Source organism: Candidatus Saccharibacteria bacterium (genome assembly GCA_016699955.1).
Classification (GTDB): Bacteria; Patescibacteriota; Saccharimonadia; order Saccharimonadales; family UBA4665; genus JAGXIT01.
Genome location: CP064993.1, coordinates 57,672 through 173,014, shown reverse-complemented (window position 1 = coordinate 173,014; position 115,343 = coordinate 57,672). Strand labels below are relative to the sequence as shown.

The window sequence follows — 115,343 nt, the reverse complement described above, 5'->3', positions numbered from 1 at the left end:
AAAACCAGCCACAAGGAGTGGACTTTTCATGGTGCGGGTTAGGAGAACCCTACTCTTACCCCGCTGTCGCCAATTTAGTAACTCCAGCTACGAAAGTAAAACGTTACCCCTTAGAAATTGTAAAATTGTACAGTACAAATAAGCACTTGTGTTCCTGCTTAGGTAATATAGACTATGCTAACTTGCACCCTCGACATACGGACTCGTTGCCTCTGCCAATTGATTATAAAAGTCTGCTACAAATTGCCTACCTGGCTCAACAATACCTCTCCCTGTTTCAGTTTCAGGTGTTTGCACTTTTGGACTAACCGTTTCTTCCTTCTGAACTTTACTCATCTAATGTCCCACGCTTAGCGTTATAGTCTTTAAAGTACGGTATGGAAGCCGCACCAATTATTACAGCCATTCCAAGCAATGCTATTGCTGCTGGTCGTTCGTGAAAGAATATAACTCCGAAGATTACGCCAAACACAATTTCTAATAATCCTAAAACACCTGCTGCGCCAGCATCTATGAGCTTTACTCCCTTTACAAGTGACCAAGACGCAATAACCGAAGCAACTGCAAAGAAAACAAGCCACAGCCAGGGAGCATACCAGCCAACTTCTGGATAATGTTCTTGAAGCGCAAAAGCCATAACAAAGTTTGCTATTACTGACGTAACCCATAGAACAATAGTTGATTGAGTAGCGTTGTACCGTATCTGCTTAGAAAAAACAGCGTTTGCACCAGCAGATAGACCGCTAACCAAAGCTCCTAGTAGTGCTAGCCAGCCTAAACTGCCTGTGCTTGGGGAAAAGATTAGCCCCAGTCCAATTACGCCTAATCCAGCAGATATAGCTTTATCTTTCGTAAACCGTTCCCGACCAAATAGCCAGCCAAAAAAGAATGAACCAATAACAATGCTTGCATACACAATAGCCAGACTTATACCGACTCCTGCATGTAAGATTGCGTAGTATAACGGTCCCCAAGTAAACAATGAAGCAATGAGCATTCCAGCTATGTACCGCCAATTTTGCTTTAGCTTTAGTGGCTGTAAGTGCCGATAGAAAAGGGCAATAGGTAATAGGATAAGAAGTACCAACACACTTCGCAGAGCCGAAGCTGTGTAGCCTTGAAAGAAGTCGCCCATTAGCTTTGTCCAAATACCGTAACTGGCATAGAAAAACGACGACAAAACAATGAGGCTTGCGCCGACTGGTGCTGAAAGGGGCCTCTTATTAGCCATTATTCATTCCACTCACTTTGCACTGCCCTGCATAACAACATTGACTGGCTCACCAGCTATGCACGATTGCAGGTTTAACAGTATTTCTGCACCTTGTTTGTCGTTAATTTCTTCTGTGTTATAGGCAATATGTGGGGTAGTTACGACATTCGGTAGCCTTGCCAGCTCAACTATCTCATCGCTAGGTACCCCTGTTAGCGGCTCGCCGTCAAATACATCTAGCCCCGCACCTCGTATCATTTTATTTTTTAGTAGTTCAATTAGTGCATTTTGGTCAATAACTGCACCACGTCCAACATTGACTAGTATTGCAGTTTGTTTCAGAAGCTTTAATCGGCGGTCATCAACTAAGTTTCTTGTGCCGTCATTTAACGGGGCGCAGATAATAATAAAGTCAGAGCTACTAAGCAGTTCATCTACCTCGTCAGATGTTGATTTTGAGTTTGTATAACTGACGCTCATACCGAGTCCAATTGAGATTTTTTCTATTCTTGTACCGACATTTCCGTAGCCAATCAAACCTAGTTTTTTGCTATCAAGTTCGTAGCCAATCAAAGTTTGGGGACTCCACTTGCCAGCTCGTAGCTCGTCTATGCCTACTATCAGATTGCGATTTGCAGCCATGAGTAATGTCATTGCGTGTTCGGCAACAGCCTGACTATTAAAAGTTGGGCAATTAAGCGTTGTTATACCCTTAGACGCAGCGTATTTAGTATCAACCCATTCAAACCCAACAGCAGGCACAACAATATATCTGAGATTTGGTGCAGCGTCAATTACATCAGGTGTAATATCTACATAACTAGCTGTGATAATTTCAGCATCAGCAATTCGCTTCTTAAGCTCGTTGTTATCAGGTAAGTCCTCAAAGACCTCTGCTCCCAGTTCTCTAATCATATTTTTGTAATCACTAGAGATATTGATTTTGTCAGGAAGAACTATTTTCATACCTATATCATAACAGAGGTTAAAACGTACTTGTATCTAACTATCGGCACCGAACTTCGTAACAATGAGCTTTTCAACGAGCATATCGTCTGGTCGAGTCAGACAAAATATCAGCGCGTCTGCCACATCATCAGTTTTCATCATCCACGGTTGGTTGTGTGCGTCTGGAACATTCGCATTTTCATACAAGTTACTATCAAAGCCACCAGGGTAGAAGCCGGTAACTTTAACCCTGGTTCCCTCAAGAGAATCTTTAAATGCGCGAGTAAACCCAGACAGTGCCCATTTACTTGCGCCGTAAGTTTGCCACAACGTATTGTCGCCAGAGCTTGTATCAAAGTTTCCTGAGGTAGATATCACATTCAAGACATGGCCTTTGTTGTTGGCTCTTAGTGATGGCTCAAAGGCTTTTATGAACTCAATTGTTCCGAGTGTGTTTACTTCGAGAACTCTCTTGCGTCGATCAGCATCGTTCTTCTCCAGCTCTTCGTCTGTCCATATACCAGCACAGTTAATAAGGATATCTATTGACTCGTACTCGTCTAATATCTTGCTTGCTACTTCCCTAACTTGGGCGGGGACACCCACATCACACACGTAATATCGAGTATTTTCGCCCATCTGTTCACTCACTTGCTTAAGCTTTTCCTCGTTGCGTGCAACTAAAACTAATTTTGCACCCTCTTGGGCTAGTTTAGCCGCAGCAGCTTTGCCCAGGCCTTCGCTTGCACCAGTAATTACGATAATTTTATCTTTCATGAATGTATAATAACAGATGAAATTATAAGGTTATGTCAAAAACGCCACGCCTTAGCGATGTGTCCTCTGTTGTGTCACTTTGGAGCGGGTGAGGGGACTCAACGCAAGAGATGACTGCTCCTGAGCCAGTTTATTTCTTCGTATAAGCAACATCACCACAAATCCTCCGTTAGCCATAACTAATGAGGCGGGATATAACACTGTTAGCCATGACAGCTCAGTGAGCGCTATGATCCCAATCAAGAACTTGAGGCCGCTCAGCGAGTAGGTGAATATAGGTTCAGAGTTCGGCTCAGAATAGGACTTACGAATTGTAGGAAGGAATGCCACGAAATCAATTATCGTGATCAACACGACTGCTATCAATGGATTCTTAGTGAGTGCCCACAACGCAATAGCAATTATACTTCCGGCGAGGCACAGCCAGTCAGTAAGAGGAAAATCTTTAACACCCTTAAACAGAGCAAGGCCAAATATTGTAAAGCTAATCAGCGCGGTGAAGCCAGTTACCCAGGCCCCAGCCCCACCATTGCCAGCAACTTGGCTAACAAACGCAATACCCGTTAGAGTCCCCCACACCAGCCAACTGAATGCATGAGGCTTAGTCTTTCCACTAAAAATTGTGCGGAAATAAGGGATATATCCGATGAAGCCAACGATAACGGCTAGTATGCCTAGAGTTTCTTTCATAAACTTAACTATATCAAAAACGGACAGCAAGGACGGTGTCGGTCAGAGTAACTGTAATAATGACCAGCCATGTGGGCAAGAGCTACTCCTGGTGATAAATATTTTATTCGGCCAGGAGCTAGGGGTTCAAGATAGACCGTGAAAAAACCAGCCACAAGGACTGGTTTTTCATAGTGTGGCAGCATACGGTTACTGATTAGATTTTCGTGCCTTGAGGTCTAGTAGGCTTTTTTTGCGCCGGCTTCTACTGCTTTTTCGGCATTTTCCTTAGACATCATTGCGCAAACTGTAGTTCCGCATTTTTCATGCTTGCCCTTGGCCATGAAACCACCTGTTTTAGTTTTGACAATCTCTGGTGCTGACAATTCAACGCCTTTTTCCTTACATTTAACGCAGTATCCTGTAACCATGTCGGCCTCCTCTTAAATTGATTGTTAATGCGTAACTTGTTTTATTATACCGCCTGTCTAGTATATACCATCACTTAACGAAATGTGGATAACTAACTGCCACCGGCAATTTTTACCTTTGCTTTTGGACAGCGGTAAGACTCTAGAGTCAGACTAATAAAAAAGCCCTTTAACCTTCAACTACCACTTCAAATCCGCCGTATGCCATTTTTTTCATATCGTTCGGCATTTCAAAATCAGTTTTATCCTTATACAATTCGCTCATTTCGTCCATAACTTTTTTGTTTACTTCGTCGCGGTGCTCTTTTGATTCGAAAACAATGAATGAAAACCAGACATTATCATCCCCGTTAGCGCCAGCCATCTCCTGAAAAGCTCGTGATTTTAGGTCACCCATTTCCTGCTGCTTAAGATCTTCGCCTCTGCACTCAAAGTACTGAAGTGCACCATGCTTCATCCATGAATCACGCCCTTCTTCTGCCATTTTCTGGTATTCGGCTTCTTTGCCTTTAGGTATTACAAGTACAAATCCATCAATGTATTTAGCCATTTCATTTACCCCTTTTTTTCGTTAAAGTTACGTGCTCTTAATAGGTTTAACACCTGAAGCTCTTTATACTCTATCCTTTGCCCAGGTTTTTGTCTGTAAAATTCTTCCCAAAAATAGGCTTAATAACTGACAGTCCTATTGGTGCAGAGTTATAAACTTTTTGAATGTCTGGTGAGTGGTCGGCTTTTTAGCCTACTGTCACCCCCTAGATATAATCGACGACATAGAACATAGCTATAAGAAGTTACAACATATTGATCAAATCTTTGGGTTATCAGACAATCTACTGGTTCAGCGGATGTTATCGAAGCCTAAACGGTGGATATTCATCGGTTGTTAGCAAAAACGCATAAGCAGTGACTCGAACACCCCATCTGCCCACCCCAACCACAAAGTTAAATAAACTCCTGGGGTATTGACCGGTAAAGAGTATGCTAAACCAGCCAATGACAGTCGCTACTGAGGCAGCAATTACAAGAATGAACAATACAAAATAATGAGGTATAGCTAGCAACCACTTTACCAATGGCAACCAACGATTAAGATCTCGCTCAACATTTGGGTACTCTATGTCCAACTGGACTGATTGCTTTTCAACGGTGGAAGGGTAACGATCAGTTAGCAGGAGAATGTAAGCACCGACTCTAGATGAATATCTGTTTAGTTCGAGCGCAAAATCAAACCACCATCGTGGATAACGCTGGCGGAAAAGAATCATCAGGGCAGTAGCACAAAACAGTCCAGCCGCAATGCCACCACCGCCCGTAGAAACTTCCTGGCCCGCTTCGTTCATGAGCCGCTCGCTACCAGATGCTGTCAGCATGCTAATGATGATTATCGCAGGGATACTCCATACGATACGAAAAAAAGTACTCAGACGGTCAAGTTTTTTCGGATAATCTATATCAAAAGTGGCCGGATACTTATCTTTTTTTGTTGCCATAGCGGATACTCCTTAGTTATTTTCACATTATATATTGAATCACTGCTAATAATAAAATAACAGGGCAAATAAGCGTCCCGCTATCCCTGTTTGGCGCACCTTTACAGAGAATTTACTTAAACTTTTTGAATGGCTGACTGAGGGCGGTCGTTTATCGGCGCCCAATATGGGTGTCCTGATCCAAAATGGAATGGAGAATTGTGAAAAGATTATTTACTAATTACCTTCCACGATGTTCATTTTTAATTTTTCCATAATATTCTGTTGATAGGTCCCTTCTGTGACATTGACTTGATGTACTCATAAGACTGCTGCAAAATCTCCTCAAGTACAGGTAATTCTATATCACTAAGTCGTTTAATCACGATGCAGTAACCAGTAGGACTGTGACCGCCCAGCTTATCCAGTAGCACGGAATAGCGTGCCGTACCGTCCATCAGGTAAACGGTAATCCTACCCTTTCTTGGGTAAAAACTAAGAATTTGACTGTCGCCTTCGCGCCCGCTGTCGTATTTGTAGTGATATGTACCAAAACCTATAGTATGTTCATTCCATATTTTAGGTTCGGCAGCGCTTATACGCTGCATTATCTCAAGAAGTATTTTGCTATCTTTTAATGTGATATCATCCAGTGTCGCGAGAAGGTCCTGAAGAGAATTATTATTTGTCATAAAGAAAACCAGTGGCAGATATTAAAAGAAGTGATGAGATATGACTTCGCATGGCAAAGAAAAAGGACACCGAAGTGTCCGAAAGTCCTCATTTGGTGCGGGTGGGGGGACTCTCCTTGTCGACGAGCGCAGATGCTCATGCGCTGTCACGACAACCGGTCTCCCAAGGTCGACCGGCTTCGGGTCGGGCTTTGCCACTGGCAAAGCCGTTAGAGTCCCTACTAGCCCTGCACCAAGAATAAAGCCCTGCCCAATCGGGCAAGACTCTTTTCATGGAGCACAAAAACACAACGACTCTCACAATGAAAATGGTGACTCCGTTTAATGAAGTCACCATCTTCGGCCAATCTAGAACGTTTTGTGCTAGTTTACTTCTACGTGGCCCTTGGTAACCGTGTACATGGCTGGCGCAAAGCCAACGCCGGTTTCACACCACTGCTGAGCTGTATTTTTGTCAGCTGTTGCAGCGTGCCCATACTGAGCAGGCTGGTGCTTACCGCCATCCTTGACATAGACCACTATATACAGGTCACTGAGGCCTGGGTGGCCAGCAGGGATCTGGAACATGAAACGTGCATCGTTAGTCAACGGGTTGACATTCTGGCACGTGATCGCAGCCTTGTAGTGCAGGCCGCCCGGGTAATCGAAGTTCCAGTACTCTACGGTGTTCTTACGGCCGCGTTCATCACGATCATGGTGATCACGATCATTGTCTTTTGTGTTCGCGACATTAAACTTTATTTTCTGGCTGGGGCCACTCATACGTATGTTGCCGTGAGCAGCAGCGTCAACCCAGTTTTCACAAGCTTTCTTGCTGCTGAATGTTGGCGCGTTGAAGGCTTTCCATCCATTATTACGGCAGTCTTTTTCATTGTTAGGTAAGTTAGTAGGTTCGAAATCATAGGTTGTCACTTTATTGGCAGTGCCGAGCGTGAATGAGTCGACGTTGCCGGTGTAGCCCGTAGGACCAGGTTCACCCACGCGAACGCCAAGCCAGGAGTCACCAGGTAAGACTCGGGCGCTCGGAAATGCCGTCAAAATGTCGCTCCAGGTTCGATTTTGGTTTATATTGCCGTCAGGCCATTTATTGCCATTAGCGGCAAAACCCGACCAGTTCCATAATGCGTTACCACTACTAATAGCGTCATAGGTATTCCAAGTGTCTTGCGGCACGGAAACCATGTTGGCGCTTGGTACATAAACCAATCGCTTCTGCCACGTAGTACTAGTGCCGGTGAAATCAACGTTGAAATTCAGGTATGGCGATTCGTTAGTGCCAGCAACACCACTGTGAGAGTAGGCGGTGTAAGACAACTTCGTGAGCGTTGACAATGCTTGTCCGCCAAATTGGTAGGTAGCGATATTCTTACGATCCAGCGGGCTTGCCCCGAGAGTGAATGCTACGCTACCGTTTCCGTGAGGCGGCGTTGCAGGCCCATACACGAAACTACCAAGCGTATTGTCGATCGTATCAGTAGTATCGTTATACATGAACCACTTGTTCAAGCCGTCTGTCGCTACAACAGCCGGATTTGATGATGTGTTATCCAGATCATTCGCCGTAATAATCTTCGTCGTGTTAGTCGGCATAGCGCCGGCCGAAGCTACGAACAGTGCCGCTACTGACACTGCCGCTCCGCTTAAAGTTACTAGTCGTTTGAACATGTACCCTCCTCGTTTCCGCCCAGCGGTTATGTCACTACATTATAGCACTTGCTTTTTGACAATTTAAATATGTTTATGCTTTTACCAAGCAGCCTCTTGGGTGGGTTATTTATAGTTCTACTAGTCATTAAATGATTTGTTCGGGCATGTAACCAAGCGCTACGCCTGGATAAACTAGCCTCGTTGCTTCGTACAATAAGTTAGGGGAAAGTTTGTATTTCTTAAGAGCTAACTTTACGGATTAACGCCAAAGAAAAAGGACACCGAAGTGTCCGAAAGTCCTCATTTGGTGCAGGATAGTTGACGCATTTCAAACATCAGCCATCGATGTCGTGAATGATTATAAGCTGAAGCACCTAGTTGAAGTATTTAACTTGTCGGGCGGTTTGTTAGATAGCTAGGCGGCTAGATTACGAAGTGCAGGTTCAAGCCTTATAGCGTGTGCTGAACCAAAGACTATAAACAAGCTTTTACTCTCTTTCCAGTATTTCATAATCTGCTCAAGTATATACTCGTCTCTAAGCTCGCCTGACCTGCGAGCTAACTCGTTTGTAACATAATCTTGAGGTGTTGGTGTCGTTATCTCATAGACCCATTGCGTATCATCCCACGACAATGGCTTACCGAATAGCTCCTCGTGGATAGCAGCCATTCGCTCAATGCTAAAATCAACGTCATGCCAATTGTAGGTTTTTTCCATTAGCCCAAGCATTTTGTTTGCTTCTGCCTGAACATCCGGTTTTTCGGTAAACCTATTCCACCAGCCAACTTGTCTTACAAAGTAGTAGAAAACAACATTGTCTCTACCAAACTCTTTTGCAAGTTCGTTTGCTTCCCAGATTCTATCAGGTTCTGGCGAAGCTACTTCCACTCCGTCTTTACGGGCAAGATGGACTACGAACTGTGCCTCGCCGCCTTCCACAATAGATTTTGTCCTATCTTTTGACTCATCTTGAGACACTTCATCAAAACGACCCTCAACAAGTGCGATTGGTTTTTCTGAATTTGCGACAAATGCTTTCCATCGCTCTTCAACATCTTGGAACTGAGGGTGCTCAGGATTATTCGTATGCTCTGAGCCATAGAAAAGCAGATTTTGACCCTCACGCTGTAATTCTACAATATAAGGTGTAGTAAAGCCTTGTTTCTCAATCTCTGCATATTGGTTATAGCTAAGGATGTCGCCGCTTGAAGCGTTTTTCATAAACCAATCATAACAAAAAGAGCCTTCAAAAGGCTCAAATGTTAGAAACTATACTGTTTCAAAATCGTTTGGGTCTAATTGGTGCACCATAGTTGACGTATTACAAACATCCGCAACACAGAAAGTTGATGACCAAAAGCTAAATAATCTTGTTGAGATATTTAATTTATCAGGCGACCTAACTGCGTAGATTACGTAGAGTTTTCCACCCTTGGTGATGATTCTTTAGCTATGTGGCCAGTTTTTAATTGCCTCTACTGAGTTCCTCTAAACGGTTTATAGTTGCTTCGCCATTTAAAATTCGAACTTGCATTTCAGGATCTAGTATTTCTTCCATAACTGCATATTTATCACCTATGTATCTATCAGGTGCAATTCCATTGAGTCTATATAAGCGTCCGAAGGTATCAAGCCCATAGGGTGTGGATGGATGATACGATACATCCCACTCGCCTGGCTCGCCGTCTACGTCTGAGATATACCACCCCCGCGCAACATCTCTTTCAGTCGCACGCGTACCATATGTGGGGGGGTTCCATGGTTTTAGAATATTTCTACTATGTAGTATTACTTGCTCTGAATCAGTTCTAACGAAGCGTGCGGTAGGCACATCACGTGCCGTTAGGAAAGTTAGCAGGTCTGCAATAAGTTTCTTGGACTCTTCAGCAACACGTGCATTTTCTGCTAGTTGTATAGCTGCTGCACTTACTTGCTTTTGGGCGCGTGCACGCGAATCGTCTCGCTTTTGAATACGTAACGCTTCGATTCTTTCACTAAAAGTATCAGCCATAAGTATTATTATATACCTTACGACAACTTATGTCAATTTTGTATAGACGTGGTAACGACATTTTCTATGGTGCAGCAGGACCAAAAACTTTTACACCAAATTAGCTTGGATAACTACACACAACTGAGGTTAGAGATACAAAGATGGAGAGATATACTTGCCGTACCGTACAACCAATACAAGAGTATGGTTGTGCCGAGCTAGACTTACACGCCTTGATATACCCCCGTACCCGTAGCTCATAGACTTCTAGGAGTAGTTGTAAACGCACTAACTACCTAAAAATGTCTCAACAAATAAAAAAGCTATGTTTTGAGAATAGCCCAACAATGACCAACGACTAACAGTGGTAGGATTGTTGGGAGAGGCTTGTTGGGGATATTGTTTGACAATAAACACAATCAGTTCTTTTACATACACGCAAGTGCTAAGATGTTAACAATGGACGACAAACTGAAAAAAAAGATTAAGCTGCTGCTGACTAACGCTGCCATAAAGGCCAGCGATAACAAAGTCAGTAACTATACACTTACCGAAGATGCTGGACGCTATCCACTGGATGACAGTACTATAAAAGGTCTTATTGACGACAATCCAGAGGACTGGCAGCTCAACAATCAACACTCTGGATTGTTAATAAAACTTTCCCAGCAGCTTTCAGCCAGAGAGTTAAAAGAATTTGAGCAACTATTACTGTCGTACATAGAAAATAATGGCTCGGACGGTATAGTTGACGCTGTTACATTGTATTTTGTGCACACGGGCAACACAGGTATTCTCTTAGACCATATATGCAAAACCCTTGTGGGATATAACAATAATGGTGCCTGCGTAAAAAGCATCCTTTGCATTATTCAGGCACTAAGACATCGTCCAGATATTTTTGGTTCTGATATCACGGAAAGGTTACTGGACTACGCAGACGACTATATGCAAAGCAGGTCTAAGTTAGGTCAAGATGCTGACGAATACAGTAGTCTGTACACAGATGTTACTAAGGCCTTAAGAAGGCTCTACATTACTACTAACGAAATGCTAACTCGTGATTTTGCTCGTCAGATTGACACCGCCTTTAACCCAGAGTTGAATGCCGACGAGGCACGAGTTGTCGAACAAATCGAAAGTATTGGCTTTCCTTTGGACCTGAGCGAATCCTTGCGACACATATCTGATTTAGTGGAGCAAGCTAATACACCTATGAAGTACAGAGACTGTATGTCTGCAATACGTGCTTTCACTGAAAGATTTTACGAACAAGTTGCTAAGTCTATAGACCCAGCAACAAAAATTGACGGCAAGGATGCAGAGAAGGCAGCAAAGTTCTTTAAAGAAAAAAGACTTCTGTCTACGGATATGGCCGACTTACTCATGTCTCATCGACACTTTCTGTCCAATGATGGTACGCACAGAATTAAATCTAGACGTGAAGATGCTCGAATTGCCAAAAATATGACAATTGAAATATCGCTTTACGTGATTACTAGACTGAGAGAATTGCAAGAGAGTTAACGTAAAATTCTAGTTAAACTCTATGACACGGTCACGACGGTATTTTATTGGGTAGTCGTTGCCCTCAGCGTATAGGTAAGTATCATCATATTTAACCAACTTGATATCACGCCAGTAAGCAGCACTCCCAGCACGAGCGCTTTGATATCTCATTCTAATAACCCCATTTGCACGAGGCTGAAGATACCTACTAAAATCGTCTTGATTAACACCTCGGTCGCCAACGCTAAACTCTTTCTTGGTTGAAGTCTTAGCCTTATTAACAGTCGGTGCTGGTGTAGCGTTAACTGGACTTACGTTATCTACACGCTCATCAGAAAAGTCTGTTATGTAAGTGTCTTTAGGAGCATCTTCAGGAGCGACTGTCTCTTTTTCAAGTTCTTTAACTACAGTCGTCTTACTTGTAGAGTGTCCTTCGCCAAAGAAATGCTTTATATGCTCTAGTAGAGCCTTTTCTTCCTCTGCTTGGTCATCAACCCAGTCGAAATATGATATGCGGTAGAAGGTCCATCCAGCGACCTCTAACGCACCTTGACGCTCCCAATCGTTCTGCACATAAACTTGACCGTCTCCGCCTTCGAAGTGCGTTGGTCCATCACACTCAATTGCAAGCTTCTTGCCCTTATGATGAACTACTAGGTCGATCTTGAAGCCAAGAGATTCTGCTTGAGTTTCCACAGTGTACTCATCTGCTCCCAATTCCCTAGATAGGTAATTAAATACCTGCTCTTCGAAATTAGAATCGAAACGTTGCTCAGACTTACTGTGTCGACGGGATAGTACCCCATTTTTATCTACATACTCTAGATACTTTTTAATCCAAATACCGTCAGGCCACAGCTCTGTTGGAAGAGAGGTTACACAGTGTACCTGAAGCCGAGCACGACTAAAGGCCACGTTAACTCGTCCAGCAGCTATATCTTTGTTTATTTCGCCGCCTTCGCCCGTACGGCTTACATACCGACGTTTATCACTAGGGTCTTTAATGACAAACGAGTAAATTACAATGTCTCGTTCATCTCCCTGTATACCGTCAATAATTGCAACTTTAATATCTTCATCTTTGATGACATTACGTATCTCTTCCGCCTGCTCGTTGAAGAATGTCAATATAGCTATAGACTTGTCCTTAATAACGGGGTCGATCTTAATCTCTTCAACCAGTTCCTGAATTCTTCGTATCTCAGCAAGGTTAGTTTTGCTTCCTATTTCTTCGTCATCACTTGGAGTAACTAAATGGTTAAGCAAGACCCGTCCAGTGTCTTTATACGGGACGACATTATCATTAACAGCCTCTAGCTTGCGACCAATCGGCTCGTAAAACGCTGTATTAGAAAAACCAATCAGCTCTTTAGGCGAACGGTAGTGGTATTTGAGAGTGGTAGTCTTGAAACCATTTAGGCTTGCTATGTCCATCACAGACTTAACAGTGTCTTCTTCGGCTTTAATCTGATATACGTCAGGTATCTTATGTTTTTTGGCTATAGCACTAAGCTGGTCATTTGACTTGAACATAATGTTGTCGTCACGCATCTGCAACGTATCGCCAAAGAATATAGTATGTTCCGCACGGTACATAGCTGGGAACGCATATGCAAAGTTACACTGTGAAGCCTCGTCGATAATAACGTAATCGAAAGCGTTCATTTCTAGAGGCACAATACGGCTTACGTCATCCAGACTCATCATCCAGATAGGTACTACTTTTGACATAGCACTAAAGTTGTCCTCGTTATGCTTCAACCTATCAAATGTCTTATTGGCTTTCTTGCTCTTGGTTAGGCTTCTGGCAACTTGGGCTAACGTAGCTCTAAGTTCCTTGCTGTTGTTCGCCTCGCCAACCCTTGTCAATATTCGGTTGCGTACATAGTTTGTGACATTCTTCCTATAAAACTTACGAATATCCTTAATCTCACGATTAAGTTCGTTGGCCGAATAAAGAGACGCCTCTTCTATCTGAGCAGAGATTGCATTATACCTATCAAGGTCTTTAAATACTTCGCTATCGCCACCGTGCTCACTCACAACTTTTTTGAAGCTTGCCAACACTGTCTCTGGCATATCTTTGCTCTCTAGGAGTTTGTCTAGCTCTGAGCAGACATAGGATAGAGTCTCTTTATCAAGGGAGTATGTGAAGTATGCCTTTACGCCATCTAGCATATTTAATTTAGCCGACTTCGTATTGTCAGAGAATAATATCTTTTCAAACTCTACGTAAATTTCTTGGAATATGTCACGACAGTGTTCCTTGAGCGCACTTCGGAGCTTAATGTCGTTAACCTTACCGCCGAGCCAACCAGAACGCTCAGGCATATTTACTTTGAAGTATGTGCAGATACTCTCAGTAGAGGGAATCGTACCTTGATAGTCTATTTTAAGGTCCTTGAATTTAGTGTCGGCTATTTTTATAAACTTACTATGAGCCTCTTCAAACTGTTTAATTTTAGAACTAAGCTCACTAATGTTTTTCTCAAATTCCAAACACTGTCCATAAAACTCTAAGTTGATTCCATAATCATAGAAAGCATCTAAGTAGCCAAGGCTTCTTCGCTCTTCGTGCAGGGCATAAAGAGAACGTTCGATGTTCATATTTTCTACAAAATTCTTCGAACGGTCGACAAGCAAGCCCAGTGGTTCTTTTAGGTCTCCGACTTTGCCTTTTTGAAATTCTCGGTTCAACGCTATGAGAGTATTGGCGGCACTGTCTTTCTCATCATCTGCTGTATACAACTTCGAAGTCTTGTCTGGAATATAACCAAATAAAAAGGGCACATCAAGAGTTTTTAGTTTATCCTTCACGCCACGTATGGCTTGGTCTTTTTGACTAGCGAACAATACTCTTTTTCCAGTAGCCGCTAAATGAACTAGCAAGTTCGAGATAGTCTGAGATTTACCAGTACCAGGAGGACCCTCAACGATAACAGCCTTATTGGCAGTTATCCCAAGCACCTTGAGCTGGTACTTGTCATAATCAAAAGGAAAGAATATCTCAGTACTGCCGTCATCCGATACGGTTTGCTCAATTGCCATATCCTCGTCTGAAACCCAGCTACCGAGTGATGTTTCTAGCAAGTCTTCATCCTCTAGGGTTGCAATGGCCCTTAAGTCTTCGGCTAAGAAATGATTCGTCTTGTTTGTAATGGCAACTATACTCGTATCAAAACCAGGGCTTTCTGATATCGCCTTGGCATCAACTCGGTCTAATTGCACCCTGATTGCTGACCACAAATCTTCAATAAAATCATCTTCCACTGGAAGGCTTGTCTTTCCTTCGGCTTCTGAATCGGCAACAAATTTAAAGACATTATCAAAATATTGCTGGGGCAAGTAGTTCTTAAGAGGGCCAGTTAGTACTTCCAAATAGCTATCAGGCAAGTCAATGATTACATTTGCACCGTCACTGGTATATTTAAAGTTTATTGCAGCTACAGGAATCTGCAATAATGGTGCTTCATAACTTTCATAATCATCGCTGAACTCATTTTCCTTGAGACGCTTTGCTTCAAATGAGATAAAGCCCGTCTGAAATACAACCCTTTTCGTGTACTCGTCGGTCTTAATCTTCGTGTCGATTTCTTGGAACCTATTAAATATCGCCCTATCACGCTCAACTCGACGTTCTGCCTGTAGTTGCTCGTCGCTCTTTTCCTCACCGAGCGTATTTGGGTCAAACTGTCTATCGAGCGATGTAACCAAGCTGATAGTTAAACTGTCTGTCTCTCCTTTGAAGATTAGGTCTGGGGCAGATACTAGCCCAGCGTCCATCTGTTCAGTCTTAATTGGACGACTTCTTGAGGCACTGCTTGAAATGAGACTTACATAATCAAGTCCGTATTTAGCTAGCTGACTAATGGTTATTGGTATTTTTGCCATAAATTGATAAGGTGTTTCTGCTCGAATTATACATCAGAACTTTCGTCGCAACGACTTAAGTAAAAGAATTATTGTACAAGAATAATTGAGAGGTATAATATTATCATGATAAATAATCGCCTTACTTGGTATAACTTACTTCCATGGTGGGTTTTGATTATTGCAGTTTTTGCCATAGGCCTAGCCGGGTCAATAATTACAGAAAATTTTAAAGGACCATGGATTGATACCGCAAACACGGCCTTAGGCCTTCTTGCAATCTATTGTCTACTCGCAATATTCGTGAAGGTACTAGTATCAACCTACGCCTATTTCACAAAGTTGATCCCACGTAAAAAGAAAATAGTAAGGAATGACTCCGAGGATTTATTAGATTTTAGGAAGTAGCTCAAAATTGCTCGTTCTTTAGCTGATACAACAACCCTGACCCTAGATGCGCATGTGAGCATTGAGCATTCGGGCTATTGTCTTCTGGTTCAATCCGTACCCACGAATACGGTTATTTTAGTGGTGCGCTATTAGCTATGAAAGTAAAACGTTACTTCTTAGAAAATTACTAAACAACTAGGCCGTAAGTTCACACACGGAAGCAGGGAGTTTTGCGTAAGCTACAACTTCTGCATCAATGAGATTGGGATGCAAGGGCTTTGTAGCGCCATACTCTAGATTGCCATTAGTAGCAATCTCGCCGATTACTCTTTGGAGTCCAAGTACCCAGCTACCTTCACCTATTTGACACAGTTCTTCATCATCATAACGAGCAGCGAGAGCGTCTTGGGTAACAGCAACGCTAGTAGCGTCTTTACCTTCAAGCACTACTTGAATGGGCGGCTTAACTGCCTTACCTTCAAATTCGTCAACAGTTAAGTAGGTGCTACCATTTTCGGACATACCTACAATGTGAACTTTATCTAAAGTCATAATATCTCCTATCTTTTAATTATAGCACTAATGATTACTTATGTCAATAAATTGAAGAGTTAAAACCTGTCCATATTGCAAGTGACTTCTCTGTTAATAGCCCTACATTCTAGCTTTTCTGTCTCGTCTCCATTTGCTAGGAATTAGAGATGTTAAAACCCGATTTTAACAGATAAAAAAGAGCCCTAAACGGGCTCAAAATTGCGTATGGTGCGGGTGAGGGGACTCTCCTTGTCGACTAGCGCAGATGCTCATGCGCTGTCACGACAACCGGTCTCCCAGGGTCGACCGGCTTCGGGTCGGGTGAATTACACAGACATTCCACGATGAAATTGCAACTGAGCTAGAAAAGAAACAGCAGGAATTGAATGACCGCCTAAAGTTGCTAACAAACGACAATAAGCAGTTCCAAGTAACCGCTTCTTACCTGTTAGACTTGGCTCAACGGGCTGACCAGCTGTTTAAAGAGAGCGATGAGGGGCTAAGACAGAAATTGCTAGAATACGTACTTTCAAACATTGAACTAAAGGACAAAAAGCTGTCTTATATACTAAACGACCCCTTTAAAACCATTGTTGAGGCAAAGAAAAAGAGCCTTTCGGCTCATAATTCAGATATTTGGTGCGGGTGAGGGGACTCTAACTCCTGGCCTCGTCCTTGGCAAGGACGCGCTCTAAACAACTGAGCTACACCCGCGTAACAGGTGAGAATTATAGCGTTTCGATAGGTAACTTGCAACTGTCTTATGCGACACTGGCTTAAGCGGCAGGAGGCAGGTGGTGGAATGTGGTTCCGGTCAAGTCATATGAAAAATATTCACAAAGCCAGTCTACCCATCACAAGCAAAAACAGTATACTGATACTATGACTAGTCCTCGTCGTCGTAACCATCGGGCAAGTGCAGGCAGATTGATAAATGCGAACGTCAACATATTGACGGGCAAAATTTTCAGCTCTGATGTGCCTGATTCGACAACTGAGCCGGGTAACCCGCCGTCACATATAACTGATGGACAGATGAACACACGCTGGATCTCTCAGCCGACAAGCCCCGTCAACGCGACGGTCGACATGGCGGGCATCTATAACCTCAGCCGTGTGACGATCGTATGGGCGGCCGATACTATCAGAAATTATCGTATCGATATCTCGACCAACGGTACGGTGTGGAGCACCATAGCGACGGGTGTTACCAACAACACACAGTCGCAGACGATCACGCACACCAGCTTTAGCGCGGCTGCCCAGGGCCGGTATTTGCGGATCACCGGGACAGACCGCTGGAATGCCGGGTACGGCAACTCTATCTGGGAAGCCGAAGCGTATGGTGTGCTTGTCGGCACTGTTCCGACAGGTACAATCATCAGCTTTAGCGGTGTGGCGACGTCTGACACGACGCTGACGTTGACATGGGGCTATAGCGGCTCCACGCTTGCAAACTATACATTGACACGCAATGGCTCGACTATCGCGACACCTGCGGCAGGTGCGACGAGCTACAATGACTCAGGCCTGACTGCGGGTACGAACTACTCTTATAGCCTGACGGGCAATTTTCAGGCGGGAGGTACGACCTCAACGGTGTCCGCAAGTGTGCGCACGACTGGTGGATCACTGGTCGAACAGCCGGGTTCTGTCTGGCCGATTCGGGTAAGCAATGACGGGCATTTTCTGGTCGATGCTAACGGCGCGCCGTTTATGTGGCAGGCCGACACGGCATGGTCACTGTGCTGTCGACTGACCCAGGCTGAGACGCAGTATTATCTCGACACAAGACTTGCCCAGGGCTACAACGTGATCCAGATGTCGCCGTTTTTCTACGTCAACGGTTACAACCAGACCAACCGCAATGGCGATCCGATGTTTAACGGCGATTTCCCGAATTTCAACGAAAACTACATGCAGCATGTTGACTGGGTCGTGGATCAGATCGAACAACGCGGCATGTACTGTGCGATGTTTGCGGTCTGGTCGGTGATGTATGCGTGCGAAACTAATCCACACAAACTTACGACGGGCAACTCTGCACAGGTGGGGACGTACTTTGGCAATCGCTATAAAACCAAAAAAATTATCTGGGTCATGGGTGGCGACTGCGGGTTTTATGAAACGGCGATATGGAACCCAATGGCGCAGGCGATAGTGACAGCCGTCGCCGGTACACCCGGTGACTATAGCAAGACGCTGATGACATTTCACTCAGGCGCGACAATCCCAGGGTATGACACAAATGGTTCGTCATCGGGCGGATACCACTCTGAGCCGTGGCTTGATTTCAACGCGTCAGAGAGCACGCACTGTGACACGCCACCGCGCCCGCGATCATATGACCTGATGTCGTATGACTATGGCCTGTCGCCAGCCAAACCAACGGTAGATGGCGAATCAACCTACGAAGATCATCCGAGGTGCTGGAATGCGGGCAGTGGGTTTTTTAACGACACGCATGCTCGCAGCGCCAACTGGACGGCTGTGTTTGCTGGTGCGTTTGGCTTTACCTACGGGCATCATTCGGTATGGCCGTTTGTTACGAGTACGAGCACAAACTATCTGTGTACATGGCAACAAGCACTCACGCAGCGGCCGGCCGGCGCCCAGATGCAGTATCTGCGCAAACTACTCGAGTCGAGACCGATTTTGTCTCGCGTGCCAGACCAGAGTATCATCACTTCGACTCAGGGCAGCAACTATTCAAACGACTGGACGCGCAAACAAGCTTGTCGCGGGAGTGACGGCTCATATATATTTGTCTATAACACCACTAACACCGCCGTCACGGTCAATACTTCCAAGCTATCGAGCACCAACGCGCACGTCTGGTGGTATAACCCACGTACCGGTGTGTCGAATGACGCTGGAGTATTTACCCTCGGTGGTCTCGTGACCTTTACGCCTCCTTCATCTGGTGACTGGTGTCTTGTGCTCGATGATACGAGCAAAAACTACGGTACGCCTGGCGTATCTCCCTACTAATAAACACGATTAGTAATAAGGTCGTAAATTGCTGCGGGAGCAGCTTACGATATCGAAGCTTGGCCGAGTGAATAGACTTCAGTCGTTCCCGAGCAGCACCGCATAAGTCCCGCCCTGCTTTTACACATTACGTTAGTCACTGTTACAATACGCCTATGAAGCTTATACACAAAAACAAAACAACAGATAACCCAACCTCACAAGATATCGAAACTGCACTGTCGCAGCTAGAGAACAAATTCTCTGATTATTTTTACATTTGGGATGAGAAAAATATCCATGTCATAGAAGCACATAGGGTCAATGATATGTACTTGGTCAAAACAAAATATCTCTCAGGGTTTGTGCTGTTGAGCCCTTTACCCAAAGAAAATGCACGTATCACAATAACTGGTCTGATGCTGGATAGGGACGCTACATTAGCAAAATCGCAAATCGAAAGCACGGGGTCAGAAGTTTTTGCATACGTGAACGTACCACCTCACCCAAGCATATTCAGGAAAGGTTTGTATCACTTTTTAAGTACCGACAGTGCAGGTAATAGCAAAGAAAACAATCTGTTGTCTAGCCCACATGATCCATTTTCAATGGCCCACTGGGGCAAATTGACGCTACTTGTACTAGGAATGATGGCAATATCTGTCGGTGTAGCGGTACTTTATACCGTTATTTTTTAGCCATAGATTTTTTGTAACCAAGCAAAGAGTCCTAGTCCGCCGAATACTAATGCGAGCGTTGCTGTCTCTGTGGCTGTGGCTACTGTTGCCGATGAAATAAACAGTCGATCTTCGTAGCCTGTGCCCATAAGATCCGTCAATGAGGCTGGTTGCGCAATTTCCGGCATGATTATTATTCTGTTGAGTGAAGTACTAAGCGTTTTATACTCTCAATTGTCAAATTACAGCCACCTGAGTCTCAAAACCTCCCCTAGCTAACGAAAAACACGCTACAATTTCTTCTGTTCACTTTCAAACAAACAAGGAGAAAAAGTATGCGTGTTTTACGTTCACATCATATAACAAACTTAGTAACTGTGGCAGACAGCTTCTTGCCGCGAGCGGGCGCTAGCCCGCATGGTGGTAGACCAGTGATACTCCACTCGAATGAAACCGTTGCCTTGCTGTTGTTCTCGAGCTTCGTCGCTCCTCAGCGCACTATGAAAGGTATCTACAACTGGGCTCAGACGTATTACCACCGTCGGTTCCACCTGCCCAGTTACAAGTCATTCGTCCGGAAGTGCCACCAGGCACTGCCTGGTATGCTGTTCATGTTTGACCAACTGCTCGTTAAAGATGCACAACACCTCGTCAATGACGCAACAGCTATTGCCGTAGGGGACGGTACCTACAATGCAAGCGTTATGCGTCGAAAAATGTGGCGTGAACACCAGGCCTACATACTGGCACCGCCCCACCCGAAACAAAACAAAAAACTACTGCAGCAGTGGCAGCTACTCCTGTTACACAAACGTACCAAGACAGAATGTACCTTTGACTACCTGAAAGAACACCTGCTCCTCGAGACTTCGTTCCCGAGGAGTGTGCAGGGCTACGCCCTCCACTATGTCAGAGTACTGCCGGCCTACCAGCTTATGTGGGGGCTTTGAGACTCAGGTTAAGAGTGTAAACCGACTAAGTTAATTGGAGATGTTCCTACGACTAAAGTACCAAAGTTTACGAGTAAAATGAGGTGCTAGCAGAACCTTGCGACACTGGCTTAAGCGGCAAGAGGCAGGTCGTGGAGACAGTCTCGTGTTTTTTCAAGGCTGCACGATGTTTCCCTGAAGACTCGCGCCACTTCATCTGGGTCATTGCCCAGATGAAAAAAATCATCTTCGGTCGTAACAACCAGTAAACCCCCAATAGTTTCAAGTGTAGCTGGTCGAAGCTTGGATCCATTTTTCAGAGTAACTACTCTTGCCTCTCGGGGCGCTATAAAAACACGCAGGGTTCCCGTACCCAATGCCCGCACCATGAGGTTGACACGAGGCTCGTTGTATCCGTCTTCTGGCGTCATGGGTAAACGCTCGATTACCTTTCGCACAGCATCTTCTGCACTGGATATATTAGGGCTATCTATAGCTAAAACGGTGCGTCCTAAGTTTTCCGGCAGGTACAATATTGACTGCCCTGCTTTTTGCTCCGAAGTTTTGTCGAATCTCGCTAGGCTAGCCTCAATGGGGAACTGAGGGTGGCGTACGGCCTGAATGTGTGCATGATGTGGGGCTGAAGCGCCAGCCAGCGGTCCATTATAAAAAACTGCCGATGGTTGGCCGAGGCCTACTGCAAGCCTCAGAGAAGCGGCAAGCAGTTTGTCCAGCGACTGGTCAGTATGCTGTGGGAATATGCCAGTGGTATGCTGAAGAAGAACAGCGTAGGGGTTAAAAGCCACAAATAAGCCCGCTAATGACACTCCTTTTTGCTCTGCAGGCAGACTTTGTGCGTCAAGAAAGCATGTTGGTTTTCCGCGTCCAGCCCGCCTTTCATTGAGCTGTATAACCACGCTCGTTTCTGCTAGGCGCATCTGGCTCTGTTTCAATTTCTCTAGCCCCGCAAAATTTATACTTAGATCTTTCCAGGCAGCTCGCTGCTGTTCTAGTAGCATTGTGATAATAGGACCCATGCCGCCCGGGAGGTTGGCGTTTTGACGAAGAGGTTCGGGCGCATCGAACAGTCGATCTTCGTAGCCTGTGCCCATAAGATCCGTCAATGAGGCTGGTTGCGCAATTTCCGGCATGATTATTATTCTGTTGAGTGAAATACTAAGCGTATTATACTCTCAATTGTCAAATCACAGCCGCGTTTAGTCATTTGGTCAGATACAGTGGTCGGTATATACTATCTTCTGTTGGCGCCTTGGCCGAGAAGTTAGGCAACGGTCTGCAAAACCGTGTAGACGGGAGCGTTACCCGTAGGTGCCTCCATTTTTTTTTAGAAAACGGGCTCGGCTACGAGCCTTCTTATGTAAGTCTGGTTTAAGCTCCTGCGCATTCTGTCATATGATGTGCGCTATCTCATACTGTAGAACATGCTATTTTGGATTTATGCAGGGTGGACTGTATGATGCATCTAGGGGTAATAAACGTATGAAATCTGTTGTTGTCTGTGGCAGTAAGAAATACCGCGAGGAAATTGCGGCGTTTTGTGCAGAGCTGGAAAAGTTTGGTGTGCTCGTTTTTGAACCAAGTTTTCCGAGCGGAAATAATATAGTGGCAGAAACCGACACGTTCCACTCAGAGTTTATTACCAGCAAAGTTTTCAAAGGCCTGACGCTTGAGCATTTTGATTGGATTAGGAAGGCCGAAGTTTGCTATGTGTTTAATAAAGATGATTATGTTGGGGCGAGCGTGACGATGGAAATGGCCTATGCTAGTGCGCTTGGCAAACCCATATTTGCGCTTGAGCCAAAAACGGGCGACCCATGCCGTGACGCACTCATAGATAAAGTGATCGCTAGTCCTAAAAAGCTCGTGCAAATTTTGTAACTTTGCCTGATAAAATCCTAACGTTTAAGAGCTAATTTCACCTAGGATGGTCAAATAACAGAGAAAGGTTTTACTCTGTTACTGCGGAATCGGCTAGGTTTTTCGGTGCGGGAAGACGGCGCCGCAGAGCGATTACGGCGGTGGCTACAATCATTACAACTGAAATAACAATTAACGTCAGCTCGCCTGAACCAAGTCCGTTGCTACTGCTTGTTACGGCGGCACCGTGGGCTTGCGGTATCATCCACGGCACGTAGTAGGCTTGCACATAGGTCATGATGCCAATGATGCTTACGAGCGCAAGGCTATGCAAAATGGTAAAACGAAAAAGCGTACCCTCCTGGCCAGTCAGTCCCGTCGCACCCGTCGCAACCGCAATGCTTTGTGGTGAAATCATTTTCGCAGTGACGCCGCCGCTTGTGTTGGCAGCAACCGTCAAAGTTGGATCAATACCGAGTGTACGTGCAGTTTGTTGTTGTATGCCGCCAAATAGTGCGTTCGATGATGTGTCGCTACCTGTTATAAACACACCCAGCCAACCGAGTAGCGGTGCAATGAGCGGGAACCAATGTCCGGTTACTGTAAGTGCCTTGCCAAGCGCCGCCGATATGCCGGAGAAATTTGCAAGATAGGCAAACCCAACCACGGCGGCAATGGTGAGCAGTGGCTTAGCCAGCTCGTTTAGTGTGTGTCTAACGGTTTCCCAAAACGCGCGCCACGGCATGCGTAGTAATATCGCAGAAAGAATTGCCGCCAGTAGTATGGCGGTGCCGGCTGCCGAAAGCCAGCCAAAATTGTAAACGACTTCTTTTGTTTTATCGCCAACAACAATTGCTTCATTGAGTGCGCCAAAAGGCATCTTCAGGCTGGTGTGGTCAAGCAGAGCTTTTATGCCGGTGCTACCCCAGTTGCCGACAAATACTACCAAGAGCACAAACGGTGTCCAGGCACGTATGATGGTACTCGTGGAGTGGCTGTGTGTTTTGCGGTGCACGCTCGCTTTCTCAGTGCGTTCCTTTGGAAACCGCCAGACAGTTTTCGGCTGCCAGAACTTGAGCAATAGTACCATGGCACTAATGGAGACGACCGCCGAAAGAATGTCTGGCAACATTGGCCCAACAAACGAAGCAACAACGTACATGGTAAGCGCGTACGAGCCACCTGCGACTAATAGCGCCGGCCAGATTTCTTTTGCGCCCTTCCAGCCAGAAATGAGCACGGTTAGCCACAACGGAATGATAGCGGCAATGAATGGCAGCTGATGACCGACCATTTTACTGATAAGGTTTGGGTCTATTCCCGTAACCGTACCGGCCGTAATGACTGCAATGCCGATTCCTCCAAACGCAACTGGAGCGGTATTTGCAATAAGACAAATACCGGCAGCATAGAGTGCGTTAAAGCCTAGACCAACAAGCATCCCCGCCGTTATTGCAACGGGTGCGCCGAAGCCAGCCGATCCTTCCAAAAAGGCTCCAAAACAAAACGCAATCAGCAGCGCCTGAAGCCGCCGGTCGACGGTTATGGACTCTATGGTGTCGCGCACAATGGCAAAACTGCCAGTTCGCACCGAGATGTTATATAAAAGCACAGCATTTAGTACAATCCAACCAATTGGGAACAGCCCCTGTAGCGCACCGTAGGCTGTCGAAAGTACCGCCAAGTCTGCCGGCATGCCGAAAGCAAACAGGGCTACACAGAGTGCCAGGGCGAGCGTAATAATGCTAGCCAGCCACCCGGCCACTTTGCGGCTGAGCAGCATAACGCATAGGGCCACTATAGGCACTGCTGCAACCAGCGCAGACAAGCCGATGTTATCAAAAGGATTGGGGATCTGTACCCACATACTGAAGCTCATCATAGCACCATAAGCATAAGTTGCAAACGAATTTCCTATGTCACAGCTTTCCTACCGACCAGCGCAACAGTATCGCAGTATACTCAATGCTACGATTGTGTAATGGCGTAAACACGACCGTTAGCGTCTTCAGGTGCAAGCGAGCGACAGTCTAGCACCCAAGGGTTAAATATTTGCCTTATAATACTTCCGTAGAGTGATATAATTGATATTACTAATGGAGGAAACAAAATGAAGTTATCAAAGGGTCTTATAACTCTGGGCGTTGTTGGCGTCGTGCTGCTGAGCCTGCTCGGCTGGTTTGTCGGCGGCTACAACGGTATGGTGACGCAGCGTAATAAAGTGGATCAGGCGGCTGCCCAGCTCGCTAGCGCTTACCAGCGCCGATTCGACCTAGTGCCAAACCTAGTCGAAAGTGTGAAGGGCGCTCAGGCACAGGAACAAAAAGTTTTTGGTGATATCGCCGCCGCTCGGACACAGTATGGCGGTGCCAAAACAACTGAAGATAAACTGGCTGCCTCTCAGCAATACGAAAGTGCGCTGAGTCGCTTGCTTGTGGTGGTAGAAAATTACCCCGAGCTTAGAAGTACTGAAACAGTCCAGAACCTCATGATTCAGCTTGAGGGTACAGAAAATCGTGTCAAGGTAGAGCGCGATAATTATAGTGCCGCTGCAACCACCTACAACACAATGATTCAGCGTTTCCCGAAGAATATTCTGGCTGGTATGTTCGGCTTTGAGAAAAAAGCTCTTTACACTGCAGACTCAGGGGCAGAGACTGCTCCAAAAGTCAATTTAACTAACTAGATTTGACTTATGCGACGCGCCGAAGGGTTTCAACTTTGGCTTGCGTACTTCACCATGACACGAAAACATATAATCATATCTGCAGCAGTCTTAGGATTGACGATAAGTTTTTCGCGCCCGGTTTTTGCGCTCGATGTGCCGACCGCGCCGTCGCGTACAGCCATCCTGGACCAAGCAAAGGTTATTGACGACGCGGCCGAGGCGCAGCTTAGTCAGAAACTCATCGACTATAAAGCCAAAACAGGCAACGAAATCGCGGTGCTGACTATACAAAGCCTGCAGGGTGAGGATAATTTTGAGTACAGCCACCGGGTTGCTCAGGCCTGGGGCATTGGTAGCAGCCAAGCCAACAACGGCGCACTGCTCTTTGTAGCCGTCGAAGACCACAAAGATTACATTCAGGTAGGGCGGGGGTTGGAACCGTACCTGACTGATCTACAATCAAGCCTGATTTTGAGTCAGAAGGTGAACCCTGAATTTAAAAAAGGTAACTACACAGCTGGTATTACAGCCGGTGTCGAAAGCATGATTAGTGTCATAGGCGGTGAAAGACTCAGCGAGCCCAAAAAGACCACTAAGAGTAGTAGCGCTATCGAGTTCTTTGTTTATGCTGGATTCTTCGTGGTGGCCTACCTCTTATCGTTCCTAGCTCGAAGTAAGAGTTGGTGGGCAGGCGGGGTGTTTGGCGCTTTGCCAGGCGTGATCCTCTTTTTCACTGCGACTGCACTTCTGGCTTCTGTAGTTTTTAGCCTGGGATTACTCTTCGGTCTTTTATTGGATTATCTGCTATCGAAAAACTATCGAGCGCGAGCCGCCAGCGGCGACAATACCGGTTTTTGGGGTAGCGGCGGCGGCTTCTTTGGGGGAAGTGGCGGTTTTGGCAGCGGTTCAGGTGGCGGGTTTGGTGGTTTCAGTGGCGGCAGTTTCGGTGGCGGCGGCTCCGGCGGCTCCTGGTAACCAACCTTAGTCTCACATATGTCGAGGTTTAGAGGCGTAAACTTACAGGGTAAAACGCGTGACCCTCCTAGTCCGTACGCAGTTTGCTGTCTTTTCTTAAGAATCTCAGCATGTTTCATAAGGAATCCGGAAACATATTTGGTAAAATGAGTGAAGCTGTCGATTCACGCGGGCGAGTGGCGGAATTGGTATACGCGGCGGACTTAAAATCCGCTGGTCTCAACAACCTTGTGGGTTCAAGTCCCACCTCGCCCACCACTTAAATATGACTATTTGTTGCTTGATTGTTGAGCCTTAAGCAAGTAATATTCACACAAAGGGTATACGAAGCATGGATGAAGATCAACCGGCGACTCAGCCACATCTTTCACCCGCTGAAATGGCAGCGCTCGAAGAAGAGCGTCTCAGAACAGCTGACGACAGTTTTGTGGCCGGTGGCCAGTCTCAATTTTCAGGCGGGGCAGACGTAACTAGCAAATCACAGACAACGTTCTCGGCGGCGAAAAAAGTTACGTTGACTCCAGTAAATGACTTGTCAGGCTATTCCGTTGCGCCGTCAATACCTCGAGCCACGGAAACAACCTCAAGTACACCAGCGCAACAGCCAGGCATTGTCGCAACACCAGCCCCGACAAACTTAGCTCCGCAGGCGTCCGTTGTAACGCCCGGGGTAGCCCCCGCCGTATCGGACAGTCTATTGGCAACTCCACAAGTCTCGCTTATGCCCCCTGTCTCGCCAGAACCCAATCACGCTGGCCAGGACTTACGGCAGGATGAGCGCGAGATGTCAACCACGGGTCGGGTCGCTGCCCGTGTCTCTATGCTGCAAGTTGCGGCTGTCGTCGGCATGGTGCTATTTGGTCTCACGCTCTACCTGGTATTCTCGGTATCTCACCAGTACATGAGCGGAGCATTTTTTCGACTCGCAGCTCCAACTCTCATTCAAATTATTATCTACACATCAATGTTTATCTATTTGTTTTTTACTGCCAGCGTGCGAGGTGCAACCACCGCCACACTAGTGCTACTTGCGCTGATTGGCCAGGGTTTATTGCTGTCGGGGCTGAGCTTTATAACCGGATTGGGCACACTACTCACGACTGGCCGAGCTGTAGTAGTTCTGGTTATTCAGCTCATTCTATTTGGCGTCTTATTTGTCGCGCACAACCGGCTGCGCGACCTCGAACGGTAAAGCCCCTGGTGTTATACTGATGCTATGGCTGCAAACCAATGTCCGTTTTGTAACGCTCACGAGCGGGTTATTACCGAAAACACTTACGCTTATGTGCTACTCAGTAACCCGCGCAAGGTGCCGGGTCACGCGTTGGTTATCCCAAAGCGGCATGTCGAAGAGCCATGGGAACTGATGGCCGAAGAACGGCGTGATATATTCGAACTGCTCGACTGGGTATCGCAAAAACTTATTTCTGCCAAGCTTGGAGATGGTGTAGATGTGCGCCAAAACTATCGGCCGTTTATGCAAAAAGGCAAACTGAGTGTGCGCCACATTCACTATCACGCTGTGCCAAGAACACAAAACGATTACATCTATCAAGTAAGTGAGACATACGACAGCCAACTTTTTGCCGAACTTGACCTAACCGAAGCCAAAGAAGTCACTAAGCTTTTAAAATAAACCCCCGCCAAATAAACCCCCCTTTTTTTTATTTATTTTTTTAATAAATACCCATGTGAATAAAATTACCTATAGGCCAATACATTCACATATTGACAGTTAACCTACTGTCTTCACTTCCAGGGCATTATTCGTAAAAGGGGTGTCTACCCTCCGTAAAGTTAGTTCTTTGGCTCGTTTGCTTCGCTCACTTTGGTTGAGATTGTGGAAAATCGGCGCTACTTTTGTGGGACTGAGATTAAAATGAGGTAGAATAGACAGATGAGCAAATACTACGTAACGACATCTATACCCTATGTTAACGGTGAGCCGCATCTTGGTCATGCTATGGAATTTGTCATGGCCGATGTCTTGGCGCGGGCAGCACGGGCTCGTGGTGAAACGACACTTTTTAGTACTGGCACCGATGAACACGGTGGCAAAATTGCAGAAAAGGCAACCGAACTTCAGCTAGACCCGCAAAAATTCACTGATCAAATGTCAGAAAAATTCCGCGAACTAATAACTGCGCTTGAGGTTAAACCGGATCGCTTTATTCGTACAACTGACACCGCACACAAAGAACGGGTACAAGTTATTTGGAAAGCGCTCGCTCGTGACATATATAAAAATAAATATGTTGGTTGGTATTGTACCGGAGATGAGGAATTTTTCACCGAAACAGTTGTGCAGGATAACAAGGGTGTTTGTCCAGACCACAACCGACCGTATGAAAAAATTGAAGAAGAAAACTATTTTTTTAGACTCAGTAACTACACCCAGCCAATTCGCGAGGCCATCGAAAAAAACGAATTTTTAGTGACTCCTGCAACGCGTCGCAATGAAATCTTGGCGCTTTTGCGCGAGGGGCTTGACGACATAAGTATTTCCCGGCCAAAAGAAAAAATAGACTGGGGTATAGCAGTACCGGGTGACCCCACACAAGTGATTTACGTCTGGTTTGACGCGCTACTCAACTACATTACGGTGCTGGGCTATCCAGAGCACGAAGACTTCAAACAGTATTGGCCAGCCAATGTGCAGGTAGTAGGCAAGGGTATTTTGCGTTTTCATGCTGCAATCTGGCCAGGGATTTTACTTGGGCTTGGCTTGCCGCTTGCGAAACAACTTTACGTGCACGGCTACGTTACAGTTGACAACAAAAAAATGAGCAAATCACTCGGCAACTCCGTAAGCCCGCACGATATAATTCAGAAATACGGTGCCGATGCGTTTCGCTACTATTTCCTACGTCACGTGCCAAGCTACGACGACGGAGATTTCAGCTGGGAGGCGTTTGAAGCAGCGTACAACAACGAGCTTGCGAATGAGCTTGGTAACGCGGTGCAGCGTACTACAGCCATGATTCAGAAATATCAGGGGGGTATAATAGGAGATATCCCAGAGCCAGAGCACGACATGGGAGCCTATTATGAGGCGGTCGAGCTCTGTAAATTTGACCGAGCACTCGACAGTGTCTGGGAACAGATACGTGGGCTCAATCAGCTTATTGAAGCCGAAAAGCCGTGGGAAATCGCCAAGACGGACGACCAGGATCACTTACGAGAAGTGCTTGCCGGATTTGCGAGTGATTTGTTAGAAATTGCCCAGCTCCTTGAACCATTCTTGCCGTCGACCGCGGCCAAAATACAGGCCATGTTCGCCGAAGGCTTAGTGCACGCGCACGAGGGGACTCTATTTCCGAAACTGGATCAACCAAAGTCGGAGTAGCAGCAAAGTATGGTGCAGGAATTTTTTGACACGCACTGTCACGTGCATGAGCTAGAAGCTGCTCTGACGCCGGTACATGACAAATGGCAGAGCGACGGCGCAGAGCGAACTGCGACGGAAGTGTTGCGGGCGGCTCGCAAGGTTGGTGTAAACCGCATTATCGTTGTCGGTACCACGTTAGAAGATAGCGATTTGGCCGTCCGGTTTGCTCAAGATCACGAAAACGTCTGGGCGTCCGTAGGACTACACCCTCACGAAGCAAAAAACTATACCAAACAACAAAAACCAACTTCACGAGGACTGTCCTCCCAAAATGATATTACGGTTGTTTTGCCGGAAATCGCTAGGCGAATTGGGGAGCTGGTACGGGAACCAAAGGTAGTGGCAGTGGGGGAGTGCGGGCTGGATTATTACTACGAACATTCGCCGAAAGCAGACCAAGAGGCTGTTTTACGTTTTCAGATAGATTTGGCGCTTGAGCATAATTTACCACTCAGTTTCCATGTGCGTGAAGCATTTGACGACTTCTGGCGCATATTTGACAGCTACCACGGAATACGTGGTGTTTTGCACAGTTTTACAGATAGTCAGATAAACATGGAAAGGGCTATTGAACGGGGTTTGTACATTGGCGTAAACGGCATTGCGACCTTCACAAAAAATGAAGCGCAAATTGTGACATATTGCACAATTCCACAACAACGACTCCTGTTAGAAACGGACGCTCCTTTCTTGACACCCAAGCCCTTTCGTGGTAAAATCTGTGAGCCGAAGCATGTAGTTGACACGGCGGAATGTTTAGCGGAGTTGCGTGGAATTAATCTCACTGACCTCGCAGCCGTATCTACCACAAATGCGAAGCAATTATTCAATTTATAGAATTATGTAACATATGAAAAAAGTTCCTCCACCATCAGACAGACGTAATACTACTATATCCCCTGAGCTGGCTCGCAGAGGATTATCAGATAACCGAATAAAAGCGGTTTATGAGCGTTGGCCTATTCGTTGGGGTAGTTTTAGGAAAGGCGAAGAAACAATAAACAGAACGTTTCCAGAACCTCCCGCCGGAATAACTACAGAGGCCGCAAATCAGGCACGACAATTCGCGGGAGTAACTACCGGCAGTATTGCAACTGGCGGAGAATATAATAAATATAAAGTAGTGCTTGAAGGAGCCCAGCAGGCGGCAGTAGCTTCAGCAGCAGAAGAACAGCTCGCTTCAATAGTTGACCTAGCAGCCCGTAGGGCCTCAAATGAAACACGCCCTGTAGTTGAAGACCATACGCCCAGTCCTGTAGATATGGTTGGAGATGCTCCAGTTGACCTAGCAGCCCGTAGGGCCTCAGGGGCTGAAGAGCATACGCGCATTCCGGCGGACATCATGGCCGAAGGTGCTCGTCTCAAGATACAGAACATATTTGGACCAAACGGTAGTCAACCTCCAGTGACTGCAGAGTATCCTGCTTCCAGTGAAAGTGGGCCGGTCCTAAAAAGGGCGGCATAAAGATGCTTTTACCAAAAGTTTTCAGTGGCATTTTAACTAAAAGTGCTGATAAACGACGCGTCGACGCATACCGAGAGGCTATTCAAGAGGAGGCTAAAGTGGGCGGACGTGTGTTCGGTGAAATCCCGAAAGGCACTCGCCGAGAGTTTTTCTGTCTTGACGAGCATACGTGGGTATGGCACGAAGAGTGGAATGATGAGCAGGGTCGACACCAAGTCAGGACAACACGTTACGACATACGTCCTCAGGGTGTATTCAAAGCGCAAGACGGCCAGCCATACCGGCCTCTGCAAAAAGAAGAAGCTAGACGATTGCTTGTTGCCATGCGGAAATACAATGAACTCATAGACCAAGAGCTTGCGCCGTATCTCCCGGTCAAGCCGTAATCGGCTACAATACCATCTATGAAATACGTATATTTGGATCATGCGGCGGCGACGCCGGTTGATGAGGGAGTTTTGGCTGCGATGCAGCCGTATTTTTCTGATGTTTTTTACAACCCCTCGGCCACTTATTTGCCCGCGCGGCAGGCAAGGGAAGCGTTTGAAGCAGCTCGGGGGAGGGTTGCGCAGTGTCTAGGAGCTAGGCCGACCGAAGTTATTTTTACAAGTGGGGGAACTGAAGGAAATAATTTGGCGATTGCAGGAGTTATGGCCAAATTTCCGAATTGCTCCGTTACGGTAAGTGCACTCGAGCATGAATCTGTTTTAGCAACCGCCAGACAGTTCAATTGCTACGTTGCGCTTTCGACAAAGCAGGGTAGGGTAGATATGGACAGTTTACGGCAGAAAATTGCCGACGACACTGTGCTTGTAAGTGTTATGTATGCCAATAATGAAGTCGGTACTATCCAGCCTCTGCGCCAAATCTCTATGCTTATAAACGACATTAAGACAGAAAGAAAAAGACAGGGTAATGCACTCCCTCTGTATTTCCATACCGACGCTTGCCAAGCGGCAAGCTATCTCGATCTGCACGTTGAAAAGCTTGGTGTTGATTTCATGACACTAAATGGTGGAAAAATGTATGGCCCAAAGCAAACTGGCGCCTTGTACGCCGCCAGGCATGTCAAACTTTCGCCACTGATTCGCGGTGGTGGCCAGGAACAAGGTTTGCGCAGCGGTACTGAAAATGTTGCTGGGGCTATCGGTTTTGCGGTAGCGCTCAGTAAGGCTCAAACGATGCGCCATGTTGAGGCAAAAAGGCTGAACCAAGTGAAAAATGAAGCAATTCGCCTCTTGAGCCAAAAAATCCCAAGTGCAATCGTAAATGGTTCACTAAGCAATCGGCTTCCGAACAACATCCATATTACCTTGCCTGGGTATGATAACGAACGCGTGCTGCTAGAGCTAGAGCTGCAAGGGGTACTTGCCGCTGCCGGGTCTGCTTGTAGCGCTAGTAGCGAGCAGCCGAGCCATGTTCTTGGCGCAATGGGCATGAGCGACGAGGCGGCTCGCAGCAGCTTACGTATAACCATGGGTCGTTCTACGACTAAAGCCGATATTGATAAATGCGTGCATGCTCTAACAGAGATAACAAAAAGTAAATAAAACAACTACTCTACAGATACAACAAAACCCCAATCTGTTTCAGAACCATCCTCGGAGGACTGTCCTCCCAAAATTTCCCGAAATTGGTTTAGTTGGGTTTGTTGCGGTAGTGATTGCGAAGGCGGTAGATGCTAGCTTGCGGAATTATTGATAACGGTTTGGTTGGCGTGGAGCCAGCCGTCGACAGTTCCTGCATCTAGGTATTGGCCGGTAGCAGCGACAACCTTCATTATGCCACCCTGTTCAATCACCTGCTGGAAGGGGTGGAATATGTAATACTCTTTGCCTGTGTCAATTTCTTGAGCCACGTACCCACTAACTGCTTTCAGCATGTCGTAGTTGAGGACGTACTTGCTGACATTTTTTATAAACTGTTTCGGCAAGGGGTCGGGGTGTTCAACAATCCGTACAAGATTGCCCTTATCGTCAGAGACAATGTGACCGTAGCGCTGGATAGCGGTGTCACCGTCGGGGATAGGTACGCCCAAAATAGCACTTTGGCCATCTGGAGTAGCGGCAACCAGCCGAGCAATATCCGAACTACCATCTCGGTTGTAGAGACAGTCATCTCCCATGACAACAACTACCGATTCGCCTTCATTGATGTAGGGCATTGTGAGGTCTACGGGCACGGCGGTACCGTATTTGCCGTAACTTGGCTGAACAATGTAGTGAAAACGGACAAGTGGTGTCTGGATGAGGGGCAACATGTCCTGTTTGCCGTTTCTCAGGAGATAATCGGTGAGCTCGACATTTTCGCGGTAGTAGGTATGAAGTTGTTCGCTTTGTTCGCCAACGACGAAGTAAATGTCGGTAATCCCTGCTGTAACACAGTCCTGAACCACATAATCAACAATTGGCCGATTACCAATTGGTAGCATGCATTTTTCAACAGCCTTTGTAATTGGTAACCGGCGTGTACCCCAGCCGGCAACAGGGATGATTGCTTTTGTAATTGACATAGTAAGCCATAGTATAGCTTAAAAAACACTAAAAAACATGTAAAAACACTTGTGACGCCGCTGATAAAACGGTTATACTTGAATAGAAATGCTTCGACGACAAATTTGGTATCGTCTGGTTGTCCTGAGTGGTATGTTAGGCATGCTCCTTGCGCCTGCTCTTGTCCACGCTCAAACAGTCTCGCAAGGCTACGGTGTAACGGGTATAGTGCAAAAGGGCATGATTGTTATGCTTGACCCGAAAGACAGTCGCAAAGTCACGGCGCTTACCAACAAAACCGATAAAGCCATGCATGGCGTTGTTGTGTCTGCAAATGATACGGTGGTCTCGCTGGGTGGCGACAACAGTACCAATCAAGTCTATGTGGCCTCAAACGGCAAGTATGAAGCGCTCGTGAGCACCCAGAACGGTTCCATAAAAAGCGGGGATATCATTAGCATTTCTGCCCTTGACGGAATCGGTATGAAAGCGGACGCCGGTCAAAACGTAATCTTAGGTAAGGCGCTGGGCAGTTTTGACGGCACAAAAAATGTGAGCGGCAACGCCGCCCTCGCTACCTCTTCCGGTAATAAGCAAGTTTCAATAGGGTTTGTGCAAATAGACATTGGTATTTCCCGAAACCCGCTTGCCGTATCTGTCAGTGGTCCACCGGTGCCTTCGTTCCTTCGCAAGTCTGGCGAGAGTATTGCCGGTAAGCCGGTCAGCACTGTGCGACTCTACATAAGTCTGGCAATTTTGCTCATTACCATTTTTATGACGGGTAGTCTTCTGTACGGCGGTGTCCGTAGCAGTCTCGTGTCCATTGGTCGTAATCCGCTAGCCAAGAAGTCAATTTTGCGAGGACTGATCCAGGTTGTGGTTCTGGGGTTAATCGTTTTTGTTATCGGGCTAGTCGCGATATACTTATTATTAAAGTTATAATCATAAGTGCTATAGAGGTGGGGAAATAGACATGACAACTTGGCAGCTTGCACTCATACTTGGCAGTCTGCTATCGGCAACCGTGGCGTTTATGTGGTTGGCTGTGCGCGTCGGTAACGGTGGCGTCAAAAAAAATAAAGATGTCACTAGCGACATAGAAAAAGCTGCCGAGGAAGACGTCGAGCATATTTTTAACGATACGTTCCGCGAAGAGCTTCGTAACAGGGGTAGGCTGCATTTCGAAAAAATCATTTCCGAAAATGCAATGTTTCTCCAGCAAGATTTACGTTTGACCACTAGCCAGCTGAACGAGTACATGAAAGATGAGATTACGCGTAATCTTAAGGAAGAATTTGCCAAATACGAGCAATCTATTAATGACGCAAAGCAGCTTGCGATTGACTCAATCCAAAAAACGAATACAGCTATTGAAGAACAGCGTGCGCAGCTTGGTCAGCAAGTCCAGGCTCAAATTGTTGCCGAAAAACAACAGCTAGTTGAACGGTTTGAGCAAAATATGACCGATATAATCAACCATTATGTGCTTGCGGCTATTGGCGACCAAATTGACTTGAATGATCAGCTTGAATATATTTTGGCTGACCTAGAAGCTAACCGCGAAGCAATAATTCAGGATATTAACCATGGTGCCTGACAGTCAGGCCGCACCGGTACTACCGATAGGAGTTGTGGGCATGGTAGACCTAGGAAGACTGATTCGTGAGCTCGAACGTCTTGAAAGTTCACTTATGAGTGAAACAATACGCACCGGCACCAGCGTTCAGCTACCAAAACTGAGCGCATTACTGGATCAGCTTGCGGAAACGAATAAGCTCGATTTGCGAGACGCTCATGCTCGGAGCAGTTTGCTCGAATTTTTAAAGCTGCTGCGCAAAGATGCTCCCAAAATTCACATGAGCTTCAGTGCCGACCCATCTCCGGTTTTTCTGGCAAAACTAATTTCTTGGCTGCGAACGCACATACATCCCCACGTGCTGATTGCGGTTGGGTTGCAGCCAGGGATTGGGGCGGGATGTGTCTTAAGAACAACAAATCGCTATTTTGACATGTCACTCAGTAAATCATTTGCCGGTAGCCGCGAACTGCTCATGAAACGGCTGCGCGAAACAAACGTTCAAGAAGTAGCCTCCCCCGTACCGCAAAAGGCTCCTGTGGAGGTAGCGGCATGAGTTTTAGTAACCAGCATTTTGAAAAGTTAGTGGAGGCGGGCAAGCCAGTTGGCGAGGTAATTGCCGTCGATCGGTTCCTCGTGCAGGTGAGTGGATTGCAGCCCTGTACTATTCATGCGCTTGTAATGTTCGAAGATGGTAGTAAGGGCTTTATTAACCAAGTGCAACAGGACTATGTACTGGTTCTGCATCTTGGTGCAGAGCCACTTAGTGTTGGTATTGTGGCAGTCTTGCAGCACCAGGAGCTCGTTAGCAAGGTTGGGAAAGATTTTGTTGGACGGGTTGTATCAGTTACGGGTGATGCCTTGGACGGTAAGGGGCCGATTCCGGCTGATGCAGTTTGGCCAGTGTTTAATACAGCACCGCCACTGTACGCTCGTAAGCTGGTCGAAGATCAGCTGGAAAGCGGTGTAACGGCTATTGACTCACTGTTTCCGATGGTGCGCGGTCAGCGCATGGCGCTACTGGGTGATAGCAAATCGGGCAAGAGCACCGTGGTGACGCAGCTCGCTATAAACCAGAAAAACACTGACCAAATTGTGGTGTACTGTTTAATTGCTAAGCGTCGCAGTGATGTGGACACCCTTCTGACCCGGCTCCAGGAAAACGGAGGAATGGAAAAAGCTATAGTCGTAGTGAGCACAATGTTTGAGTCGCTCATAATGAGCTATATTGCGCCCTATGTTGCTTGCGCCATGGCAGAATACTTATGGCAAAAGTGTGACCAAGATGTCATCATTGTCTACGATGATTTAACCAGTCACGCCCATGCCTACCGAGAAGTGGCGTTGCTTTCTGGCGTTAGTCCAGGCCGAGACAGTTACCCTGGCGATATGTTTTATGCTCACTCAAGCTTGCTAGAGCGCGCGGGACGGCTTGATAGCACCGGGCGATGCCTAACGTCCATACCGGTAGTGCATGCTGCCAACGGCGACATTACCGCGTATTTACCGACGAACATCATGTCGATTACGGATGGCCAGTGGATTCTTGACATGGACACATTCCGAAACGGTATTCGTCCGGCCCTCAATATTGGTCTCAGTGTCACCCGCGCCGGTGGAGTCGGACACAATAAACGCCAGAAGGAACTGGCCGCCCAAACCCTCAAAATGCTTGCAACCTACCGTCAGGCAGAAGAATTTTCGCACTTTGGCTCTGAGCTTGGACTCGAAGCCAAAAAAGCTCTCGCAGCGGGTAAGCGAGTGTTTGAGCTGCTGACGCAGGCACCGGGAGATACTTTTTCGCTGATGGCACAGCAGCTGATGCTCGACATTGTACTCAACCTAGAAGAGGGTGCGATTCTCGACATTAACTCGCTGAAACTAAATGGGAATGACTTCGCCAAGAAGGTGGAAAAAGACGAGGATTATCAAAAAGTTCACGACATGCTAATGAAAGAGTGCGTTAAATTTGCACCAAAAGCCGAAACGAAAGAAAAAAAGGGCGGCAGCGAACCTTCTGACGAGAAAAAAGTATCTGAAATCGCCGAAAATAAACCAGTAGAAAAACCAGAAGAAACTTCGGCTGAAAGCCCCCTTAAAGAAGCACCGGCTGAGAAGCCCGCCACGCCGCAAATGCCGGCAGCAGAACCGGTGGATGAACCACCTGACGAACAGAATACGAGCGACAATAATTCAGACGAACCGGTAAAAGAACCCCCTGCCGAAGAAACAGCGGATGAATCTACCAATGAACAACCAGAAATAAAGCAAGACGATGTGCCCGAGCCAGCCGTTTCAGTCCCAGCCGTGCCCGCTCACGAGGAAAAAAAGTCCGATTTTGTGCACTCGCTTTTCTCAAAGGAAAACAAATCCGCTCGTAGTGATGATAAGCCGGCCGAAAAAAACGTTCAGCCAGATACTGAAGAGCAAAAAGTGGATGAAATGATGTCGGTAGAGTTAGAAAAGCAAAAAGCGAAGACGGCAACGGGCAAAGTGATGGACGCTGTCAAGCCGGAGAAAAAGCCATGAGACACCCAAACGAAATAGCCAAAGATGAAGCAAGCATGTCTACATTGGTTGAGTTGACGAGTGTCTTCGAAGGTATAGCGAGCATGCGGATAGCTCAAACGAAAAATCAAGTGCTCGAGTCGACCAAATTTTTTGATGAACTTTGGAAAATCTACACGCAGCTGCGAGTCGATAGCCTGTTTAGTTTTGGGCGCGAAGAGTCAGATAAAAACAAAGTCATTCTGGACAAGGAGCTCTACATCATTATTACCGCAGAGGGCGGGTTTAGTGGCGATATCGACCAGAAACTCGTTCATGCTATGCTTGAGGCCTATGACAAGGAAAAAAACGACATCATTGTGATTGGCCACCACGGCGCTATGCAGCTAAGTCAACGTGGCGTGTCGTTTCGCAAGTACTACAAGCTGCCGAGTAAAGACAAAAATATTAACGTCGCACCTATCATCCGTGAAGTTCAGGAATACAAAAAGTGCAGCGTCTTTTACCAGCAGTATATATCGCTTATGAACCAAGAAGTAAAGCGTATATCGCTGTCTATGGCGGTGCGTACCGCTGGCTTGGTGAGCGACAAACCCGACGAAGTCATTAGTGAAGCAAACTATATTTTTGAACCGACAAGTTTTGCGGTTGCAGCGCATCTAGAACGCTCTATGATGAAAATTGCACTCGGCCAACTAATACTCCAGTCAAAGCTCGCGCAGTATGCCTCGCGTTTCCGAGCAATGAGTGCCAGTCATCAGCGCGCCGATGAAGAAAAATCCGATTTACACCTTGCATATAACCGCGCTCGCCGTGGTGTCAAAGACGAGCGTCTCAAGGAAATCATAAACGGTATGAAAAAAAGCAAAGCCGGAGCAGCAGCATGAACCATTTTTACGTTTCAACGTTCAGTTTACAGAGAAATATCAAGCCCCAATTTTTACACGTTGCCGTTATTTGCCCCCTAAACAACGACAACATTTTGAAAATTATGAATGGTGGGCTGAAGAATGCTTGCTCTGAAGGAGGTAGCCCATGTCTGGCATAATTGTATCTATTAAAGACCTTGTTGTACGGGTGCAGTTCGATGCCGACCCGCCGGAAATAAACGAGCTTGTTGTCGCTGACAATGAGAATAAAACAGAACTGCTCGTCGACCATTTAGAGGTGGGGGGTATAGCTTTTTGCTTGAATGTGCGGACAGATCGTACTCTGCTGAAGGGTGATACGGCTCAACGAGCCGGCAGGGGCATAGAGGTGCCGCTTGGTAAACCGACAATCGGTCGGATTTTGAACGCACTGGGTGATCCGCTTGACGGCCTGCCCGCAATTGGCCCCGACGAAGCAAAGCGAAAAAACATAATGAAGTTGCCGCCACGTACTAGTAATTTTTCAGTTGCAAAGCCCGAGATACTTGAAACTGGTATAAAAGTTATCGACTTTCTGACACCGTTCGTCAAGGGGCGTAAAATCGGCGTTATCGGTGGTGCGGGCGTGGGCAAAACAGTGACCACGATGGAGCTTATCAACAATACCGCAAAAAGCGACGGAAGTCTTTCGTTCTTTGCGGGCATTGGGGAACGTATTCGTGAAGGGCACGAACTATGGGACACGCTCCGCGAAAACGACTTGCTTAAAAATACTGTGATGTTTTTTGCTCAGATGAATGAAAACCCTGTTCAGCGCTCACTTGTCGGCATTTCGGCAACTGCCGCCGCCGAATATTTTCGTGACGACCAGCACCAGGACATTCTCTTCTTTGCCGACAACATGTTCCGCTATATACAGGCGCGTAACGAACTGAGCACCATTCTCGACCAAGTACCGAACGAAGGTGGCTACGAACCGACGGTCTTCTCAGACGTTAAAGTTCTGCAAGACCGTTTGAGTTCAAACGAAAACGGCTCAATAACCTCAGTGCAAACAATCTATGTTCCGGCAGATGATATTTCGGATCCTGCGGTGCAATTTATTCAGCACGAAATGGACTCAATCATCGTTCTTTCTAGAAAAGTCGCCGAGCAAGGTATTCGTCCGGCAGTTGACCTCTCGCTTAGCAGCTCAAGTCTTCTGACGCCAGAAATTGTTGGCGAGCGACATTATATGCTCAGTGTGCAGGTGCAGGGGCTGCTACAGAAGTACGAGTCGCTCAAAGGCATCATTGCTATCATTGGTGAAAACGAACTTTCCCCAGCTGACCGCGCCGACTACGCCAAAGCAAAAAAACTCATAGTCAATTTTTCACAAAACATGAATGTCATGACCAAGCACAACGGCATACCGGGCGACTTCTTTACTCGCGAAGAAACACTGAAGAGTATTGAGGAGATTATAGTTTAACATGGCAACCAATCAAGGTGATGGGCAGGGCGAAGCAGCTGAGCACAGTAGCGCTCAAGGCGTAACAACTCAAGCAACTTATGGCCACATGTTTGTCAAGGTGTATGCTCCCTACAAGGTGTATTTTGAGGGTCAAGCCATAAGCATCAGTGCCCAGAACCAGACCGGTCCTTTTGACATTCTGCCACATCATCACAGCTTTATTACCTTGCTTGTTCCGTGCGACATTGTGGTGCGCACCGACAAAGACGAAGAAAAAATCCGCATCCAAAACGGCATTATGCACGTAAAGTCTGACAGCGTTGTCGTGTTTTTGGATGTCTAAGCACGCGGTCTTATGACGGTTATGGTATAGTATTCAAAGAGAGTGACTGCTATGTATCAGTACAACAAACGCACACACAAACACACAAAATTAAAACGAAGAGTGATATGGATTTCTTTGGCTGTGCTCTCTATTGGCATAGTGTATGGGTTGTTCCAGCTACGGATTGCACCAAAGCAAGATGTCAGAAATCCCTCATCCCTCAGCAATGCATTTAAAGCTAGCACAGAAGAAAAAGTAACTTTTAGTAAACCCGAGCTCCAGTTTGAAGCGACTTCTGGCTGGAAAGAAACACCAGTTCCACAGTCAGACATCAGCCCTCGGTATGTCTATAAGAATGTAAAAAATGCACAAATTTTAGAGATATATCTGAACAATCCACCCCAAGGACGTGCCGTCAATAAAGTAGTTGTGGTGCGAAGCGAAGATGGTGCGCTGACTCATGATGCTGTTTCTGATAACTGTGTGACTTTCACTGACAGCAATAAGAAAAACCTCCAAACGGGGATTAGCCCTGCCAAGTGGCAGCAGGTTGATTTCTTGTGTGACATGGCGAATCACAGCCGTGCGGTGGTAGGAGCAATATCTAGCGATGGCCTGAACACTATTCTTGTTACTACCGCCAGCGGCAAGACGTATAAACTGTTCTTTACATACACAGACAACAACATTAACCCCGATTACAATACGTTTTACGATATTCTTACTAGCATGACATTTCGGTAGCCTAGAGCCGGGCTTTAGAACTCAGAGCTTACGCCTAGTTCGGGTTATTCTACAATGAAATAATCAAAGCCAAAGCTGGCATTTGCAGGGGGGGTGTTTGCGGCACAGACGCTAAAACTCGATGTTGAGCGATTGACGTAATAACCGACCAAACCAGCGTTAGATCCTACCGGTGTGGCGATGACATTTGGCGTTGAATTGTACTTTTGGGTGAAGTTAAGCGTTGCGAAACAACCAGCTACCGGCCCTGAGCCAGTGTTTATGTTTATACTGCCAGCCGTATCTGAACCGCTAAGCGCAACCGTGCCACCAGCGCCTAAGGCTGTTCCGTTATCTCGGTCGGGTGTTGATCCGCCAATGATGATGTGCCGTGTAAGCGTTAAGTTGCCGTTGAGCTGCAGTGCATTTACCGTTATTGCCGGAGCTGTGAGCGAGCCGCTAAACGTACCGCCACCAGCGACGCTCAAACCTTTCTGCACCGTAAGCTGTCCTTGAACAGAAATGTCGCCTTGAACAGTAAGGTTCTTATTGACTTGTATTTGCTCAAAAATACTGTTCCCAGACACAGTAATCCCTGGTACGCTGAGGCTACCGCCGACCTGAATAGGGCCAGCCACCTCCAAGCTATCGCGTATAAGTACTTTACCGGCAAAAACTGCGTTACTTTGCACACTCAACACCTGTTTTGGTTGTCCGACCGTTACGTCGCTCGTAGCAAGTTGCTTCAGGGTATCTTGGCTAAGAGACTGAGTTTGTACAGTACTCTTCTCTTGTTTTTTGCTCGCAAGGTAGGTGACTAAAATGATGCCGCCAGCGATACAGAGCAGCAGTAAAAATAGCAGAAAATAGATATTGATTTTTTTGCCGAAGCGCTGAAGCATTGGCCCTTTTTTTTCGTCAGAGACAGGGGTGTCATCTATTTTCCCCGTGCTGGAGGCGTCGTTTTCGAGACTGTTGTCATCGACCGTTGACTCTAGTGGGCTTGTGTCATCAGCTGACTCAAGGCTGCTGGAACCTGGAGCGGCCAAATTCTCGTCATTTTGCTTTTCATTGTCTTCTGCCATATATTTCTCTCGTGCTTATGCTTACTGTTATCATACCTCACTAGCTCAGTAAAAGGAATAATAATGTTGCAGTATTTGCGTCAAACTGCAAAATGGGAGAAAATAAACACGAGTATTATGAAACGCAAAAAACACATGCTTGCTTGGTTGTCCCTCACTGCTCTGTTTTTTGGCGTTTTGTTTCAGGCTAGTGTAGCGTTCGCACAGTGCGCCACCAACCCGGATCAACAGGCCTGTAGCGGCAACCAGTACGGGGTAAGTGAAACATTCTTTGGAACGGGTGGAGAGCTAAATGCTTGCTCAGGGAATCAGTATTGTGCAAAACAGTCAGCCGGTGAACTGACAGTCGGTAACACCAAAGGAACCGCCTACCAAGCACAGGCAGGGTTTAACACAGACCGCACTCCTTGGCTCGAAATAGACCTCACAAAAGCAGGCGTTAACCTGGGAGATATTAGCCCCTCGACGACAGGGTATGACTACGCTACCTTCACTGTTAAATCGTACCTTGCTCACGGCTATGTAGTACAAATTCATGGGTCGGCTCCTACAAATGCTGGCCATGAAATCACCCCCCTTAGTGTTGCAAGCACAATTGCGACTGGGACTGAGCAGTTTGGTTTAAATCTGCGCAACAATGCAACACCAAATGTTGGAGCCGATCCTGTGCAGCAACCGGACGGTACATTTTCGTTCGGAACGTACGCAGCCACTTACGGTACAGCCGATAACTTCAAATATGTCGATGGTGATGTTATTGCCGAGTCCCTTAGCAGCTCGGGGTACACTGACTATACAATCTCATACATTATGAACGTTACTGAAATCACACCTGGTGGCACATATACCACAAACCAATCGCTTGTTGCGACATCGACGTTTTAACAAACCGCCCCTAGCCATGGCCGCAATCAAAGGAGCACTTATGATTAAGTGACTCCAGCTCGGTGTGTAGGTACGGCTGTTAGCGTCTTCAGGCGCTTGGCGAGGGAGAGCGAAGCCTTCAGGAGTAATTTTGACACTCAGGCATTAGCGATAAGCAGTACACGATTATCATCAAATGACTGGTGTAGAGTGGCGGGAATATTATTTATGACAACGATTAGTATTATTTCTTACAACAATACTATCATTTTATCTGTAAGTACTATTGCATACAACAAACCAGGATGATACATTAGTGATGTAAATATTAACTAACTCTTTACAACAGAAGGAGAAATAGACATGAATATCAACTATAATGCACTTCGGCGCCCAGCGGCCGCACTTTCGGCGCTGGCGTTAGTAGTTGGTGCAGCAATGCCCGTGCTGCTGACCTCAGTTGCGTCTGCAGCGCAAATGACCTACCGCTCAATCCAGCTGAGCGATTCCGGTCCCAGCGGCAACGCCAACATCCCTAGTGGTGTCGGTAGCGGTACGAGCGTTGCCTATAAAATTAAGTTCACAACAGCAGCCGCCGTGCAAAGTTTTGTTGTCGATTTCTGTAGCGCATCGCCGCTCATTAACGACAACTGTACGGCCCCAACAGCCCTAGACGTTTCTACCGCCAGCCTAACGGCAAACGGTACCTGGTCGCTCGGTACACTTACGGCTGGTCATTTGGAGTTTACAAACACTAGCTCGCAATCTGCCGGTGCTTTCACCTTTGAAGTTACGGGCATTACAAACCCAAGCACGCTCGGATCTTTCTACGGTCGTATTACTACCTATGCAAACGCTACTTACGGCACTTACGCTAGCGCAGCCAGCACTGGTAACTACGTAGATTACGGCGGTGTCGCCATGAGCACGGTTAACACTATCACCGTTACCGCCCGCGTCATGGAGCAACTGTCACTCTGTACCTCAGGTGGTGTGGCCGTTACAAACGCCAATAACTTGACAGCTGCTGGCTCATGCGGCTCAGCAACAGCCCCTGCTATTACACTTGGTCCTTCACCGGACTACGTCCTGGGCTACACCGGAGCTACCCCATCCTCAGCAAATATCTACACGCAGCTTTCCACAAACGCCTCACAAGGCTATGCCCTGTACCTACGTGCCGCGAACACAAGCTGTGCAGGTGGTAATGGTGGCCTCAGCCGAGACGGTGGTACTAACTGTGAAATACCTCCCATTAACTCTGGTGCTGCAACATCCATTGCTTTCACAAACAATACAGCTGAATTCGGTGCCTTCGTAAGCAACGGCACGGCCGCAACTGGCGGTACCGGCGCAAACACCGCAGTCGCTCGTTGGTCTGGCGCAGGCAGCACATACATCATGGACACTGCCACAGCCAATGACAACGTCATCAGCACCTACGGTAGTAAAATAGCTGAAACCAGTGGTGGAAATCCGAAGCAGGCTGACAGCGTAAACAACACCATTACGTTTGCGGCAGTTGCTTCTCCGATTACTCCAGCCGGTATATATAGTCAGAATTTTAGCCTGATTGGCGTGGGTACGTTCTAGCCGATTGCGAGTTTCGACTCGAACTAGTTATCCACAGCCTCCAAGCCCCTTTCTTGAAAAGGGGCTTGTTTTTTTAAACACAAGCGTGGTATAGTTCTGAAGTTACTACTAAAATAAACAAAATTAAGGAGATATAATGAGTATTACTCGCAACTCATTTAAGCGCCCAGTCGCCTTGTTTGCAGCTGCGGCGATACTTGTTGGAGCAGTTGCTCCCGTGTTCGTTACCAATCAAAAAGCCTCAGCCGCCCAGCTGACCTTCCGCTCAATCCAGCTGAGCGATTCCGGTCCCAGCGGCAACGCCAACATCCCTAGTGGTGTCGGTAGCGGTACAAGCGTTGCCTATAAAATTAAGTTCACAACAGCAGCCGCCGTGCAAAGTTTTGTTGTCGATTTCTGTAGCGCTTCGCCGCTCATTAACGACACATGTACGGCGCCAACAGACCTAGATGTCTCTACCGCCAGCCTAACGGCAAACGGCACCTGGTCGCTCGGTACACTTACGGCTGGTCATTTGGAGTTCACAAATACCAGCTCGCAATCTGCCGGTGCTTTCACCTTTGAAGTTACGGGCATTACAAACCCAAGCACACTCGGATCTTTCTACGGTCGTATTACTACCTATGCAAACGCTACTTACGGCACTTACGCTAGCGCAGCCAGCACTGGTAACTACGTAGATTACGGCGGTGTCGCCATGAGCACGGTTAACACTATCACCGTTACCGCCCGCGTCATGGAGCAATTGTCGCTCTGTACCTCAGGTGGTGTGGCTGTTACAAATGCCAATAACTTGACAGCTGCTAGCTCATGCGGCTCAGCAACAGCCCCTGCTATTACACTTGGTTCTTCACCGGACTACGTCCTGGGCTACACCGGAGCTACCCCATCCTCAGCAAATATCTACACGCAGCTTTCCACAAACGCCTCACAAGGCTATGCCCTGTACCTACGTGCCGCGAACACAAGCTGTGCAGGTGGTAATGGTGGCCTCAGCCGAGACGGTGGTACTAACTGTGAAATACCTCCCATTAACTCTGGTGCTGCAACATCCATTGCTTTCACAAACAATACAGCTGAATTCGGTGCCTTCGTAAGCAACGGCACGGCCGCAACTGGCGGTACCGGCGCAAACACCGCAGTCGCTCGTTGGTCTGGCGCAGGCAGCACATACATCATGGACACTGCCACAGCCAATGACAACGTCATCAGCACCTACGGTAGTAAAATAGCTGAAACCAGTGGTGGAGATCCGAAGCAGGCGAATAGTGTCAATAACACCATTACATTTGCGGCGGTTGCTTCACCTACAACGCCAGCTGGTATCTATTCGGAATACTTCAGCCTTATTGGAGTCGGTACGTTCTAAAGATACCTCAGAGGAGATATAATTCATGCGCCTGAACCGGTTGCACACCCTAACTGGAATCGGTCTCGTAGCGGCCTTGTTACTAAGCGTAACAGGGCCGCTGCCCTTATCAACTGTTGTCGCTGCCAACCTGGCGAGCAGGCAATTGCAAATTTCTGAATCAGTAGCAGGCAGCTCGTCTCGCTACAAGATAAGTTTATCCGGGCAGTCAGCTGGTCTTGTCGGTTCAGTCCGGTTACAACTGTGCATTGAAGACCCGTTTCCTGGAGAACCGTGCAGCGGTCCAGCTGGGCTTAGTTTCCTCGGCGCCGCGCTTATTGCACAAAGTGGTATGACTGGGTTTAGTATTCACCCGAGTACAACAGCCAACGAGCTTATTTTAACGAGAGTACCGGGTGCGAGTATTCCAGGTCAAGTTGTGTTTGAGATTGCGTCTGTTATTAATCCCTCAGCGGCAGGAACGTACTATGGCAGGCTTGAAACCTTTGCGAGTATTGACGCCACGGGGCCTCGCAAAGATGGATCAGGCCTAGCGTATGCCATATTGCCGGCCACGGTCAGTGTGCAATCGGTTGTCCCGCCGTATCTGCTGTTTTGTGTAGCCAACACCATACAGGGGCAAGATTGCAACACTGCCCAAGGAAATTACATAGACTTTGGAGATTTTGCGCCAAGCCGCACGGCATCGGCAAAGACGCAGTTTATTGTTGCCACAAACGCCGACTTTGGCTTTACGGTTGTCGCACAAGGTACAACTTTAACCTCCGGCATCAACACCATCCCGGCGCTCGCTAGTCCAGATGTCTCCAGAACGGGTGTTTCGCAATTTGGACTCAACCTTAGGGCAAATAGCGCGCCCAGTGTTGGCCAAGAACCGGAAGGCATGCTGATTTCATCTGCTATTGCTCCCAGTTATAACCAACCCAACTACTACATGTTTAACAATGGCGATACACTAGTCCAAGCGATCAACCCAGACATAGCAAAGTATACTATTTCCTACATAGTTAATGTTTCTGCTAACCAGGCGCCAGGCGTGTATGTGAGCACGTTTACCTACATAGCAAACGCCACATTTTAGCCGGATACGCATATCACACCAGTCAGCCTAAAAACGGACTAGTTACGCGGCTTTAAAGTTTACGAAGGACTACAAAACACCACAAAGCACCACAAAGCACTTTTGTAAACGGTTACGTTTCTGGTACCATAATGGAGATAATAAGAAAAAAAGAGGGAAATATGCGTTATACGTTACGATTTACAGCGATACTTCTGGCGCTCACCACTGTTTTTAATATAGCAATTCTTGCGCCACAAGCATTTGCGCAGCAAAAGGACGCGGCAAGTGGTTTGCGCGTTTCGCCTGTTAGAACCGACTTAGTGATGGCGCCAGGCAGCGTGCGTACAGTAAATGTCACGGTCAATAACATTACTGGCGCCGAGACGGAATATCAAGCAGTTATCAACGATTTTGTTGCCGGCAAAGACGAATTCGGACAGCCAGCACTAATCCTAGATGCCGACAAATTTGCGCCGAGTCATAGTCTAAAGCGTTACATAAGTCCTCTGACAAATGTTACTGTGCCCTCCGGCAAGTCCAAAACAATAACCGTGACAATCACAATTCCTAAAGATGCTGCCGCTGGTGGCTACTACGGCGCAGTGCGATTCCTGCCTGTATCAGGTAAGCAGGGGCGCAATATTACGCTTGCAGCCAGTGTTGGCTCGCTTATGCTCGTGAAAGTGCCCGGTGACATCATAGAAAACATGAAGCTGACTAGTTTTGATGTTCGCACAAGCGAAGAAGCAGACAAAGGAAGCTCATTTTTCACCTCCAATAAAAACCTCTATGCTGTTGCGCGGTTTACCAACAACGGCAACGCGCACGAGCAGCCATTTGGTAAGGTTGTCTTGAAAAAAGGCGGAAAAATCGTCCAAACAGTGGAAATAAACAGCAGCGAGCCAAAGGGGAATGTTCTACCAGATAGCGTCCGCCGATTTAGCGTCAAGCTTGATAAAGTCGGCCTGTGGGGTAAATACACTGTTGAGGGCAACTTTGGCTATGGTGCAAACGGCCAGCTCCTCAGTGGTAAAACTAGCTTTACGGTGATTCCGCTGACTTTCATTATTATTGGGCTTCTACTTTTGGCGGGGCTAATCGGAGCAATCATTGGCTTGCCAAGGGCAATCAAGCGCTACAATGCAAAGGTTGTGCGAAAGGCAAATCGTCGGTAAAAAAAGTAGCTCAAAGGCTATGACTTGTTCAAAGTTTCCGTTATGCTAAAGGTAAACATGAGCGCGAAAGTATGACACTAAAACGAACAATACGCATCCTTCCTTTTCTCATACTTAGCATTCTGCTTTGCATCAGTTTGGTCGCCCCGGTCTACGGTCAGTTGGGAAGCCCTAACCCCACCCAATCGGGCACAACCGGCTTACAGGGTAAGATTCCAAGTCCTGCTCCAACAACGCCGGCGACAATATCGTCACCAATATCAGGCCGGACATTTGACGCTATCCCGATAACGGTGAGTGGTCTCTGCAAGACGGGGCTGCTAGTTAAAATTTTTAGCAACGACATTTTTATTGGTTCGGCCGATTGTGCAGGGGGGAGCTACAGTATCCAGGTAGACCTATTTGGCGGCCAAAACGACCTAATTGCGCGGGTGTACGATGCTCTTGACCAAGCTGGTCCAGACAGTAACAAAGTAACGGTGACGTTTCAGGATAATCAGTTTGCAGCCTTTGGTCAGCGAATTAGCCTCCTAAGTAACTTGGCAAAACTCGGCGCGCCGGTTGGGCAGTCTCTAACATGGCCAATTATACTCAGCGGCGGTAGCGGACCGTATGCCATCACCGTAGACTGGGGAGATGGCACTGCTGCCGACCTAAAAAGTCAACCGTTTGCGGGGACGTTTGATATCACTCATACTTACAAATCAGCAGGTATTTATAGGGTTGTCGTTAAAGCAACAGATGTTACCGGTGCCACTGCATTTTTGCAGCTTGTCGGTGTTGGGGCAGGGGATGTTACGCAGAGTACTACAGGCAGCAAGGGTGGTACAAACGGTGGCGGCACGACAAAGGTCGTTTATATCTGGTGGCCGCTACTTTTCATGCTGCCGCTACTGCTTGCAATGTTTTGGGTTGGTAAGCGCTACGAATTATCAGCCATTCACAGGCAGCTCGAGGAACAGTCTCGCATGTACGGCAACGAAATTCAGAGGTAAGGCTCGCCCTACGGCGCCCAGACACTGTTTTTTCCTGATGAAAAAACTTTTTAACTCTGTATCATAGGTAGTATGAAAGTCCATCACGCATTTCGCACTTTGAGTCCATGTGCATTTTCTCCTCGAAGCACGGAACGAGCCGTACTTAAGGTAAGGCGAGAGGGTACTGGAAAGGAAAAATGTGCAGGAGTTTAAAGAAGCCAGCAGTGTTGACGGCTCTGCCGGCAAGCAGGCTGGCTGGTGCGATATGCGTGTATTTGTTGGGTTGAGCGGGGGGGTAGACAGTTCGCTCACAGCGGCATTGCTTGTCGAGCAGGGCTACGATGTCACTGGGGTGTATATGAAGAATTGGAGTCAGGATCTGCCTGGCATGAAATGCCCCTGGCAAGAAGACTACCAAGATGCCAAGCGTGTCGCCGTGCAGCTGGGCATACCTTTTAAACTTTATGATTTTGAAGCGGAATATCGTGAAAAGGTGGTCGACTACATGCTTGATGGATACCAGCGTGGTATCACGCCGAACCCAGACATTATGTGCAACCAAGAAGTGAAATTTAAGCTGTTTCTAGAAGCGGCTCTCGCTGATGGAGCCGACATGATTGCTACCGGCCACTACGCCCGAGTAGTGCCCAGTTCGGCGGCGCCCAACGCGGCCTCACTGCATATGGCTGCAAATCTTGACAAAGACCAGACCTACTTCCTTTACCGCGTTACCAAAGAGGCGCTCGGACGTAGCCTCATGCCAATCGGCGAGTTTACGACAAAAGCAGAGGTGCGCGCAGAGGCCGAAAAACGCGGTCTCGCAACAGCTCGTAAAAAGGATAGCCAGGGGATATGCTTTGTCGGCAAGGTGGGTATAAAGGACTTTCTGTTGCATGAACTTGGCGAGCAGCCACACGGTGATATCCTCGACCAAAATTGTGTTCGTATTGGCGAGCATGACGGTGCCATCTTTTATACTATTGGGCAGAGACAGGGACTTGGGGTAGGCGGTGGTCTGCCATACTATGTCACTGGCAAAAACATGGCAAAAAACGAGGTGTATGTTACGACCGACCTGCAAGATTCAGGTTTATGGTGCGACACACTACACCTGGCTGAGCTGCATTGGATAAACGAACCGCCTCAGCCGGGTAAGACGTATCAGGTCAGGACACGGTACCGAGCTGAGCTTGTTCCGGCAACATTCACCCAGGATGACCAAAATAACAGAGGCGAGCTTCACCTGGAGCAAGCTGTTCGCGCTGTTACTCCTGGCCAGTCTGCCGTCCTTTACGACAACACGCGCGTCCTAGGCGGCGGCATCGCCACCTAGCGGTGAGCATTTAACTAACAACCCGGTGTAAGCACCTTTCATAGCGCCTTAAGGCGCGGGTAATTTAGAGTAAAATATACAACAAACCAAAGAAGTTGTGCTTACAACTTGACGGGCTATTTATTGCCTGCTACCATAAGCGAGTACTACTTATAATAAAAAGTACAAAACCACACATAAACAATAAACAGAAATAAAATATGAAAAAAAGCTCTCTCTCAGTTCGCTGTATGGCGAAAAAACGTCTTATCCTGCTGGGGTACGGGCTTTTCGCCCTGAGTTGGCTGCTGCTACAGCTCGCCGCTACACTCGTTTACGCGCAGGCTCAAGAAGAACGTATTGCTGCAAAGCCATTTGTTGCTACAAACATTGGCGGTATGGGAGTGACAAAAGACAGTAAGGGGGTTGCTTATGCGGTAACAATGCCCGCAGGCATAAATGCGCCGCTGCAAATAATTAACTTACAGACAATGAAGCGTGTTTACTGGGAAGAGCAACGCAAAGACGGCGCTTACGTCAGCGCCGAAGCCTACGCAACTCTGCCAAATCGACATGTCTTTATTGGCACGTCGACGGGGTTTGTTTACGATGTAGATCCAGACAAGCTGACCGTCATCGAACAAACTGTACCAGCGGTTAGCGGCCTTTCCTTTGGCACTGCTACTACAGGAGGCGACCCAACCACGGTGTATGTTACCGCTAGGGCAACTGGCGGTGAGTACATATATGGATTTAACCCCGTCACGGCGGACTGGCGTCAAGTTGGTCAGGTGCCGCAAGCCAGCGGTTTAGCCTACTACGACAACAAGCTCTTTACTGGCAGCAGCGCTAGCCCATCGATATCGGTATTTGCGGCATCTGGCGGTTCCGGGCAACAGCTGAGTCTAGCGGGTTTACCTACCGGTACAACCAGCTTAAAAGTAGATGCCATCTCCGGAGAGTATCTTTACGTCACAGCAACCGGAGTGAGCGCCCAAACATTGGCCTATAACCTTAAAACGTTGCAGCTAGTAGACAGCCAACCCGTTTTTGGACGAGTATCGCTACCATTTCCGCTACCAAAGCCAGCACCAGCGCCAGTAGTATCGGAAAAACCCGTAGCGCAGCCGGAACAAATCACGCCGCAACAAGTGCCCCAAACCGAACCTACCGCCAACCAACCGCCTACGCAGTCTCAAACGGGTACCGTTACTACCCAGAACGGCAACCAAAACAGTACACGTACGGCAGAGACAAAACCGGATGCACCGTCACAAACGACTCCAGCGCCAGCGAACGCGGTGCCAGCCCAGGCAACCCAAACCCAGCCAACTGTAGCGGTTGTGCCCGAAGTTGTGCCGTCACACATCTACTACGGAGCGCTCAAGCAGTATGACGCGGCTGTGAAGTCGACCACCAGTTTTGGCACTGACCATGCTTTGCAACCAGTTAGCGGAAACTGCTGGATAGACGCTACGCGCTGCGTAGTCTACAGTCCAGAAGGCAGACTAGGCATTGCTCGGTCTACGACCCGTAAGGTTGAGGTGGCAACACCTTCGCCACTAGTAGGGGGCTATCAGCCGGTTTCGGCGTTGGTAGTCGCGCCGGACGACACGGTGTACGCCGCCGCGAGTACGACTCGTGCAACGACGCTTCAGCTTGACCGTGACAAAACAACACTCCGGAAAATGATTGCGAGTTCCCGTGGTGCTACAACCGCTCTACTGCCGTCAGGAGCAGGTGTTTACGCCGGTACGAGCGAGGGCACCATTGCCCGGTATGATCCAAGTCATGAAACGAGTACGCCCAGGTTTGAAAACAGCGTATCAGTAGGCGCTGGGAGTGTGACAACACTGGTGCAGGCAGGGAACAAGCTGGTTGCGTTTGGTCTCAGCCAAGTGGGTCAAACGCCAAGTGCAGCGCTAGGGCTATACAACACCTCCACAAACAGAGTCGAAGTCTCGGCTCAGCCAATACTGACCGATCAGGTGCTTGCAAGTGCTGTGTTTTTGGGCGGAACGGTTTACGCTGGTGGCTCAGTGCCACAAGCGAAAGAAACTAGTTCAGGTGGGGCGACGCTCGTTGCGTTTGACATAAACAGCCGCAGCGTCACTGCGCGCCTAACGCCAGTGCCTAAAGCAAAAAGTATCTCAAGCCTTGCCGTTGGGCCAAACGGACATTTGTACGGCGTTGCCGGTAACACTTTGTTTGAGCTAGACACGGTAACAAAAACCGTGGTTCAGACGAAAGCATTTTATGACACCGCTGCTCCGGGAAACCTTGTTTTCCACCAAGGCGAGCTTTACGCCTCTGTGAGCGGTAAAATCATGCAAATACGTCTTAGTGACTTTCATGACACCGTGATTGCAAGCGGTTCACAGGTTGCAATCAATAGCATGGGCGATCTCTATTACGCCCGCGACGGCGCATTGTACCGTATTGTCGCAGAGCGGCAGGCAGTGGCCGGCGCAAGTACCGAAGTTTCTAACGCCACTCCGTTACTATCACTCGTTGATTTTCGCATTGGCGCCAGCTCGGCACTCCTGGTACTTATGCTCGTGGCACTCCCCATCCTTAAACTGCATCTTCGCCGCCCAACTTACAGCATCCACCGTTAGCATCACAGGTTGCATTGCATCGGATTAAACATGCTGGGGCGGTCTGATGAGATTTCGGGCGAGACGATATTTTTTGGCGTAGCAATGTACTTGCATGCCACGCAACATAGCTGTACTATACTAGGCAATAGCAATCGTTGGATTGACTAAACAAGAATGGAAAACAGCTATGGCAATAGAACACCATGCGGCTAGCGGTGAGGACGGAATACTAGGTATGAGACAGCTCAATCCTAGGCGTTTATTTTTCTTGAGTGCCCTTGCGGCAACCGCAATTGTGGGTGGTAACTACTTTTTTTCAGACAAAAGTGCGGATACTACATACTTTCAACCCGTAGTCCCTGGTGCGAACCATGCAACCAGACTCGCTCTTGGTGGTGATGCGGCGAGTCAAGCTGTTCTTGTTATGCTGCCTGGTGGTGCCCGTGCTACCCCCGTTGCGGTACGAGCTGGTCAAGACGGGGTGCAGGTGTGTCAGGCTAAACCTTTACCAGTTGAAGCAGCAACAACGTTGCAAACGCCAGACGAAGTATTTGCTGTCGGCTGCGACGCGCAATCCAATATTTCGTCGACGACCGCTGGCAAGGACAATCCTGTTCCTTTAAGAGGTGGAATTACACTTCACATCGTGCCAACAGCACAGGGCGAGTCTCCAGCCGGGTCTCGAATATTTGAGTTTCGCGCAACCGTAGATAAGTAAGGGAGAAAATAGACCATGGCGGAAAGACATACAAGCAGAGCTAAGAGAAATTTTTGGAGTGGGCTCGTTGTAACAGCTGCATTGACAGGATGGTATCTAGCAGATTCAAATAATCAGTCATATGAAACACGAACGCTTACATGCAGGACGGAGCTGAGTAAAAGAATTCCTGAAGGTAAAGTTGATCCTGCCCGTCCGTTTGCTGAATTTAACGTTTATCTCGCAGGAGGTAAGTCTGTCGCTCGTATAGCCGTCGCAGCAAGTGTATATGACGGTAGCATACCTCTCGCCGGCCTACAGGCTATGCGAAGCAGAGTTGTGCCAAAGGCCGAGGAAGGAAAACTAATAACTGCGGGGTTTTTTGATAGCGCAACGGTGCCTGCAGTGCCTGAAATCACTACAAATTTTAATTTTGTTCCCGGTAAAGGTCAAATTGCACAACTACCGCTGGATCCTAAACACATCGTAGAAATTGCTGCCACACAAGATGGTAAACGCAATTATGCTGCACTGACCGCCCAATGCCTCGTCACAGGGTAGCTCGCTGTAGGGGTTTTTCCACAGTATGAACGGTTTGCCGGCAAGCGCTCGGCAGATAATAAGATTGTAATATTTACAAATAAGCGACATATAGCTTGCATTATCTACAGGCGGGTGTATATATGAGTGAATACAAAACTAAAGAGGGAGACGGAATATGGCAGAACGAGGTTTGAATGTGGTAGAGGCGGGTGTTAGGATGGTTCTTGCACTCGGGTGTTTAGTGGCAGCTACAGAAACCTACGCTGTGGCGGATGATTTAAGAGGGCGTATCCAATCTCCACCCTCGGCGGTACAGCACTGGCTGGGCGATCAATGGGATACAGGTGAATATTTTCTATCACCTGTGGTCACTACGTTAGAGACCGTGAGGAGCGGGGTGTCTGGGCAACCGCGTGCGGAATTGCGCGAGGCAACTCCGTTAGGCACCGCTCTCCTAGGAACTGACGCTCTAGTTGGGCTGGCTCTCGGGTCATTATTATACAGACGTAAGACTCATTAACCCCAACCCGACCTAAGCCCCCAACAATATCACCTTAGGAACTCGTATACTTGGTTTCTTTGGCTGAAGCTGGTAGGCGATAAGCCCAACAATAACGTTTACAGTAAAGTTTGCGAAGCTTCGATGCCGCGTATGCTCAATCTGTTCGTTGTTTTTCAGGTGATCGTTGATGGTTTCTATGATGAACCGCTTCCTTAGTAGTAACTTGGCTTGAATCAATTAATTTGTTCTGCATATTCTTCCGGATGTTTGTGACAAGCTGTAAGCCTCGTCTCCATAGCTTCGCGAACAAGTTCTTTGAAATATAGCCCTTGTCAGCAAATAGCCTGCCAGTCAGACCTTTGGTAAGTCCTGTGACGACGGGGTATTGGCATCAGACACATTACCTGGTGTCATACGTACAGCAAGCAGTTCGCCGTTGTCATTGACGACAATATGAAGCTTAAATCCGAAGAACTAACCTTCGGAATTATGCCCCCGCTCGGCTAGCCCTGCGAATACTTTGTAATATCGAACTGATGGTGCAGGTGTAAGGTAGAAGCGGTTTAGCTATTTGGCGGCTATATCGGCAGGGGTAGTAGTGTGAGGCCGTCCTGTAATGTACCGCCCGGCTACGGCTGCCATATCGGCACCAGCAAGGGTTGTGCCGATGCTACGTTCCGCATCTGCGTGGCCGCCCCAAAACGAAAAATACCTCGTCAGTGTTTTGTCGGCGTCTCGTACGCCACCGCTAAACCAAATATCTTTTTCGCCGGCCGTCGTACCAGCCGTGCCGGTTTTGCCGGCAACACTTTCAGGTCCAGACGGAGAGTTTATTTGGCCATATGCCGTTCCGTAGGGTTGGTTAACGGCTGTTTTTAGTGCTTGGGTTGTTGCCAGTGCGATTGCTGTGGAAAAAACAACCTTTTTTGTTGGCGCAGGCTGTTCGTACACCGTTTTACCGTCCGCTGTATTATCTGTTATTTTTTTAATGGCCGACCAGGCTGTTTTGCCGTAGAATAACGCCGTACCCTCGTTTGATAGGATGCCCCGCATGCCCACTGCTTCTTGGAGCGGAGACATTGCAGTTGCACCGAGTATGATTGAGGGTACATAAGGCTCTGGGACAACCATGCCAAACGCGTTCATTTTGTCGACAATTTGGCGTATGCCGTATTTATTAACAGTGGCCGCTGCCCACGTATTTGATGACGTAGCTAGTGCTTGGGAAGGTGTCATGTTGCAAGGTGTGGGCAGTTTCAGCGCGCTACAACCAGTGTGACCAGTTACAACCCATGGCTGTTGACCCGGTTGCTCTATTGTAACCGAGTTAGGCACAGTGATTTGTGCATTTGGATCAACCCCATTTTCGAGCGAGACGGCGTAGGCAATGTGTTTATTTCCTGAACCTGTATCGCGTCCGCCACCCCCACCCAGTTTGCCGACGGCGATGTTTGTTTGTACCTGTCCGTAGTTTTTACTGCCGACCATAGCTACAATGTTGCCCTTTTCGTCGAGGCTTACTCCGGCTCCGTTTATCGACTTAGTACGGGGGTAGCTTTGGATAGCATTGTTCATGGCGACTTGGTCGGCTGTTATAAGCGATGTTTGTATGGTATACCGCCCACTCATAACTTCTTGTGTGTTGACTGGTCGGCCAAGTTTTTCCGACAAGAGCTCGGCCGAATTATTAATAACAAAATCAGTGAAATGCTGAGCGTTTATGTTTTCTGCGCCCTTAAAACTAATTCCCATAGGTACAACTGGCTTATATGGTATGATGAGCGGAAAATTTTCTGCTCTGAGCAATGAGTCCCGCATGTCTGGGCTTATCAGGTTAGGATTGTTATCGGCCGCAATGTTGACGACTGTTTCGTAGCGGTATCTTAAGCGCTGTGACTCATACACGTACCCTGCGTAGGTTTTGATCTGATCTGCCACATCCTGTTTCATTGTGCCATCAGCAACAGCTGTGGCGAGTGCTCTGTATGTGATGTTTCGGCGCTGACTGGTTGAATTATCGCTGGAGAGCTGCGAAGCTATCGACGCACTAAAATCTGCGTAAATTCTTGACCGTTCGGGTGTAATCGAATCTGCGGTAAAATTTACGTCAAAGTTTGAAGGTTCGTTAATCACGCCAACTAGCAAAAGGCTTTCCGGCAAAGAAAGGTTATTGGCAGATTTGCCAAAATACTGCCTAGAAGCCGCTTCAATACCATACGCATCTCGACCGTAAGAGATAATGTTTGAAAACGCTTCAATGACTACGTCTTTAGCAGCTTGCTTGCTGCCAAGCTTAGCTTGTAGTTCTTTCTCTACGTATCGAGCCTGAAGGCATTCGACGCCTTCAGCACCAATAGCATCGAGTGTTTTTTTATCTTGTGGCCGAGGTGATGCGTCGATTTTACTGACGAGCTGCCGAGTAATACCGGAGGCTCCTTGTACTCGCGAACCACCGCTTAGCCCAAAATCCCTTGCAGCTCTCAGAATTGCTTGTATATCGCATCCATCATTGGCAAGAAAGTTTTTGTCTTCAACCGCAATTAGGGATGAAACAAATTTATTACTGATATCTTGATACGCCGTCTTCACGGTAGTCGTAGCAGTAGCCATGACACCAAGTGCATTTGCTTTAGTGCAGGGGTTTGTGTCTGCAGCGCAGATTAAACCTGTTTCGCCCCCAGCTATGCCTGTTTGCCCTAATTTCTGAGGTATGGGAAAGTCAACGCTGCTGATGCCGAAATCTTCAGGTATTTGATTTGGCTCGATGAGGCCTTTGTAGCCCGCATAACCGGCTAAAACACTACCCAAGGTTGCCACGGCCACGAATTTGCGAAATCCCATAAGTATAGTATTTATACTACATATTTATAAAATACCAAAATATCTTCAGATATTCATGATCGAGCTATGAAGTTATCAGGCGTATGCCGTGGCAGAAATGACCCCAGCGCGGTGCCAGCAACAAGCTGATTAGATCATTTATTTGCACATAATCATTTATGGTACTATTATTTTATGATGCTAGGGCTCGTACAGGATACCCCCAAGTAGGACACTAAACCTGTATTGTTAATCTCTCTAAGTATACTTCATTCGCAGTTCTGTAGCCCAAGACTTGTCTTGGGCGTTCGTTTAGGTACGCTAGTACTGTAGCGATGGTTTCTTTGGTAACCGTGCTCAGGTCTGTTTTTTTCGGTATGAAGTGACGTATCCATTTGTTCGTATTCTCGACTAAGCCCTTCTCCCAGCTATGGTAGGGATGGGTGAAAAAGAACGGTGCTCCGAGCAGCTGCTCGAAATGTTTCCAGTAGGTGAAGGCGATGTCATTGTCGGTCAGTATGGTCTTGACGACAATGCCGTCAAACATCCGCTTCAGAGCTCGTGAGAGCTCTTTTTTGGTTCGGTTTGGGAGCAGCTCGATAAGGGTTCGTTTGCTTAGGGTGTCGACGGCCACCAGTAGGACAGCTTTACTGCCGCTTCTCGTTGGGCTGACAATGAAGTCAAGCTCGTAGTGACCAACTTCGTCGCACAGTATCCGTTCCTCAATCCATTTACGTTCGCCAATGAGCCCACGTCGGTACATGGCCTTTCTCCGTTTCGGCTTACCCTTAAAGTACAGCTTGTGCTGCAGGGAATAGAGTGTGACATAGCGGTAGATAGTCCGTTTTGAAACAGGACAGTCACTGCTGCCAGCGATCTCACCAGGTGACCAGCCTTTGTCGAGACTGTCGTCAACGTATTGGCGCAGTGTCTTATCTTTTGCTACCTTATTACTCGATGTACGCGCCCAGTAGCGTTTTTGGTATGCCTTGACACTGGCTTTACGAGCAACATACTCACCAGAGACCGCTAGATTCTTCAATTCATAACTAATAGTATTGGGGCTACGCCCCAACTCGCTCGCTATGTAGCGAATACTTTTGCCGCCCCTGTGCCAATGCTCTATCTTTACTCGATCTTCGTAGCTTAAATGACCATACTTTTGACCCATAGCTACTATTGTAGATTTGGATCGACTTATTTTAGGGATTTTTCTATACCGTTTCATATGCACTAGCCTTTCTGGCTAGTGTCCTACTTCAAAGGGACCTGGAGGGCTGCTATGTACCATTAAAAAGCTGTGAGGCGAGGATGACGAAAGGTTTTAAACCTACAAATGAACATAATGTTGAGCAAAGACGATGGCCAGCAATTGCTTTGGGCGTGACGCTCGTTGTTGGAGCAGCGCCGGCCTATGATTTTTTTGTTAAAGGGGACGGCGGCAGCTCGACTGTCTCGGCGTATCCAGGCGCGCCAAACCTGGCTGATGCGCCAGTAACGATATATCTGCAACCAGCGAAACCAGTAGATACGGCACCCTCAAATCGTCAGCAGACCCCTGTTTCAACAACTCCGTCAAAACTTGTGTGCCCCCCGCCGGTGAAACAGCCAATAAAGTATGCTCCGGGTCAGGGCAAGACCGTTGCGCTAACGTTTGATGATGGCCCTGGTAATGCCACTATGGATGTGCTTACAGTTTTGCAGCGCGAGGGTGTAAAGGCAACCTTTTTCGTAACTGGAGAAAATGTCAAAAAATTTCCGAATGAAATCAGCAGACTTGCAGCAGCGGGTATGCAAGTGGCTAACCATTCTTATGATCATCGTTATCCCACGCAAGTTATGGGCGGGTGGACACCAGCCTTTCTCCAAAGTCAACTTAAGCAAACGGAAGATGCGCTGACCGGCTTAACCGGCAAGCCGGATTGTTTTTTTCGCCCGCCCGGTGGGTTCCAAACAAATGTGATATCTGCGTCAAATAAACTCGGTAAGAGTGTGGTTATGTGGTCAGTTGACACACTTGACTACCGGCAGTCCAGCCGTACGACCGAAGCGTCTACGGCAGCAATTCATGCTGCTGCAACGAAGGTAAATGGTATCAATAATCCCATAGTGCTCTTTCATACAAACAAGGCAAGTGGGGAACCGGAGTCAGAGTTAACGTCCAACAGGAGTAATACCGTCGCCGCGTTACCTGGAATTATTTCTTGGTATCGGGAGAAGGGGTTTTCATTTGTAACAGTAATGGGTCAGTGACAGAAATATTTAGCAGAGTTAGGCAGCTGTTGTAAATAATATATTACACAAGAGTTTACTATTATTCTAATTTGGTATATAACATTACTATGAATGCCCTAAATGGAATAGTGGCGGGGTCTTTAGCTTTTTGTGGGGCTGCTTTTGCGGTGGGAGTGGCAGATGTTTATGCGCATGGCGGCGAAGTTGTTATAAATCATCCCGAGGCAGATTCCTTTTTGGCAATCGCCGGAGTAGAGCCAACTGAACTAGGCATTTTAGGTAAATTTATTGTCATCGGTCCTGATGCGTTTGCTCGTCCAACAGACAACAATGGTTCTAAACCAGTTGAAAGACGTATTTTTGTCTCGCCTGCAGTTGGCGCACAAGCATTGTCAAAGTTGAAATCGGATAACACTAACGGTTGTCCTGAGATGGGTAAAGAGATTATCATTCATGGCCCTGCAGCAACGGCCGCTTCGACTACGCTTAAGACGGCACTCTGCCTTGACGTCAGTAAAGCGCAACAGGCCACAAATGGCGAAATAACTTTTTCGCCGGTAGCAACGAATCTTGCTGACGCACCCCGAACGCTGGCTGACCCCGCAAACCTAGAGGCCTGCAGAATAGTAGCAGAAAAACTTCATCGTTTAGCGAAAGATTTGTTGGCAAAAACAGGGGTAGTTCCTCCAGGCGAAACCGTGCCGGTGGCTTTTAAGGTACTTCCGGTTGGTGCTGCTGCTACGAATTGTGATTTGCATAGTATAAGAAAGGACTGAGCGATATGTTACACACACAACTATTACAAGTTTATAAATCAAGCGTAGGTCAATTATGGGTAAGGTAGCAGCCGGATGCGTTGCAGTAGGACTTGCATCAGTTGCATCAGTATATGCTTTTGTGCCTGGTTTTCGTGATGGTGTCAATTGCTCGGCCGAGGTCGTAACTGGAAATAATACAGCAGGTAGTATTAGCAAATGTTTCGGCTGGGATACGGGTCATACTGAAGTAACAGCTACCGTGCAAGCCCCGGTAAAAGAACGTGAATTTCCGGTCAATACTATCCAAAAACATGTTTTAGGTGAAGTCGCCATGACTCTCAAAGGTGAAGCAAACGTCAGGATCGACAATGAAAAATGGAAAGGATTTTGGGAGGGTCCTGGTTCAAATATAACCTGGAACAAGAACAATGAAAAAGTAGTAACAGCCAGGTATCAAGTTTGTTTTGGTACCGATCTGGCAGACAAGGGAGGCATAAACGGCATACCACCAAAATCAACGCTCCAGACCTCAATTGTCGCTGATGGACTAGATAGAGTAAAGGTAAAAGTTTTTACTGAGCCTATCGAGGTCTGCTCCACCAGAGTGGCAGCTGGAGAGGAGGCGGGTGGCCTGGCAAACGAACAACTCTGGAAGAATGATGATGGTGGGTTTTTTAAAACAAATATGGACACTGAAGGGAAAGATGAAATCGAGGCAGTTCTAAGGACAGCTTTAGCTGCTCTTATCGTCGATTCGGTTAATGCCCAAGCATGTCCGCTCGAAGCGCTCCAAAATGGCGGGATGTCTCTGCAGGCTGTAGAGCGTGAAATTGCTAAAGTGGCTTTGGGCGGACTCCTAGAGATCTATGGTTCGGACAAGGTCGTCAGGGATAGGATAACCCAAGCATTTGCTGATCAATATCCGGAGCCAAAACAACCGGGACAAATATCGGAAGAAAAACCAATCCGCGACAGCTTTAGGGTACATATTACCTCAGATGCAAAACGTGTTGAAAAATACCAAGCAATTCTCAATGCTCGTATTGCGAGCATGACAGGAACAACGACAAAGATCGAAGGGCTTGAGGACACAACTATACGGTGGAGTGTTGTCGCTAACCCAACAAAAGTGAGTTGCGGAACTGGTAAGTTAATGGCGGCGGGTTAGCAAGATGAAGTTTAGAATAGATCTGTTTGGAGTATGTGATGGCTAAAGGCAAAAAGTTTAACATGAGCGATCTGTTGCCAGCTAATGGTAACGGCTATGGCAGCGGAACTCCATCGGTGATTTACGTGCTGGGCGGCTCCGGCAATCGGTTTATCACAAGGCGCAAGGTGATTGCCGCTGGCTTAGGCACTGTTCTTGGTGTCGCCGGCTATATGGGTAGAGATTTGGGTAGCGATTTTTTAGGTCACATAAACAGCTACTGTATAAAAAGTGACTCGGGCTGGTGCGCAACTGGCTGGATGGCCGCACCATTACAGACCAAGCCACGTGAAATCCCCGCATCGCTTCGCCGGGAAGGCGCGAATAGTCAAGTACTTGGTAGTTATGCGGTGAACGCCGGAAAAATTGCTCGGGGGAAAGACGGGCATATTGTCGTGTTCCCCACATTTACATATAGTGTCGAAGGTTTTACGGACGCGTACGGCGCTACTTATACTGATAAGGCAGGACTAGCCAAACCAGTCACGCCAGAACAAGTCAATAAACTAACCCTTGGGGATATTGTTGCCTCAATGACGGTGGTAAAAAAAGGTGCAAGTGAGGCAGAAAAAAAACGTGCACTAGAGACGGCACAGATGTGCAGGGATGACATGGCAGCCGTTGTGCAAAAGGCTCAGGTCCATGCCGGGTGGCTTCTTCGTGATAGTACCGACATACCGGCCAAAGATCTTTTGACAGCTGAAAATGCTTACGCAATTGCGCCCTACACAATGAAACCAGATAGTCCGAATGTTCCGAATGTATATGTCGGTCTTATGGTTCAATCGACCGACCCAGCCACTAAACAGCTTGTTGCAACCCCTCACATAGTTACATGCCAACTGACGGAGGCACAGTAACATAAATGGGTAAAAACGTCCTAGCCGGAGAAACTCATGTATTATGACCCCAATAGTTTAGCAAGGCACATCGCGCAGCTCGCACCGCCTGCGCGTTTGACGGCCGATACTCATATGCCCCCAGGGTCTGTTAGAGCAGCAGGAGCTGGCGTTCTTCTCTCTCTTGCCGTACAGTCGGGTGCCGGTGGGAGCGACTTGGCACTGATAGCAAACTGGCAGCCACAGTCCGGTGGCATACTGCCTACGAACCCGATTGTTGGGGCCGCCCTAGTACCCGGTCAAATCGGGGGTATTTCTACTGAGCCCACTATCCTAGAAGCACCGCCGAAGATTGTTCTTCCTGAAAGTATCGTCCAGAGAATGACGGGTCAGGGTTTACCAAGTTTAGCTGCAGGAATAGGTTCAACATCCACCGAGTCTCGGACAAATGTATTATCACCAACTGCTCCGCTCGGTCGACTTGCGACCACGGGTACACCTGCAACCGTAGTGCCGGTTGGGGAGACAAGCCTGAATCAGACAGCAATTGTTGCTGGAGCGACCATGACGCCGGACAGTCGGCGCATTACCACAGGTTGGGCAGGTATACCCGACTTACGCCCAGCTACCGTCGTTTCAGACACCCCAGGAGCCCGAACCGAAACAACTGCCTTGCTGTCCCAGGGTACCCCAGTTCAAGTAGCCAGTCCCCAGCCCAGCCCCAGACTAGGTATAAACGCAGCAGAAGTAGCAAATCCTCGTACTGTACCTGTCGCAAGCGTCACAATTGCGCCCCAAATAGTGAGTAGCCCCACACCTCAACAACTGCTTACTGTTTCACCGTTCGAAGCATTGTCTCGGATTGCTCAATTTCCCAGTGGCACTGTGGCTTCGGCACCCGGCACTACACCTGACCTCCAGGGTAGTCAACCGCTCGTAGGGACTTATAATGTCAGCCAACAACTGCCGACACAACCGCTGAGTGCGCTTGTCCCAGCTGTCGAAATTACACCACTGGATCGGATGGGTGGAGCAACCAACCCACTCACAAGAGATTTGTCCACGACACTTTTCTCAGGAATCAAACGCGTAGATGATTATATTGTAGATGCACCTGGTACCCCCGCACCACTCGCGACCGTAATTACACCACTTGGGGTAGCCCCAAATCCACTGGATCAATCCCAGTCGGAAGCGCCAACTGCCCCGACACTACAGCCAGCGGAAACTGTATCGGTATTAACACCATCTCGAAAAGCTTATTCAAAGGCTGTTGAGATTAAAGCCGAAGCATACCTCCAAATGAATATTAGGGAAAAAACCGGTAATAATGATGGTCTGCCAGCAAAACTTTTTATGGAAGGCAGGGAAGGTCGTGACTGGCCGTGGTGCGCCGGAGCGGCCTGGCAAATAGACACAGATGCCGGTTATGTTCTTACAACAAATCGGCCTAAAGCCGCATGGTCGAGTGGAAGAATCGTGGGTGCATATGAGATGATGCTGGCCATAGAAAATGAACCGGGTTCTAAGCTATATACTGCTGCGGATTTTCGGAATGGAAAGCTGAACGACATAATTGTATATGGTGATTACCTGTTTTATCGAGTGAGTAAAAAAACTGGACATGATGGCGATAATCACGTTGGGCGTTTCTCTCGATTTGATCCAAACGGTAAAGGCTACTGGTCGTTTGACGGCAATCTCTCAGATCGTTTTAAGGAAACATTTCATAAGTGGGAGGGCGATGATCTGACATATGTAGGGATGCGCTTCGTAGGCGTATCCCCACAACAGGCAGACCAGCCAAAACAGAAGGCACCTACACCGCCACAACAAGCTTCTACCTCCCCACAGCCAGTATTTAATCCCGCGACGCGCAACCCCCTTAGCCTACTTACTCCTCAGCAGCCTAGCGTGGCTATTGCCGGTTTGACCCCTGGTACCGTGGCCATAGGTGTGCCAGCCGAAGTAACTCCGGTTGCAGATAGTGTGGACAAGCCAGAGCAAGTCGACTCTGGAGTAAATCCGCTTGAAATGGGGCAAACAGCGCTGGCGGGAGTGGGCTCGCTTAGCGTGGTTGTTTCTCCAACCCCTACTCAAGCACCAGGCGCCTCTCCACTAGATGGCACAATCACACCGTTGAATGATGATAAAACTGCAACCCCATCTTCTACTGAGGGCGCATCTAAGCCGGCGGAGACGAACAAGTCCCCCGCTCACAAGGTGATGCTTGAGGCCATGGTTAACTCAATCATTTATCAGGAGTCCCGTGGCAACCCGCGGTCATTCAACTCAGATTCCGGAGCAGCAGGCTTAGGAAACTGGATGGTAGGGACATGGGGCGGGCGGGGCGGATTCAAATCGGCCAGAGATGCTCCACCGCAATTTCAATACGACCAGATGCGAAGGGAAGTCGGTGATATTTACAAGAAGTTTTCAAACGACAAGTTTCCAGATGCTAACGAAGAGTCTATATGGAAAGACGTTGCTGGGGGTTGGTACGCTGGCTCTGGTTGGAAAAGCAAAGGCTATGATGTTAATAGAGGGCAGGGCGGGGGTAAGTACCCATCCATTGCTCAGTACTGGACCGAAGTGGTAAACCGCGCAAAAGGCTATGTGGCTAACCCCGCGAGTGTACCCAAAATTACAGGTGTTAACCAAGACCCCGGAGTTAATAATATTGACAGTGACTCGTAGGAAATGTAATTGCTGCCAATACACTTGAGTGGTATAATACGCCCTATTACACTCTATAATGAGTGATATAAGGAGAATATATTTATTATGAGAATTAGTATGGAAGGTATTCTTTCCAACCGAAGGACAATAGTAACTACCGGTATTGCAGCGGCTTTCTTAGCAGCAACAGCAGGATGTGGTGTCAAGGGAAGTGAAAAAGGGACAATAAAAGAGGGCTGGGGTGGCATTGCTACCGCGGCTGCTACTGGTCCTGCTGCGCCTGCCGTTCCCCAAGGACAGGGTGAGGTTGCAGCGGCGACACGAATTTTGGTTAAAGGCATGGTTGGCCAGGACGTACTCTCAGCGCAAAGCATGCTCGCATCAGTGGGGTGTACACCAGCAGATATGGTTCCAGCAGGTAATTTCCTTGAAAAAACTACCGAATCTTCACTGAGATTTAAGAGGAACTTGGGTGCAACCAATCCCAATGTTTTGCAAGAAGGTGGCGCAGTAAGCCCTGAAGCAATCGGTCCCCTTACCCTTGCAGCATTAGGCAAGGCAATCACTGATAAGGTAACAAACTGTTATGAACCAGCTGCTCGTCCGGCTGCAGCGCTAGCACCGGTACCAGCACCAACAACGGCGCGTCCTTTCGACTACCTTACAGGAAAAGCTCCTACAGGAGGAAGTATGTCAGTATGTGGCCTGAACTCGATCGCTGAAGGCGCTACCTGTCAGATACCGGTAACTCCAGCTCCAGGTCGTAATCGATAAAGTACCACGTACCACATTTTGGCCGGTTACTAAAAAAAGCAAGACTTTTCTTTCCTGTGCGGTTGCGATACCACTTAACCGTACCGTAAGTAACCCCAGTTCGACATAAAAACCTGTGCATCCTCTCGCTCGTCGCAAGAAGCGCTGCGTCAGCAGCGCCTTTAGGGGTGGGCAGCTCTTTGTTCGGATTTATTCCGAACAAAGAGTGGGGCGGGCGAGCCCGACCCTACTGAGGTCGACTGTTATGTCGAACTCAGGTTAAGTACGGTTCCTTCAGTGCTTCGGAAAATGCACAGGATCTTTAAAGTGCTAAATGCGTGCAGGGTTGGGGAGCTAAAAACAACTGGATTTATTTCAGTTGTTTTTTTGGGGGACGAGCCTGCCTTTAGAACTCGGCGTAGGGGCCGAGTTCGGGTTATGTACTCGACTCAAATACTGCCCACCTTAGCATGATGGCTGGGTGTTCCTGCGTGTGTGGCTCCGCCGTGTAGTTTTTGCTAAAGACCTTTGCCCGTGCAGGTGCTTGGGCTATAAAACGGGCTCGTTGCGGTCGGTGGTTTTGCTTGGGTTGGGTTGACTTCTTTATTGGCGATTGCCTCGCTCAGAAGTCTAGTCTGATCAGCAGCCGGTAAGGATGTAAAGGCTTCGCCACTTACGATCGACATTGCAGCAATCAGGTTGGCTGGGGCTGCGACATTATCCGGCGACAGCTTGAAAGGGATCAGACTATTGCAGACAATTGCTCCGCCTAAAAAGGAGATTTTTGCATTAGCCTTTTCCTGTCCCGTTCCAGCGATTACTCCACCGTCTAAGATTGAGCTGCCAGCCCTTGGAGAGGTATCGATGGCTTCGATGGAGCCACTCTGCCTTTCTATAAAGGGTACGTTATCAGTCGCGACGGTCAACAACGCTGTGGCTGCTAGGCCAACCAGCCCAATACGGGCTGCCCTAAGGCGCTGGTATTCAAGGCCGTGTGACTCTTTCCGTACAACCTTACCATGGCTAAAAGGATCTAGTACGTTTCCCAGCTTACCTCGTTTATGCGCACGATCAACAGCAACACTCTTGAGCTTAGCGTTATATTCATCGTCAACATGTAAATGCTCCGGGCTAATTATGGCACGCGGAACCCAGTGCACTTTTCTGAGCATAAAGCCAAGAACGGTTGGTATAGGGTACGCTTTGCGGAAAGCCTCAGGAGTACATCGGGTCTCAATGCCCAGCTTCCCGCCATCAGTAAAGTGCGTAGTACTATCGCCTGTTGTCTTCGGGTCCCTAAACCCGGGCACTTCAACTCCTTCCCCTGCGTATGATGTTATTCTTTTACTTCCTCGCATAGCTGCTCCCTTTGTAATTGCTTATTCATTACGGTTTACTTGCTTTAAGACGTCATATCGTTAGTTACCTCCGAGTTGGCCACAACGGTCTTCTTTCTGGAGCATCAAATAGCGGCACTTCTTCTGCGCTACCCGCTTGTGTAACTTTGTCAGCAGATCCAGACTCAGTACCCTCTCCTCCAGATAATGGTGGGTTACCAATAGAACCATTGTTTTGAGCATGTCCGTTTTGTGGTTGCGGGGGTAAACTTGTCAGAGAGGCCAGGTTAACTTTAGGTGTAGCTACTAGGGGTAAGCCGAGCGCTCTCCGGCCTTTGTTGACTGTGTCGAGATCCAGTGTTACGGGCGGCAGCTGAGTCTTAGGCGTTAAGTTGGTAATACCCGGAGGTAAACCGGTATGAACGTCTAAATGATGCACTCCCTCAGGAAACCGTTTATCTAATATGACACCAGGGCCTGATATAATGACTGTCGTACCCTCTCCAGCTTGATCGGTTTTTTTTTGAATAGCGACAGATCCAATATATCGAATGGTACCTCCGTCATCCAGGGGATGTATTTTTTCAACTTGCACTGCGCCTTCCGGAGTGAGGCTGAGAGCGACAATGGTGCCACCTGGTCGAGCCCCGCCGAGTAGTGTATTACCACGACCATGACCAGGAGCATCTGTCGAGAAAAATACTGCCCCGCTAACCGATTCAAGTAAGTCAGCAACTTTGAGGGGTGGTTGCCCGTTGTTATTGGCTTCCCGCTCTGCTTGTGTCAAGCCTTTCAGCAGGTCTGCTGCAGAAACACCCTCAACCGGTGTTAGTTTACCCAAATCGGCTGGTAATAATGTACCTCTTTGCAACAATCCAACTAATGTCTCTGGATCTGTTGCTTGGGGAATGGTGTCTGGTAAGCGAGCTGGGTGGTTAAATACAGGCCCAACACCGAGTTTACTTCCATCGTCAGAGACTTCACCACGAGATCCTAGGGTAAAGTAAGGTGGAAGCTCATTTATATTCTCAATGACAACTGAGCTATCTACACCAAGTGATGTGATTTGTACTGCTAGTACTTGCCCCTCTGTATCGCTACCCACCGGCATTATAATTGTCCGTGCTTCTAAGGGTGTCGCTGGCTGATGTTCCGGTTCGTCTAAGCCACTACTCACGTTCGGCAGTGGTCGTTTAGTGTCTTCGCCTATTGGTACGGCTATGCCACCAAATTCCGACATTATCTTTTCCTCCTACCATCAAATAGTAAACTTGAATGAGGCATGACCCAAGTACTAACATCTGGATAAATACTATTTGACAGTAAAGGCACGCCGTCTTTCAACGCAACTCCTGCGATGTGCGTGCCGCCCCTTTCTCCCCACCCCCGACGCCGAGTACTCTGCATGACATAGTCGCCGGATTGACCGGGTCTACCTGCTTGTTCTCCTCTGAGCCGAGCAACTTTAGTAGTGTCTGTAATTATTCCTGGCGCACCAGTCGATGTTTGGGGAACGCTAACCCATTGCATTCCGCCACCTTCTCTAATGACCGCATGCACTACAGCCGAGGATCCTAGCATTGACGCCACGATGATGTCGGTTTCACGTTTTCGACTAAGGATCTCGCTAAGGAATAGTGTATCTTTTTCAGGAATTTTGCGCGCGCCTTCCCCGAGGTGCCCGGCGTCCATTAGTGCCTCCAATATTTTGGCAGGAGCCTCCATAAGATCGATCACGACTTTTCTGCGCGGGTAAAGTAATGCATTACGAAGTCTAAGCGCGCTGTCAGACACCGACACAATACCCTGCATTGCAACGTGCCCAGTCGTTCTGTCAAATATTGAACGGGACAGTTCTCTTGGATAACTACCATTGGGATTGTCCACAATCATGCCGCCCTTGCCGTCGTATTGAAAGCTGCTTATTTCTTGAAATTGTTCATCATTTGTTGGAGAGCCATAGCTGAAAATAGGGTAAGCGCTATCTAATGACCGGACTACCAAAATGCCGCTGTCAGATATGTTGGGCGCATTCATATTACTCGCCGCTAATTGTGCGCTTGCGGCAAATTGACCCACATTTATCTGGCGAAGTAACTGGGCAAATGAAACATCAAAATGGTCGTATAGTTCAACTCTTAGCCGAGTTGGAGGGGGCAATGCTCTTGTGGCTAAAACAACTTTCCCCAGCTTGTTTACCCAGCTTCCATGCAGTAAAGCCTCGACAACCTCAGCTCGAATACCATTTATCCGCTGTTCGACGGCTGCTTGATAATGCAATTTCTTTGCACCACCGAAGAACCCAAATGGGATTTCATCATAATCATTTTCAGCATCTGTTTTCGCCTGCCAAGCTCGGCTGAGGACGCGGAGCATGAACGGATTGTTACCGTTGTTTGCCAGAAATTCCTTGAGCAGTTCCTCCGTTCCTCTGGGTGTCCCCTTTAGCGCGGTTTTCATTAAATCGTCTAGGTCGACATCGCGTTTCTTGTTATTTTTTGCATTTTTTTCTGCAATAGCCCCTAGTTGTGCATACAAATTGCCACCAAATGTGATTAAACCGTCAACGAGAGTCCTAAATTGGCGCTCTCCTCCGAACCTATCAGTATAATCTCTTGCCTCCTGCGAGTTTTCGAGTACTTGGTTTACAAAACCATATTCCGGCCAACCCGACTCATTTCCTGAAAAGATAGCTCTCGTGTCAAAAAATGTGTCAGAAGGGAACGCATCACCAGTAGTCATTGTGCCGACAAGCTGCAGATCACCTTTGTCATGGTAAAGCTCGCCGTCTGCCAAGGGGTGTGGTTTTATGGCTGGATCCGTTTCCATAAACACTGCATATGCTCCCGTAAAATCCTTATAAGGATTTCGTGTTTGACGGTCCTGATTGATGAGCTCTTGTGCAGCGGAATATAGCCTCCCCGGACCCCATTGACTGCTGACAAGTATTTCGGTTCGTCTGCGAAGCGGAGAGCTTGGGTTCGAACCTGGGGAAGGTAGGAGTATATCTGCAATACGACCGCTGACAGCGTTTTCCAACAATTTATTGGGAGATTTTAGCACAAGTGCCAACGAGCTATCGGGCAAAAAATGAGCTACTTCCTTATGTGGGCTTGCGGGCACATAGCCTAGTACGCTTCCGCCCGGGTATCCATACGTATCTACAAGTGTGCTAATTGGCATGGGCTGGTTTAAAACATCGCCAAAATCTGCCTGAGTCATTAGTGACTCTGCTCCTAACGGAGATGGAGGCGTTTCTTTCTTTCGACCTATACCCATATTGTGTATACCCTTTTTAAAAACCATTGTTAATTAATTGTCTGCAAACCGTCTAACGACTTTCTAGTGACTTGCCTAAACACCGGCGCAAGTACTCACTAACAGTGCTGCAGCAAGCCAGCACGGGTACATGATAGCTACCGGCAGTGGTTGTCTCTCTTAGAAAAAAAAGAGTACGCCGCCCAACCGCGCAGGCTATGAAAATTAGTTTCCTACTTTTTTTTATGAAATGCAAGTGTATTTTTAAAAATCATTTTCTAACCGGCAGTGGAAAGAAGGTTATTCCATATGACAAGGCGTTGACAGGCAGTTCGCGTAAGTTGACTATATGCTGTAAAATGTAAGTGATTTGAAACCATTTTTTGCCATTTTGCTAGTTTCAATCCGAACCAGTGCACAAAAAAATCTATTTGACACAAACACTAGCATATGATTAGCTACCTTCATTCATTTACTAATTGGGCAGGGGGTTACAGACACTATGAGAGATTTTAGTTGGGGCGGACGTCCACCGGCTGGGGGTATTCCAGAAGTTGCTCCGCCAGGTACTGGCCTTACAAGCGTCGGAATTCCTATGCCTCAAAGGCCGGTAGCGCCGCCGACCTCCCTTTCTGATGGAGGTGCCGCTCAAGACCCTGCCGCTACCGGCAAACCCCCAACAAGCACTGAGGTTAGTTTAACTGGCAGAGTTACCGAACCACCTTTACTGTACCGGATTGGTGAAAAGCTCGGTACAATGGCTAATTTAAGAGCAGGATTTCAGTCAGGCTCTGCCACTCCCGGTACTGCACTGGCCAGAATCTCCAATGATGGCGGTAGTGGTAAGCCGGTCAGGCCAAGTCTTTTCCAAGAACGTGAGGCAGCTTTGCTCGCAGAACTAGGTGTAACAGAAGTTACTCCATTACTTCTCGGTGATGTCCGTCGTCAAGCGGGAATCGAAGCAATCAGATCAGCGCAACAGGAGTGGTTGTCGCCAAGCATTGCGCAGGGACCTGTCGCCAGTGTTATATGGCAGGAGGTTGGCTTAAGCGCTACATCAGCATTTGATGGGCTTTCTGGCGACACCGTAGAACCTCCAAGATATTGGGGCAAAAGAAGTGGCTTGCGTCCAAATCACGAGGCCGCTCAAAGTAATAATGCACTAGAAAAAATGAAGGTGAAGTCAATAGCAGCGGCCAGAGAGCGTGTCTTTGGTGATACACCTCTTCTGGACGCCGCACAGCGTGCAATGACAAGCGTTAGCCGCAACTACGTAATTGCTACTGGCCAGGAAGGGTTAAAAGTGCATTTCTGGTCTGCGAACGGCAGTATGTACGTCGATGCCGCTAAACTCGTGGATGTATTTGAATTAGAGGCAACTAACACTGGTCTGTTGAATTCGCGCATCGCGAAAGTGGGACAAATTCAAAGGGCAGACGGTACGATAGCGGAGGTTCCTGTCGAATTGCACCTTTGTATTCAAGACAGTGAAGATCCGAAACTTAGCTATGAAGTTGTTGTCGTCCCGGGTCTAAACCAAGCTGCTGGCAGTCAGGCGGTAACAGTCGACGGACAAACTGGGTCTCCGGTTGATTGGCATAAGGGTTGGTGGGAAGTTAAAGAAGTTGTTACACTCCATAATCCCAGGATTTTAACGAGGCTCATTACTGCACACAGCGGATTTGATGGTGTAGGTGCAGGGCCAGACGGTGAAGTGCGAGTTCCAGGGAATCCTTACGTACCCGTGTACGCAAACGAAGGTTTACATAAGGCAGTAAATTTTCTTTCCAATCCGCAAGCGTTGGGTATGTTGGTGGCCGCTGCAAGCTGTGAAATTCAAAATGACGAGCCACCTAAGCTCGGGGTTGGTCATCTTGTAGACACAGGCGGTACTGTTGATGCTGAGCTTGTTGAAGACGAAGACCAAAACTAAAAAGTACGCGTAGATAAACGCAGGAAATGCCCGGTATACCTTTGTAGCGGGTGTTTACTGCGTAAATCGAGTAAACAAGCCAGCAGTGTATCACGGCTCTGGCGACAAGCAGGCTGACTGGTGGGGTAGGCGTGTCCTAATGACCAGCCGAGATACGCACAGTGCGAAATATACCGTTTGCGAGGCCGGCTGCGTAATTTTGTTTCTCTGTGGCTGTCAGAGGCACGCGCGTACTGCCGTTGACATTTGCGCCATACTCGGCGTAAGTCCATGGCTTGTTGCTGTAGAGTTGTACGAGAGAGAGATTTCCTGGTGGCAAAGGTAAGCGGCCATTAAAATTAAGATTCTCGACTACGACTAGACGGCCTTCAGCTTTTGTCCGTTCCTCGGCAATGATTTGCGTGGCAGTCAGACTCTGCATTGCAAGCGTTGCATCTTCAAAAGTTACTCGTGGGTATGTTGCACTGCACTGATTTTTATTCTTGCATAGGTAACCGTCAACACCTCCGCGGGAGCCACCCACAAACTGAGGCGACATCGTAGCGCGGCTTTTTGGGGCCGTTGGGTCAGTATGGATACTGACTGCGAGAGCGGCGCCGTTTGATCCGCACTCTTGTTTGGGGTCGGTACCGTTAGCAAGGTTTGCACGTTCACGGTGTGAAACATAATCATTCGCAGTTTTTTTGGTCATACAAACTTTATAGCCATTTGCTTCGAGCATACTGCGTAAGAGCGTGGCTACGTCAAATACATCATCTATTTCGGGTGTGTCCGGACGGTACTGAATATCTGGTAGGCCGGTAATTGCATCTATTTTGGGAGGGGTCGGACTGGGGAGGCCGGTAAGTTCATCTTTCTGCCGGTAATTTCCGCTATGCCCTGGGTCGAGGAGTATCCAGGGGCGTCCACTATCGGCTCGATACTGTTGCGGAGAAGGCTTTTGCCCAGCAGATACGCCACCGCCAGGGTTCGGCTGCTGATAACTGTCAACATTGTTCCATGAGCAACTGCTAATAAAGAGTGCTGCAGATAATGCAACTGTCACTGTACGTGAATGTTCAAAACTCATGGCTAGTCATCCTTGTTAGTCTCATTCTCTTGTTTTACTGGCCATCATAATCTAGTTTGGTTGATTTCGCTCATCATGGTGGCAGCCTAAGGATCAGTGGTGGTACTTATGTCGAGCCGAGGTTACCATTAACTCATATGGTGGGGTAAAACTGTTAAAATAACCTGATATTCAGCAATTATTGTTAGGGCTGAAACCTTTTTTTTGACTGGCTTAATTTAACGCTGAAGCCGCGCTAATTTTATCACGAAAACACATAATTGACAAAACAAAAACTGAGCTGTTATTTTACGACAATGCTTTTTTGTACAGCGATGCAACGAAGCGTAACGGCAGTATAGAAAGTTGAACTTGCAAAAAAAGCGAAAAATATGTATTTTACTATTATAAATGAGTATTTTAAGAATAGGCGCAGTTACAGCTTTGGGGGCGGCTATTGCAGTGGGTGCTCACGGCGCGTATGATGTCAACCAACATAGTGGCAATGTGCATGGAATTGATGAAGCGCCGTATTTTACTGTTGGCATGGAAAAGCGCTCTTGGCAGGAGCTTTCTGCCAGCGGCAAACTGGTGCTAGGAATTGTTGGTGCTACACTCACGGATACGCCTGAATCAAGTGCCCCGTTAATGCCACAGCCGAATACCCCTGAAAATAATTCTGCGCAAGCAACAGGTGGTACAGGGGAAAAAAATTGTGGAAGTTGGTTGAAACACCCTGAGGCGGCCGAGAAGCTAAGAAATAGCCTAGCAGCAACTGTTAAATCATCTGTTCTAGATCCACGGCTTGCTCCGGGTGCTGCCGTGGTGGCGGGCTGCGGTGAAAACCAAATTGTGTCAGTTGGTTTCGGAAGCACACGCTATGAGGGTGGCAAACCAATTGACCCGGGGGTGACAAAATACGACCTATCGTCACTCAGTAAGCCGTTTACTGCAGCGGCCATCGTGAGAGCGGTCGAGGCCGGAAAATTGCAATTGGATGATCCAGTCGGTCGGTTTATTCCCGAGTACGGCGTCGGCAATAAAGCAACGGTGACTATGCGGCAATTGCTTGGTCACCGAGCGGGTCTTAAAGATGTAAGGTACGCTAGTATCATTGGTTCAAGCCCTAACCCTCAAGCCGTACAAAAGAAAGTTTTATCCCAGCCACTAAAAGAAACACCCGGCAAGACCTATGCCTATTCGAATGTGGGTTTTTCTGTCGCATGGGCGGTCGGAGGCAAGGCAGTCGGGGGTTCGCTGGAAGGGGTTATCACACAGAATATTTTCCAACCGCTAGGTATGAAAAATAGTACTTACCATCCTCAGGCGGACTGCGCCCCAACATCTTCGGACTACAACCAGAAAGAAGAATTAAACTGCGTTCAGCAAGACAGTTTGGCGCGGGGGCTCGGTGGTGCTTCAGGGCACGCTGGGGTTTTTAGTACAGCCGAAGATGCAGGGAAGTTCGCCGCTATGCTTGCCAATAGAGGGACGTATAAAGGACAAGTTTTATTGAACGCTCCTTCTGTCGCCGCGCTTACTACAGCTTCGACAGACAAAAAAAGCTATGCACTCGGGTTTAGAACGAATGCCAACCGGTCATATTCAAGCATCATGAGTCCGCAGACGTTTGGCCATACTGGCCATAACGGGGTTATAATGATGGTTGATCCAGAAACGGATATGTGGGCGGTTTTGCTCACAAATTCTACATTTGAACAGGCGCCCCCAGACGATAAAAAAAACCGTGCATATGCGGCTGTCTGCGATACAGTCGGTAGAGCCTTTTTGGAACTGTCACCATAACACCCCACCGCTAGCAAGCTATCTGTTATACTAGGCGAATGACAGCACAAGATATCCGTAATGCGTACCTGAAATTCTTTGCCGACCGTAGCCACGAGGTAATACCGAGGGCGCGGCTGGTGCCAGACAACGATCCGACCACGCTTTTTACTGGTAGCGGCATGCAGCCGCTTTTGCCGTATTTGCTAGGAGAAAAACACCCAAAAGGCGTGAGGTTGGTCGACAGTCAGACGTGCTTACGCGCACAGGACATTGAAGAAGTCGGCAACAATCGCCACACGACATTTTTTGAGATGCTCGGGAATTGGTCGCTTGGCGACTATTTTAAAGCTGAGCAACTGCCATGGTTTTGGGAATTTCTCACTGATTTTGTGGGGCTTGACCCCAAAAAGTTATATGTAACGGCCTTCATTGGCGATAACACGCAGGGTATTCCGCGTGACACTGAGTCTGCCGAAATCTGGCAGAAACTATTTGCGTCACAAGGCATTGAAGCCAAAACAGTCGAAATAGGTTCTGAAGCCGATGGCTCGGCCAAAGGTATGCAAGGCGGACGAATCTTTTTCTACGACGCAAGCAAAAACTGGTGGTGCCGAGCCGGTAAGATTGGCGACATGCCTGCCGGTGAGCCAGGTGGGCCAGACAGTGAAGTTTTTTATGAGTTCAGTTTCATCACTCATGACCCGAAATGGGGTGAGCACTGTCATCCGAACTGCGATTGCGGCCGGTTTATGGAAATCGGCAATAGCGTGTTCATGGAATATGTCCGCACCGAAAAGGGTTTTGAAAAGCTACCGGCTCAAAACGTCGACTTTGGCGCAGGCCTAGAGCGGATTGCTGCCGCACAGCTGAACTCGCCAGACATGTTTAAGATAAGTGTTATTTGGCCAATCATTGAGAAGCTTGAGGCTATCAGTGGCAAAAAGTACGATAGTCACACCGAAAGTATGCGGGTGATTGCCGATCATCTTCGGGCCGCCTCGTTTCTAGCTGTTGACGGCGTCACACCGAGCAATAAGGAGCAGGGCTACGTCATGCGCCGCCTGGTGCGTCGCGCCATTCGCTATGCGTTTGATTTGGGCATTGAGCAGAATTTCCTTGAGGCAGTTGTGCCGGTTATCGCCGACATTTACGAAGCCGATTTCCCTGAAGTCAAAGACAACCGCGAAACCGTCATTGCGGTTCTGGCCAAGGAGGAAAAAGTATTTCGGCAGACACTGCGCAAAGGACTGCAGCAGCTCGAACGCATGGCTGAAAACGGGCTCACCGGTGAAAACATTTTTACTTTGTATGATACATTTGGTTTTCCGACCGAGCTAAGCACAGAAGAGGCGGGGGTTCGTGGGTTTAATTTGAGCGCCACTTGGCAAAAAGAATTTGAAACCAAAATGGCCGAGCAACGAGCGCGCAGCCAAACAGCGGCAAAGGGAACTTTTAAAGGCGGCTTGGGCGGCCACACCATGCAGCATAGGCGGTATCACACGGGTACCCACCTGTTACAGTCTGCACTGCGTGAAATTTTTGGGTCAGAGTTACGTCAGCACGGTAGCAATATCACCGAGGAGCGCCTGCGGTTTGATTTCAACCTTGACCGCAAAATGACTCCTGAAGAAATTAAACAGGCAGAAGACCTTGTAAACCAGTGGATTGCCGAAGACCACCCAGTGAAATTTACCGAATACCCGACGCTGCAAGCACTCGACATGGGTGCTATCGGTCCGTTTGGGGAACGCTACGGCGAAACGGTGAAGGTGTATCAAATGGGAACAGACGACCATATCGTTAGTCTTGAAATCTGCGGTGGCCCGCACGTTGACCACACCGGCCAACTTGCCCAAGATGACGAGGGCAATCCTAGTGGCAAGACCTACAAAATCATTAAAGAAGAAGCCTCCTCCGCTGGCATTCGCCGTATCAAAGCCGCCATGGTCTAGTCCACCGAGGACGCCAGTATAATTAAATCATAAGAAAATAAAAGCCAAGATATACAAATACTCGTACTGGAGGCGTTATGTTACAATGGAAACCATATGCTTGATAAGTTCAAGAGTCTTAAAGATACTGCTTCACAGGTTGCAAAAAGCCGGGTTCGAAGTAGGAAAAATGCCGAGCCACCAGAAAAACACCTTGTGGCGCTTGATATCGGTACCGAATATGTCAAAGCGCTGATTGCCCGCGTCACCGACGAAGGAATAGATATCATCGGTACTGGGCGAGCCCGCCAAAAACTAAGCGACATGCAGGCTGGGGCAATTGCCGACATTGGCGGGGTGGTAGAAAACTGCGACGCAGCCCTTAACGAAGCCGAGCAGCAAGCCGGTGTCAGTGTTCGAAGCGCGGTCATAGGTATTGCCGGAGAGCTTGTCAAGGGCACCACCACAACCGTGAGAGTTGTGCGCAAAACACCAGAAGTGGCAATGGATATGCCCGAAGTCGAGCGCATTATCAAACTGGTGCAACAACGCGCAGAGGCCAAGGCCAAGCAACAACTCGCCTGGGAGCTTGGCGGCAAAGAAGTCAGCGTCAAACTGGTTAATAGTGCGCTTGTTGGCATGGAAATAGATGGCTACCCAGTCACTAACCCGGTTGGGTTTCAGGGCAAGGATGTTCTTGTCCAGCTTTATACGGCGTTTGCACCACTTATACATATTGGTGCGCTTGAACGGACGGCCGAGCAGCTCGACCTTGACCTGATTGCGGTGGCAGCGGAACCGTTTGCCGTAGCACGTGCCGTGATAGGCGACGACCAGTCGGCAAGTATGAGCGCCATTCTCATGGACGTAGGCGGTGGTACAACAGATATTGCGGTCGTCAACGATGGTGGCGTACAGGGCACAAAAATGTTCGGCATCGGCGGCAGGGCGTACACACGGGTTATTGAGCGGGATTTTGGAGTCGAGTTTGACGACGCAGAGCAAATGAAACTTGGGCTAGCGGTTCAGAGTTTGCCGCCTCAAAAAGTCGCAGCAGTAGAGAAGTCGCTTTCGAAAGTGCTCGATGTCTGGGTTAGTGGTGTCGAGCTTGCACTGGGCGAGTTTACAAAACTTGACCATTTACCACACCGTATTTATCTTTGCGGAGGAGGCTCTAGCTTGCAGCTACTTGTTGACCGTCTGCACGATAGCGATTGGTACACAAAGCTACCCTTCACCCGTAAACCAGTTATTGAGCATATTCATCCTGACCAAGTCGTAGGCATAGTTGACCAGAGCGGGAAAGTCAAAGACCACACGTTCGTAACGGCAATGGGGCTACTCCGCGTGGGGGTTGATACGGTACAATATACCGGTAGCACTGGCGATACCATGAAAGAAAAGCTCGATAGGATACTCCATGTCTGATGATGAAAATATGATAGTCGCAAAGTCCGGTAAACTGAAACTAAAATCTCCAAAACCCGCCAAACCGAAAAAGCTTACGCAGTCTCGGGCGGCTAGCCCAAAGCTTAGTACGGTGGCGGGCACAACTGCCAAAGAAACCATTTATGTCGATGTTGATGATGAAATTACAGCCATTATTGAAAGGGTTGGCAAATCCAAGGGTGGTATTATTGCGCTCGTTTTGCCGAAGCGCGCAACAGTACTCCAAAGCGTAGTCAATATGCGTCTTCTGAAGCGAGCGGCCGAAGCTGGCAACAAAAACCTTGTGCTTGTGACATCGGAGGCTAGTTTGTTACCGCTAGCTGGGCTTATCGGTATGCATGTTGCAGAAACGCCCTCCAGCAAACCAGCCATTCCACCGCGGCCTGATTTACCTAGTGACGAACCAGAAAATGTCGACGAGCCACTGCCCGTTGCCGACAACAGCGGCACGGTAGCAGACGAATTTGACCCCGATGCGTCCGGTGAAATCCCTGTCGGTGAGCTAGCGGGCTTACCGCCTATTGCCGCTAGCAAGACGCCAATCGAAGAAGTAATCATGGATAATGGTAGCGAGCTTGCCGGCGCTAATACGGACGAAAAGCTTGACGTCATTCCGGTCAAAAAAAATAAGAAGCTGGCCGTTCCAAACTTTGACAAGTTTCGTCTTCGTATTGCTCTTGGCGTCTTTGGGGTTATCTTTCTCGTAGTTGGATGGGTTGTTGCAACAACCTTACTGCCGAAAGCCAGCGTTGCCATAAAGACAAATTCACAGGTTGTCAAAAGTAACTTAAACCTTACACTAGATACCGCCGCAAAGCAGCTTGACGAAGAAAATAAAATTATTCCAGCAACTGCCCAGACACAGCAAAAATCTTACACACAGCAAGTTGCGGCCACCGGCCAGCAAAATACAGGAGACAAAGCTACTGGCACGGTCAAATTTTCCGTTACCAAATGTGCCCCCGATGTCGGCGCGCCCAGTGATGTTACAACTGGCTCAAGCGTGACTGCCGCAGGTAAAACATTTATCACGCAGGAAAAAGGAGAATATTCATTTAACGGAGCAAGTGGTAGCTGCGTAAAATACACCACAAACAACGTAAATATTACTGCGCTCAAAGCCGGAGCTGAGTACAACATGACATCGGGTACGACATTTACGAGGCAAGGTGGGACGAGCGGTACAGGCTCTACTGCGGGCGGAACCGACAACATCGTCAAAGTTGTTGCCCAGGCAGATATTGACTCTGCAAAATCAAAAATTGCCGCCCAAGATTCTACGTCAGTAAAACTAGAAATGGAAACAGCTTTGAAAGCCAAGGGCTTATTGGCCATAACCTCCACGTTTCTGACGGGAGACCAACAAGTTAGCTCCAGCGCTAGCCCAGGCGAATCGGCAGATACCATCACTGTGACATCAGTTGTACCGTACACCATGCTGGGCATTAAGCAAATTGACCTGCAGGCGTTAGTTGTTGCCAATGTCGAAGAGCAGATTGACCCAAAAAAGCAAAAAATTCTCGATAATGGCGTCGCAAAAACAGTTTTCACACAGCAAACACCCGGTACGGCAACAAGTGCTGTAGTGAGTGCGCGGGTCGAATCTGTCGCTGGGCCGGAGCTGAATGTCGAAGACCTAAAGAAACAAATTGCGGGGAAAAAGGCCAACGAAATAAAGCAAGTCCTAAGTGCGCTACCCGGTGTAACCGAAGTTGAAGTAAGTTATGGTCCGTTTTGGGTGTCATCTGCGCCAAAAGATACAAGTAAAATAACGGTCACTATTGCAAAGCCGACAACCGCCCGCTAGTATGGCAGCCGACTACATTCTCGGGATTGATTATGGTGAAAAACGGGTTGGTGTTGCGCTAATGCACGAGGTGGCGCAGTTGCCGCGCCCGCTGACTACGCTCATCCATACGCCCCAGCTGCTCAGTGACATTCAGCTACTGATTGAAAAAGAACACGTCTCTAGTGTTGTGGTTGGTGTGCCGCGTAATATGGATGGCAGCGAGAGCACTCAGAGCCAGGAGTGCGAAGCATTTGCGCGTAGGCTTGGTGATGTTGTAAACGTTCCCGTGTACACCACAGACGAAACACTTTCAAGCGAGGAAGCAGAAGCTGCGCTACGAGCCATTGGTAAGGCATATACAAAATCGGATATTGACGCAATGTCGGCAGCATTGATTCTCGAGCGGTACCGTGAAGAACAAGGAGGAGCATATGACGTATAAAGCACGAGGTTATACACCATCAGGCAAGAACAAACGGCGCAGGGGTAAACTCATTGCAGTGTGCACTCTTGCGATCATTGCCCTACTGGGTGTAGGCGCCTTCTTTTTCTGGCGAGACTACACCGCTGGGCTAGAAGCTGTCGGCGGAAACCGTACCGAAACCATCACTATTGAGCAGGGCGCTTCAGTAAAAAGCATTGCTGCAAAACTGAAATCGGCAGAGCTAATACGTAGCGAGAAAACGTTTGAATATTACGCGCGGATTCACAAAGTCAGCAGTTACCTCCAGGCCGGGTCCTACGAAATAAGCCAACGCCAAAACGTTCCCGAAATTGTGTCGCAACTTACCCACGGAAAGGTCGCCACAACCTATGTCACTATTCTCCCCGGCCAGCGTCTTGACCAGATCAGGCGATCACTTATAAACCAAGGTTTCACCGAAGCCGACGTCGACGCGGCATTGGTTCCGCAGCAGTATGACAATTACCCCGCGTTTGTCGATAAACCTGCCGGAACAAATCTTGAGGGCTATCTCTATCCCGAAACTTTCCAGCGTACCGCAGCGACGACAGCAAAAAATATTGTCGAACAATCAATTTTACAGCTGCAAAAAAACCTCACCCCCGAAATAACAGCCGGCCTTAAAAGCCAAGGACTCACTACTTATGAAGGTCTTGTCATTGCCTCAATAGTCGAAAAAGAAGTTGTCAGCCAAGCAGATCGTGCCCAAGCAGCGCAAGTGTTTATCAAACGTCTGAAAAGTGGCATTCCGCTCGGAAGTGACGTTACGGCTCACTATGGCTCTGTTCTTGCCGGCAAAGGCAAAGATGTCACCTACGACACACCCTACAACACACGCTTGCACACGGGGCTACCGCCTACTCCCATAAGTAACGTAAGCAAAGTTTCGCTTGCAGCCGTCGCAAAACCGGCTAATACAGACTGGTTATTTTTTGTTAGTGGTGATAACGGCACAACATACTTCTCAAAGACGGTTGCCGAACATGAAGCGCTGGCAGCCAAATATTGCCACAAACTCTGCGAAGAATAACAGGGGTAATGTGTTAACGAGAGTTGCTTGAACGAAGTTTTCTGGTACAATACCTTAGTAACCATTCCTTCAAAATCTGATGGAGGGTTATACTTTTATTCGCAGCAAACGATATAAATCAATGACATCGGTCTCGGTGTCCCCACATAGTAACGTAAAAAGCGTATAAGAGTCTCGGTCCTGCCCTACAACTGTAGTGCGGCACCAGGAGAATCGTATTAGTATTTCAAACTCAGGGTCAACAGCGTCCCAACGTTTACAGCGCGGACGGCAGCTTGCAAGCCGGCGCTTACAAAAGACATTACGACGTAAGGCCGTTAAGAAGCGCCTTGTACGTTTCAGCCTTGTGGCGGCCAACTTTTTGTTGTTGAGTGCTGTGTTGGTTTTTGTTGTTACCAGCGCACATTCAGATACTGTTGCCACCGTTTCTTCACAAACATCTGCAGAAACCGCTGCGGTTAGTCCTGTCGACAGGCTAACCTCATTCGACGTAGCTGCAAATATCGCGCACACCGTCAATCTGCCAGAAAAAACACCCATTACAAACCAAGCACAAAGCGCCCGTGTCGCGGTGGTAGTTAGCGCAAGCGACACAAGCGTTGCAGCGAAACCGCAAGTTGTGACAGCCGGCCAAAAAAGTTGGCGAGACATCACCGATTATACCGTTGCAGCCGGTGACAATGTAAGCACTATTGCGCAAAAATTTGGCGTTACGTCCGAAAGTATCCGCTGGTCAAATGGTTTGAGCAACGACAACGTAACTGCGGGCTTAAAACTCGTCGTACCTCCAGTAAGCGGTATTGTTTATACGGTCAAAACTGGTGACACACCGCAAAGTGTCGCTACCGCTTATCACGCAACCGCTGAGAAAATTGCCCAAATGAATGATGCTGAACAAACCGGTTTGGTGGTTGGAAAACGTATCATTATTCCTGATGGCAAAATCATCCCAGTGGCTACCCGAACATATACAAATGCGACTTCTGTATACGCCGCAAGCTTTTCTCCGCGTTATGGTGCCAACGGTTACGATTTTGGCTGGTGTACCTACTATGCCGCAGCCCGCTCCGGCGCACCGGGCAACTGGGGCAATGCCAACACCTGGGCATATTACGCCCGAATAAGTGGTTGGCGAGTTAGCTCAGTCCCAACTGCTGGTGCCATTTTCCAAACGTCAAGTGGCTGGGCGGGGCATGTCGGCATAGTCGAAGAAGTCTACGAAAACGGCACAATGAAAGTGAGCGACATGAATGGTTTTGCTGGTTTTGGTCGTGTCGGTTACGCAGTCGTTTCGGTTTCGGCCTATCCAAACTATATCACCCGCAACTAAATCGCCCAGTTTTTAAACTGAGGGACCAACGAGTTTTACGAAAGTGTACCAGGTACGTTGCTCGGATTATTAAGCTACCTCTGTTATACTACCAAGTGTGAAGTTTATAGATGTTGCAGATGTGCAAGTTGCGGCAGGAGACGGCGGTAGTGGCCGCGTGTCTTTTCGGCATGAAAAATTTGTTGACCGTGGTGGCCCCGATGGTGGTGACGGCGGCAAGGGCGGCGATATTGTCTTTGTGGCCAGCCGCAATCACAACACGCTTATGGATTTTCGTTATCATAAATCACTCGCTGCCGAAAAAGGCGGGGACGGTAGTAAAATCAGAAAGCATGGTCGAAATGGTGGCGACCTGCGCGTGTCTGTACCCGTTGGAACGGTGGTGCTCGAAGACGATGTCATTCTTGTTGATCTTTCTGAAGACGGCCAAGAGGCCATTATTGCCGCAGGCGGACGAGGTGGGTTTGGTAATGCGCACTTTGTGAGTAGTGTGCGTCAGGCACCAAAGTTTGCAGAGCCCGGCGGAGAAGGTGAAATTAAAAACCTCAAACTAGAGCTGAAGCTCATCGCCGACGTCGGTTTGGTCGGCTTACCAAATGCTGGCAAGTCAACCTTTTTATCGGTCGTTAGCAACGCCCGTCCCGAAATAGCCGACTATCCGTTCACGACACTAACGCCAAATCTGGGAGTAGCAGATGTGCCCGGTGCCGGCAGTGTTCTTATTGCCGACATCCCAGGGCTTATTGAAGGAGCAGCCGAAGGGAAGGGACTGGGGGACGAATTTTTGCGACACGTCGAACGTACGGCCGTTTTGCTACACCTAGTCGATGTCACAAGCAACGACATTGTCGCCGACTACAAGACAATTGAAAATGAAGTAAAACTCTACTCCGCTGAATTAGCATCCCGGGCGAAAATGGTCGTACTAACTAAAACAGACGCCAGCCTGCCAGAGCTAGTCGAGGAAGCAACAGAAACGCTAAGGAAAATTATTCCTCCAGCAACACCAATTTTTGCGATATCGTCGCAAGCACATAGCGGCGTGAAAATTCTCATGTATTCTCTCGTAGGCTTGGTTACTAGAGAGCGGCAGAAAACATTCGAGGAAGCAGCCAAGGCCGTACCACACGAGGGCTTGCCTGTGCTGACACTGAAGAGTGAAGAACCCTGGTCCATTGAAAAAACAGCCGAAAAGTATTTAGTCTCTGGTCACAAAATAGACAAGTTTGCTGCCCGGACAGATTTTGGAAATGAAGAATCAATCGCTCGTCTGCGAGATATTATGCGCAAAATGGGTATCAGTCATAAACTTTCTCGTATGGGAGCGAAAGCGGGTGACAGGGTACAGTTTAAAAAAGGTTCCTTCGAGCTGTAGCTATGAGCACACCGACCCTCTTTTGGTATGATCTTGAAACCAGCGGTATTAACCCTCGCGAGGACCGAGTTATGCAGTTTGCAGGGCAGCGGACAACCTTCGACTTGCAACTGCTTGGGGAACCAGTAAACATTTTAATAAAGATGTCTGACGACGTATTGCCACAGCCAGATGCGGTACTCCTTACCGGAATCACACCGCAACAAACCATCGCAGATGGTATTACTGAGCTTGAATTTTTACGACATTTTCGCGACGAAGTCGCAGAACCCAACACAATTTTTGTCGGGTTTAACTCAGTCAGGTTTGACGATGAGTTTATGCGCTACCTACATTACCGTAACTTTTATGATCCGTATGATTGGCAGTGGAAAGACGGTCGAGGGCGCTGGGACTTACTTGATGTCGTGCGAATGACGCGGGCGCTTAGACCAGACGGTCTCCAGTGGCCCATAGTAGACGGCAAGCCTGGCAACCGACTTGAGCTGCTTACCAAAGCCAATAACATTGAACACAGCAATGCTCATGACGCGTTGGCAGATGTGTATGCCTGCATAGAAATCGCTAGGCTTATCCAGGCTCATCAGCCAAAGTTATATCAGTGGTTGCTAAAGATGCGTGGCAAAAGTGAAGTCAGAAAATTGGTAGAAGCAGATCAGCCATTTGTTTACAGTAGCGGCAAATACGACAACGAGACCGAGAAAACAACTGTCGCCATACGCCTGATTGAGCACCCAAAGAAGCAGGGCGCATTGGTCTATGACCTGCGACATGATCCGACGCCTTTTCTTACTATGACAGCTGAAGAACTGGTCGAACGTTGGCGGTGGACGCGCGAACCAAACGCACCGGCTCGCCTGCCACTCAAAACAATGCAGTATAACAGATGTCCGGCAGTTGCGCCGCTCAGCGTTTTAGACGCGGCATCTCGGCAGCGTATTGCCGTCAATCTGGAAACTGTCAAGAAGCACGTTCAACTGCTACAATCACAAACTGCCTTTAGCAATAACGTGCGCAAGGCTCTGGAGCTACTCGACCAAGAGCAAGAGAAACGGCAAAAAACAACAACCCTTCCTGTCGACGCCCAGTTGTACGACGGATTTTATAACCAACACGACAGTGGCTTACTCCCAGTCGTGCGCGCTGCTGAGCCGGCGGATATCACGCCAGATTTGGCGGCTGAATTTCACGATGAAAGACTCGCTCACTTGCTCCCACTGTTCAAGGCGCGCAATTACCCGGCTCATTTGAGCGACGAGGAACGAACGCCTTGGGAGTCGCACCGTTACCATACGCTGTTTGATGGTGGAGAGCAGAGTCGACTGAGCCGCTATATGCATCGTTTGAGTGAATTGGCGGGCGATAAACTGAGCGATGAACGACGTTTTTTGCTTGAGGAATTGCAGCTTTATGCAGAAAGTATTTACCCAACGCCCGGCTCGTAAGGTAGGCTTTGAGGGTATTTTATCTTTTTTGCCGCTGATAGTTGGCGTGCTTAACGAGAGGGTAGCGTACCCAATAAATGGATGTGACAAGTCGAGTATAGTTTTGGCGGATCTCGCCTGCGGTAACTGCCGCGCCCCAGCGGTATTGTGGTGAATGCGTTTATATGCCTCAAACAAAAGCCATAGAAACAACACGCTCACCGCAAGCGTGAACCAAAAAACATAATCAGGCTGATAATCAGTCCCAGGTATTTGCCCCAGTACAATGGTTTCTTCTATCGACACCGCCGCCACCTCACGAGATATTATGAGGGCATTATATCACAAAGTCACATAACAATCAATATAGTTGCATAAAATGTTTATGGTTTCTTTCGACGTCGCTCTTTGAACGATTCTAGGCGTTGTCGGTTCATGAGTGCGATGAACGTAGCGCCAAAAAAAAGACTGGCTGCAAGCGACACCTGCCACCAAACAGCATGATTCCATGCGAGATACGCAGCTACCCCGTAGAAAGCAACCACAACAACATCGTACGTCCACTGTGCCACGGCGTGTGCCGGAAATAGTTTTTGTATAACCTTGCCGCCGTTGTTAAGCACATACTCACGTAGGTCATGAGCCCATTTGTTGTTGATACTTAGTAAGCCCAAGCCGGCAATGAGTAGTGGAATACCCCCAGGCCCTGGCAGCCAGCCCGTCAACCCAGACGCGATTATGAGTAAATAACCAGCGATGTCCGTGAGAATACGTTTAGTCTGTGTTTGCAATGACATGTACGGTATTGTACCCACAAACTGCACTTACGCAAACTCCCGAATTAGTAAACTAACGACCCAGTAAACCTATCAGCAGCGCTGTATCTGCCGGTTTCTTTGTCTAAAAATTAGCGACAGCTACTTTTTCTCAAGATAGCTCGTAAATCACTTTAAAATGAAGCAGTAGTCCGTTTTTAGCGTGCTAAGACTGGAAAAAAACAGGGAAAACGAGTATACTGTTTCGACTTATGCATGACGAAATTGTGGTCAAAGGCGCGCGTGAACATAACCTCAAAAACATTGATGTGACGATTCCGCGTGAAAAGCTAGTGGTTATTACTGGACTGAGCGGCTCAGGCAAATCAAGCCTTGCTTTCGATACTATTTATGCCGAAGGACAGCGACGATATGTTGAAAGCCTGAGTGCCTACGCGCGTCAGTTTTTGGGACTCATGGAAAAACCCGACGTCGACCAAATAGATGGACTGAGCCCAGCGATATCCATCGACCAGAAATCTACCAGCCGGAATCCCCGGTCTACTGTTGCGACAGTTACAGAAATATATGATTACCTTCGTTTGCTGTTCGCGCGTATTGGCGTGCCACATTGTCCGGTTTGCGGCAGTCCGGTTATGCGCCAAACAGTCGCAAACATCATTGACCAGGTTTCAGCGCTGCCAGCTGGCGCAAGGCTGATGATTTTAGCGCCAATTGTCATAGACAAAAAGGGCCAGTTCGAGCACATCCCCGAGCAATACCTGCGCGCCGGCTTCGCGCGTGTTCGCGTAGACGGTGTCGTGTATGCGCTGGATGAGTTTCCAGAGCTCGACAAAAACATTCGGCACACCATACAGGTTGTCGTCGATAGACTGCTGAATGACGACGAATCTCGAACGCGCCTTGCTCAAAGTGTCGAACAAGCCCTGGACGTTGCTGAAGGTAAGCTGGCAGTGTTGAACGCCGACACAGACGACCTTCAGACATACAGCCTTATGTACGCCTGTGCCAATCATCCTGAAGTGGCCATTCCAGAGCTGGAACCGCGGACGTTTAGTTTTAATAGCCCACACGGCGCCTGCCCAACCTGCACCGGGCTTGGCTCGCGCTTAGTTGTTGATCCGGAGCTGGTTATCCCAAATGGCCGCCTGACCATTGCCGAAGGTGCCATCCGTCCGTACAACCGTATTAATATGGACAACTGGTATGTTCGCAAGCTCCAGGCTGTTGGGGAGAAACACGGCTTCACTCTGCAAGAGCCGACAGCCCAAATTTCTGAAGTCAATCTTAAACGCATTTTGTACGGCACTGGAGATGATGTCTACAAGGTTTCACTTGGGCATGGCCGCGTGTTTAACTCTACTTATGAGGGAGTAATCCCAAATCTCGAGCGTCGACACAAAGAAACTGACAGTGATTTTATGCGACGTGATATTGAGCGTTTCATGCAGGAAAGGCCCTGTGCAGCCTGTGAGGGTCGGCGGCTGAAGCCCGAAGTTCTTGCGGTGACTATCGGAGATAAATCCATTATGGATATTTGTGAGTTGTCGATAGACGATGCGCTCGAATACTTCAAAACACTTTCTTTGAACGAGCTAGAGATGACAATTGCAAATCTTGTTCTAAAGGAAATATCGGCACGGTTACAATTTTTGGTTGACGTGGGGCTTAACTACCTTACTTTGCTGCGTGGTGCTACGACTTTGAGTGGCGGTGAAGCTCAGCGTATACGACTGGCGACGCAAATCGGATCGGGGCTTATGGGCGTTTTGTATGTGCTTGACGAGCCAAGTATCGGCTTGCACCAGCGGGACAACGCTCGTCTTATTGGCACGCTGAAACATCTGCGTGATCTTGGCAACACAGTTCTTGTCGTAGAACACGACGAAGAAACTATTCGTACGGCCGACTACCTGCTAGACATTGGTCCTGGAGCTGGTATACACGGTGGGCATGTGGTAGCTCATGGTACTCCCGCGGACGTTGAACAATCTCCACAGAGCATCACCGGCCAATACCTATCTGGCAAAAAGAGTATCGCCGTGCCAAGTAAGCGGCGAAAAGGTAACGGTAAATCTATTCGTATCGTAGGAGCGCGCGAAAACAACTTGCAAAACGTGACGGTGGATATTCCGCTTGGCAAATTAGTTGTAGTCAGCGGTGTTAGCGGCAGTGGAAAATCAAGCCTTATAAATGACATTCTCGCGAAAGAACTTCATGCACGCCTACACCACGCTTCAACTGTACCAGGCCGGCACGATGACATAGAGGGTATAGAGCATCTCGACAAAGCAATTATAATTGACCAGTCACCTATCGGTAGGACGCCGCGGTCTAACCCAGCCACATATACAGGACTGTTTACGCCTATTCGTGAGCTATTCGCCAGCGTGCCAGAGGCAAAACTTCGTGGCTATGCCGCTGGTCGTTTCAGCTTTAACGTCAAAGGTGGACGGTGCGAAAACTGCTCAGGAGACGGCATAATCAAAATAGAAATGCACTTTCTACCTGACGTCTATGTGCCCTGCGAAGTCTGCCAAGGCAAACGCTACAACCGTGAAGCCCTGGAGATACACTTTAAGGGCAAAACTATTAGCGATGTGCTGTCAATGACGTGCGAGCAAGCACTGGATTTTTTTGGAAATATCCCAGCCATTGCTCGCAAACTGCAAACGCTCGTAGATGTGGGGCTTGGCTACATAGCGCTTGGGCAGCCAGCGACGACACTAAGCGGCGGCGAGGCGCAAAGAATCAAACTTGCTTCTGAACTAAGCCGTCGCCCGACTGGCCGTACCCTCTACATCCTTGACGAACCAACAACCGGCCTACACATGGCTGATGTCGAAAAGCTGTTGCAGGTGCTACACGCGCTCGTTACGGCAGGTAACAGCATGGTCGTTATCGAACATAACCTAGACGTGATAAAGTCGGCCGACTGGCTAATTGATATGGGTCCTGAAGGCGGTAACGCCGGTGGCCAAATCATAGCCGAAGGCACCCCCGAGCAGGTAGTGAAAATTGACGCTAGTTATACGGGCAAGTATCTTAGGCACATGCTGATGCCGAGTTCGGGTTAATCATTAGTCCTTACTTTTCGGCGTAACAACTTGGCGCGGATTTTGGGGTCTTTGAGGGCGTGGTACAGGGTTGGAAGGAGTGTTACGAGAATGATGCCGATAAGCACTGGTTCAATGTAGTGCTCAACGCCTGGTATGCGGCTGCCGACAAAATACCCGAGCAGGGTTACGCTTGCTGCCCAAACAATATCACCTATTGCATCGTAAATTACGAACTGCTTATAATCCATCCTTCCGGCGCCAGCAGTAACGGGCGCAAAGCTGCGAATGATGGGTATAAAATGAGCAACTAACATAGTTTTTGTTCCGTATTTTTCGTAAAACTTCTCGGCCTTTATGATGAGATCTTTGCGGAAAATAATCCCATCTTCTTTTTTAAATAACTTGGGGCCAAGGTGCTTGCCTATTTGATAACCAGTGTTATCGCCGATGATGGCTGCGGCTGCAATAACAAATATAGTGAGAACAATGGGTAATTGCCCGGCAGCGGCCAGTATACCTGCGCTAAACAGGAGCGTATCACCCGGGAAAAAGAATCCGACCATCATGCCACTTTCAGCAAAGATGATGAGAAAGAGAATAAGCAGTCCGCCCGAGCGGACAATTTCGGTAAAATCCAGCATGGTTCTAGTGTACAGGAACCATGTTGACTGCGCTATGTTTTGCAAAATCTCGGTGTTTATGTGCTATACTACCCCTAGAAAATAAGGAGATACTACATGTCGGATGCTATTACATTACTAGTAGAGCCGCGCGAAACGCTTGGTAAGGGCGTTAAACGCTTGCGGAAAAGTGGGATTGTTCCTGCAGTTATTCATGATCACGGCAAAGCTTCCATTCATATCCAGGCTAACCACCAGGCTATTACGAAAGTATTTCATACCGCAGGACGTCACCATCCGGTTGAGCTCAAAGTCGGTGATAAAAAATATACCGCACTTATTCGTAGTGCAAGTATTGACCCGCGCCTCGGCACGGTCACACACGTAGTCTTTAACGCCGTCAGCGCCAACCAGACGGTAGAAGCCCAGATTCCAGTTAAGCCACGCTATGCCGAGGGCAATGAATCAAGCCCGGCTGAGCGTGCTGGCTTGATCGTACTGACGCAGCTAGACGAAGTTGAGGTCAAAGCGTTACCAAAGAACCTACCAAACGAGCTATTTTACGATGCCGAAAAACTTGTCGCAGTGGGTGATCATGTTAACGTATCCGACTTAGATGTTCCAGAGGGTGTTGTCGTTGAAACTGACGCCGCTCATGCGGTCGCAGCAGTCTTTGAGCCAAGTGCACTCGCTGCCGCCAACGATGAAGCGGGTGGTGACGCCGAAGAAGTGGCTCCCGCGGCCGAAGAAGCCGAAGGCGAAGACGCAGCCGCCGAAACAGCTCCAGCCGACTCCTCAAAAGAGTAGTTTGACTTAGGATTTTAAAAGCACCCCAGTTATATGGGGTGCTTTTTCACCCCGTTCATATAAATAGCGTGTTACCTAACCCCAGCTAGGTGTAACCGCCACAACCAGCGCCTTTAGGCGCTAAGCGAGCGAGAGCGAAGCCTTCAGGGGTGGGGAGCTTATACAACTGGATTAATTCCAGTTGTATAAGCGGGGCGGGCGAGCCCGCCCCTTTAGAACTCGGCGTTTACGCCGAGTTCGGCTACTTATACCCTTCGGCTTGTTTAGTGAAGAGCTCGTGATAGAGGCCTTTTGACTGCATGAGCGTAGTGTGTGTGCCTTGCTCAGCTATCTTACCCTTGTCAAGAACAATAATACGATGAGCTCGGCGGACAGTCGAAAAACGGTGGCTAATGATAATGGCCGTGCGGTTTTGGTAGTGTTCAAATATGTTATTAAAGATGTCGTATTCGGCTTTGGCGTCAATGGCAGAAGTTGGTTCGTCAAGGATGAGCACCGGCGCATCACGGTAAAAGGCTCGAGCCAGCGCCAAGCGCTGCCATTGTCCGCCACTTGGCTCGATGCCTTTTTCAAAGCTGCTATTTAACACTGTATCCCAGCCGTAAGGCAAGTGATTTACCATTTCAGTAACATCGCTTTTGTCACCGGCACTTTGCAGACGTGAGCGGTCTAACCCTACGGTTGGATCCCCAATAGAAACGTTCTCATGTATGGGGAAGGGGTACTCATTAAAGCTCTGGAAAAGTGTCGCAACCCGAGCGTACCATGATTCTATAGAAATAGCCTGAAGATCGACTCCATCTATAAGTATTTGCCCACCAGTTGGTACGTAGAATCGGAGCAGTAATTTTATGAGAGTGGTCTTGCCTGCGCCATTTTCGCCAACCAGTGCGACGTGTTCGCCAGGTGCTATGACAAACGAAAGCTTATGAAAAACTTCTCGCTTCTTGCCAGGGTAGGTAAAAGAAACATTGCGAAATTCTATGTTTGGTACAATTGTGCCAGAGAGCTGCTTGGAACCTGGTCGGTCTACAATAATTTGTTTTCTTTCCAGGAGTTCAAAAAAGTCTTCAGCAAAGAGCAACTGTTCTTGCATGCGGCTGATTGAACCAAAAACAGCATTCAGGGCACCGCCGACTCGCAGCAGCGCGCCTGACAGGAAAAAATAACGGTCTAGCCCGATACTTCCTGCCAGAAATTGTCGCAGGAGTACCACTGCTCCTATGGCAGTCCCGCCGACCTCAAATAACTTTGAAGGCACAATAACACGACTCACTTGTCGAAATGCCTTCTCCTGTATGCTGTAAAAGTCTTCGTTCATATGCTCAACTTTACGCAGCAAATATTCTCGCGCCTGCATACTCCGTAGCTCCATAATGTTACGGTGTTGACGTAACATCCACTCAAGCCCCCAAAATATATGTCGATTATCGCCCTTATAATCCCACACGAACCACTGTAGTTTTTGCAGGCGATTTTCGGCCAGTAAGCTTGGTAGCAAAAAGACAGCCAGCACCAGCACTACCCACCATCCAATTTGCGCTGCCACAGCAGTGATGGCCGCGAACCGTATGAGCGAATAGCAAAAATCCATGACCGATTCGGCAAGATTTGGTACTTGCCAAGTATAACCAGCACTCACTTTGTTAATCTGGTTACGCACGAGCGAATTATCGTAATCAGCAAGATCTAGCCGGGATACTGCTTCCTGAAAGCCGGTTGTTGCCCAGCGCACCATTTTAAAATACACGAGCCGTTTGCTTGCACTCATCATCCAAAAACCGAACGCTATGCCTACCGCGCAGGCTATGTCGATCCATAGCCAGAACCAAATATCCCCAACCTCCCTAGTGGTCAAGTATGCGGCTAGTAGGCTGCCGAGTTTCGCAGTTGCGTACATTGAAAGGAGTGAGCTGCCAATTTCGAGAAATGCGCCCATAGCGTAGACAGAAACTGCCACTGGCCGTTCTTGCCAGGTCAATCGTAAGACACGAAGCCCGGTTCGAAAGGCATGCCGGGGTTTTTGGTCGGTTGTGCTCGTATCAGTCTGTCCCATGTCACTGTCCATTGCTATTCCTCTATAAATCCGCCCGATTGATGTGCCCAAAGTTTGGCGTATGTACCGCCATGCTTTAGAAGTTCTTTGTGAGTGCCCTCCTCGACGATTTTTCCATTATCGAGCACGACGATCCGATCCATTTTTTGTATGGTAGAAAGTCGATGGGCGATTACGATGGCCGTGCGGCCCTCCATGAGTGTCCATAGTGCATCTTGTATGAGCATTTCGTTTTCGCTGTCGAGTGCCGAAGTTGCTTCGTCGAGCACCAAAATAGGCGCATTTTTTAGCATGGCCCGTGCAATGACAACACGCTGCCGTTGCCCACCACTCAGCTTTACGCCACGTTCGCCAACGAGTGTGTCGTAGTGCTGAGGTAATTGCTCGATGAATTCGTGTGCGTGGGCTAGCTTTGCGGCACGTTCAATTTGCTGTTCGGTACTTGCTAAGTTGCCGTAGCCTATATTTTCGCGAATACTGCGGTGAAACAGGAGTGGCTCTTGGGGCACGTAGGCGACTGAAGCGTGCAAATCATCTTGCGTGACGGCTGCAATGTTTTGTCCATCGATGGTGATTTCGCCAGCCTGAATGTCAGAATAGCGCAGCAGTAAACGCGTAAATGTTGTTTTGCCAGATCCGCTGTGACCAACAAGCCCAATTTTTTCTCCTGGTTTGATTGAGAGAGTAAAGTTTTCGAAGATGGCATCCTCTGCTCCGCTGTGAATGAACGTGACATTACGGAATTCTATGGCGCCACTGTGAACGGCAAGTTGTTCTGGCACGTGAGGGTCTTTAACACTTGGCTCCTGCGTCAGTTTTACGGCCATTTCACGAGCGTCACTAAGCGCTCGGTTGTATGAGCGCAGCGTGGCGTTGCCAAATTCAAACAGCTGCTCGGCAATTGTTGCGGTGTAGCTGAAAATTAGAAAGGCTGTGCCGATGTTTGCGTGCTGGTCGATAACTGATATCAGGGCAACAACCAGAGCCCCGCCAATTATAATCCGGTTCATTACCCCCATGACGTTCATTTGTCGTTGATGTGCGTTAGCAAAGCGCATTATGTAATGCCGGGTGTTACTGGTAGCTTCATGGAAACGGCTTATTTCGTAGTCTCGCCGCGCGAAACTTTTTATGACGCCAATGTTGGTTATGGCGTCGGATAACTGACCGGTTTCTTTGCTCTCAGCCGCGGCCGCACGCGACAAATGTTTAAAAATGCCTCGAGCTTGCAACATTGACACGCTCATAAACAGAACGATAAGAATCGCCAGAAAAACTGAGTATAGCGGTGCTTTTGGGGCAAGGATGAGAATAGCCCACACAAACCCCCACAACATGGGATATACCTGATATATCGTGCTGTCCTGAATACGGATATACCCGTTCAAAAGTTTGTTAGTTTGTGACACCAGTGAACCACCAAAATTGTTTGCATGGAAGTCTAGGCTTTGCGCAAGGAGGTGCCGAAAAACGTGTTCGGAAATATCTTGCCGGACATTTTGCTCCAACCGCCACATGAAATAGTCAATGCCGCGCCATAGTGCGATTCCCGCAAGCAGTACCAAAAAATATAGCAGTATTTCATCGCTAAAAGTGGCCCAGAGTCCGTTGATAGGTTGCTTGGCCGTCAGCTGGTTTATAACATCAGCCAAAATAAGCGGGGGTATAAAGCGGCCAAAAAGAGATGTTAAAGGCATAACTAATATCACTCCCCAGATGTAGAGGGGGTATTTTTGGACGCAGCGAAGATAGTAGCGTAGTGCTACCTTCATGCCTCGGTCTTGTTTTGTACTTATTTTATTCATAGGTACGACCCTCCTACGGTCGACCATTCTACTTACGGTAGTATAAGGTGTTTTAGAGCTGAAAGAAGTATTTTTAGCCCAGAGTAACGTACGCCGTAAAGGCGCCGTTAACTGTTACAAGAGCGAAAGTAATCATTGTATTAGTGCGCCTTTCCGTTACGTTTGTAATTCATACAACTATACTACCTCTGTTTCGTAAATGCAATGATAAAATTAGGTGAAATGTGTATCTGTAAAATTGTAATCCCAAGTAAAAAACTTAAGATTCTTCTTGTATCCGAAAAACTTTTTCCTCAGCAGTTATTGGGTGACCCGCCATGCGCTCGAGGTGTTGTAGACGTTCTTCGGTCTCCAACTCGTAGGTTTGCAAGGTAATTTCTAACCTTTCTATTTCTTCCTGAAGCGCCTGAATTTCATCGCTATCGACGTGCGAATGTTTTGAAGGCGGTTTCTTACTTGTCGGCTTAGCGTCAGCTGGTCGTTCTGTCGTATTTGTCTTTGTGTGGTCGCTGTCGTGGGAAATAAAAGTGACGCCAAGAAACCCATCTGCGTCGGTATCGTATGCCATGAAGGTATTTTACCGCAATTACCACAACCATTAAACCTTTTTAAGTTGCAGTGAGCGAAGACTGTCCTAGAACTCAGAGGTGGGATATACTATCTTTATGCAAAAAATTCTCTTGTACTACAAATTTACTCCGGTGAAAGACCCAGAAATGCTCAAGTTCTGGCAGAAGACGTTATGCGATTCGCTCAATCTGCACGGTCGGATATTGGTGAGCGCGCAGGGTATCAATGGCACGGTGGGGGGTGATTTGGAAGACCTTAAAACGTATGTAAAAAAGACCAAAGAGTTTCCAGGCTTTAAAGACATACTATGGAAATGGAGTGATGGTGGGCGCAAAAACTTTCCGCGTATGAGCGTGAAGGTCAAAAAGGAACTGGTGGCGTTTGAAACATGGGATGAAGTGAAAGTCGACGAAAAGGGCGTTGTCGGCACGGGGCAGCACCTGAAGCCTGAGCAGGTAAACGAAATGGTCGAGAAGTATGGTGACGACGTTGTATTTTTCGATGGGCGTAATCAGTACGAAGCAAAAGTTGGACGATTTAAAAATGCCGTTGTACCAGACACTCGAACTTCACGTGATTTCAAGCGCGAACTCGAAAGCGGTAAGTACGACGAGCTAAAAAGTAAAAAAGTCATTTCATACTGCACGGGCGGTGTGCGCTGTGAACTTTTGAGCGCCATGATGAAACAGCGCGGCTTTAAGGACGTTTACCAAATAGATGGAGGCATTGTGAAGTACGGTGAAGCGTACGGTGATGATGGTTTGTGGGAAGGGCAACTCTATGTCTTTGATGGGCGCATGGGCATGAACTTCAGCGACCACAGCAAAGTGATTGGCGAGTGTATTCATTGTGGCCGAGCAACAAGTAACTACGAAAACTGCGCCAACCAGGCTTGCAACGAACTCGTTCTCATTTGTGACCCCTGTGCAGCTGACCCAGACAAGCTATATCACGCAGCCAAGTGTCTTAACGGTGCGCCTGAAAAATCTACCCAAGCCACTGCCACAAATCATGAATAATCAACGGCTTAGCACAACCGGCACTGACAAAGAATCGCAGAAGGGCTATAGGCAATCAGGTAGACATGACAAGTTTTTATTATTTCGCAATATCGTGCTTTGGGTATTACTCCTGTGCTTTGCTCTAACGGCAATGTTCGATACCGAGACAAATCGGCAAGCCTTGTTTTTGGTTGTTCTTCCCGTGTTTCTTGGGAGTGCGGTCGAATTTTTCCGTCAAAGTCGTGATATTACCCTGACATTGTGGCTCATATGCTCGGCATTTTTCACGGCTCTCACTGGAGTGTATACACTGTTGACTAATCCCGATAGTTCGGGCGCAAGCGAGTTCCTGCTTCGCTGGTGGCCAGTTTCATTTGTAGCCGGATTCGTACTAGTCACTGTGGTAGTTAGTTTGGCGCTCAAAACAACAACATTTGTTTCTAGAATTTCTGAAGGATTGGTTTTGGCTCAGTCGATGGGCGTAGTGTACATTCTTGCTATGTCGATAATAGACGGGCAGGCCAATTCGTTTATGTGGGTTGGGCTCAGTATCTCTAGTATCATTGTCCTTGTTTCATTAACCAGTTCGTTTATTATGCGCAGATTGCCGCGTTGGCTAAGAATAGGATTGAGTTTGTGGAGTGTATTCGTTGCGCTAATCTTTGCCATAAGGTATATCAAACACTTGCTAGATCTATATCGTCCTGATTCTATTTCAATGCAAGATGGTTTTACATACTTTGCGCAATTTCTTTTGTTTGGTAGCGCAACAATGTATATCGCAAGTAGCGCTATCCTACTTGGTTTGTGGTTGTTTTGGGGCCGTTCAAAAAAATTCGCTCCGCAACGTAACATTGTAGTCCAGCGGTTTTCGAACTACCAGATGCGACCCAAAGAGACCATAGCCACAATAGTATATCTGACAATATTATTCTACTTACAGTATAAAAACCCCTCAATAATGAGCGCGACAAGCATAGCATGGGTTGGTATTGCGACATTGCCAGCACTGTTTTATTTTGTTCGTTTGTGGTCTCGTCTTTATAAGAGTAGTAGGTCGCATGTTTCATAAATCCAACACCGTACAGCATGATAGCGAGACGCTGGCCGAAGGGCAGCAAGTGTTTACTGCCTGCGCGTTTATTACTCATGAAATCGATGGGGTGACGAAGGTGTTTTTGGCTAAACGTGCGGACAGTAAAAAGTTTTTGCCTGGCGTGTGGGAGCTGCCCGGCGGACACATTGACTACGGGGAAGATTTGAAGATTGCGGTGGCACGAGAGGTTATGGAAGAATTTGGGATGTGCGTAAGAATTGGCGATTTGCTCGACGTGTTTACCTATATAAATGAGGTAAAAAAGGCGCATGCTATAGAAATTATTTACTTTGCGCAGTTTGCCGACCCTCTCGAAAATATCCGTCCCAAGCCAGAAGACCACAGTGCCTATGGTTGGTTTGCGCTTGAAGAGCTGAGCATGACCTATGCTGGCTCAAAGGATGAAACTGACCCAGAAATGGTGGCCATCCGCAAAGGTTTTGCCCAGCTAAAGGCAGAAATGTGAAGCAGAAATGGCACGGGCTCTCAGACGGGATGAAGGGAGTGTTAGCGGGGATTGCTTCAGCATTGTTTCTGACTGCGTATTTGGTAGTGAATAAGCACGTATATAACACCTACGACATTGGTGCGTTAGAATACTCCCTCTTGTTTGCGCTGGCAGGCGGACTATTTGGGGCTGCATCACTACGGCGCCACATGAATAAGGTTATGTACGAACGCCTTCGTAAGGACGCCGGTAAGTTTGTTGTGCTTTCGCTCGCTAGTTTTGTAGCGGTCGGCCTGCTTGTATTTGGGCAGCGATATACATCTTCTATCAATGCTTCACTGATTGGCACGGCGACAATATTGACAACCATATTTTTCTCGGCAATTATGCTGCGTGAGCATATTACGTCAAGGCAACGCTTATGGCTGCTGGTGCTATTTGTCGGTATGTATATTGGCATAGTCGGACTGCACAAGCTACATCTGAACAAGGGAGACGCTATTATTCTGTCGTCGGAAATAATCTTTGGGTTTGGCAATGTGCTTAGCCGGAAAGTTATGCGTAAGCATGGTTCGCTGATTGTGCCAAATATACGGCTAGTTTTAGCAGCGGGATATGCGCTCATTGCGAGTTTATTTGCAGTAAGAAGTTTTGAGGTTATTGGCCGCTTGTGGCCGTGGGTACTCGTAGCCGGAATGTTGTATTGGCTAACAATGAAAACGTTTGCCGCCTCTGTACATCTTATAAATGCAAACCACGCAGTTGTGCTTAACAATGGCCAGGTAGTTACGACCGCGCTAGCAGGTGTGCTTTTGCTCGGCGAAGGCTATTCCTGGGAAAAGCTCGTTGGGTCGGTTGTTGTGCTCACGAGCATATACTTTATTGCTTGGAAGGGTCGGGCTACATAAATGCCGCATATTCACACAGAGCCAGGGCAACATGATTTGACGGTAAGCGCCTACATTGTACGTAAGGAAGCGGGTGAATGGAAATGTTTGGTGCATATGCATAACAAACTTCATAAGCTGCTGCAGGTTGGCGGACATGTTGAGCTGACTGAGACGCCGTGGCAGGCAATTGAACATGAGCTTCGGGAAGAAGCGGGGTACAGTTTAGACGAGCTTGCGGTTTTGCAGCCAAAAAAACGTGTTTTTCATTCGGACAAAAATGTCGTACATCCAGTTCCAGCGATGCTTATGACGCACTTGTTTTCCAGTCTACACTACCATACAGATGTTGGGTTTGCGTTCATCGCTGCGGCAGTGCCAGCTGCAAATCCGCATGACTCAGAATCGGAAGATTTACGCTGGTATAGCCTTGCCGAACTTGAGGCCGCCAAGGATCGCCATGAAATTGTCCTAGATGTCATAGAAAACTATCGGCTTGTTCTGGAAGATTATGTCACGAGCTGGTTTTCAGTTCCTGCGGGAGAGTATTTGCTCGAGCATCCGCTGGTATCGCCGTAAGCGTGGACATAGCGAGCGAGTGTGTAAGATTTCGTACATTCCGACGTTCACGTGTGCGCTACAATGAAGTTAAAAGGAGGATGTTAGAATGTCAATTAATCTTGGTGTAGTTGCTCTGGCGTCGATGGCGCAATTCATTGTCGGCGCAGCGTGGTACACGTTTGTGTTTGGTAAGCAGTGGGGTGAAATGTTTGGGTTCGATAAACTGTCGAAAAAAGACCAAAAAGAAATGCAGTCAAAAATGGGTCCCTATTATGGCCTGCAGCTTTTTGTGACGCTAATGACTAGTTATGTGCTAGCACTTTTCATCGCTGATAATCCAGACTCATCAGAGTTTGTGATCGCTCTTTGGCTATGGGTTGGTTTTGTAGTTCCGACACAAGTTTCCGCAGTTATCTTTGGCGGCGTCCACGCACGGTGGATTCAGCGCCGAATTGCAATCATGGCAGGTGGTTCACTAGTTTGCTTGATGGTTGCGGCTTGGATTTTTAGTCTTTTTGCCTAGTGTATGAAGCGAATAGTATTTTTGTCGCAGGTACACAAGTCTCCAGCAAAGGGCGGCTGGACGTATGTGGCTTGGCCCGCCTCAGTAAAGTTTTTTGGCACGAAGGGCATAGTAAAAGTGAAGGGAAAGTTTGACGGGGAACCATTTATAAGCTCATTTATGGCCATGGGCGACGGTACGCACAAGTTGCCCATAACGGCCGCAATATTGAGACAAATTCGCAAAAAGGAAGGCGATAGCGTTGAAGTACAAATTACGGAAAGGTTATAAGGTAGGCATATGACAAAGGAAACCATAGATTTTGAAGTGCTTGTAGATGACAAAGAAGCGAACTTAAAGCCGGTGGAGGCGTAGTATGGCAATAATTCAAAAAATTACACCGAACCTGTGGTTTGACGGCAATGCAAAACAAGCGGTGGACTTTTACGTTTCGGTGTTTGAGGGCAGTACAATTACGGCAACAACTTACTACCCCTCTGAGGGTTTGCTTGATTTCCAGCAGGCTCTTGCAGGCAAGGAGCTTACTATTACATTTGAGTTGGCAGGGCAGACTTTTGTTGCAATCAACGCTGGCCCCGAGTTTAATTTTACCGAGGCTGTTTCGTTTTCGGTTGCTTGCGCAGACCAAGCAGAAATTGACTATTTTTGGTCAAAACTTTCGCATGTCCCAGAAAGTGAGCAATGTGGCTGGTGCAAGGATAGCTACGGCTTGAGCTGGCAAATTGTGCCTCAAAACATGGACACTATAATGAGTAAATCAGATGGTACTTACAATCAAGTAGCCTGGCAGCGCATGATGGAAATGAAAAAAATTATAATCTCAGAGTTAGAAACAGCTCAGTAGTGAGATACAGCGTATAAGCGTGTACACTGTTTTCTGATATGCAAAATTTTCGCAGGGTACTCTTAAACACACTGATAGCCAATGTAACGACGAGCTACCTTTGGTTTGCACTGACTTTTTGGGTGTATCTTGAAACCAAATCTGTGCTCGCCACGGGTATCATCGGCGGCTCATACATGCTCCTAGTTGCCGTGATGAGCTTATTTTTTGGGGCTATCGTCGACCAGCATAAAAAGAAAACAGTCATGTTGCTTTCAAGTAGTATTACCCTAGTATTTTATGCGCTGGCGGGAGTCGGGTTTTTGCTACACTCTGAAGCTCAGCTTACAGACGTCAGTGCCTATCCGTTCTACTTACTGGCAGGGCTGGTACTATTTGGTAGTGTCGTAGAAAACATGCGTAATATAGCACTCAGCACAACCGTAACACTCCTGGTGCCAAAAAGTGAGCGAGATAAAGCAAACGGCATGGTCGGTACAGTGCAAGGGGTGGCGTTTATGGTGACAAGTGTTTTCTCGGGTCTTTCGATAGGGTTGCTTGGAATGGGTTGGACACTTTGCATTGCTATCGCGCTGACGGCAATTTCCCTGGGGCATCTGGGGCTGGTTGCTATACCAGAGAAAACTATTCACCACGACCCAGAAATCGCCCAGAAACGCATAGATATTTCGGGCAGCATTGCCGCCATTCGCTCCGTACCTGGGCTAGGCTGGCTGATCGCTTTTACCACATTCAATAACTTAGTTGGCGGAGCATTTATGGCGCTTATGGATCCATATGGGTTGACACTGTTCTCGGTGGAGTGGTGGGGTATTGTGCTTGGCGTGACAACAACAGGTTTTGTCATTGGCGGGCTAATTGTCGCCAAAAAGGGTTTGGGTAAAAACCCACTCCGCTCTATGCTGCTCGCGAACGTGGGCGTTGCAACCGTCGGCCTGGTGTTTGTCATTCGCGAGTGGTGGTTGCTTTATGCGGTTGGTATTTTTCTATGGCTCTTGCCCAGCAGTCCTAGCTAAACAAGCCCTTTCTTTCGTTTAATGTTGTAGTGGCTAAGAAGCTTTTTAAGCTCTTGTTCCATTCGTTCATCACTTCTATTATAACGCCACTCGCATTCTTTGAGGAATAACTCGAAATACGTCTTTCGAATACCGTTTTTACGCTGTATTCGTCGTTTTGTAAAACTCCAGAAGTTTTCAATACCATTGACGTGATGCCCCTTGAAATCTGAAAACTCATTATTGCCATGGTTGACGCGATAGTGCTTGTCATAACCTACATCTACCAAGCCATCATATCCTCGCCAACCATCAGAGTTAATCTCGGCATTTAAAGATACAGTATGCTCAATGATTGTCTGTAAGGTAGCACCAGAACAGTTTGGTACTATTTCGGTATAGACACGTCCGTCACGTTGGTATATGCCAAAGACTGGTTGCTTGCGAGTACCTCTACCGCGTTTTAGCTTGATATGTAGGCCTCGTATACGTCTTGCCCCAAAGTAACTTTCATCCAGCTCAATAACGCCAGTGAGTCGCGTAAAAGCCTGTTTCTGCTCAATGTATATGAGCTTACGAAAAAGGTTGTAATACTCGTCAACTGTCTTACGATTGAGCCCCAGAAGATCTGCTGTTTTACTAGCCTCTACGTCAACTACAAAGTGTTTCAGGATTTTTCCAACTTTATAACCGCTTATTTTACCGTATGGTATCTGTAATTTCATGTCTAAATCTAGTTTACGCTAGATTTTTGCTGGGCAAGAGCCTTTCTATATATGAGTATTTTTCCGGTTATCGAAGCGGCCGAGCAGACTATTATTCAGCGAGTTGTCCCGTTTAAGCGCCAGGGCAGGGTTTTTGGTTTGGCTCAGGCGATAGAGTCCGCTAGCTCGCCAATAACCGCGTTCATTATTGCACCCATTGCTCAATTTGGACTTATTCCGTACATGAACAGTGACGCCGGGAAAATTGCATTTGGTTGGTTGGTCGGTGACGGCGAGGCACGCGGTATTGCGCTTGTATTTATTCTGGCAAGCCTCGTTATGCTCATTGCCGTTCTCTTCGCCTTCCGCACCAAGGCGTACACGAATTTGTCAAAAGCCTACGCAGATTCTTAAATTCACCCGAACTCGTAGGAAGCTATCTGTTTGTATTTCGGCGATGTTAGCCTCTTTTTTGGTATTTGTACTACAATGTACATATGACATATGTTGTTCTACTAAGAGGCGTCAACGTGGGCGGAAACACCCGAGTGGAAATGTCACGCCTCAAAGCAATACTCGAGAGTCTTGGTTGTACCGATGTGCAAACATACTTAAACTCCGGTAATGCAGTTTGTAAAAAAGCAACCAAGTTAAATGCTACAGAGGTAGAGAAGGCAATCGAAGTGGAATTTGGCTTCGCAGTGCCAGTGCTGGTGCTGGACGCAAATACTGTATGTCGTGTCGCCGAATCTATACCCGAAAGCTGGCGTAATGACGACGACCAAAAATCAGATGTTGCTTTTCTGTTCCCGGCAGCTGACGACGCCTCAATTGTGATGAAAGTCGGTTGTAATTCAGACATAGAAACGGGGCTGTATGTACCGGGAGCGCTTCTTTGGAATATCGAGCGTAAGCACCAGTCACGTGGCAGCCTGCCAAAGGTGGTCGGCACTCCGCTCTACCAACAAATGAGCATTCGTAACGTTAACACAGCCCGAAAACTTGCCGAATTGGTACAATCATAAACATGATTGCTGCTGATGTAGTATCTTCGCTCCAGGACTATGCCAGCGGTGCGGACGCAGTAAATTTGCAGTGGTTTTTTAAGACTGGGCCGGGTGAATACGGCGAAGGGGATCAGTTTATTGGCGTACGGGTACCAAACATTCGCAAAGTCTGTAAAAAGTTTCGCAACCTCCCTCTCAAAGAAGTGCAACAGCTTCTCGAAAGCCCCGTGCATGAACATCGCATGGCGGGGGTGATTATTTTGACGCTGCAGTACCCAAAAGCAGACGACAAACAAGCAATCTACGAGCTGTACCTAGCAGAACTTGGAAACGGCCATATCAACAACTGGGATCTTGTGGACGTGTCGTGTCGACATATTGTGGGTGAACATCTGCGCGAAAATCGCAGCAAACTATACGAACTAGCTAAGAGCGAAAGTCTCTGGGAACGCCGCGCTAGTATCATCAGTACTTTCGCCTATATTGCTAAGGGCGATGCATCAACATCACTAGCCCTGGCCGAGTTACTGCTGGGTGATAAACATGACCTAATGCACAAAGCCGTCGGGTGGACGCTGCGCGAGGTTGGCAAACGCTGCGATGAACAACTCCTACGTACTTTCCTGAGTCGTCATGCCCCCACCATGCCCCGCACCACCCTTCGTTACGCCATTGAACATTTGCCGGAAGATGAGCGCAAAGGGTATCTTAATATGAAGCAAGTGAAGGAGGATTAAATGCCAAACATATTCATACAGCTACTGGTAGCAAGTGGGGTCATGGGGGTGCTGGACTATATATGGCTTGGGACGGTAGCAAAAACGTTTTACCGCTCACAGATAGGTAAGTTACTACTCGATAAGCCAAACATGACTGCCGCAGTCCTGTTCTACATCATTTACGTTGTCGGCGTGGTGACTTTTGTAATTTCCCCGGCACTTGAAAAAGGTTCACTGACTCACGCGCTGACGCGCGGCGCGCTCTTTGGCTTTGTGGCGTATGCTACTTATGATCTTACAAACCTCGCGACTATTAAGGGCTTTACCACAAAAGTCGTAGTTGTTGATTTGCTGTGGGGTGCGCTGCTCACCGCCACGGTCGCGGGCGTGACGTACGCTATACTAAACAGGTAATGAAACGCGCTTTTGAGTTCTTTTTTGTGGTGTATGTGGCCGCAGCCGTGACCGTGCTTTTACAAAACGACATGTTCGGTGAAGTTTTGGCGCGTGTGGCTGTTTGCTGGTTAGTTAGCCTCCTATTCCTGACCCTGGTGTATGCTGCGGCGCTTGCGCGGCAACGTTTCGATCTTGTCGACACTGCGTGGGGCTTGAGTATAATAGCCATCGCCGTTACGGCGTATGGAATTGGCGGTAGTAGTGTCGGGTTTAATCCGCAGACGGTTGTTACGGCACTAATTATTGTGTGGGGGCTTCGCCTCGCCTGGCACATAGGCCGGCGATTCTTGCATTCTTCCACAACAGATGAGCGCTATGTGCAGCTTATGCATAAATGGAAAGGTAGTGTTGCCGTAAACGCCTATCTGCGCATTTATGTTGTGCAGTCGCTACTAGCACTATTTGTAAGTATCCCAGCAATACATATAAACATAAGCAACGGAGTTTCGTGGACTTGGTGGGCATTTGTAGGGGCTGGGGTATGGGCAGTTGGCTTTGTGTGCGAAGTGGTGGCTGATAGGCAGCTGGCTTTTTTTGTGGCGCAACCGGCAAACAAGGGTAAGCTCATGACAAATGGGCTATGGAAATACGCCCGCTACCCAAATTACTTTGGGGAATTGACCGTGTGGTGGGGCATTGCCATTATGTCACTCGGTACGCCTCATGGCTGGGTAGGCACTGGCGGTGCAGCGGTTATTACCTACCTCATTGTCTATATTTCCGGCATTCCTCCCAAAGAAACCCGCCTCCGAAAACGTGAGGGTTGGCATGGGTATGTCAAAACTACCCGAGTTCTGTTGCCATTGCGTAAACATTAACAGTATTCTATAATAATACATATGTCTTCTGAACATTCGGAAGAAAGCAAAGTCAGCCACGAGCTAGGTGAACCCCAAAGGGTAGTTAAAGGTTGGACTAAGTACCTTAGGGTTATCAGTATTGCTATTGCTGCGTGGATGCGGCCGACTGATGAATATAAGCTTAGGATAGAAAAACTTGCGGCTGATCCTGCATCTTTTGAACCTGGGGGACCTCTCTGTCTAGACATTGGGAACACTGACTACGTGTCAGCAGCACAAGGACTAGATAACTACGAACAACCGTCTTAAGTACAATGGCCAATGTCCATGGCTTGGTAGTGGGGTAAGGCCATAGCAAGGCGATCTTTAGTTTTACGGGGTATACTAGGAAAGTGAGCGATCAACTTGAACTTAAGCTGAAATCTCTGCCTAAAACTCCGGGGGTGTATTTTCACAAGTCTGCTACGGGTGAAATTATATATGTTGGTAAGGCGGCGGTATTGCGTAACCGCGTACGGCAGTATTTTCAAGCTAGTCGCAACCGTGACCCAAAAACTGAGGCACTTGTTGCAGAGATAGTCGACACCGATTGGATGGAAGTAGAGAGCGAGCTTGAAGCGCTTTTTCTTGAAGCAGAGATGATTCGGCGTTACATGCCGCGCTACAACATACTGCTGCGCGATGATAAGGCGATGAGCTACATCCGCATTGACTATGATAGTGATTATCCCACCGTGAGCACAACGAGGCGGCCGCTGGATGACGGTGCGCGTTACTTTGGGCCATACTTTAGCACCAATAGTGTACGTCAAGCACTCAAACTGCTACGGCGCATCTTTCCCTTTGCATACACCAAACCTGCTGGGCAAAAACGCGTCAGTTTATACTACCACCTTGGGCTTGACCCGGGACTCGAGGAAGGCAAGACCAACATGGCGGACTACCGAGCCAATTTGCGCAAATTGATTGCAGTTATAGAAGGCAAACGGGACCGCATTATTATGCAGGTGGAAAAAGAAATGAAGACAGCGAGCAAATCGCAAAACTTCGAGCTAGCGGCGAAGCTAAGGAACCAAATCACGGCACTCCGTAACCTTGGCAAGCAAGTTATCTTTAGCGATAAGGAGTTCATGGACATCTCAAAGGATCACGCACTCGGTGAGCTGGTTGATTTGCTTGGGCTCGATTCATTCCCTCGTAGAATTGAGGGCTACGATATTTCGCATATGCAAGGCACAAATGTGGTTGCAAGTATGGTTGTGTTTACGAACGGAGTCAGCGACAAAGGGCAGTACCGCAAGTTTAAGACGCGGCGTGAACATAACAATGACTTCTATAACATGCACGAAACCATTACTCGCCGCCTGAGTGAAAAAAATATCAAAGCTTGGAGCAGGCCCAACCTGTTCCTCATAGATGGCGGTAAAGGCCAACTAGATGCGGCTATTCGGGCGCGAGACGAAGCTGCGTCAAGGACGGACCCTGACGCAGAGCTGCGTCAGGGTCCGTCCTTGACGCGTTTAGCACAGATGCCTATGGTTGGCCTAGCTAAACGTGAAGAACAGATAGTTATAAAAAAGAGTCGAGTACATGGAGCCCATACGCACGAGGACGCAACTAAGCTCGAACCCCTGCGTAGCGCAAAAGCGAGCGAACAGCGAGCCGGGGAAGGCGAGTCGACACCGAGCGAAGGGGTAGCTATACCCGAGATGGGGGGAGCAACTTCCCATAAAAAAATGATTGAGACGGTGAATGGTTCAAACGTTGCTCTTAATCTCGAGATATTGCACAAACTCGGAGGCTACATCACTGAAACGGATGATTTCATTTTGGTTAATCTGCCGCACAGCACAAATCTTGTAAAGCTTTTACAGCGCATTCGCGATGAATCACATCGTTTTGCCGTCAGTTACCACTCAAGTTTGAAAGTTAAACAGCAGACTGCCAGTTTGCTCGACGACATCCCAACAATTGGCCCAGCCTCGCGCAAAAAACTACTTAGGACATTTGGAAGTGTGCGCGGAGTCATGCAAGCCCGTCAACAAGACTTAGAAAGAGTCATGGGCGAAAAAAAAGCCACTATTCTTCGTCAGTATCTCCGTTCTTATAGAAAAAATGAGCGGAGCGAATCTGTGGATAGCGCGGGCGCAAACGAATTGTAATCGGGGAAGAACGACGCCGAGTTCGATATATTATATACTAGCTGCATGACCGCACGAACACATGATGTTGCCGCGCTGACCGCACTGACGCTGTGGGTGCTGGCGGTGCCTCCCGGAAAAATGACCGTGGCCACCGGGCTCACTGCTGTACTTGCCAATCAGCTTGGTGGAATTGCCCCAGACATAGACCAGCCGACCGCTCCCCTTTGGCGTAATTTACCAGTTGGGAGGTATTTTGGCAGAGTTTTTGGAGCACTTGTGGGTGGTCACCGCTTCTTTTGCCATTCGCTTTTTGGCGTGGGGCTTTTTGCTGCACTCAGTATGCTCCTGCTGCAATTCATTCAACCTATTATGCCAAACGTTGATATCAACTTTGTTTGGGTAGCATTTCTGACCGGTGTTGTGTCTCACCTCATCATGGATAGCCTAACCAAAGAAGGCGTACCATGGCTCCTTCCGCTACCATTTAAATTTGGGTTTCCGCCGTTACGCCGGTTACGTTTTACGACCGGTAAAAAAGGCGAAATGCTCGTCGTGTTGCCAGTTCTTGTAGCGCTCACCACATGGATTTGCGCCAGCAATTACGCTACTCTTGCCGAGCTCATCCAGCGTAACCTTGTACGTTAGTGTGAGATGTATTACAGCAAGCCCTTTACATATCGGTGTATAAACAGTATGGATATAAGGTACGTCTCTTACGTACAGGATACCCCCAAGTAGGACACTAAACCTGTATTGTTAATCTCTCTAAGTATACTTCATTCGCAGTTCTGTAGCCCAAGACTTGTCTTGGGCGTTCGTTAAGTACGCTAGTACTGTAGCGATGGTTTCTTTGGTAACCGTGCTCAGGTCTGTTTTTTTCGGTATGAAGTGACGTATCCATTTGTTCGTATTCTCGACTAAGCCCTTCTCCCAGCTATGGTAGGGATGGGTGAAAAGAACGGTGCTCCGAGCAGCTGCTCGAAATGTTTCCAGTAGGTGAAGGCGATGTCATTGTCGGTCAGTATGGTCTTGACGACAATGCCGTCAAACATCCGCTTCAGAGCTCGTGAGAGCTCTTTTTGTTCGGTTTGGGAGCAGCTCGATAAGGGTTCGTTTGCTTAGGGTGTCGACGGCCACCAGTAGGACAGCTTTACTGCCGCTTCTCGTTGGGCTGACAATGAAGTCAAGCTCGTAGTGACCAACTTCGTCGCACAGTATCCGTTCCTCAATCCATTTACGTTCGCCAATGAGCCCACGTCGGTACATGGCCTTTCTCCGTTTCGGCTTACCCTTAAAGTACAGCTTGTGCTGCAGGGAATAGAGTGTGACATAGCGGTAGATAGTCCGTTTTGAAACAGGACAGTCACTGCTGCCAGCGATCTCACCAGGTGACCAGCCTTTGTCGAGACTGTCGTCAACGTATTGGCGCAGTGTCTTATCTTTTGCTACCTTATTACTCGATGTACGCGCCCAGTAGCGTTTTTGGTATGCCTTGACACTGGCTTTACGAGCAACATACTCACCAGAGACCGCTAGATTCTTCAATTCATAACTAATAGTATTGGGGCTACGCCCCAACTCGCTCGCTATGTAGCGAATACTTTTGCCGCCCCTGTGCCAATGCTCTATCTTTACTCGATCTTCGTAGCTTAAATGACCATACTTTTGACCCATAGCTACTATTGTAGATTTGGATCGACTTATTTTAGGGATTTTTCTATACCGTTTCATATGCACTAGCCTTTCTGGCTAGTGTCCTACTTCAAAGGGACCTGGAGGTTAAAGCAAAACAGCAATACAACAGTTTGGAGTTATAATGGCTCAAATATATGAAGTAGATGGTCAGGCGCGGTTTGATCCTGAATCACACCAGGAATTATGCGATGCTCTGAGCCCATGGCTAGGGGGATCTGTTTTGTCGGTGACAGCGGTCCTCTTACCTAATATGCAAGAGGGGACTGATTATTTAAACCGTGAATTACGAAGTGATTGTGGTCAATTTGTGTCTGCACTGTTCACCGTTGGAGCGGGAAATGGCACAACAGTTACGCATGTACGTTCGTTCAGATGGTATCCAGATGGTGGAGGACTACAACCCTGGGCAAGTGACAGTCGGGAACGCGGTTTGTCCAATGAAACAGTAGATATGATTGGTGGGCTTGCGTGCGCTGAAAAAAGAATTGGCGAAAAGTATGGCAGGATACTGGCTGGCAAGGAACCGGCTGAGGGCATCGCACCTCAAGTATTAACCAGAGAACAATATGAGAAGCTAGCTACGCCGATCCCCGAACGTCGTCCCGAAGAATACTACCGTAAAGCTGCCGCTGCGTAAGGAATATTACTGCCTAGCGTAGGTAATAAGTGTATGCTGCGGATATTGTAAGCGAGGCAGTGAAGCAATCATGACCGCAGAATCAGATTTACCCCCTGGAGTAATGCCCGCCGAAAAGCTTAGGAGATTAGCAGAAAGATATGCCCGTATTTTTGGACAAATGTCTTTACCCGAAAACCGCACCCATGACTTTCCGGGTTCAGGCCTTCAGCAGCGAAGGATTATTGGTTTTTATGCGTTATTATTGGAGCGTGGTCAACTTAATATCGTCTTGTCTCATAGTGATGCTGCCGGGCAAGAAGAGCCAAGAGCACAACCCTTAGATGTTCACGATGGATGGAAACCGTTCGCAGACAATCTACTAGCGATAATCAGGGAGTGGGCTGAACTTCCGGCTCCGGAACAAACCCATGCTCGTGAAGAGGCTGAAAGAACACGCCTGGTAACTTCGTTTGTAATTGATTTTCCAGGCGATGGTTTAGCCGATGTAATAGTCGCCAATTTCGGTGATAAAACGTGGGTAAACAAAGGCCCCAGTGGACGATACAGTCAGTGAGTCAACTCTGGTGAGATGGTAATCACAGCGCCCTCGTGCTGAGTCGAGTATATATTCCGTTGTAGGCGCCTGAAAATTAACGAGGATTTAGCACTTCCTCGGCTAAATGACACGCATTTCGCACCTTAACCACGCATACGAGCAGCCAGCGCTAGCTGGATGCTCGGTTTTATGACCTCCCACTTTTGTTGGTACATGCTGTTTTGTATATTGTTTAGCCTGTCCTGAGATCTTCTCTTGTGTCTTTGTATCCAGGTGAGCATAGAGAGCCCAATGTGGTTTCTCTGTGCTCGGCCAGTGTTGGCCAGACAGCGAGTAAAACCACAGGTTTGTTTGAGTTCACGATGCAACACTTCGACGCTCCAACGTCTTTCAAAGTACTCTTTGACTTGGCTCCTGGATAGATCGAGCTTGCTAGTACCAATGTAATCCGTGCGACCGTGTTTGGTCACGAACCGGAATAGCTTGATCCATCCGTATCCTTTGAGGTGTACGACCAGACCTTCATCTGGTATCTCGAGGGTTTTAATCTGTACATGTGGTTTGTTGACCAAACGGTTACTACGTAACCCCATCACCCAATCCCAGCCATGAGAGCGAGTGGCTTTAAGGTTATCTAAACTGGAATACCAACTGTCGGCAACAACCATTTCAGGCGTAAGTTGACGCTGTTTTACAGCTGTCAGCATATCCCTGAAATGGTTGTTTTTAGTCTTGCCATCTTCCGACGGATTCCATATACGGTAGTCCATCGGCATGTAGTCTTCTTTACTGGTTTGCCATAAGGCATTAACTACACCAATACCTTTAGTTATGTCGTGCTTCGAGCCGGCATACTGCCAGTTTACTAATTCAGTCTTACCACTACGACTTTTGTCTATGACTACATCGTCAAAGACAAGGATACCAGGTTTAGAGGCTACCTCAGACTTAGCAGCCTGCCACAGATCCTTGGGCTGTACCTTTTCGTCTGCAAGCCAACGAGAGATGCTGTCATGTGATAGCGTCGATCCATCTGGAGCAACTTCGCTCAGTGACAATGCTGAATATCTATCTGCTGTTACTTCCAAGAAAGCACAATACAGATCGCGAGAACATTTTGATCGAGACATGTTTATTTTATCCTGCTTAGTTTTGCAGGGCTAACGCCCTGCTACTAATTATGCAGGTTGGGGGTTAAAGTGCGAAATGCGTGAATGAGAGAGTTCAGGCGGAATTGGTAGCGTAAGGTCTTCTCTGTCGGCAAAACGGGGGAGTATTAAATCGCGCAGCATCTCAATCTTAACTTGGTCTTTTTTACGACCGAGTGCTTCGTACCAGGCAAGTTGTCGTAAAGGATTTAGGATGCTGTAGTCGTTTCCATCCTTACCTGGCCGCATAACGGCATCTGTCAGCACTTCCTCGTGCGACCAGCGGAATACTGTTGGACCAACATCAAGCTGAACTAGCCTCTTAAGGCCGTCAACTTTATGTTCACGCCGAAGCGTTTCCACGTTGCGATAACGGTTTTGAACCCAGCTATCATCACCTGGGCGTATAAGCGCTTTTGGTTTTGAGTTCAGGTAAAGCTCATCGTACACAGTCTCGTCGACACATATATCTAAATCGTCTATCGACAGATATCTATCGGCTTTTTCTATCCCCGCTAGTTCTTTATACAAAGCAAGCGTTACGCTACCGACAATGATAATTGCTTTTTTAGGCACACGCTTTAATTGTGGGTCAAGCTGGATTGCTTCAAGAGACAACATTAAGCATTATTATATAATAAAATGCAGAGTTTACATAAACGTAGTACACTGAACGGACAAAGGAGTTTGGCTTATGGCGTTATGGGATAAGATTGGCAGTACCGGCAACGTAGAAGATCGGCGGGGAATAGGCACAGGTGGTATTGCGCTAACTGGCGTGGGCGGCCTGGTAGTATTTCTGCTGTTTGCTTTTATGGGCGGCGGTACCGGTGAAAACGGCAGTGTACTCGAACAAATCCTTGGCCAGGCTACAAACCAACAGACGTCGCAGACCAGCGAACAGGCGGCCGAGTTTCAGGGCGCCGACCAGTATGAAACATTCACCAAAAAAGTACTTGGTTCAAACAATGACATTTGGCAAGATATCTTCGCTGTGCAGGGAGTAGAATACACTGCTCCTAAGCTGGTGTTGTTTCGTCAGCTCACCCAGTCAGCCTGCGGCGCAGCAAGTTCTACGGTTGGGCCGCACTACTGTCCGTATGACCAAACTATTTACCTGGACGAGACATTTTTTGACGAACTGCAGCAGCGTTTTGGCGGCAGTAGCGGCGATGTTGCACAGGCCTATGTCATTTCTCACGAAGTCGGCCACCACGTCCAAAACCTCACTGGTACTATGGAACAGGTACAGTCGGAGCAGCAGGAAAACCCGGGTGCGGCAAATGACCTTTCAGTAAAACTAGAACTGCAAGCCGACTGTTATGCCGGAGTGTGGGCTCGGTCTATATCGCAGCTGGGTGTGTTTGAAAACGACCAGGAAATCAAAGAAGCCCTCAGCGCCGCGGCGGCGGTTGGTGATGATCATGTCCAAGAAACAATTCAGGGTCGCTCCAGTCCAGAAACGTGGACACATGGCAGCAGCGAACAGCGGGTGAAATGGTTTACCACAGGTTACGACACCGGCAAAGCCGCCGCCTGCAACACATTTGAATAACGCATCGTCAACTTGGTACAGCATCCTAAAGTAGGTTAGAAGCTAAATGTGAAAAAGTATGTAGGCTATAGTAAAGTAAGCTGCTGTTAAACAAATAGCGAAAACAAATCCCCTATACTCAGTTAGGTATACTTGCTCGTTACTAATTTTGATAATGCTTTTATCAATTTTGTTATCAACAGACACTATTCTAACAAACAAGTTTTTACTCAGACGCTTTTTAACAATCATTTCGAATAATAATTCTAGAATTCCTGCAGTAAAGTATGATCCTAGCAGTACGATCGTTCCAAGACGTGCGTAAGGAAAATTGAGCAGCAAATTCATCGCAGCGGGCATCACGATAAATATCGTTGCGTACAGAAACACGGCCTGCCCGGGGCTGTAAAGTTGTTTGATTAAGTCCCAGATGAAATACAGTAGTAGTACGTATAAAATTATAATAATTGCAGACGAATAGCTTGTCTCCGTGATTAGACTACCAAAAAACAAACCCAACCCCATACTAGATAGAAGGAAAAACACAGTATAGCTTGTGTTTACTTCAGCGTAATTTTTATGTTCAGTCATAACAGGATAATTCTATCATAAACAATAAGCTTAGGCTCGGTACCATCTAGCCGACGCATTACGTACAGAGTGCTACCAAGCGGTTACTCAGATTTTTAAAGAGTTATGCATTGCAAAAGATTATCTTGGCGGCGGATTGTTATTGCCGAACGCAGGTTGGTGCGTCCTGTACTCGCCGTGTCCATTTGCGCCCTATCCTCCACCTATTCTCACTCAAGGCGTTCGCGGCGAAAAATCACACCTTGTGGCAAGCATCCGCTTTTTTTCACCTCAACTGACTTATCAGTAAAATTGAGAAATAGATCCTCAACTCATTACTGTAACCCTGCCGCAGGGATTTTTTGGGGCGTTCTTCTGTAACTTGGCTAGAAAGCAAGCTACCCAGCTCTGTGTTGTGTATTGTTTTAGATTTTCCTGTTTTCGCAGTTCCTGTCTCAAGGGCGTGGGATTTGAAGCGCTCGTAAAGGTTGTTGCCGTCTGCGACGCGCATGTTGTTCCTCCTCCTGTTTCCTAGCTCTATTGTTACTTGCTTGATGAGAAATTTGATTAGCCAAGTGATTGTTAAAAAGCTCGTCGCGTTCTCGTCGTTGTACTTCGGTCAGCGCAAAGTCCGGCTCAAGGTAAAGACTCTTGTATACTAGCTGCAACTTTCTTAGATTTTCACCGTCAATCTTGAATACTACCTCTGGATTTACAATTTGAGCCATGCCAGCTTTACCGTTTGCCGCTTCGCATCTTTGGCCGCGCACTATACATACCGAATCATACTGGCTAGGGAAGGCTACTGTCAGCTCGACAGATCTAGCAAACGGTGAGGTCGTCCAGACATATGCATCTTGTTGATCAGCTGCAAGTCCGCCAGCTCGGACTCCAATATCTCCGTAATGGCTAGTTAAAGGGTCTACGGTTTTCCCTCTCATTAATTCTACCGCAAACGTTTGTAGTCCTTGCGTTGACGTAGAGATAGTCTCCGCTATATTGACTGTTCTGTACGCACCGCCCGACTTAGGTGTCAGAGGATTATTCGGATCAGGGTCGGGGTTTTGAAAATCAC

111 protein-coding genes and 3 tRNA genes (1 of these 114 only partly in view) are annotated in these 115,343 nt (G+C 47.9%); 74 read left to right on the top strand and 40 right to left on the bottom strand.

Annotated elements, in window-relative coordinates; translation table 11 throughout:
• Positions 1–177: 177 nt before the first annotated feature.
• The 12 genes from IPL85_00885 to IPL85_00830 all read right to left on the bottom strand — a co-directional run bounded on the left by IPL85_00885 (position 178) and on the right by IPL85_00830 (position 9,861).
• A complete protein-coding gene (locus IPL85_00885) occupies positions 178–336 on the bottom strand; it encodes a hypothetical protein (protein QQS20003.1) in 159 nt (52 codons plus the stop codon).
• The gene (locus tag IPL85_00880; GenBank protein ID QQS20002.1) at positions 329–1,231 is read right to left on the bottom strand and encodes an EamA family transporter; all 903 of its coding nucleotides are present in this window, start codon (positions 1,229–1,231) and stop codon (positions 329–331) included. The genes IPL85_00885 and IPL85_00880 overlap by 8 nt, the downstream gene beginning before the upstream one ends.
• 12 nt (positions 1,232–1,243) lie before the next feature.
• The gene (locus IPL85_00875; GenBank protein QQS20001.1) at positions 1,244–2,179 is read right to left on the bottom strand and encodes a glycerate dehydrogenase; all 936 of its coding nucleotides are present in this window, start codon (positions 2,177–2,179) and stop codon (positions 1,244–1,246) included.
• Positions 2,180–2,215: 36 nt separating this feature from the next.
• Entirely contained in the window at positions 2,216–2,938 is a 723-nt protein-coding gene (locus IPL85_00870; protein QQS20000.1) for an SDR family NAD(P)-dependent oxidoreductase, read from the bottom strand.
• 51 nt (positions 2,939–2,989) lie between these two features.
• Entirely contained in the window at positions 2,990–3,628 is a 639-nt protein-coding gene (locus IPL85_00865; protein QQS19999.1) for a hypothetical protein, read from the bottom strand.
• 218 nt (positions 3,629–3,846) lie between these two features.
• Entirely contained in the window at positions 3,847–4,038 is a 192-nt protein-coding gene (locus tag IPL85_00860) for a hypothetical protein (GenBank protein ID QQS19998.1), read from the bottom strand.
• 169 nt (positions 4,039–4,207) lie between these two features.
• Positions 4,208–4,588: a DUF1428 domain-containing protein gene (locus tag IPL85_00855; GenBank protein ID QQS19997.1), complete on the bottom strand. Its 381-nt coding sequence runs from the start codon at positions 4,586–4,588 to the stop codon at positions 4,208–4,210.
• Positions 4,589–4,889: 301 nt separating this feature from the next.
• Positions 4,890–5,531, bottom strand: a complete 642-nt coding sequence (locus tag IPL85_00850; protein ID QQS19996.1) for a DUF4389 domain-containing protein — start codon at positions 5,529–5,531, stop codon at positions 4,890–4,892.
• Positions 5,532–5,773: 242 nt separating this feature from the next.
• A complete protein-coding gene (locus tag IPL85_00845) occupies positions 5,774–6,118 on the bottom strand; it encodes a DUF1801 domain-containing protein (GenBank protein QQS19995.1) in 345 nt (114 codons plus the stop codon).
• A gap of 447 nt (positions 6,119–6,565) precedes the next feature.
• Positions 6,566–7,867, bottom strand: a complete 1,302-nt coding sequence (locus tag IPL85_00840; protein ID QQS19994.1) for a hypothetical protein — start codon at positions 7,865–7,867, stop codon at positions 6,566–6,568.
• A 397-nt stretch (positions 7,868–8,264) separates the two neighbouring features.
• Positions 8,265–9,071 (bottom strand): hypothetical protein, encoded by an 807-nt coding sequence (locus IPL85_00835; protein ID QQS19993.1) that lies wholly within the window; start codon positions 9,069–9,071, stop codon positions 8,265–8,267.
• Between the two features lie 244 nt (positions 9,072–9,315).
• A complete protein-coding gene (locus IPL85_00830; GenBank protein ID QQS19992.1) occupies positions 9,316–9,861 on the bottom strand; it encodes a hypothetical protein in 546 nt (181 codons plus the stop codon).
• Between the two features lie 441 nt (positions 9,862–10,302).
• On the opposite strand from IPL85_00830, the gene IPL85_00825 reads away from it, so the two are divergent.
• The gene (locus IPL85_00825; protein QQS19991.1) at positions 10,303–11,370 is read left to right on the top strand and encodes a hypothetical protein; all 1,068 of its coding nucleotides are present in this window, start codon (positions 10,303–10,305) and stop codon (positions 11,368–11,370) included.
• 9 nt (positions 11,371–11,379) lie between these two features.
• Here IPL85_00825 and IPL85_00820 read toward each other — a convergent pair whose 3' ends face one another.
• Positions 11,380–15,243, bottom strand: coding sequence for a hypothetical protein (locus IPL85_00820; GenBank protein QQS19990.1), 3,864 nt, complete (start codon positions 15,241–15,243; stop codon positions 11,380–11,382).
• Between the two features lie 105 nt (positions 15,244–15,348).
• Between IPL85_00820 and IPL85_00815 the strand changes: the two genes are divergently transcribed.
• On the top strand, positions 15,349–15,630 hold the full coding sequence (locus IPL85_00815) for a hypothetical protein (protein ID QQS19989.1): 282 nt from the start codon (positions 15,349–15,351) through the stop codon (positions 15,628–15,630).
• 177 nt (positions 15,631–15,807) lie between these two features.
• On the opposite strand, the gene IPL85_00810 is transcribed toward IPL85_00815, so the two are convergent.
• Complete coding sequence (locus IPL85_00810) at positions 15,808–16,164, bottom strand: hypothetical protein (GenBank protein ID QQS19988.1); 357 nt, start codon at positions 16,162–16,164, stop codon at positions 15,808–15,810.
• A gap of 619 nt (positions 16,165–16,783) precedes the next feature.
• Positions 16,784–16,860, bottom strand: a tRNA-Gly gene (locus tag IPL85_00805).
• 168 nt (positions 16,861–17,028) lie between these two features.
• Between IPL85_00805 and IPL85_00800 the strand changes: the two genes are divergently transcribed.
• Both IPL85_00800 and IPL85_00795 read left to right on the top strand, forming a co-directional pair.
• Positions 17,029–19,137, top strand: coding sequence for a DUF4038 domain-containing protein (locus IPL85_00800; GenBank protein QQS19987.1), 2,109 nt, complete (start codon positions 17,029–17,031; stop codon positions 19,135–19,137).
• Positions 19,138–19,292: 155 nt separating this feature from the next.
• On the top strand, positions 19,293–19,814 hold the full coding sequence (locus IPL85_00795; protein QQS19986.1) for a hypothetical protein: 522 nt from the start codon (positions 19,293–19,295) through the stop codon (positions 19,812–19,814).
• On the opposite strand, the gene IPL85_00790 is transcribed toward IPL85_00795, so the two are convergent.
• On the bottom strand, positions 19,811–19,981 hold the full coding sequence (locus IPL85_00790) for a hypothetical protein (GenBank protein ID QQS19985.1): 171 nt from the start codon (positions 19,979–19,981) through the stop codon (positions 19,811–19,813). The genes IPL85_00795 and IPL85_00790 overlap by 4 nt on opposite strands.
• Before the next feature lie 147 nt (positions 19,982–20,128).
• Here IPL85_00790 and IPL85_00785 point away from each other — a divergent pair, with 147 nt between their 5' ends.
• Positions 20,129–20,743, top strand: coding sequence for a hypothetical protein (locus IPL85_00785; GenBank protein QQS19984.1), 615 nt, complete (start codon positions 20,129–20,131; stop codon positions 20,741–20,743).
• 110 nt (positions 20,744–20,853) lie between these two features.
• Here IPL85_00785 and IPL85_00780 read toward each other — a convergent pair whose 3' ends face one another.
• Entirely contained in the window at positions 20,854–21,873 is a 1,020-nt protein-coding gene (locus IPL85_00780; protein QQS19983.1) for a DUF4922 domain-containing protein, read from the bottom strand.
• A gap of 113 nt (positions 21,874–21,986) precedes the next feature.
• Here IPL85_00780 and IPL85_00775 point away from each other — a divergent pair.
• Positions 21,987–22,060 (top strand) — tRNA-Cys (locus IPL85_00775).
• A 162-nt stretch (positions 22,061–22,222) separates the two neighbouring features.
• Positions 22,223–22,621 carry a hypothetical protein gene (locus tag IPL85_00770; GenBank protein ID QQS19982.1) on the top strand — a complete coding sequence of 133 codons (399 nt, stop codon included), beginning with the start codon at positions 22,223–22,225 and terminating at the stop codon, positions 22,619–22,621.
• Between the two features lie 70 nt (positions 22,622–22,691).
• On the opposite strand, the gene IPL85_00765 is transcribed toward IPL85_00770, so the two are convergent.
• A complete protein-coding gene (locus IPL85_00765) occupies positions 22,692–24,467 on the bottom strand; it encodes a lactate permease LctP family transporter (GenBank protein ID QQS19981.1) in 1,776 nt (591 codons plus the stop codon).
• 243 nt (positions 24,468–24,710) lie between these two features.
• Between IPL85_00765 and IPL85_00760 the strand changes: the two genes are divergently transcribed.
• The 10 genes from IPL85_00760 (at position 24,711) to IPL85_00715 (ending at position 32,646) form a co-directional block, all read left to right on the top strand.
• Positions 24,711–25,286: a LemA family protein gene (locus IPL85_00760; GenBank protein QQS19980.1), complete on the top strand. Its 576-nt coding sequence runs from the start codon at positions 24,711–24,713 to the stop codon at positions 25,284–25,286.
• 54 nt (positions 25,287–25,340) lie between these two features.
• Positions 25,341–26,243 (top strand): TPM domain-containing protein, encoded by a 903-nt coding sequence (locus IPL85_00755; GenBank protein QQS19979.1) that lies wholly within the window; start codon positions 25,341–25,343, stop codon positions 26,241–26,243.
• A 170-nt stretch (positions 26,244–26,413) separates the two neighbouring features.
• Positions 26,414–26,501: transfer RNA gene (locus tag IPL85_00750), tRNA-Leu, on the top strand.
• 73 nt (positions 26,502–26,574) lie between these two features.
• On the top strand, positions 26,575–27,435 hold the full coding sequence (locus IPL85_00745) for a hypothetical protein (protein QQS19978.1): 861 nt from the start codon (positions 26,575–26,577) through the stop codon (positions 27,433–27,435).
• Between the two features lie 24 nt (positions 27,436–27,459).
• On the top strand, positions 27,460–27,879 hold the full coding sequence (locus tag IPL85_00740; GenBank protein QQS19977.1) for an HIT family protein: 420 nt from the start codon (positions 27,460–27,462) through the stop codon (positions 27,877–27,879).
• 261 nt (positions 27,880–28,140) lie between these two features.
• Positions 28,141–29,589: a methionine--tRNA ligase gene (locus IPL85_00735; GenBank protein QQS19976.1), complete on the top strand. Its 1,449-nt coding sequence runs from the start codon at positions 28,141–28,143 to the stop codon at positions 29,587–29,589.
• Between the two features lie 9 nt (positions 29,590–29,598).
• Positions 29,599–30,468 carry a TatD family hydrolase gene (locus IPL85_00730; protein ID QQS19975.1) on the top strand — a complete coding sequence of 290 codons (870 nt, stop codon included), beginning with the start codon at positions 29,599–29,601 and terminating at the stop codon, positions 30,466–30,468.
• Between the two features lie 13 nt (positions 30,469–30,481).
• On the top strand, positions 30,482–31,096 hold the full coding sequence (locus IPL85_00725) for a hypothetical protein (protein QQS19974.1): 615 nt from the start codon (positions 30,482–30,484) through the stop codon (positions 31,094–31,096).
• Positions 31,097–31,098: 2 nt separating this feature from the next.
• Complete coding sequence (locus tag IPL85_00720; protein QQS19973.1) at positions 31,099–31,482, top strand: hypothetical protein; 384 nt, start codon at positions 31,099–31,101, stop codon at positions 31,480–31,482.
• Positions 31,483–31,500: 18 nt separating this feature from the next.
• Positions 31,501–32,646, top strand: coding sequence for a cysteine desulfurase (locus IPL85_00715; GenBank protein QQS19972.1), 1,146 nt, complete (start codon positions 31,501–31,503; stop codon positions 32,644–32,646).
• A gap of 131 nt (positions 32,647–32,777) precedes the next feature.
• Here the strand turns inward: IPL85_00715 and IPL85_00710 are convergent, their stop codons facing one another.
• The gene (locus IPL85_00710; GenBank protein ID QQS19971.1) at positions 32,778–33,608 is read right to left on the bottom strand and encodes a hypothetical protein; all 831 of its coding nucleotides are present in this window, start codon (positions 33,606–33,608) and stop codon (positions 32,778–32,780) included.
• 88 nt (positions 33,609–33,696) lie between these two features.
• On the opposite strand from IPL85_00710, the gene IPL85_00705 reads away from it, so the two are divergent.
• The 8 genes from IPL85_00705 to IPL85_00670 all read left to right on the top strand — a co-directional run bounded on the left by IPL85_00705 (position 33,697) and on the right by IPL85_00670 (position 41,063).
• On the top strand, positions 33,697–34,530 hold the full coding sequence (locus tag IPL85_00705; GenBank protein QQS19970.1) for a hypothetical protein: 834 nt from the start codon (positions 33,697–33,699) through the stop codon (positions 34,528–34,530).
• Between the two features lie 31 nt (positions 34,531–34,561).
• Positions 34,562–35,185 (top strand): hypothetical protein, encoded by a 624-nt coding sequence (locus tag IPL85_00700; GenBank protein ID QQS19969.1) that lies wholly within the window; start codon positions 34,562–34,564, stop codon positions 35,183–35,185.
• Positions 35,175–35,720 (top strand): hypothetical protein, encoded by a 546-nt coding sequence (locus IPL85_00695; protein QQS19968.1) that lies wholly within the window; start codon positions 35,175–35,177, stop codon positions 35,718–35,720. Before IPL85_00700 ends, IPL85_00695 begins: the two co-directional genes overlap by 11 nt.
• Positions 35,717–37,693, top strand: coding sequence for a sodium-transporting two-sector ATPase (locus IPL85_00690; protein ID QQS19967.1), 1,977 nt, complete (start codon positions 35,717–35,719; stop codon positions 37,691–37,693). The genes IPL85_00695 and IPL85_00690 overlap by 4 nt, the downstream gene beginning before the upstream one ends.
• Positions 37,690–38,559, top strand: coding sequence for a F0F1 ATP synthase subunit gamma (locus IPL85_00685; protein ID QQS19966.1), 870 nt, complete (start codon positions 37,690–37,692; stop codon positions 38,557–38,559). Before IPL85_00690 ends, IPL85_00685 begins: the two co-directional genes overlap by 4 nt.
• 148 nt (positions 38,560–38,707) lie before the next feature.
• Complete coding sequence (locus tag IPL85_00680; GenBank protein ID QQS19965.1) at positions 38,708–40,012, top strand: F0F1 ATP synthase subunit beta; 1,305 nt, start codon at positions 38,708–38,710, stop codon at positions 40,010–40,012.
• Between the two features lies 1 nt (position 40,013).
• Positions 40,014–40,337 carry a hypothetical protein gene (locus tag IPL85_00675; protein QQS19964.1) on the top strand — a complete coding sequence of 108 codons (324 nt, stop codon included), beginning with the start codon at positions 40,014–40,016 and terminating at the stop codon, positions 40,335–40,337.
• 51 nt (positions 40,338–40,388) lie between these two features.
• The gene (locus IPL85_00670) at positions 40,389–41,063 is read left to right on the top strand and encodes a hypothetical protein (protein QQS19963.1); all 675 of its coding nucleotides are present in this window, start codon (positions 40,389–40,391) and stop codon (positions 41,061–41,063) included.
• 44 nt (positions 41,064–41,107) lie between these two features.
• Here the strand turns inward: IPL85_00670 and IPL85_00665 are convergent, their stop codons facing one another.
• On the bottom strand, positions 41,108–42,127 hold the full coding sequence (locus tag IPL85_00665; GenBank protein QQS19962.1) for a hypothetical protein: 1,020 nt from the start codon (positions 42,125–42,127) through the stop codon (positions 41,108–41,110).
• Between the two features lie 117 nt (positions 42,128–42,244).
• On the opposite strand from IPL85_00665, the gene IPL85_00660 reads away from it, so the two are divergent.
• The 11 genes from IPL85_00660 to IPL85_00610 all read left to right on the top strand — a co-directional run bounded on the left by IPL85_00660 (position 42,245) and on the right by IPL85_00610 (position 54,840).
• Positions 42,245–43,012, top strand: coding sequence for a hypothetical protein (locus IPL85_00660; GenBank protein QQS19961.1), 768 nt, complete (start codon positions 42,245–42,247; stop codon positions 43,010–43,012).
• A 342-nt stretch (positions 43,013–43,354) separates the two neighbouring features.
• Positions 43,355–44,584, top strand: coding sequence for a hypothetical protein (locus tag IPL85_00655; GenBank protein QQS19960.1), 1,230 nt, complete (start codon positions 43,355–43,357; stop codon positions 44,582–44,584).
• 136 nt (positions 44,585–44,720) lie between these two features.
• Positions 44,721–45,953 (top strand): hypothetical protein, encoded by a 1,233-nt coding sequence (locus tag IPL85_00650; GenBank protein QQS19959.1) that lies wholly within the window; start codon positions 44,721–44,723, stop codon positions 45,951–45,953.
• A 25-nt stretch (positions 45,954–45,978) separates the two neighbouring features.
• Positions 45,979–47,034, top strand: a complete 1,056-nt coding sequence (locus IPL85_00645) for a hypothetical protein (GenBank protein QQS19958.1) — start codon at positions 45,979–45,981, stop codon at positions 47,032–47,034.
• A 161-nt stretch (positions 47,035–47,195) separates the two neighbouring features.
• Positions 47,196–48,191, top strand: a complete 996-nt coding sequence (locus IPL85_00640; protein ID QQS19957.1) for a DUF916 domain-containing protein — start codon at positions 47,196–47,198, stop codon at positions 48,189–48,191.
• Positions 48,192–48,262: 71 nt separating this feature from the next.
• Positions 48,263–49,186, top strand: coding sequence for a PKD domain-containing protein (locus IPL85_00635; protein QQS19956.1), 924 nt, complete (start codon positions 48,263–48,265; stop codon positions 49,184–49,186).
• A 247-nt stretch (positions 49,187–49,433) separates the two neighbouring features.
• Positions 49,434–50,501: a tRNA 2-thiouridine(34) synthase MnmA gene (gene mnmA / locus IPL85_00630; GenBank protein ID QQS20417.1), complete on the top strand. Its 1,068-nt coding sequence runs from the start codon at positions 49,434–49,436 to the stop codon at positions 50,499–50,501.
• 230 nt (positions 50,502–50,731) lie between these two features.
• A complete protein-coding gene (locus tag IPL85_00625) occupies positions 50,732–53,098 on the top strand; it encodes a hypothetical protein (GenBank protein ID QQS19955.1) in 2,367 nt (788 codons plus the stop codon).
• 169 nt (positions 53,099–53,267) lie between these two features.
• On the top strand, positions 53,268–53,798 hold the full coding sequence (locus IPL85_00620; GenBank protein QQS19954.1) for a hypothetical protein: 531 nt from the start codon (positions 53,268–53,270) through the stop codon (positions 53,796–53,798).
• 15 nt (positions 53,799–53,813) lie between these two features.
• Positions 53,814–54,338, top strand: a complete 525-nt coding sequence (locus tag IPL85_00615) for a hypothetical protein (protein ID QQS19953.1) — start codon at positions 53,814–53,816, stop codon at positions 54,336–54,338.
• Positions 54,339–54,495: 157 nt separating this feature from the next.
• A complete protein-coding gene (locus IPL85_00610) occupies positions 54,496–54,840 on the top strand; it encodes a hypothetical protein (GenBank protein ID QQS19952.1) in 345 nt (114 codons plus the stop codon).
• Between the two features lie 12 nt (positions 54,841–54,852).
• On the opposite strand, the gene IPL85_00605 is transcribed toward IPL85_00610, so the two are convergent.
• The 5 genes from IPL85_00605 to IPL85_00585 form a co-directional block, all read right to left on the bottom strand.
• Entirely contained in the window at positions 54,853–55,059 is a 207-nt protein-coding gene (locus IPL85_00605) for a hypothetical protein (GenBank protein QQS19951.1), read from the bottom strand.
• Complete coding sequence (locus IPL85_00600; GenBank protein QQS20416.1) at positions 54,977–55,177, bottom strand: hypothetical protein; 201 nt, start codon at positions 55,175–55,177, stop codon at positions 54,977–54,979. Before IPL85_00600 ends, IPL85_00605 begins: the two co-directional genes overlap by 83 nt.
• Positions 55,174–55,275 carry a hypothetical protein gene (locus tag IPL85_00595; protein QQS20415.1) on the bottom strand — a complete coding sequence of 34 codons (102 nt, stop codon included), beginning with the start codon at positions 55,273–55,275 and terminating at the stop codon, positions 55,174–55,176. Before IPL85_00595 ends, IPL85_00600 begins: the two co-directional genes overlap by 4 nt.
• A gap of 114 nt (positions 55,276–55,389) precedes the next feature.
• The gene (locus tag IPL85_00590; protein QQS19950.1) at positions 55,390–57,663 is read right to left on the bottom strand and encodes a penicillin-binding protein; all 2,274 of its coding nucleotides are present in this window, start codon (positions 57,661–57,663) and stop codon (positions 55,390–55,392) included.
• 214 nt (positions 57,664–57,877) lie between these two features.
• Positions 57,878–58,813, bottom strand: a complete 936-nt coding sequence (locus IPL85_00585; GenBank protein ID QQS19949.1) for an IS30 family transposase — start codon at positions 58,811–58,813, stop codon at positions 57,878–57,880.
• A 140-nt stretch (positions 58,814–58,953) separates the two neighbouring features.
• Between IPL85_00585 and IPL85_00580 the strand changes: the two genes are divergently transcribed.
• From IPL85_00580 to IPL85_00555, 6 genes are all read left to right on the top strand, one after another.
• The gene (locus tag IPL85_00580; protein ID QQS19948.1) at positions 58,954–59,895 is read left to right on the top strand and encodes a polysaccharide deacetylase family protein; all 942 of its coding nucleotides are present in this window, start codon (positions 58,954–58,956) and stop codon (positions 59,893–59,895) included.
• 89 nt (positions 59,896–59,984) lie between these two features.
• Positions 59,985–60,653 (top strand): hypothetical protein, encoded by a 669-nt coding sequence (locus tag IPL85_00575; GenBank protein QQS19947.1) that lies wholly within the window; start codon positions 59,985–59,987, stop codon positions 60,651–60,653.
• A gap of 55 nt (positions 60,654–60,708) precedes the next feature.
• On the top strand, positions 60,709–61,803 hold the full coding sequence (locus IPL85_00570; protein QQS19946.1) for a hypothetical protein: 1,095 nt from the start codon (positions 60,709–60,711) through the stop codon (positions 61,801–61,803).
• Between the two features lie 38 nt (positions 61,804–61,841).
• Entirely contained in the window at positions 61,842–62,702 is an 861-nt protein-coding gene (locus tag IPL85_00565; GenBank protein QQS19945.1) for a hypothetical protein, read from the top strand.
• 36 nt (positions 62,703–62,738) lie between these two features.
• Positions 62,739–65,378 carry a hypothetical protein gene (locus IPL85_00560; protein ID QQS19944.1) on the top strand — a complete coding sequence of 880 codons (2,640 nt, stop codon included), beginning with the start codon at positions 62,739–62,741 and terminating at the stop codon, positions 65,376–65,378.
• An 87-nt stretch (positions 65,379–65,465) separates the two neighbouring features.
• Positions 65,466–66,134, top strand: coding sequence for a hypothetical protein (locus IPL85_00555; protein ID QQS19943.1), 669 nt, complete (start codon positions 65,466–65,468; stop codon positions 66,132–66,134).
• 497 nt (positions 66,135–66,631) lie between these two features.
• On the opposite strand, the gene IPL85_00550 is transcribed toward IPL85_00555, so the two are convergent.
• The 3 genes from IPL85_00550 to IPL85_00540 all read right to left on the bottom strand — a co-directional run bounded on the left by IPL85_00550 (position 66,632) and on the right by IPL85_00540 (position 70,729).
• On the bottom strand, positions 66,632–67,423 hold the full coding sequence (locus tag IPL85_00550; protein ID QQS19942.1) for a hypothetical protein: 792 nt from the start codon (positions 67,421–67,423) through the stop codon (positions 66,632–66,634).
• Positions 67,424–67,535: 112 nt separating this feature from the next.
• Complete coding sequence (locus tag IPL85_00545; protein ID QQS19941.1) at positions 67,536–68,690, bottom strand: hypothetical protein; 1,155 nt, start codon at positions 68,688–68,690, stop codon at positions 67,536–67,538.
• Positions 68,690–70,729 carry a hypothetical protein gene (locus IPL85_00540; GenBank protein ID QQS19940.1) on the bottom strand — a complete coding sequence of 680 codons (2,040 nt, stop codon included), beginning with the start codon at positions 70,727–70,729 and terminating at the stop codon, positions 68,690–68,692. Before IPL85_00540 ends, IPL85_00545 begins: the two co-directional genes overlap by 1 nt.
• 481 nt (positions 70,730–71,210) lie before the next feature.
• On the opposite strand from IPL85_00540, the gene IPL85_00535 reads away from it, so the two are divergent.
• On the top strand, positions 71,211–72,641 hold the full coding sequence (locus IPL85_00535) for a hypothetical protein (GenBank protein ID QQS19939.1): 1,431 nt from the start codon (positions 71,211–71,213) through the stop codon (positions 72,639–72,641).
• Between the two features lie 136 nt (positions 72,642–72,777).
• Here the strand turns inward: IPL85_00535 and IPL85_00530 are convergent, their stop codons facing one another.
• On the bottom strand, positions 72,778–73,710 hold the full coding sequence (locus IPL85_00530; GenBank protein ID QQS19938.1) for an N-acetylmuramoyl-L-alanine amidase: 933 nt from the start codon (positions 73,708–73,710) through the stop codon (positions 72,778–72,780).
• Positions 73,711–74,100: 390 nt separating this feature from the next.
• Between IPL85_00530 and IPL85_00525 the strand changes: the two genes are divergently transcribed.
• The 9 genes from IPL85_00525 to sbcB all read left to right on the top strand — a co-directional run bounded on the left by IPL85_00525 (position 74,101) and on the right by sbcB (position 86,289).
• A complete protein-coding gene (locus IPL85_00525; protein ID QQS19937.1) occupies positions 74,101–75,495 on the top strand; it encodes a beta-lactamase family protein in 1,395 nt (464 codons plus the stop codon).
• Between the two features lie 38 nt (positions 75,496–75,533).
• The gene (locus IPL85_00520; protein QQS19936.1) at positions 75,534–77,429 is read left to right on the top strand and encodes an alanine--tRNA ligase; all 1,896 of its coding nucleotides are present in this window, start codon (positions 75,534–75,536) and stop codon (positions 77,427–77,429) included.
• A gap of 96 nt (positions 77,430–77,525) precedes the next feature.
• Positions 77,526–78,836, top strand: coding sequence for a pilus assembly protein PilM (pilM, locus tag IPL85_00515; GenBank protein QQS19935.1), 1,311 nt, complete (start codon positions 77,526–77,528; stop codon positions 78,834–78,836).
• Positions 78,829–80,664, top strand: coding sequence for a hypothetical protein (locus IPL85_00510; GenBank protein QQS19934.1), 1,836 nt, complete (start codon positions 78,829–78,831; stop codon positions 80,662–80,664). Before pilM ends, IPL85_00510 begins: the two co-directional genes overlap by 8 nt.
• Positions 80,639–81,088, top strand: a complete 450-nt coding sequence (gene ruvX / locus IPL85_00505; GenBank protein ID QQS19933.1) for a Holliday junction resolvase RuvX — start codon at positions 80,639–80,641, stop codon at positions 81,086–81,088. Before IPL85_00510 ends, ruvX begins: the two co-directional genes overlap by 26 nt.
• The gene (gene mltG, locus IPL85_00500; protein ID QQS19932.1) at positions 81,078–82,139 is read left to right on the top strand and encodes an endolytic transglycosylase MltG; all 1,062 of its coding nucleotides are present in this window, start codon (positions 81,078–81,080) and stop codon (positions 82,137–82,139) included. The genes ruvX and mltG overlap by 11 nt, the downstream gene beginning before the upstream one ends.
• A 196-nt stretch (positions 82,140–82,335) precedes the next feature.
• Positions 82,336–83,469 (top strand): LysM peptidoglycan-binding domain-containing protein, encoded by a 1,134-nt coding sequence (locus tag IPL85_00495; GenBank protein ID QQS19931.1) that lies wholly within the window; start codon positions 82,336–82,338, stop codon positions 83,467–83,469.
• A 97-nt stretch (positions 83,470–83,566) separates the two neighbouring features.
• A complete protein-coding gene (gene obgE / locus IPL85_00490; protein QQS19930.1) occupies positions 83,567–84,844 on the top strand; it encodes a GTPase ObgE in 1,278 nt (425 codons plus the stop codon).
• A 2-nt stretch (positions 84,845–84,846) separates the two neighbouring features.
• Positions 84,847–86,289 carry an exodeoxyribonuclease I gene (sbcB, locus tag IPL85_00485; GenBank protein QQS19929.1) on the top strand — a complete coding sequence of 481 codons (1,443 nt, stop codon included), beginning with the start codon at positions 84,847–84,849 and terminating at the stop codon, positions 86,287–86,289.
• A gap of 362 nt (positions 86,290–86,651) precedes the next feature.
• On the opposite strand, the gene IPL85_00480 is transcribed toward sbcB, so the two are convergent.
• On the bottom strand, positions 86,652–87,065 hold the full coding sequence (locus tag IPL85_00480) for a hypothetical protein (GenBank protein ID QQS19928.1): 414 nt from the start codon (positions 87,063–87,065) through the stop codon (positions 86,652–86,654).
• A gap of 230 nt (positions 87,066–87,295) precedes the next feature.
• Here IPL85_00480 and uvrA point away from each other — a divergent pair, with 230 nt between their 5' ends.
• Positions 87,296–90,121 carry an excinuclease ABC subunit UvrA gene (gene uvrA, locus IPL85_00475; GenBank protein QQS19927.1) on the top strand — a complete coding sequence of 942 codons (2,826 nt, stop codon included), beginning with the start codon at positions 87,296–87,298 and terminating at the stop codon, positions 90,119–90,121.
• On the opposite strand, the gene IPL85_00470 is transcribed toward uvrA, so the two are convergent.
• Positions 90,118–90,744 carry a VTT domain-containing protein gene (locus IPL85_00470; GenBank protein QQS19926.1) on the bottom strand — a complete coding sequence of 209 codons (627 nt, stop codon included), beginning with the start codon at positions 90,742–90,744 and terminating at the stop codon, positions 90,118–90,120. The genes uvrA and IPL85_00470 overlap by 4 nt on opposite strands.
• 96 nt (positions 90,745–90,840) lie before the next feature.
• On the opposite strand from IPL85_00470, the gene IPL85_00465 reads away from it, so the two are divergent.
• Positions 90,841–91,530, top strand: coding sequence for a 50S ribosomal protein L25 (locus IPL85_00465; protein ID QQS19925.1), 690 nt, complete (start codon positions 90,841–90,843; stop codon positions 91,528–91,530).
• A 241-nt stretch (positions 91,531–91,771) separates the two neighbouring features.
• On the opposite strand, the gene IPL85_00460 is transcribed toward IPL85_00465, so the two are convergent.
• The 3 genes from IPL85_00460 to IPL85_00450 form a co-directional block, all read right to left on the bottom strand.
• On the bottom strand, positions 91,772–93,598 hold the full coding sequence (locus IPL85_00460; GenBank protein QQS19924.1) for an ABC transporter ATP-binding protein: 1,827 nt from the start codon (positions 93,596–93,598) through the stop codon (positions 91,772–91,774).
• A gap of 2 nt (positions 93,599–93,600) precedes the next feature.
• Positions 93,601–95,391 carry an ABC transporter ATP-binding protein gene (locus tag IPL85_00455; protein QQS19923.1) on the bottom strand — a complete coding sequence of 597 codons (1,791 nt, stop codon included), beginning with the start codon at positions 95,389–95,391 and terminating at the stop codon, positions 93,601–93,603.
• Between the two features lie 259 nt (positions 95,392–95,650).
• Entirely contained in the window at positions 95,651–95,959 is a 309-nt protein-coding gene (locus IPL85_00450) for a hypothetical protein (protein QQS19922.1), read from the bottom strand.
• A gap of 97 nt (positions 95,960–96,056) precedes the next feature.
• Here IPL85_00450 and IPL85_00445 point away from each other — a divergent pair, with 97 nt between their 5' ends.
• The 9 genes from IPL85_00445 to IPL85_00405 all read left to right on the top strand — a co-directional run bounded on the left by IPL85_00445 (position 96,057) and on the right by IPL85_00405 (position 102,337).
• Positions 96,057–96,980, top strand: coding sequence for a rhodanese-related sulfurtransferase (locus tag IPL85_00445; GenBank protein ID QQS19921.1), 924 nt, complete (start codon positions 96,057–96,059; stop codon positions 96,978–96,980).
• Positions 96,973–98,034: a hypothetical protein gene (locus IPL85_00440; GenBank protein QQS19920.1), complete on the top strand. Its 1,062-nt coding sequence runs from the start codon at positions 96,973–96,975 to the stop codon at positions 98,032–98,034. The genes IPL85_00445 and IPL85_00440 overlap by 8 nt, the downstream gene beginning before the upstream one ends.
• The gene (locus tag IPL85_00435; GenBank protein ID QQS19919.1) at positions 98,024–98,524 is read left to right on the top strand and encodes an NUDIX hydrolase; all 501 of its coding nucleotides are present in this window, start codon (positions 98,024–98,026) and stop codon (positions 98,522–98,524) included. Before IPL85_00440 ends, IPL85_00435 begins: the two co-directional genes overlap by 11 nt.
• Entirely contained in the window at positions 98,521–99,414 is an 894-nt protein-coding gene (locus tag IPL85_00430; GenBank protein ID QQS19918.1) for a DMT family transporter, read from the top strand. Before IPL85_00435 ends, IPL85_00430 begins: the two co-directional genes overlap by 4 nt.
• Positions 99,415–99,972, top strand: a complete 558-nt coding sequence (locus tag IPL85_00425; GenBank protein ID QQS19917.1) for an NUDIX domain-containing protein — start codon at positions 99,415–99,417, stop codon at positions 99,970–99,972. It begins immediately after the preceding gene.
• A gap of 88 nt (positions 99,973–100,060) precedes the next feature.
• A complete protein-coding gene (locus tag IPL85_00420; GenBank protein ID QQS19916.1) occupies positions 100,061–100,477 on the top strand; it encodes a DUF1761 domain-containing protein in 417 nt (138 codons plus the stop codon).
• 3 nt (positions 100,478–100,480) lie between these two features.
• Entirely contained in the window at positions 100,481–100,747 is a 267-nt protein-coding gene (locus IPL85_00415; protein QQS19915.1) for a DUF1905 domain-containing protein, read from the top strand.
• A gap of 91 nt (positions 100,748–100,838) precedes the next feature.
• The gene (locus IPL85_00410; protein QQS20414.1) at positions 100,839–101,321 is read left to right on the top strand and encodes a VOC family protein; all 483 of its coding nucleotides are present in this window, start codon (positions 100,839–100,841) and stop codon (positions 101,319–101,321) included.
• A gap of 38 nt (positions 101,322–101,359) precedes the next feature.
• Positions 101,360–102,337: an MFS transporter gene (locus tag IPL85_00405; GenBank protein QQS19914.1), complete on the top strand. Its 978-nt coding sequence runs from the start codon at positions 101,360–101,362 to the stop codon at positions 102,335–102,337.
• On the opposite strand, the gene IPL85_00400 is transcribed toward IPL85_00405, so the two are convergent.
• Complete coding sequence (locus IPL85_00400) at positions 102,334–103,041, bottom strand: IS1595 family transposase (GenBank protein ID QQS19913.1); 708 nt, start codon at positions 103,039–103,041, stop codon at positions 102,334–102,336. The two genes, IPL85_00405 and IPL85_00400, sit on opposite strands and share 4 nt — an antisense overlap.
• A 51-nt stretch (positions 103,042–103,092) precedes the next feature.
• Here IPL85_00400 and IPL85_00395 point away from each other — a divergent pair, with 51 nt between their 5' ends.
• From IPL85_00395 to IPL85_00360, 8 genes are all read left to right on the top strand, one after another.
• Positions 103,093–103,434: a hypothetical protein gene (locus tag IPL85_00395; GenBank protein QQS19912.1), complete on the top strand. Its 342-nt coding sequence runs from the start codon at positions 103,093–103,095 to the stop codon at positions 103,432–103,434.
• 83 nt (positions 103,435–103,517) lie between these two features.
• Positions 103,518–104,045, top strand: coding sequence for a DUF1697 domain-containing protein (locus tag IPL85_00390; GenBank protein ID QQS19911.1), 528 nt, complete (start codon positions 103,518–103,520; stop codon positions 104,043–104,045).
• A 2-nt stretch (positions 104,046–104,047) separates the two neighbouring features.
• Positions 104,048–104,764 carry a DNA alkylation repair protein gene (locus tag IPL85_00385; protein QQS19910.1) on the top strand — a complete coding sequence of 239 codons (717 nt, stop codon included), beginning with the start codon at positions 104,048–104,050 and terminating at the stop codon, positions 104,762–104,764.
• Positions 104,765–105,160: a DUF2177 family protein gene (locus tag IPL85_00380; protein QQS19909.1), complete on the top strand. Its 396-nt coding sequence runs from the start codon at positions 104,765–104,767 to the stop codon at positions 105,158–105,160.
• Positions 105,160–106,020, top strand: coding sequence for a DUF1295 domain-containing protein (locus tag IPL85_00375; protein QQS19908.1), 861 nt, complete (start codon positions 105,160–105,162; stop codon positions 106,018–106,020). Before IPL85_00380 ends, IPL85_00375 begins: the two co-directional genes overlap by 1 nt.
• A gap of 21 nt (positions 106,021–106,041) precedes the next feature.
• Positions 106,042–106,311: a hypothetical protein gene (locus IPL85_00370; protein ID QQS19907.1), complete on the top strand. Its 270-nt coding sequence runs from the start codon at positions 106,042–106,044 to the stop codon at positions 106,309–106,311.
• A gap of 83 nt (positions 106,312–106,394) precedes the next feature.
• Entirely contained in the window at positions 106,395–108,164 is a 1,770-nt protein-coding gene (locus IPL85_00365) for an excinuclease ABC subunit UvrC (GenBank protein ID QQS19906.1), read from the top strand.
• Positions 108,165–108,209: 45 nt separating this feature from the next.
• Positions 108,210–108,791 carry a metal-dependent hydrolase gene (locus IPL85_00360; protein QQS19905.1) on the top strand — a complete coding sequence of 194 codons (582 nt, stop codon included), beginning with the start codon at positions 108,210–108,212 and terminating at the stop codon, positions 108,789–108,791.
• Positions 108,792–109,190: 399 nt separating this feature from the next.
• On the opposite strand, the gene IPL85_00355 is transcribed toward IPL85_00360, so the two are convergent.
• Positions 109,191–109,820 (bottom strand): IS30 family transposase, encoded by a 630-nt coding sequence (locus IPL85_00355; protein ID QQS19904.1) that lies wholly within the window; start codon positions 109,818–109,820, stop codon positions 109,191–109,193.
• A gap of 142 nt (positions 109,821–109,962) precedes the next feature.
• On the opposite strand from IPL85_00355, the gene IPL85_00350 reads away from it, so the two are divergent.
• Together IPL85_00350 and IPL85_00345 are read left to right on the top strand one after the other, a co-directional pair.
• A complete protein-coding gene (locus IPL85_00350) occupies positions 109,963–110,478 on the top strand; it encodes a hypothetical protein (GenBank protein QQS19903.1) in 516 nt (171 codons plus the stop codon).
• Between the two features lie 70 nt (positions 110,479–110,548).
• Positions 110,549–111,034, top strand: a complete 486-nt coding sequence (locus tag IPL85_00345; protein QQS19902.1) for a hypothetical protein — start codon at positions 110,549–110,551, stop codon at positions 111,032–111,034.
• A 125-nt stretch (positions 111,035–111,159) separates the two neighbouring features.
• Here IPL85_00345 and IPL85_00340 read toward each other — a convergent pair whose 3' ends face one another.
• A complete protein-coding gene (locus IPL85_00340) occupies positions 111,160–112,146 on the bottom strand; it encodes a transposase (protein QQS19901.1) in 987 nt (328 codons plus the stop codon).
• A 48-nt stretch (positions 112,147–112,194) separates the two neighbouring features.
• A complete protein-coding gene (locus IPL85_00335; protein ID QQS19900.1) occupies positions 112,195–112,785 on the bottom strand; it encodes a hypothetical protein in 591 nt (196 codons plus the stop codon).
• Between the two features lie 73 nt (positions 112,786–112,858).
• Between IPL85_00335 and IPL85_00330 the strand changes: the two genes are divergently transcribed.
• Complete coding sequence (locus IPL85_00330) at positions 112,859–113,719, top strand: zinc metallopeptidase (GenBank protein ID QQS19899.1); 861 nt, start codon at positions 112,859–112,861, stop codon at positions 113,717–113,719.
• A 42-nt stretch (positions 113,720–113,761) separates the two neighbouring features.
• On the opposite strand, the gene IPL85_00325 is transcribed toward IPL85_00330, so the two are convergent.
• Both IPL85_00325 and IPL85_00320 read right to left on the bottom strand, forming a co-directional pair.
• A complete protein-coding gene (locus tag IPL85_00325; GenBank protein ID QQS19898.1) occupies positions 113,762–114,289 on the bottom strand; it encodes a hypothetical protein in 528 nt (175 codons plus the stop codon).
• A 434-nt stretch (positions 114,290–114,723) separates the two neighbouring features.
• Positions 114,724–115,343, bottom strand: the 3' portion of a protein-coding gene (locus tag IPL85_00320) for a hypothetical protein (protein ID QQS19897.1). The gene runs 406 nt beyond the window's last position; only the last 620 of its 1,026 coding nucleotides appear in the window; its start codon lies off the right edge, out of view — the gene reads right to left on this strand; its stop codon occupies positions 114,724–114,726.

What these genes read in the sequence shown, in the direction of transcription:
- IPL85_00845 (QQS19995.1), bottom strand. Translation starts at nt 6,118, where the DNA reads ATGCAGCGTATAAGCGCTGCCGAACCTAAAATATGGAATGAACATACT.
- IPL85_00575 (QQS19947.1), top strand. Translation starts at nt 59,985, where the DNA reads ATGAATGCCCTAAATGGAATAGTGGCGGGGTCTTTAGCTTTTTGTGGG.
- IPL85_00555 (QQS19943.1), top strand. Translation starts at nt 65,466, where the DNA reads ATGAGAATTAGTATGGAAGGTATTCTTTCCAACCGAAGGACAATAGTA.
- IPL85_00565 (QQS19945.1), top strand. Translation starts at nt 61,842, where the DNA reads ATGGCTAAAGGCAAAAAGTTTAACATGAGCGATCTGTTGCCAGCTAAT.
- IPL85_00510 (QQS19934.1), top strand. Translation starts at nt 78,829, where the DNA reads ATGTCTGATGATGAAAATATGATAGTCGCAAAGTCCGGTAAACTGAAA.
- IPL85_00650 (QQS19959.1), top strand. Translation starts at nt 44,721, where the DNA reads ATGAGTATTACTCGCAACTCATTTAAGCGCCCAGTCGCCTTGTTTGCA.
- IPL85_00440 (QQS19920.1), top strand. Translation starts at nt 96,973, where the DNA reads ATGAATAATCAACGGCTTAGCACAACCGGCACTGACAAAGAATCGCAG.
- IPL85_00530 (QQS19938.1), bottom strand. Translation starts at nt 73,710, where the DNA reads ATGAGTTTTGAACATTCACGTACAGTGACAGTTGCATTATCTGCAGCA.
- IPL85_00455 (QQS19923.1), bottom strand. Translation starts at nt 95,391, where the DNA reads ATGAATAAAATAAGTACAAAACAAGACCGAGGCATGAAGGTAGCACTA.
- mnmA (QQS20417.1), top strand. Translation starts at nt 49,434, where the DNA reads ATGCGTGTATTTGTTGGGTTGAGCGGGGGGGTAGACAGTTCGCTCACA.
- mltG (QQS19932.1), top strand. Translation starts at nt 81,078, where the DNA reads ATGACGTATAAAGCACGAGGTTATACACCATCAGGCAAGAACAAACGG.
- IPL85_00375 (QQS19908.1), top strand. Translation starts at nt 105,160, where the DNA reads ATGAAACGCGCTTTTGAGTTCTTTTTTGTGGTGTATGTGGCCGCAGCC.
- IPL85_00670 (QQS19963.1), top strand. Translation starts at nt 40,389, where the DNA reads ATGTATCAGTACAACAAACGCACACACAAACACACAAAATTAAAACGA.
- IPL85_00855 (QQS19997.1), bottom strand. Translation starts at nt 4,588, where the DNA reads ATGGCTAAATACATTGATGGATTTGTACTTGTAATACCTAAAGGCAAA.
- IPL85_00345 (QQS19902.1), top strand. Translation starts at nt 110,549, where the DNA reads ATGACCGCAGAATCAGATTTACCCCCTGGAGTAATGCCCGCCGAAAAG.
- IPL85_00760 (QQS19980.1), top strand. Translation starts at nt 24,711, where the DNA reads ATGAAGTTATCAAAGGGTCTTATAACTCTGGGCGTTGTTGGCGTCGTG.
- IPL85_00350 (QQS19903.1), top strand. Translation starts at nt 109,963, where the DNA reads ATGGCTCAAATATATGAAGTAGATGGTCAGGCGCGGTTTGATCCTGAA.
- IPL85_00695 (QQS19968.1), top strand. Translation starts at nt 35,175, where the DNA reads ATGGTGCCTGACAGTCAGGCCGCACCGGTACTACCGATAGGAGTTGTG.
- IPL85_00875 (QQS20001.1), bottom strand. Translation starts at nt 2,179, where the DNA reads ATGAAAATAGTTCTTCCTGACAAAATCAATATCTCTAGTGATTACAAA.
- IPL85_00820 (QQS19990.1), bottom strand. Translation starts at nt 15,243, where the DNA reads ATGGCAAAAATACCAATAACCATTAGTCAGCTAGCTAAATACGGACTT.
- IPL85_00620 (QQS19954.1), top strand. Translation starts at nt 53,268, where the DNA reads ATGGCAATAGAACACCATGCGGCTAGCGGTGAGGACGGAATACTAGGT.
- uvrA (QQS19927.1), top strand. Translation starts at nt 87,296, where the DNA reads ATGCATGACGAAATTGTGGTCAAAGGCGCGCGTGAACATAACCTCAAA.
- IPL85_00705 (QQS19970.1), top strand. Translation starts at nt 33,697, where the DNA reads ATGCTTCGACGACAAATTTGGTATCGTCTGGTTGTCCTGAGTGGTATG.
- IPL85_00470 (QQS19926.1), bottom strand. Translation starts at nt 90,744, where the DNA reads ATGCTGGATTTTACCGAAATTGTCCGCTCGGGCGGACTGCTTATTCTC.
- IPL85_00435 (QQS19919.1), top strand. Translation starts at nt 98,024, where the DNA reads ATGTTTCATAAATCCAACACCGTACAGCATGATAGCGAGACGCTGGCC.
- IPL85_00735 (QQS19976.1), top strand. Translation starts at nt 28,141, where the DNA reads ATGAGCAAATACTACGTAACGACATCTATACCCTATGTTAACGGTGAG.
- IPL85_00640 (QQS19957.1), top strand. Translation starts at nt 47,196, where the DNA reads ATGCGTTATACGTTACGATTTACAGCGATACTTCTGGCGCTCACCACT.
- IPL85_00425 (QQS19917.1), top strand. Translation starts at nt 99,415, where the DNA reads ATGCCGCATATTCACACAGAGCCAGGGCAACATGATTTGACGGTAAGC.
- IPL85_00590 (QQS19950.1), bottom strand. Translation starts at nt 57,663, where the DNA reads ATGGGATTTCGCAAATTCGTGGCCGTGGCAACCTTGGGTAGTGTTTTA.
- IPL85_00825 (QQS19991.1), top strand. Translation starts at nt 10,303, where the DNA reads ATGGACGACAAACTGAAAAAAAAGATTAAGCTGCTGCTGACTAACGCT.
- IPL85_00770 (QQS19982.1), top strand. Translation starts at nt 22,223, where the DNA reads ATGAAATCTGTTGTTGTCTGTGGCAGTAAGAAATACCGCGAGGAAATT.
- IPL85_00370 (QQS19907.1), top strand. Translation starts at nt 106,042, where the DNA reads ATGTCTTCTGAACATTCGGAAGAAAGCAAAGTCAGCCACGAGCTAGGT.
- IPL85_00715 (QQS19972.1), top strand. Translation starts at nt 31,501, where the DNA reads ATGAAATACGTATATTTGGATCATGCGGCGGCGACGCCGGTTGATGAG.
- IPL85_00885 (QQS20003.1), bottom strand. Translation starts at nt 336, where the DNA reads ATGAGTAAAGTTCAGAAGGAAGAAACGGTTAGTCCAAAAGTGCAAACA.
- IPL85_00745 (QQS19978.1), top strand. Translation starts at nt 26,575, where the DNA reads ATGGATGAAGATCAACCGGCGACTCAGCCACATCTTTCACCCGCTGAA.
- IPL85_00585 (QQS19949.1), bottom strand. Translation starts at nt 58,813, where the DNA reads ATGGGTCAAAAGTATGGTCATTTAAGCTACGAAGATCGAGTAAAGATA.
- IPL85_00540 (QQS19940.1), bottom strand. Translation starts at nt 70,729, where the DNA reads ATGGGTATAGGTCGAAAGAAAGAAACGCCTCCATCTCCGTTAGGAGCA.
- IPL85_00680 (QQS19965.1), top strand. Translation starts at nt 38,708, where the DNA reads ATGTCTGGCATAATTGTATCTATTAAAGACCTTGTTGTACGGGTGCAG.
- IPL85_00780 (QQS19983.1), bottom strand. Translation starts at nt 21,873, where the DNA reads ATGCCGGAAATTGCGCAACCAGCCTCATTGACGGATCTTATGGGCACA.
- IPL85_00730 (QQS19975.1), top strand. Translation starts at nt 29,599, where the DNA reads ATGGTGCAGGAATTTTTTGACACGCACTGTCACGTGCATGAGCTAGAA.
- IPL85_00450 (QQS19922.1), bottom strand. Translation starts at nt 95,959, where the DNA reads ATGGCATACGATACCGACGCAGATGGGTTTCTTGGCGTCACTTTTATT.
- IPL85_00860 (QQS19998.1), bottom strand. Translation starts at nt 4,038, where the DNA reads ATGGTTACAGGATACTGCGTTAAATGTAAGGAAAAAGGCGTTGAATTG.
- IPL85_00685 (QQS19966.1), top strand. Translation starts at nt 37,690, where the DNA reads ATGAGACACCCAAACGAAATAGCCAAAGATGAAGCAAGCATGTCTACA.
- IPL85_00405 (QQS19914.1), top strand. Translation starts at nt 101,360, where the DNA reads ATGCAAAATTTTCGCAGGGTACTCTTAAACACACTGATAGCCAATGTA.
- IPL85_00325 (QQS19898.1), bottom strand. Translation starts at nt 114,289, where the DNA reads ATGACTGAACATAAAAATTACGCTGAAGTAAACACAAGCTATACTGTG.
- IPL85_00710 (QQS19971.1), bottom strand. Translation starts at nt 33,608, where the DNA reads ATGTCAATTACAAAAGCAATCATCCCTGTTGCCGGCTGGGGTACACGC.
- IPL85_00330 (QQS19899.1), top strand. Translation starts at nt 112,859, where the DNA reads ATGGCGTTATGGGATAAGATTGGCAGTACCGGCAACGTAGAAGATCGG.
- IPL85_00335 (QQS19900.1), bottom strand. Translation starts at nt 112,785, where the DNA reads ATGTTGTCTCTTGAAGCAATCCAGCTTGACCCACAATTAAAGCGTGTG.
- IPL85_00360 (QQS19905.1), top strand. Translation starts at nt 108,210, where the DNA reads ATGACCGCACGAACACATGATGTTGCCGCGCTGACCGCACTGACGCTG.
- IPL85_00355 (QQS19904.1), bottom strand. Translation starts at nt 109,820, where the DNA reads ATGGGTCAAAAGTATGGTCATTTAAGCTACGAAGATCGAGTAAAGATA.
- IPL85_00675 (QQS19964.1), top strand. Translation starts at nt 40,014, where the DNA reads ATGGCAACCAATCAAGGTGATGGGCAGGGCGAAGCAGCTGAGCACAGT.
- IPL85_00690 (QQS19967.1), top strand. Translation starts at nt 35,717, where the DNA reads ATGAGTTTTAGTAACCAGCATTTTGAAAAGTTAGTGGAGGCGGGCAAG.
- IPL85_00625 (QQS19955.1), top strand. Translation starts at nt 50,732, where the DNA reads ATGGCGAAAAAACGTCTTATCCTGCTGGGGTACGGGCTTTTCGCCCTG.
- IPL85_00755 (QQS19979.1), top strand. Translation starts at nt 25,341, where the DNA reads ATGACACGAAAACATATAATCATATCTGCAGCAGTCTTAGGATTGACG.
- IPL85_00525 (QQS19937.1), top strand. Translation starts at nt 74,101, where the DNA reads ATGAGTATTTTAAGAATAGGCGCAGTTACAGCTTTGGGGGCGGCTATT.
- IPL85_00395 (QQS19912.1), top strand. Translation starts at nt 103,093, where the DNA reads ATGAGTATTTTTCCGGTTATCGAAGCGGCCGAGCAGACTATTATTCAG.
- IPL85_00765 (QQS19981.1), bottom strand. Translation starts at nt 24,467, where the DNA reads ATGTGGGTACAGATCCCCAATCCTTTTGATAACATCGGCTTGTCTGCG.
- IPL85_00570 (QQS19946.1), top strand. Translation starts at nt 60,709, where the DNA reads ATGGGTAAGGTAGCAGCCGGATGCGTTGCAGTAGGACTTGCATCAGTT.
- IPL85_00415 (QQS19915.1), top strand. Translation starts at nt 100,481, where the DNA reads ATGAAGCGAATAGTATTTTTGTCGCAGGTACACAAGTCTCCAGCAAAG.
- IPL85_00480 (QQS19928.1), bottom strand. Translation starts at nt 87,065, where the DNA reads ATGTCATTGCAAACACAGACTAAACGTATTCTCACGGACATCGCTGGT.
- IPL85_00445 (QQS19921.1), top strand. Translation starts at nt 96,057, where the DNA reads ATGCAAAAAATTCTCTTGTACTACAAATTTACTCCGGTGAAAGACCCA.
- IPL85_00720 (QQS19973.1), top strand. Translation starts at nt 31,099, where the DNA reads ATGCTTTTACCAAAAGTTTTCAGTGGCATTTTAACTAAAAGTGCTGAT.
- IPL85_00635 (QQS19956.1), top strand. Translation starts at nt 48,263, where the DNA reads ATGACACTAAAACGAACAATACGCATCCTTCCTTTTCTCATACTTAGC.
- IPL85_00740 (QQS19977.1), top strand. Translation starts at nt 27,460, where the DNA reads ATGGCTGCAAACCAATGTCCGTTTTGTAACGCTCACGAGCGGGTTATT.
- IPL85_00545 (QQS19941.1), bottom strand. Translation starts at nt 68,690, where the DNA reads ATGTCGGAATTTGGTGGCATAGCCGTACCAATAGGCGAAGACACTAAA.
- IPL85_00420 (QQS19916.1), top strand. Translation starts at nt 100,061, where the DNA reads ATGTCAATTAATCTTGGTGTAGTTGCTCTGGCGTCGATGGCGCAATTC.
- IPL85_00870 (QQS20000.1), bottom strand. Translation starts at nt 2,938, where the DNA reads ATGAAAGATAAAATTATCGTAATTACTGGTGCAAGCGAAGGCCTGGGC.
- IPL85_00535 (QQS19939.1), top strand. Translation starts at nt 71,211, where the DNA reads ATGAGAGATTTTAGTTGGGGCGGACGTCCACCGGCTGGGGGTATTCCA.
- IPL85_00850 (QQS19996.1), bottom strand. Translation starts at nt 5,531, where the DNA reads ATGGCAACAAAAAAAGATAAGTATCCGGCCACTTTTGATATAGATTAT.
- IPL85_00610 (QQS19952.1), top strand. Translation starts at nt 54,496, where the DNA reads ATGGCAGAACGAGGTTTGAATGTGGTAGAGGCGGGTGTTAGGATGGTT.
- sbcB (QQS19929.1), top strand. Translation starts at nt 84,847, where the DNA reads ATGAGCACACCGACCCTCTTTTGGTATGATCTTGAAACCAGCGGTATT.
- IPL85_00865 (QQS19999.1), bottom strand. Translation starts at nt 3,628, where the DNA reads ATGAAAGAAACTCTAGGCATACTAGCCGTTATCGTTGGCTTCATCGGA.
- IPL85_00460 (QQS19924.1), bottom strand. Translation starts at nt 93,598, where the DNA reads ATGGACAGTGACATGGGACAGACTGATACGAGCACAACCGACCAAAAA.
- IPL85_00840 (QQS19994.1), bottom strand. Translation starts at nt 7,867, where the DNA reads ATGTTCAAACGACTAGTAACTTTAAGCGGAGCGGCAGTGTCAGTAGCG.
- IPL85_00580 (QQS19948.1), top strand. Translation starts at nt 58,954, where the DNA reads ATGACGAAAGGTTTTAAACCTACAAATGAACATAATGTTGAGCAAAGA.
- IPL85_00815 (QQS19989.1), top strand. Translation starts at nt 15,349, where the DNA reads ATGATAAATAATCGCCTTACTTGGTATAACTTACTTCCATGGTGGGTT.
- IPL85_00615 (QQS19953.1), top strand. Translation starts at nt 53,814, where the DNA reads ATGGCGGAAAGACATACAAGCAGAGCTAAGAGAAATTTTTGGAGTGGG.
- IPL85_00800 (QQS19987.1), top strand. Translation starts at nt 17,029, where the DNA reads ATGACTAGTCCTCGTCGTCGTAACCATCGGGCAAGTGCAGGCAGATTG.
- IPL85_00560 (QQS19944.1), top strand. Translation starts at nt 62,739, where the DNA reads ATGTATTATGACCCCAATAGTTTAGCAAGGCACATCGCGCAGCTCGCA.
- IPL85_00400 (QQS19913.1), bottom strand. Translation starts at nt 103,041, where the DNA reads ATGAAATTACAGATACCATACGGTAAAATAAGCGGTTATAAAGTTGGA.
- IPL85_00835 (QQS19993.1), bottom strand. Translation starts at nt 9,071, where the DNA reads ATGAAAAACGCTTCAAGCGGCGACATCCTTAGCTATAACCAATATGCA.
- IPL85_00700 (QQS19969.1), top strand. Translation starts at nt 34,562, where the DNA reads ATGACAACTTGGCAGCTTGCACTCATACTTGGCAGTCTGCTATCGGCA.
- IPL85_00520 (QQS19936.1), top strand. Translation starts at nt 75,534, where the DNA reads ATGACAGCACAAGATATCCGTAATGCGTACCTGAAATTCTTTGCCGAC.
- IPL85_00465 (QQS19925.1), top strand. Translation starts at nt 90,841, where the DNA reads ATGTCGGATGCTATTACATTACTAGTAGAGCCGCGCGAAACGCTTGGT.
- IPL85_00340 (QQS19901.1), bottom strand. Translation starts at nt 112,146, where the DNA reads ATGTCTCGATCAAAATGTTCTCGCGATCTGTATTGTGCTTTCTTGGAA.
- IPL85_00795 (QQS19986.1), top strand. Translation starts at nt 19,293, where the DNA reads ATGAAGCTTATACACAAAAACAAAACAACAGATAACCCAACCTCACAA.
- IPL85_00810 (QQS19988.1), bottom strand. Translation starts at nt 16,164, where the DNA reads ATGACTTTAGATAAAGTTCACATTGTAGGTATGTCCGAAAATGGTAGC.
- IPL85_00380 (QQS19909.1), top strand. Translation starts at nt 104,765, where the DNA reads ATGCCAAACATATTCATACAGCTACTGGTAGCAAGTGGGGTCATGGGG.
- IPL85_00660 (QQS19961.1), top strand. Translation starts at nt 42,245, where the DNA reads ATGAAACGCAAAAAACACATGCTTGCTTGGTTGTCCCTCACTGCTCTG.
- IPL85_00645 (QQS19958.1), top strand. Translation starts at nt 45,979, where the DNA reads ATGCGCCTGAACCGGTTGCACACCCTAACTGGAATCGGTCTCGTAGCG.
- IPL85_00655 (QQS19960.1), top strand. Translation starts at nt 43,355, where the DNA reads ATGAATATCAACTATAATGCACTTCGGCGCCCAGCGGCCGCACTTTCG.
- IPL85_00725 (QQS19974.1), top strand. Translation starts at nt 30,482, where the DNA reads ATGAAAAAAGTTCCTCCACCATCAGACAGACGTAATACTACTATATCC.
- IPL85_00390 (QQS19911.1), top strand. Translation starts at nt 103,518, where the DNA reads ATGACATATGTTGTTCTACTAAGAGGCGTCAACGTGGGCGGAAACACC.
- IPL85_00785 (QQS19984.1), top strand. Translation starts at nt 20,129, where the DNA reads ATGCGTGTTTTACGTTCACATCATATAACAAACTTAGTAACTGTGGCA.
- IPL85_00790 (QQS19985.1), bottom strand. Translation starts at nt 19,981, where the DNA reads ATGCCGGAAATTGCGCAACCAGCCTCATTGACGGATCTTATGGGCACA.
- IPL85_00385 (QQS19910.1), top strand. Translation starts at nt 104,048, where the DNA reads ATGATTGCTGCTGATGTAGTATCTTCGCTCCAGGACTATGCCAGCGGT.
- IPL85_00830 (QQS19992.1), bottom strand. Translation starts at nt 9,861, where the DNA reads ATGGCTGATACTTTTAGTGAAAGAATCGAAGCGTTACGTATTCAAAAG.
- IPL85_00880 (QQS20002.1), bottom strand. Translation starts at nt 1,231, where the DNA reads ATGGCTAATAAGAGGCCCCTTTCAGCACCAGTCGGCGCAAGCCTCATT.
- IPL85_00665 (QQS19962.1), bottom strand. Translation starts at nt 42,127, where the DNA reads ATGGCAGAAGACAATGAAAAGCAAAATGACGAGAATTTGGCCGCTCCA.
- pilM (QQS19935.1), top strand. Translation starts at nt 77,526, where the DNA reads ATGCTTGATAAGTTCAAGAGTCTTAAAGATACTGCTTCACAGGTTGCA.